The following is a 115,343-nucleotide window of genomic DNA, read 5'->3' on the forward strand; positions in this document are numbered from 1 at the left end:
GGATTGGTCGGAGCTGTTGCCGGGTGACTCCGCCGCCGATGTGCGAGAGAAAGCCGCGGACGTATGGGCGCGGACGATTCCCGCCCTAGTGCACTCCGCTGGTCTCACTGACCCGCAGCGAGAAACAGCCATCGAGTATTGCATGACGGTCGCCCGACTGTGGCAGGCCGAAAGGGAGTTGAGCCGTACCGGCCTAGTGGTCGAGACGGAGCGCGGGAACGTGAAGTCCCCGTGGGTGACTATTGCCCACCAGTACCGGTCTCACTTCCGGTCGCTGGTCGGTGAACTCGGGCTCTCGCCTGCGTCAGCCACGCGGATTGCCCCGCCGGAAAGCGGGGGCGACGATGACGGGATCTTTGATTGACGGGCTGCCGGTCCCGTATGACGCGCTGCTAGAACTCGGGCTCACCGAGGACGAGATAGCCGATGGGGAAAATTCCCGCCCGCTTGTCCTCGCCCACCAGGCGCCGCAGCGTGAGGGCGCATATTTCGATGTACCCGCCGCCCGCCGGGCCATTGCGGCTATCGAGTCGATGAAACACACCAAGGGTCGATGGGGCGGTACACCGCTCAAACTCGCCCCGTGGCAAAAGGTGTGGATCATTGCCCCGATCTTCGGATGGCTCTGGTTCGACCCCGAGTTGGGCCGTGCGGTCCGTGTGGCCCGGACGGTGTGGATTGAGGTTCCCCGTAAGACGGGGAAATCAACACTGTCGTCGGGTATCGGCCTGGTGTTGCTGCTCGCTGACCGTGAAATTGGTGCAGAGGTATACGCGGCAGCCGGCTCACTCCCGCAGGCAGAGCGAGTCTTTGACGACGCTAAGCGTATGGCGCTGACAAGTCGCGCTGTCCGTGGTCGCGTTGAAGTGCTCCGCGGGCTTATCCGCGTGCCACGTACCGGCGGTGTCTTCCGGGCCCTTTCCAAAATCGCCGAAACCGCCCACGGGTTGAACGTGTCCGGGGCGATTATCGATGAGGTTCACGTACACAAGCGGCGTGACCTTATCGACGCTATCGAGACCGGCACGGGCGCCCGGGACCAACCGCTGGTCGTGTTCATCACGACCGCCGACGAGGGCACCGAGGGCAGCATTTACGACGAGAAGCACACGTACACCCGCCGCTGTGCGGACGACGTGGTTTCCGACCCCGGGCACTACGGGGTCATCTGGGCCGCCGAGGAAGGCGACGACCCGTACGCCGAGGAGACATGGCGTAAGGCGAATCCGGGGCTCGGTGTCTCGCCCTCGCTCGCCTACATGCGCCGTGAGGCGGCTAAGGCGGGCAGCACCCCGAGCTACTTCCCGACGTTCTGCCGGCTGTCGCTGAACCGCCGTATGCGTTCGTCCTCGCGGTGGCTGCCGCTGACGGTGTGGGACGCGAACGCGGGGGCCGTGGACAAGCAGCGGTTCCGCCACCGGCGCGCATGGGGTGGGGTAGACCTGTCCGCGGTGTCGGACCTGTCGGCGTGGGTGCTCGCGGTTGAATCCCGCGTGCCTGGTGTCGAGTTGGAACTAGTCTCTCGGTTCTGGTTGCCCGAGGAACGCGCGGATGAGCTGGAACAACAGCTACAGGTCCCGATCCGGCAATGGGCTCGGGACGGGCTGATCAAACTTACCGAGGGCGACGCAATCGACTATGGAGCGATTGAGAAACAGATCATTGCGGACTGTCGCCGGCTGGACGTGCAGCGCATCAGCTATGACCGCATGTTTGCGGGGCAGCTCGTCCAGCGCATTGAACAGGAAACCCGCGGCGTGGACGTGGTGCCAATCGCGCAGACCTATCTAGGAATGTCGCCCGGCTGTAAAGAGCTGGAACGGCTGTTGCGTGAAGGCCGGATACGCCACGGCGGTAATCCGGTGCTTCGCTGGAACGCTTCCGTGGTGGAGGTGTACCGGGACGGCAACGACAACATGCGCCCGGTGAAACCCGACCGGGACAAGTCATCCGCCCGTATCGACGGGATAGCCGCTGCGGTCATGGCGCTTGACGGGTATGTGCGCCGACCGCTGAAACGTCCTCGCGCTGCGAGCGCATAAGCCGCCCCGTTCGGGTTCCTGCCGACCGGGGCTTTTTCATGCCCGGGAGGGGGAGCATGGCGGAAACCCCGCTACAGATGACGGTCCGGCTCCGCGCGAAGATCGAGCGACGCGAGAACTACGCCCGCAAGTGGTCGGACGCGTACGAGGGCAAACGCCCGTTGCTGTTCGCGTCACCCGAGTTCAACGCGCAAGCCGGCGGACTGTTCAAGGACTTTTCCGATAACTGGTGTGCGGCCGTGCCGGATGCCACCGTTGAACGGCTCATGCCGATTGCGTTCCGTCTGGAGGACGGGACCGTTGATAAGGCTGCCGGTAAGGCATGGCGCAAGTCTGAATGTGATGTTGAGATTGGTCTAGCGCTCTTGGAAGCGCTCATTACGGGCCGCTCGTATGCGCTGGTGTGGAAGCCGGACGGCATCAACGCCGAAATTACGTTTGAGCACGCGGCTAACGCCATTGTCGAGTATGTCCCTGGTCGTCGTCGGCTCCGCGCTGCGGGGCTCAAGGCATGGCGGGACGGGCAATGGGAGTTCGCCACGCTGTTTACCCCGGACATGGTGTACCGGTGGCAGCGCAAGGGCCGTAGCCATGAGTGGACCGGGCGCACGGTCGGGCTGTCCCGCGGTGAGCCCTCGCACATCAAGAACCCGCTTGGGGTCGTGCCCCTGGTTGAACTCCCGAACCGCTCACGGCTGCACGGAAAGCCGCGTTCTGAGCTGGTGACCGTGCTTCCGCTACAGGATGCGGTCAACACGCTGCGGGCGCACATGATGACCGCCTCAGACGGTCTCGCGCTTCCGGCTCGGGCAATCCTCGGTATGGACCGGCCCGTTCGGGAAATCGTGGACCCGGAGTCCGGGGAAGTTGTCGGCGAGGAAGACGAGCCGATAGACAAGTTCCGATCGGACCGTCTGCTGTGGCTGGAGAAGGAAGGCGCATCCATTGCCGAGTTCTCCGCCGCAGACCTAGACAACTATCTGCGGGTCATCACAAAGGCAGTGGAGCACATTGCCGCGCAGACCCGCACACCCGCCACGTATCTAACGGGGCAGCTCATCAACGTGAGCGCGGACGCGCTTGCCGCTTCGGAAGCTGGTCTAGTGGCCAAGGTGACCGAGCGGCAACGGCAGTTCGGTGCCGCGCTCCGCGAAGTGATGCGGCTGGAAGCGCTGGCAGCCGGAGAGGATAAGAGGGCAGCTTCCCTCGCTCTTGGAACGGTGGTGTGGCGTGACCCGCAGTTCCGTTCCGACTCGCAATATTCAGATGCACTGGTGAAGCTCAAAGCCATCGGTGTCCCGGATGAAGCCCTTTGGGAGCGGATCCCGGGGGTCACCCCGGACGAAATCACCCGGTGGAAGTCCATGCGGGACGACCAGGCAAGCGCGATCCTCGGCGGGAACGTCGCTGCGCTGTACGGACCGAAACCGCCCGAGGGCGACCAGGGCGAGGACGAGCCCGCGGACGAGCTGCCGGGCGCCGCGTAGTGGCGGACGGGGGCACGCTCGCTCAGGCCCGGTACGCAGAGGTACAGGGCATCACGAGGGGCGTGGTGAAGGCCGTGCACGCGCTGTGGCGGGACGTGTCCCCCGACCGCATCCTGTCCGCGATGCGGGGGGAGACCGGGCGGCAGATCCTCGCCGCGGTGACCGTCGGGCAGCTCTCCGCCGCACGGGGTGCCCAACTATTCGTCGGCGCGTGCATGGCGGGTCAAGGCGCTGCTGCGGCCCCGCTCGGCGTGCTCGACCCGGCAGCCCTGGTCGGTGCGGCGTCGGACGGGCGTCTGCTCGGCACGCTGCTGCAACTGCCCGCTATCACCACGGCTCGGGCGCTGGCAGCCGGCGAAAGCCCCGAACGTGCGGCGGCCCGGGGACTTACTCAAATGGCCATGATGACGGCGACGCAGATAGCGGACACGTCCCGCACGGCGGCGTCGGTCGCCATGGCAGTGCACCCGCGCTGTGTGTCGTACGTCCGTGTGGTGCGGCTGCCCGCGTGCATGCGGTGCATCGTCCTCGCCGGTCGTCAGTACGCGTACTCGACCGGCTTCAAGCGGCATCCGCGCTGTGACTGCGGCATGGAGCCGATGACCGATGGCCAGTGGCGCGCGAGCAAGACACCGGAGGAACTGTTCGCCAGGATGAGCCCCGACGAGCAGCGGAATCGGCTCGGGGCCGCCGGGGTCAAGGCACTGGAGAACGGGGCTGATCTCGGGCAGCTCGTCAACGCCCGGCGCGGCATGGCAACCGCGGTGACCGGCCGGGGCCCGATGAAGGTCACGACCGAGGGCACGACGAAACGCGGTATCGGCGGTAAGGCGCTGAACACCAACTTCCACAAGCCCCCCCGGGGCCCGGTACGAGCGGGCCGGGGAGGCACGTCTCATGCCGGAGACCATTTTCAAACTCGCCGGTGACAACCGGGAGCACCAGATAGCGATGCTCCGGAAGCACGGCTACATCACGTAGGAGGGGCGCACATGCCCGAGAACCTGAACCCGAACCCGCACCCCACCGGCCCGGACGAGCCGACCGGAGAGGGCGACCAGGGCGTGCAGCCGACGAGCGGCGACGAGCGCCAGGACGACCCCGCGAAGACTGGCGAGGGCGACCAGGGCGACGCTGCGGCCGAGCTGTCCGCCGAGCGCGCTGCCCGAGCTGCCGCTGAGAAGCGAGCCGACGATGCCGAGAAGGAAGCGGCCCGGCTCCGTCGCTCGAACGCCCGGGGCACTGACCTTGAGGCACTGCGCGCGGAAATCCGAGCCGAGTTCGCGGGGCAGCTCGTCCGCGCCGAACTCCGCGCTGCCGCTGCTGGCCGGCTCCGTGATCCTGCGGACGCCCTCGCCCTGGTGGACGCATCCGCCCTGGTCGGCGCGGGAGGCGAACCGGACCCGGCCGCCATCGGTGCCGCCGTGGACCAGCTCGTCAAGAACAAGCCGTACCTTGCCGCCGAGCCGGCTCCGGCCGGGCCCGTCCCGTGGGGCGACGTGGGGGCCGGACAGCGCGGAACGAGCGACCCCGCCGACGACGAGCCGATGACCGCGTACGAGCGACTTCGGCGCGTGCACCGCAACTAACCCTGGCGTTCCGCCTCCCTAGCAGACGCGTTCATTCTGCGGGCTTCCCGAATATCGGGCGGCCCATTTTTATGCCCAGAATCAGGAGAATTCTAAATGGCACTTACTCTTTCCGAGGCTGCCAAGCTCAGCACGACAGATCTTCAGCGGGGCGTTATCGAGACGTTCGTTCAGGAGTCCCCGATCCTGGACCGACTCCCCCTCATTGTCCCTGACCTCCCGTCCGCGCTCATCCTCGGACTTGCCGCGGCGGTGCTCGGTACCGGTGAGGCGGTGCAGCGGACCGAGGACAAGAAGACCGCCGGGGCCGGCGAGGGCATCGAGGACGGGCGCCAGGACGACCAGGCCGACGCCATCGACGAGCGCCAGGACGACGACCAGGCCGCCGCGTGACGTACCGACATGTGGCCCTGATGGGCCGCGCCGGCTCCGGTAAGGACACGGTCGGCGCGCGGCTCGTGAGCCGGTTCGCGTTCGTCCGGGTGGCGTTCGCGGAACCGCTGCGGGCCCTCGCGCTGTCCGTAGACCCCATCGTTGCCAGCGAGCCGACCGGATACGGGCCACTCCCGCTCCGGCTGTCGGACGTGGTGCGCCGCGAAGGGTGGGACACCGCGAAGCAGCGCCCGGAAGCGCGCCGGACATTGCAGCGGCTCGGACAGGGAGTCCGCGACCACGACGCGCGCCATTGGCTCCGCGCCGCCCTCGCCAAGCTCGACGTAGCCGACCGGTGGGGGCTGCCCGTCGTCGTAACGGACTGCCGGTACGAGAACGAGGCCGAGGCACTGCGGGCGCGGGGCGCGCTGCTGGTCCGTGTAGAGCGTCCTGGAGATCACGGCCCGAACGGCGCGGAACAGCGCGGGCACCCGTCGGAAACCGAGCTGGACGACTTCCCCGCGGACGCCGTGCTGACGAACGGCGGAACCGTCGCCGAGCTGCACGCACTTGCTGATCAGCTTGCCGTACCGCGCTGATCAGCGCGAGGCGATGACGGGATGACGAAATGACTCCCTCTTTGGTTTTCTCTCTAATTTTTTAGACGCATACCAAAAAAGGGTCTGAACCGTCATCCCGTCATCCCTCGCTGACCAACCAACAACTGAGGGGAACAGATGGCCGGAGCGATTCGGACTATCCGCCGTGGGGGCTCCCGCTTCTACGTAGACCCGCAGACCGCCGACAAGATGCCGGGAGTTACCAGCATCATCGGGATGCTTCCCAAGCCGTTTCTTGTCTGGTGGGCTGCCCGCATGACCGCGGAAGCGGCCGTGTCGAATTTGCCCGCGGTGGCGTCGATCGCCGAGCGGGATGAAGCGGGCGCCGTGGACTATCTGCGGACCGCGCATTCGCGGTACACCAAGAAACGGGCCCGTATCGGCAGCGAGGCGCACGACCTTTTTGAAAGGATGATCCGGGGCGAGGCCATCGGCCGCGTGCACCCGGATCTAGAGCCGTACCGCGCGGGGTTCGCTGAGTTCCTGGACGTGGTGCGCCCCGAACTGATGCGTGCGGAAGACGTGGCATGGTCGGACGAGCATCATTATGCGGGAAGTTTTGACGCCATTATCCGCGTGCGGCTCGGCGAGGACGGAAAGCCCGACCATGAAAACGGTACGTGGCACACGCTCATCGTTGATTGGAAGACTTCCAAGTCTATCTATGCGGATGTGGCACTTCAGATGAGTGCCTACGCTCACGCGGATCGGATCATTTCCCCGGAAGGCGTTTCAGAGCCCATGCCGGAACTCGATGGTGCGGCGGTTCTGCACATCACCCCGGACGGTTGGACCTTTAAGCCGGTCCGCATCGATAACGAGATATTCGGGGTGTTCCTGACGCTGATGCGTGTATTCGACTGGGACCGCGAACTCTCCAAGACCGTGCTTGGCCGTGTGATCGCGCAGAGCGCGGGCCGGCTCGTGACCGGCACACAGCGGCGCGCATAACTAAAAAGCATCACCAGAGAACTCCGGGCGGAGCCGCGTGCGAGCGGTCCGCCCTTTTTCATGCCCAAAATCAGGGGGATTCAACATGGCGCTGCGCATTTTCGAGACCGACCCGGAAGCGATGCCGAAGAACGCGTTCACCGACGACACCGTTGGGCGCTTCCACTCGGGCCGTGCTGTCAATGGAGTGCCGGAAGCACTCGGCGAGTGGAAGGTGACGACGGGGGACCCGGACGTTGCGGCGGCTATTGCTCACCTCATGGGCGGGGCTCCGGTCGAGACCGATTCCCCGTCGGAGAATTTCATCGAGGTTCTGACGGATGCCAAGCGTGTGAAGGTCGTACTTTCCGGCCCGGAAGCGATTACATCTGACATGAAGCTGTGGAACGGCCCTAGCCTGATCCACCACTGCGATGGTGTGGAGTTCCTTTCGCCGGACGAGGACCGGGGTAAGGCGTGTGGCTGCCCCGTGCTGATGGAAGACCGCAAGGCTGCCGCAAAGACCAAGCGCGGACCGTCTCCCAGCATTTCGGTTCTGTTCCGTCTCGCTGACGATTACGACCTGGGGGTTTTTCGTTTTCAGACGGGCTCTTGGAAGCTTGCCGAAGTTCTGCACGAGATCGGCAACGCACTGGACAAGGTCGATGGTGAAGCCCTCGCCGAACTTTCCATTGAACTAGTGGAGTACACCACCAAGAAGGGCCGGGACGTTTCGTATTTCAAGCCGGTCGTAAAGGTTCTCAAGTCCTGGAATGACGCCGTGGCCGAGCCGAAGCTCTAGCCGGCGGACGGGCGGGGCTCCGGTGCTGCATCGCTCCGGAGCCCCTGACCAGGGGGAACGATGCCCATTCTTGAACTCTGCGCGGGTTACGGGGGGCTCGGGCTCGCCGTGGAACGACTCACCGGGGACACCGTGGAATACGTCGCGGAAATAGATCCCGCGGCGTCCGAAATCCTCACCACCCGATACCCGCACGCCCCGAATCTCGGGGACATCACAGAAATCGACTGGCACGCCCTTACGGGGGACGTGACCACCATTACGGCCGGTTTCCCGTGCCAGGACATTTCCATTGCAGGGAGAGGCGGGGGAATCAATGGCACACGCTCGGGAATCTGGCAGAACGTCGCCGACGCAGTTCGCATCATACGACCGGAAATCGTCTTTCTGGAAAACGTCTCTGTCATCCGACGGCGAGGACTCCCGGAAGTTCTCGGGTCTCTGGCCGAGAGCGGGTATGACGCGAAATGGTGCTGCTACCGCGCTTCCGGGATTGGAGCCGCACACCATCGGGACAGATGGTTTTGTGTCGCCGTTCCTCAAGACGCCAACGGCGAATCTTGGGCGAAATGGCGGCGCGCAGCATCCGATGAAACGGCTTGGAAAAACCCCATCCGCGGGGGGGGGGGGGGGGGTAGGAAGCCTCAACCGCACGCCTCCACACTGGCCGACGAAGTTTGTTTTCTACTTCCCTACTCCGACGGCATCCGACGCGACGGGCGGCCCCGGGAACTCTCCGAAACGGACCGGTGGCATGAATCTGCGGACAGTGGTCATTCGCCTTCCGCATGGTGGGGCGAATACCTCCCCGTCATCCGCCGATGGGAAGAAATAACCGGCTATCCGGCCCCGGCGCCAACAGAAATCGGTCCCCGTGGAGGGATCCGAGTAACGGCCCAATTCGCGGAATGGCTCATGGGGCTCACACCCGGATGGGTAACCGGCATTTCCGGACTCACCCGCCGGGACCACTTGCGCGCCATCGGTAATGGCGTGGCACCGGCACAGGCATTCGCCGCGTACCGGCATCTACTGACGTACCAGGGGGGTATATGGGAAAGCGCGGTGTAGTCACGGACTACAGCGGAGATGAAATTTATCGCGGGGATTTGATCGCCTACGCGGCACGGCAGGGGAACCGTGTGCGTATGGCTGACGCCATCATCGAAAAGGTAACGGCGAAGCTGGTCGATGGACGGTTGCGCGCCATGCTCCGTGTCATCCCGACCGGGGCGGAGTCGGGTTTCACCAAGCGCCGATCCCTCCGTAAGGAGTGGATTTCCGCCGAGCACGTCCGGCTGGTCATGCCGGACGTAACCGGAGAGCGCGACGCGTAACAGCACGGCACAGAAAGGGCCGATCGTACCCGTGGGGTGTGGTCGGCCCTTTCGCATGGGGGAACAGTGGAAATCTCTATCTCGGCCAAGTCGGGTCCGCCGCTCGGCGACGTGCGGGCCCTCGGCCCCGGGGACACGGTGCGCCTGCACCCCGACTACCGGAATCACCAGGACTGGATTCGGTATCTCGCTGCTGCCGCTCACGCTATGGCGCGCGGTGCCCGCGTAGTGCAGGGGGCCCACGGTGGCTAACCCCAACAAGGCCAGGGGTACCGCGTGGGAATCCGCGGTGCGGAACTTCCTCAATTTCCGATTGGGGCTGGTGGACAGTGCCGGAGCATTCCGCGACCCGTTCGACGGAATGAACGTCCGGCGGCCCGCGCAAGAGGGCTCAGCGGATGTGGGCGACGTGCACGCCGCGCCGTTCATCCTCGAATGCAAGGACGTGAAGAACCCGGCCGTCCCCACGTGGCTACGGCAAGCACGAGTGGGAGCCGTGCATGCGGGATTCCCGTTCGGGGTCGTGGTGCACAAGGTGCGCAGGCTCGGCGTGCGCGCGGGACGCGTCCACTTCGACGTACGAACGTGGACCCGGACACGTACGGCCCTCGGGCTGTCCTCGCGCACCATGTCCGAGCGCTACGGGTTCACCGCAACCGTGCGGGGGCTCGACTCCGACCGCTGGTATCTGACGACCGACGTTGAGCGGTTCGCCGCGCTGCTGTCCGATCTGCGGGCGGGGGTGGGCAGCCGTGCTGCTCGCTGACCTGCTCGCCCGGTTCGACCAGGTCACGGAAGAGCCGGCGGCGGTTATACCGCCACGTGCCCCGCACACCAGGACTCGCACCCCTCGCTCCGTATATGGAGGGGGAAGGATCTGAAGGCGCGGCTCACCTGCCGCGCCGGCTGCGATACCGCGGACGTGATCAAGGCTGCCGGGCTGTCCTGGTCAGACCTGTTCGACGTGTCCGGCCCCGGCAACACCGTGTCCGCCGAGCGGCCCGAGCTGATCCCCGCGCGGCTGGTGGCCCCGCTCGCCGCGTACATCGACCGTACATCGGCAGCGCTCGGCAACTACGCGTCCGCGTGGGCCGAGCGTGCTCGGGATTACCTTGCCGACCGGTTCGGTCTCGATGTGGAGACTGCCGCGGAACTCGGTATCGGCGTGGACCCCGGCGACCAGGGCGAGGGCTTCCCCTATCTCTCCAGGCAGTACCGCGCGCATCCCCGTCTGACGGTCCCGCTGTACGGGTGGGACGGTGCCGCGCGGGGGCTCCAGGGGCGGGACCTGTCCGGGGACTGTCCGGCACGGTGGCTGTCCCTGGTCAACCCGCGCAAGCACAGGTGGAGCCCGTACGGCGTGTTCCGCGGGGCGGGTGAGTACGGGACGGTCCTGGTCTGCGAGGGACCAGGGGACGCGCTCACCGCCGTTGCGTGCGGCTATGACGCCGTGGCGATTCGCGGGGCTGCCCTCGTCCGCTCGCCCGAGCTGGTTGCCGAACTTGCTGCGGGTCTGCGGGGCGCGCTCGTCATCCTCGCCGGGGACAACGACACCGCGGGCAGCGGGTTCACTTCCCGGCTCGCCGCGGGACTCGACGAGCACGGAGTGACCGCGTACGCGCTCGAACTTCCCCGCGCTGGTTGGGACTTGACCGATTGGCGCGAGGACGATCCTGCGGGGTTCGCGGCCGAGCTGCACCGCGCCGTCAAGGCTGCCCGCCCCGTACAGGGCTCCGGGGACGCGGTGGCGGAAGCGCGGTCCGCCGAGCTAGCCGAGCGCACCGGGGCCGATGCGGTGACGCGCGACCAGGGCGCCGAAGCAGCGGAAATCCTGGCGCGGCTCGTCGGACAGCTCGGCGAGTCCGACGCGATGAATGCTCACGCGTTGGTGGCGTGGTGCGGGGGCCGAATCAGGTACGCGCCCAGTCTCGGGTTCTATTCCTGGGACGGGCGTATGTGGATCCGCTCGGATACTCGCGTGCGCCAGGAAATCCATCGGATGGGAGCCGCGCTCGTCCTCGCGGGACAGACACAGGCGGCACGCGGTTTCACCATGACCAGCCGAATTGACGCGCTGATGAAGGAACTTAAGTCGGTGCCATCTGTGCGGGTGGAAGCTGTCGATTTCGACAACCGCCCGGACTTGCTCAACTTTCGAAACGGTGTGGTGGACCTGCGAACCGGTCGCATCCGCCCGCACAACATGGGCGACATGCTGACATACGGGCTGGATCTTGAGTACCGGCCCGACGCCGAATGCCGCCGATGGGAATCCTTCCTCACCGAGATCTTCCCCGGCATGCCGGAGATGCCCGCATATATTCAGAGGCTCGTTGGATACGGAATTACGGGGCATGCCACGGAGCAATCCTTCGCCGTCTTCTGGGGGAAGGGATCCAACGGGAAAAGCGTGCTGGTGGATACCCTCACGTCTGTATTCCGCCCCATCACCCGCACGACTCCGTTCAGCACGTTCGAGGTAAAGGGAAGCGGGGGGATTCCCAATGATATTGCTGCGCTCAGGGGAGCTAGATTGGTAATGGCGTCCGAGGGGGAGAACGGGGTGCCCATGTCCGAAGCGATCCTGAAGCGGGTCACGGGGAAGGACGTGATTTCCGCACGATACCTTCGCCGGGAGTTTTTCGAATTCAAGCCGACTTTTCTACTGCTCTTGGCAACTAACTATAAGCCGAAATTTAAGGGCCAGGACGACGGGCTTTGGCGGCGCGTCAAGCTACTGCCCTTCGTGCGGAGGTTCGCGCCGGACGAACGGGACCGCGAGCTAGATACGCGGCTGCTTGCCGAAGCAGAGGGAATCGCTGCGTGGGCGGTCCGCGGGGCGGTCGAGTGGCGCCGGGGCGGACTCCAAGACCCGCAGGTCATCACGGCTGCTTCCCGTGAGTACCGCGAGACCTCGGACCAACTGGCCGGGTTCTTCCCCGGAGTGCTGGAGCGGGCCGACGACGATCAAGTAATGCACGGCACCGACGCTTTCAATTCCTATCTGGAGTGGGCGGAATCTGAGAACTTGCCGGCGCGGGAGCGGTGGACCCGCCGTACTTTCTATGACGCCATGGAAGAACGCGGCGTGTACCGCAGGAAGACGGCGCGCGGTATTGCCCTGGTCGGACTCCGTGCTGCCGATGAAAGCCCCGATGCTGTGAACGGGCCGGGAATATTCGGCACGTAACACCGGCCACTAATGCGGGTCGTCCACCAACACCAGGTGGGCAGCCCGCCTTTCTTTTAGGGGGACAAGTGAAGACGTACCGGCATGAGGTAGCCGGCGAGTCCGTCACCGTGCACGTACCCGAGACCGCCGAGGACTTGGAGGATTTCTGGGAATGGCTGTACCGGGCACGGGAGCGGGGGCCGATTGCGCTGGACACCGAGACAACCGGCCTCGATATCTACTCCCGTGGCTACCGCTTGCGGACCGTGCAATTCGGGGACGAGCGGGACGCGTGGGTTCTGCTGTACGAGCAAGGAGGGCGGCACGCGGAGTCCGCCCGCGAGGCAATGCGCTGTTGCCGTCAAGTGCTCATCCACAACGCCATATTTGATTGGCTCGTCTTGGATGAGCATGCAGACACCCCGTTGGAAGAACTCGCGCCGTGGACAACAGACACCCGCGTACTCGCGGCTCTGATCGATCCGCGGCAGTCCTCCGAGGGCGGCATAGGGACCGGGCTCAAGCCGCTTTCGGCGCATTGGGTGGACCCCGCGGCTCCGGATACTCAGGGCGGGCTTACAAAGGTTTTCAACAGTCTCGGGTTCACGAAAGAAACCGGGTGGGCGGGAATTCCACTCACGCACCCCACCTTTTTGCTCTATGCCGGTCTCGACGTGATCTTTACGGCGCGGCTCGCCCCCGTACTCCGCCGGGAGCTGGGCCGGCTCGGCGTGCGCCCCGAGCTGGTGACGTACGAGCACGAGATAGCGAGGCTCTGCGCGGTCATGCAGCGCCGGGGGCTACTGGTGGACCAGGAGTACGCCGCGCTCCTCGCGGGCCGGCTCACCGAGGAAGCTGAGAAGTACAGCGCCATTGCGGCCCGGTACGGGGTCGTGTCGGTCGGTAGCCCCGCACAGGTGGCGGACGCGCTGTTGGGCATGGGCGAACGGCTCACCGATCGGACCAAGGGCGGAGCCCTCGCCACGGACAAGACGGTTCTCCTCCCGCTCGCCGACCTTGACCGGGACTGGGAACGGATCGGGGCACGCGAACCGAACCCCTTGGCCTACGCGGTACTTCGGGCCAAGCGCGCGGGCAAGTGGGGCAAGACCTACGCGGAAGCGTTCTTGTCCAAGGCATCCGCCGCGGGACGCATACACCCCGCCATTTCGCCGCTCGCCGCACGCACGGGACGGATGAGCGTCACGGCGGGGCTGCACCAGCTCCCGTCATCCGATCACGTGATCCGCCGCGCGATCCTCGCCGAGCCCGGTCACGTAGTGGTCAGCACTGACTTTCAGGCTGTGGAAATGAGGGTTCTTGCCGCCCTCGCCAAGGTGCGCCGTATGTCGGAAGGGTTCGTCAACGGGGGTGACGAGTTGGATATTCACGCCTACACGGCAAGGCTCATCAAGGGCGACAAGGCCACCCCGAGAGACCGAAAGGTATTCAAGGGCGCGGGATTCGGAAAGGTCTACGGCGGCGGCATCACGACCATTGCCAAACAGACCGGCGCCACTGAATCCGAGATTGCGCAAGCGGTCGCCGCGTACGACCAGGCTTTCCCGGAGATCAAACGGGCGTCTTCGCGGTGGCAGCGGCAGGCTTTCCAAAACCGCATGGTGTTCATCTCCGCCACCGGTCGCCGACTCCCGCTTGACCGGGACCGGACTTACAGCGTGGTCAATTATGCCTGTCAGAGTGCGGCGCGGGATCTGCTCGGGCAGGCCATGCTCAATGTCGAGTCAGCCGGATTGCTCGAATACTGCCGCCTTCCAATTCATGACGAGTTGCTGGCATCAGTGCCCGAGCGGGAAGCAATGGAAATTGCCCGAGAGTTTGAGCGGTGCATGACCATGGATCTCTACGGCGTGCCCATCACGGCCGGCGCAGAAATCGGCGGACGATCTTGGGGCAGCCTCTACGGAGCGCCGTACTAACCCGATTCCCGGCGTTCCGGGGCCTCTAGAAATCCGGGCGCTAGATAGCCCGTTTCTTGAGTGGTTGCGCGCCGCAATGTCACGGTGAGGTCTCGTTCTCCATGATCCATTCACATTCGAGTGCTCTGCGTAGCGGAATGGCGTAACGAATTCGCCGACAGTGTTCAAAAGTTGCGAGTGGTGACCTAAACCATCAAGTAAGTGCATGTAGATAACTGAATGCCCGTTTGATCCGCATTGCCGCTCTGTTGGTGCGTACCTACGTTCATTGCCACGCAGCGACACGGCAATGCGCAAGCCCCGTCCTGCTCACCCGGGACGGGGCATTTTCATGCCCGTTTGCAAGGCGCATTGCATAGGGCCATAGGCCCTTTCTAGGGCCCGTGCGCTCCGTTCCGGGAATTCCTCGGCCCCCACAAGGGGCCAAAGACCCCGAGGCACGGAGCGACGGCCCATGACGCACCTTACGCACGCCCAGATTGAATCCGCGAAGAGCGGCGATCTTGACGCCGTATCGGCGATTATCCGCGAAACGGAAGCACTCATTTCATCGCGCGCACGCCACTACGCAGGATCGCACGTTGAGAACGGAAATTCTCTGGCCGAAGAACTCGCGCAGGCGGGCCGGATATCCGTCTGGCAGTGCGTAGAAAAATTCGACGGGGACTCCCCGCAGGCATTCATGGCCTACATGGACCGGCACCTTCGTACGGCAATGCTCGATGCCCTCCGCGCCGAAACTCGGCCCGGTGTGAGTCCGCGCACCGCAAAGGATTTTGAAGCCGCACTGTCCCTCGCCGGAGGTGACCCGTTCGAGGCCGAGCGTATTGCGGCGAGCGAAGAAATGGGAGATCGGAAGATGCGCCCCGAGACGGCGTACGCCGCCCGGATTTCATGGCACGGACTCGACTACCTGGAGCGTCCGTTGGTCCCTGAATTCACCGGTGACGGCGCGCCGTTGGCCGGCCCGCGGACTCTCGCCGAGATGATCGAGCGCGAGACGGGGACCCCCGCCGAGCTGGTCACCTCCGCAGACATCGCCTCCCACCGCCGGACCGTCATCCGGGACCAGGTCCACCGCGCCCTTGGTGCGCTCTCCGAACGTCAGCGGCACGTCCTGAAAGCGGGGTACGGCATCTCGCCCGTCCCGCAGTACCGCCGCGGATCCGATGACGACGAGTTGGCCGCGGACATCGGCGCGACCCGGTACCAGGTGCAGCAGGCGCGCACCAAGGGGGCGAAACGTTTCGCCGAGCTGTACCGGGTGGGGGCCGCGGGCACGGTGACGCTCCCGGCGCACGGCGGCGGAAGGGTAACGGTCGCCCGTTGCGGGGCGTGGCTGGACTACCACGTACGGGACGCCGAGGGGCGAACCGTGGCGACGGTCCGAGTTCGTCGCGGGATGGAAGTCCGACTCCCTCATCCTGCCGAGAGAGTGACGCCAACTCAGGTGACGCGTCCGGAAAGTGGTCACTGAGCGTGATGACTCTCGGATGGCGCGCGCGGCCCCGATCGGGCCGAAAGCAGACCGTCCGTGCGGTTGTATCTCACGTACATACCGGTCACTCCGTCCTGGATGACCATGGAAGTCACCCCGCGAAGGGCATCATGCAAACCGGATGGTCTGGAAATATTCCCGGAATGCTGACTTCCATTCAACCGAATACGTGTACTACGGTCCACGGTATGGCTACACACAGCGATGAGTATCGAGTGCGAACAACGGTGTCCGCACTCGGACGGGGGGCAGCGTGGGGAGCGTGCCCGGAAGTTCCGGAAGTGCTCGGCGAGAACATGATCACGAGTTGTACCGATCTTCGGACGGTCCTGGACTGCCAAGGGCAGATCGTCGCGCGATTGCTCCGCGGGGCCGAGTGGTACTGCGGGCTCCGCGTGCTGGTCCGGGACACCCGTACCGGTGTCCTGGTCGGCTCCGCGGAGTGGCGACGCGGCTGTACGGGGATGTGGGAGCAGTGGGATTCGCCCGTGACCATCTGCGAGTACGGGCAGCATCGCCCCGCCCGGCCCGGCCGCCGGCTAGGGCTCGTCGCATGACGTACGGAGAGCGCGCGGCCCCCGGTGCCGGTGCCGCACTCTGAGTCCGCGGGCACACGAAAGCCCCGCCACTCCACAGGGGAAAGGGTGGCGGGGCTCCGGTGGGGGAGGGGCAGCGGGCTTACGCGTCGGTGTTCCGAGCGAACTCGACGAGCCCGGACCACCCAATGGGGGTCAGCGTGAGGCGCGGGCCGGTCGGTACCTTGCTGTCCCGAACTTGCACCATGCTGTCTGCGGTCCGGAACTCGATGCAGGCTCCGCCCCCATCCTGGTTGCTGTAGCTGGACTTAGTCCAGTCGGACGGCCGCTCGGACGGCTTCATAGTTCCTCCATGCACCTACGGATCAGGCTCGCCGACTCCATGCCTGAGAGCGCCGACGCGCTTACCCCATCGTATGCTCGCCGTAGGTGCCGAACCTTCGCCGGATCCTCGATCACGGCGCCCGTAGCGATCCCTTCCGTGTACGCGAGAACAGCCCCATCAGGCAGAGTCAGGGTAGTCAGCGGGCCGTCCATCAGGCCGTGCGGCTCTGAGTGGAGAGGGAGCACCTGCAACCGAGTGGTCGGGCGGCTGGCGTGTGACAGGAGGTACGCGAGTTGACTGCGCATCACCTCCGGTGTCCCAACGCGCCGTCTGATGACTGACTCGCAGAGAACGACGGTGAGATCCGGGCAGCCGCTTCGGGACAGGATCGCCTGCCGCGCAATCCGGTTCTTTACCCACTTGGACAGCTCCGCATCTGTGGCCCGTGGGTTACCTGCCCGCAGGAGCGTGCGTGCGTAGTTCTCGGTTTGGAGTAGGCCAGGAACCACGGTTGGTGTCCAGTCGGCGATCTCAACGGCGCGTTCTTCCAGCTCGATTCGACGCTTGGCGTAGTCGCTGAACGCAGACTTCAAGATGCGCTCGTACAACCTCTTGAACAGCCCGTCAGTCTTGAAAATCTCGTCCAACCTCGCCGGTACATCAGCCGGGATCGCCCCGACCCCCTCTAGCCGACTCACGGATGCTGGGCTGATTTTCAACTTCTTGCCTAGCTCCGCTTGCGTCATGGGCTTGGGCTCGTACAACTCGCGGGCTTCACGGAGCGCATCCCCGAACAGTCGCCGAGGGTCGTTGTCCTCCGCGTCAACATCGCGCTGCGGGGCCGTCGCCATAGTCGCCTCCAGTCTCGTGAACAAAGCCGTACACGCGAACGAACGCGCTGGCCAGAGAGGTTGGCATATGCAGTGGTATTCACGTGCCTGATTGAGTGCCGAACCCTCTACACATTAGCTGGAGTTCGGGTCAGCCTGAGAGTCCCCCAAGGCGAGGAGAACAGCCGATGAAACGGGCTGCCCGTACGCCGTATCAGGCGTGCAAGGAAGCGGCGGAACAGCTTGACCAGGCGCTGAAGAAGGTAGGCATCATCGCCCCGGCGTCCCGTGTCGTGATCGAGACGTATCCGGATGGCGTCCGGGCGACCCGAGTGGCACCGCCCTTGCTCACGCCCTCGCAGGTGGCGCGGTTGGCGCCCGTCGCAGAGACACCGCGGCGATGAGTGGCACGATCCCGGCGCCTGCCCCTGGCGCCCTCTTCATGGACACCGAGCGCGGACGAGTGGGCGCGTTCCATCGAGAGGCTGACGACCGGTGGGAGCTGCGGGCGGTCGCCGGCCGGGATACGTGGACCGTTGCCCCGTCGGACGCTCGGCCCGCCACGGCCACGGAGCGGTTGCAAGCTGCCAACGCCCGCCTGAACGCGCGGAGTCGGGGGGAGTTGCTGTGACCGGCTACTACGGTGAACTGCGCGCTGAATGGACGCCGGCTGAGGCAGCCGCCGAGTCATGGGTGCTGGCCGTGCGCCGTACGGAGTCGTCGCTTCTCGCGGCCCGCTGGGCACAGGATCGGGCGGGCATCCTCGCGGACCAGCTCGACCCGGATTCAGCGATGTGCCATGCAGAGATCGATGCCCTTCGCGCGTGGGCATCCGACCCCACCGCCGACCGGGTGGCCCAACGGCACATCAAGTCCGGGCAACCCCTGATCGTCGCTGTGCATGACGGGCGGACCACCTACACGCTCGCCGTTTGGCCCGTCCGCCGTCCCTCCGACGAGCACCCCATCGGTCCGCCGGAGCCGATGACTCACCGTATCGGCGGACTGTCCGCTCCGCTGTACGTCGTGGCCGAAGACCCGTGGAGAGTGCGATGACGACTGCCGAGACGGCAACCCGCGCCGGAACCGTCGGGGACGACGTTCTTCGCGTCCACGAACTCACCGGCACCGGCGATCTCCGCCCCAAATGCGGCGCCGGGGACGGCGAGCGCGTCACGGAATGGCTCCGTGCCGTCAACTGCCCGGACTGCCGGACGGCTTAACTCAAACTCCTTTCCGGCCGCCAACTACTCCCCCCGGTAGGCGGTACGGAAAGGGGCCGCCGGTTGGTCATGCCGGCGGGAGCGGGGCCGCTCGCTGGGGGCGGGCGGTCCCGCACTAAGTAACTTTCAAGTCCTGGAGAAGTGAAGTGAGAGAGATGAAGCCCCGCACTCACAAACCGCATTCCAACGGAAATCGCGACCAGGGTACGCGGAGGCGGGAAGCTGAAATCCATGTGCAAGACGCCCGGAACCTGGACTTGCTAATACGGATGTGGGGGCGAACCAAAAGCACGCCCCGGGCTCCGCGCCAGGGAGAGTCATGAGTGCGATCACGACGTCGGTATTCGTGATCCCGGGGGCAAAGGTGTACCACCTCTCCGCGAACTGCGTAGCGCTGGGTGGGTGCCTGACGATCCGCATTGATGTCTGCTCTCTCAAAGAGGCGGTACAGGCGGGTAGAACCGCCTGCCGCATGTGCTGTTCCGCTGTATAAGCTCCCGCCCCGCGATCCCTGACGATTCGGTTTCCCGGGGCGGGCTCCAAATAACACCCGAAAAACAGCTAAGGAAAAAACTATGCCCGACATGAGCGATGACGAATTGTTCGACTCCATCAGGGAACTCGGCGCCGCGCGCAACCAGCTGCATGACCCGAGCATCAGCGACAGTGACCGTGAGGCGAACCAAGTGATCGCCGATGTGACTGCCGCCCGTCTTGCCGCCAATCATCGGGAAGAAAATAACTGAGAGATGCTGCCCGGCCGCCGTACTCTTCGGCGGCCGGCCCTCTGGAACTCCCACCCCTTGTAGCTCAGTCAGGAAGAGCCCCGAAAACCCGCAATTTTGGAGACAAGGTTGCGGCGCGCAGGTGACCCCGGTTCGAGTCCGGGCAAGGGGACTCCGCCCGACTGTCTAAAGGACAGCGGCAGTCGGGCGGTCGGTAGCCGAATGCACCACCAACAGAGGAGTGCAGGAAGTGAACGAAATCTTCAATCGCCCCGCCCCGGAACGGGTGGCGGAGCGTGCCCGCGAAATCCACACGGCCCTGATGGGCGACCCCGAGATCGGGCGTCTCGAAAAGGCAGTCTCGCAGTACAGCAGTGACTGGGACGACTTCTACGGGTACCCGATCATCACGGACTACGACGCCGTAGCCGACGCACCGGGGCTCTTCATCGAGGCCGTCCGCGCCATGGCGATCAAGTCCGCAGTCTGGGACCTCACCGACGCCAACGAACGGGAACAGGCGGCGGAACTTCCCCTCCCCGTCCCGGTGGACACCATGACGCACGCCATGATGGCGCAGTTCTCCCTGCTGACGCGCATGATGCAGCGTCACGGAATCCAGTTCGTGCACATGACGGACATGGAGCACGGCAACAAGCCCTGGGATCACGGCGACTACACCCACCAGGTCTACCGGCAGGCGTTTGGCAGCCTGAACTCCCGGTACTGGATCGGGGCCGGCGAGACCGAACGCCGCCGCCGCGTCCTGGACACCGTGTACGCCGGTATCGGCGTCACCGAGCGCGGAAAAAAGGTAGCCATCCCCTTGGGCGCCGCCGCTTAGCCGTCGGGGCAGGGTCCGCCGCTTCCGGTTCGAACGGAGCTGGAGGCGGCGCGATCCGGTCCGGTTCAAGCCCCACCTTGTGAGGGTGAACACAGGCCGGTGTCCCGTCGGACGTGTAGCGGTATCCGTCAGCAGGGTTGAACGGACATTCCCGAGTCGGGCGGTCGTAGATCACGAACCCCTCGCGCGGGAACCGCTTCGCCGGACAGATGCCGCACGCCAGATGGTCCGAATCGGGGGAGATGAAGGGGCGCTCCATACAACGCCACAGTAGCGAGTCCCGCACTGCGGCACACGCCCCTAGGAGACCTCCACCCGCACCCAACGTAAAGCCGCCGCACAGGAATTCGAGGAGGGAAGGGGGTGGCAAAGATGCCCAACGAAAACGTGAACGGCTACGACGTATTCGAGAATGAGACCGTGGTAGCCAGCGAGCCCGAACCCGAAGAAACCACGAGCGACGATGACGAGCAGTGAACCGGCACCGTTCTCTGACGAACCGCCGACCAACCGACAGCGCATCGGCATGATGATCAAGCGTGATCTACCCGACCGGGCAGGGGCGTCCGAATGGTGCGGCAAGCACCCGAAGGATCGAACCCGTCTGATCGCAAGAGCGCGCTGGGTCTGCCTCGACTGCCTACGCGAGACCGCGCAGCAGTAGCACAAGGCCCCGCCCGTCGTCCGCATGACGGTCGGGCGGGGCCCGCCCCCTGAATCAGGGCGGGCACACGGTGAAGCGAACCGAAGAAGACAGGGAGAAGCACATGAGCGCCGTCCCCGATTTCGAATTCCGTACGTCCAGCGCATGTCAGTACAACAACAACGACCCCCGGTGCGTGGAAGTCGCGACCAACGTACCCGGCACCGTGGTCGTTCGTAGCTCCGTGACCGGCCGGGCGGTCGAGTTCACGACGGAGGAGTGGGCCGACTTCCTCAGCGGTGCCAAGCTGGGAGAGTTCGACGTAGCGGCGTAGGGAGTCAGCATGCAGGAGTGCCCCCGGTGCGGTGGCAGCGTGGAGAGCGACCCGGAACACCCCGGGGTACTGCGCTGCATGACGTGCTGGAAGGTCCTGGCACTCCCCGCTGAACGTCCTTGCCCCGGCCACCGGCCGACGCTCAACGCAGCGCTGCGGAAGCTGAACGAAACCCGCGATCTACGACGCTAGAGCCGGAACGGCCCCGCCCATGAACCTCTGACGGGGGTTCGGGCAGGGCCGTACACGCTGTCCGGGCGGCCCCGGCGTTCCGTAGCCCCGACGAGCATCACGCACGTCCCAAACCGGGGCCACCGGGGCCGCCCGTGTGAACCCTAGTCGCCCTGGCCGGTCCGCTCGGCGACGAACGAACCCCGCCCCCACTCGGTGACGACAAGCCCGCGCCCCCGGAGTTCCCGCACTGCTCGCCGCGCGGTCTCCCGCGCCACCTTGAATCGTGCGCACAGCTCAGCTTCAGACGGAATGCGGTCACCGGGGGCGAGCGTGCCCGACTTGATGTCTGCGGAGAGGGCGTCCCGCACCCGCATGTACGGGGCGTGCGGGGTGTTCGCGTCGGGTGCGTGCTCAGGCATAGGGGAGAGCGTAGACACCCGGCCAACCTTGAGCGACTTAGACGGGCATACCAGGTAGACAGGTAGACGGGTTAGACGTGTTGGCTTTAGCGTGAGCGCCGAACACGAAAACGCCCCGGAAGACCGCTTAGGACCGGTCCACCGGGGCTCCGCCGATCAGCTAATGGGAGCTGAACCGACATGCGCGATGTTATCGCCCGCGCCCTCTCCTGGGTGCTCTCCGTCCTCGCCCCCCGCCGGCCCGGACGCCACTCCGCCGAACACCTTGCCAGCCGTGCCGTCCCCGCGCCCGTGCCCGAGTCCGTCAGCGTTTGGTCCCGCCCGTGGCGAGGACCGAGCGCCGACGACGCACGCGCCATCTTCCACGCCGAAGAGACCTGGTACCTCACCCCGGAACAGCGCGAACGCTGGTGGGCCGCTGCGTTCTCCGAAATCGGCGTTGACTACGACTTCCCAACCATCAACATCACGGGCGCCCGCACCGCTCCGCAGGGGGCCGCCGCGTGACCCCCGACGGCATATCCCGCACCACCGGCCCCGCCGTGACCACCGCGCGGTGTATGAAGTGCCGCCGCCTCACCGCTGCCCCCATGCCCGTCCGCTGGATCCAGACCACCAGCGGCCCCGGAGCCACCCTGTGGGCGTGCCCCGACCACGCGCCGGAAGTTGCCCCCGGCCCGATGCCCGGAGAGGTCCCGACCCGCCCGTAGACGGCTCCCCGCCTCCCTTCAGCGAAACCCCGCCCCCTCGATCGGGCGGGGTTTTCGCGTACCCACCCCCGGTGGACGACACGCGCCCTACCGTCCGCCCATGACCGCCACCGACTTTGACGCGCTCACCGCAGACCTGATCCGCCGCACCTACGACGCGGCAGACACCCTCAGCACGCCAGCGGGGCACCTGCCCGACATTGATGCCGGGGTGCGGCACGTAGACAGGCACCTACCCGCCGGATACTCCGGCGCCCTCGCGGACGACGGCACCCGGCATGACGTACTCGCCGAAATCGCGCGCGTGATTCTCCGGGGCTACTCGACATGACCCGGGCAAGGAGCGGTGTACATCTCAGATGTGCCGAAAACGTGCACAACCTGTGTGACCCGCGTGATACGCATTGCCACTCTTACGAACACGGGAGGGCCGCGTGAAGCGGAAAGCATGGGTCATTGCAGGAGTAGCGGTGGTGGCGTTCGGTGGCGTTCTGTCACTGTTCGAGGGCGAGCCCGACAAGGTCACCGCCGCTGATCCGAAACCGAGCGCTACCGCCACGGCGGCACCCTCGGAGACGCCGAGCCCGACGGCGTCAAAGCCCGGAAGCATCCCGTCGCCTGACGCCGCGCAGACGGCCGCCCTCGTACGCGCCCTGCGGGCCGTAGACCCCGGCTTGGTAGCCAAGGAGGAACGGACGGTCGATAGGGCCCGCAACGTCTGTCTGGACGTGCACCAGGGCAAGGACGCGGGCACCGTCCAGGGCAACGCCAAGGCGCGGTTCGAGGGTGGCACCGTGCCGAGCCTTACGGACGACCAGGCCGCGGACATCGTGACCGCCGTGAAGTCGTCGTTCTGCCACTGACGCCAGACAGCAAAATGCCCCGGTCGGCTATGCGCCGGGCGGGGCTCTGTCGTTGATGCTGCGGGTACTCTTAGAACTGGTAGTTAGAGGTGTTGGGGTCGGCGAGAACGTGCCACTGCTCGTCGCCGGTCTGGCCGATGTCGGCCGGGCGCGCCCCGAGCTTCAGGAGACGTTCGAGCTCGGCGTCCTGATCGCGGTCGGTGGCGTTGACGTCGATGTGCAGCCGGGACTTGCCCGGCTCCGGTTTGTCCCTGCGGCTGAGGATGATGGTCGGCTGCGGTCCGCCGAACCCTTCGAGCGGCTCGATCTCGAAGCAGTCGTCCCCTTCGCGATCGAGCACCACGAAGTCCAGGACCTCGCACCAGAACCGCGCCAGCATCTCGGGGTCACGGCAACCGAGTACGAGCTCACTGATACGACACGCCATGGACGAAACCTGCTTTCAACGGGACTGCCGGGGCGGCCGCGCGGACTCACCAGCTCCCCGCAGTGGGAACGTGGTCGAGACCGTACCGGGTGAAGCGCGCAGGTGAGAAGGGGTTTTGGGGTCGTCGCCCCTTGGTCGGACCGTGGGGCCGTAGGCCGCCCCGTGGGCCGGACGGGAACGTGACGACAGGGCTTAGGAGGCCCCCGGCTCCCCGTCCCGCGGCGCGGCCACCCGCGCACCGGCGGTCCGCGCTCCCGGCTGTCCCTCCGGGCAGGCGTCCTCCGGAGGGAAGCCCGACTCCCAGTCGAGGCCGTAGCGCTGGAAGAGTTCGGCGCGCAGGCGGGGCAGGGGGGTGGGGGCGCCGGGGAGGAGGAGGGGGACGACGGCGCCCATCAACAGGGCGCGCAGCAAGGGGTAGTCGGCGTCCGGGTCGGTGGAGCCGTAGGCGACGACGGTTTCGCGGAGGAGATGGGCGAGCCGCTGCTGTTCCGGGCACTGGATGAAACCGTCGGCGGTGAGGATGCCGGCCATGTGGGTGCGCATCAGCAGCGGGTGGTCGCGGGTGAGTCCGAGGATCGCGTCGATGGCGCGGGCCATCAGCTCCCGCCCCGCGTCGGGGCCTTCCGGACGCGGCGCGCGCTCCAGAGCTTCCTGGAGGGTGAGGTGCATCAGACGGTGCACGGCCGACTGGAGGAGCTGCCGCTTGCCGGGGAAGTAGTACGAGACCAGACCGCGTGCGGTGCCGGCCCGGAGGGCGATGTCGCCGAGGGTCGTGGCGTCGTAGCCGCGCTCGCCCACGAGGTCGGTCGTCGCCTGGAGCAGCCGCTCGCGCGAACGCCGCCGCAGTTCTTCATTGACCGATGCGCTGCGAGGGGACATCCTGTAACTCCTGCGTTGGCTGGCTGGCAGCCAGTATACTCAGCGCACGCCGGACACCTGGCTCTTCGAGGGGTGAATCCGGCCGTAAGGGCTGGTTCGGACGACGCGGGGGATCGTCCGAACCGGGCCGTGGCGGCGCCCGTGCGCCGTGTCCGGGCGAGGAATCGCAAGGGCGCGGCGTGCGGGCGCCGTCGCCTTCCGGTCCCTCGGCCGCGGCTGCCGTGCATTTCCCATGTGGTGCGGTACTCCCTCCGGACTTCTCCGCAAATCTCCTCAATGGCCGAAAAGTTGGGGTAACGGGCGAGGCGGGGCGGGTGATGGGTGCGGCGGAACGGGTGGCGGTGATCGCGACCTCCCGAGAATGTGGTGATAAATTGGTACATTTACGTCGATATGCTTCCAGTTTCTCAGCCACAGGGCCGGGCCGGTATCCGACCGAGGCGTGCGTGGCGATCCGGCGGGTGACGGATAGCGCATGCGCAAGAACGGGCACCGGGCACCGGGCTCCGCGGTACCGCGGGCCCTGGGCTTCCCCTGGAACACGCGGAGCCTCGCGGGACAGCTGATGATGGTGCAGCTGGTGCTGGTGGTCGTTCTCGTGAGCGTCGCCGCGCTGGGACTGCTCCTCCAGTCGCGCAGCGCCAGCACCCGCGACGCGCAGCACCGCTCCCGGGCCGTCGCCGAGGCGTTCGCACGGGCCCCCGGCACCGCCCGTGCGCTGGACAGCCGGGACCCCACCGCGGAACTGCAACCGCGCACCGAGGCGATCCGGGACGTCGCCGATGTGGACTTCGTCGTCGTCCTCAGCCCGCGGGGCGTCCGCTACACCGACCCCTCCCCGTCCCTCATCGGCCAGCACGCCGGCGGCATGTACGAGGACGCCCTCACCCAGGGCGCCTTCACCCGGACGATCCCCGGCGTCCACGGCATCACCGTCACCTCCGTCGTACCGGTCCCCCGGGGCAACGGCTCGACCGCCGGGCTGGTCTCGGTCGGCGTCACCGTCAAGCGGGCGCAGAGCAGCACCACCGCGCAACTGCCGGTGCTGCTCGGGAGCGCCGCGGGCGTCCTGGCGCTGTCCGCCGCCGGCACCGTCCTCGTCGGCCGCCGGCTGCGCCGCCAGACCCACGGTCTGGGGCCCGCCGAGATGACGCGGATGTACGAGCACCACGACGCGGTGCTGCACGCCGTCCGCGAAGGAGTGCTGATCGTGGACGCCGACGGGCGGCTGCTGCTCACCAACGACGAGGCGCGGCGGTTGCTGGACCTCGGGCCGGACGCCGAGGAGCGGCAGGTCACCGCGCTCGGCCTGGAGCCGTCCGTCGCCGCGCTGCTCACCGACCACCGCGCGGTGTCGGACGCCGTCCGCCCGGCGGGCGACCGGATGCTGGTCATCAACGTCCGCCTCACCGACGGGCCCGGCGGGACGGCGAGCAGCGTCGCCACGCTCCGCGACACCACCGAACTCCAGGCGGTCACCGGCCGCGCGGAGGCCGCCCGGGAGCGGCTGCGGCTGCTGCACGACGCCGGGGCCCGGGTCGGCACCACCCTGGACGTACGGCGCACCGCCCGCGAGATGACCGACGTCGCCGTACCGCGCTTCGCCGACGTCGCCACCATCGATCTGGCCGACCCCGTGCTGAGCGGTGAGGAACCGGACGGGGCGGACCATCCGCTGCGCCGCACGGCGGTCACCGCGGTGCCGGACGGCGGTGACGTCACCTTCCCCGTCGGCGAGCCGGTCACCGCGGTACGGCCCGCCGCGCACGCCCGTGCCCTCGCCGAGGGGGAGGCGGTCCTCGTCCCCGACGTGGCCGAGGTGCCGGAGCTGGCCGGCGGATCCGGACGGTCCGGGGCCACCGCGGACGCCGCCACCGCGCCGGTCGACGCCGGGCGGGCCGAGCGGATCCACGCCCTCGGACTCACCTCGCTGATCAGCGTGCCGGTACGGGCCCGTGGCCGGGTGCTGGGGCTGGCCGAGTTCTGGCGCACCGCGGCATCCGGGCCGTTCGACGAGGACGATCTGGCGCTCGCCGAGGAGCTGGTCGGACGGACCGCGGTCTGCATCGACAACGCCCGCCGCTACACCCGCGAACACGCCACCGCCGTCACCCTCCAGCGCAGTCTGCTCCCCGGCGGGCTGCCCGACCAGGACGCGGTGGACGTCGCCTACCGCTACCTCCCGGCGCAGGCGGGGGTGGGCGGCGACTGGTTCGACGTCATCCCGCTGCCCGGCGCCCGCGTCGCGCTGGTCGTCGGGGACGTCGTCGGCCACGGACTGCACGCCGCCGCCACCATGGGCCGGCTGCGCACCGCCGTGCACAACTTCTCCGCCCTGGACCTGCCGCCCGACGAACTCCTCGGCTACCTCGACGAACTGGTCGCCCGGATCGACGACAGCGGCGCCGCCGACACCGCCCAGGTCTCCGGCGCGACCTGCCTGTACGCGGTCTACGACCCGGCGTCCGGCCGCTGCACCATGGCCACCAACGGGCACCCGGGCCCGGCGCTCGTCCTGCCCGACGGCACGGTCGGCTTCCCCGACGTGCCGGTCTCACCGCCGCTCGGCCTCGGCGGCGAACCGTTCGAGACGCTGACCCTGGAACTGCCCGAGGGCAGCCGGCTGGTGCTCTTCACCGACGGGCTGATCGCCGACCGCCACCGCGACCTCGACACCGGACTCGCCACCCTCCGCGACGTCCTCGCCGCGCTGCCCGGCGCCGGACCGCGGGAGACCTGCCAGGCGGTCCTCGACGCCATGGTGGGACCGCGGCCCGGCGACGACATCGCCCTGCTCGTCGCCGCCACCCGCCGGATGGACGCCGACCACGTCGCCGAATGGGCCGTGCCCGGCGACCCGGCGGCCGTCGCCGAGGTCCGCGCGGAGGTCGCCGCGCGGCTCGACTCCTGGGGCCTGGGCGACCTCGCCTTCGCCACCGAACTCATCCTCAGCGAACTCGTCACCAACGCCATCCGCTACGCCACCGGCCCGGTCCGCGTACGGCTGCTGCGGGGCCGCAGCCTGATCTGCGAGGTCTCCGACGGCAGCCCCACCGCACCGCATCTGCGGCGCGCCGCCATGACCGACGAGGGCGGCCGAGGGCTGTACCTGGTGTCGCAGTTCGCCGAACGCTGGGGGACGCGCTACCCCGACAGCGGCAAGGTGGTGTGGACGGAACAGGCCCTGGAGCCCGGCACGCCGCCCGTCGCCGCGCTGAGCGACGCGGACCTGCTCGACCAGTGGGACGACGACAGCGGATGAGACGGCCTCGCGCCCGCGCGCGGGCCCGGCCGCGGACGGACGGCGGGCCCCGGACATGCCTGTGGGGCCCGGCGGACCGGGCCCCACAGACGTACGGGCTTTCAGCGCGGTGCGGCGGTCAGTGGCCGTCGCCCGGCTCGGCGGCGTCCGCCTCGGTGAGCGCGAGTTGCAGCACGGTGCGCGGGGCGCGGCGCTGCACCAGCACACCACGGCCCGGGGCGCGCGGCTCGGCACGCTCGGAGCCCAGGATCACGCCCTCCTTCGGCTCACCGGACAGCACCAGGCCGGAGGCGCCCAGCTCCTTGGCCCGGGTCAGCATCGGATCCATCATCGCCGTCCGCGCGAAGCCGGACACCCGGCGCGCCGTGACCAGGTGGAAGCCCAGCTCACGCGCTTGCGGCAGATAGTCCACGAGCGGCGCCAGCGGCGACTGCCGCCCGTTGGCGACGAGGTCGTAGTCGTCGACGACGACGTACAGCTCCGGCCCCTCCCACCAGTCGCGGTCCCGCAGCTGCTGGTGGGTGACATCGGCCGGCGGCATCCGCTCGGCGAGCTTCTCCGCGACCTGCTCGGCGTAGAAGGCGGCGGCGGTGGCGTCGCCCGCGTACGCGCCCAGGTGCTCGTCGGGGACGATGCCGAGCAGCGAACGCCGGTAGTCGATGACGATGAAACGGGCCTCCCACGCGGAGTACCGCTCGGCCATCCCCGTCAGCCAGCTGCGCAGGAACGCCGACTTGCCGGAGGCGGAGTCGCCGAACACCAGGAAGTGCGGGTCGGCGTCGGTCAGTTCGACGTGGACGGGGAGCAGGTCCTGCTCCGCCACGCCGATCGCCACACCCGCCGACGGGCGGTCCGACGCGGCGGGCAGCGCCGCCAGCTCGGCGCGGGTGATCCGCTCCGGCAGCATCCGGATGGGCGGCGCCGCGGCCGCCGGCCACGAGTCGGCGATCTTGGTGAGGGCGTCCTGCTGCGCCTCGGCCAGCCCGTCGAGGGTGTCCATCCCGTCCAGCCGCGGCAGCGCCACCTGGAACTGCACACCGCCGGGGGCCAGACCGCGGCCCGGGGCCGTCGAGGACGCGAACCGGCGCGCCGCACGGCGGTCGATCTCGGACTCGCCGGGGTCGTTGAGCCGCAGCTCCAGCCGGGCGGCGATGCTGTCCCGCAGCGCCAGCCGCAGGTCACCCCAGCGGTTGGAGGTCAGCACCAGGTGGATGCCGACACCGAGACCGCGCGCCGCGATGTCCAGGATGACGGCGTCGATGTCGATCTTGTCGAGGAGTTCGCCGCGCAGCCCGGCCCAGTTGTCGAGGAGCAGGAAGATGTCGGCGCTCCGCACGCCCTCGGGCAGCTGCCCGGCCGCGCGGCGGCGCCGGAACTCCTCCGCGGAGTCGATGCCCAGCTCCCGGAAGAGCGCCTCCCGCTCGGTGAGCAGCTGGCTCGCCTCGGCCAGCGCGCGCTGCACCCGTTCGAGGTCGTGCCGGCCGACCACGCCGCTGACGTGCGGCGCCCGGTCGAACGGCTGCAACGCGCCGCCGCCGAAGTCGACACAGAGGAACTGGACCTCGTCGGGGGAGTGGGTGACCATCGCGGAGAGCATGAGGGTGCGCAGGAACATGCTCTTGCCCGACTGGGGCGCCCCGATGAGGGCGAGGTGCCCGTACTCGTGCGCGAAGTCCGGGACGACGGGGTGCTGCTGCTGCATCACGGGGATGTCCGCGACACCGACCGGCAGCTTCAGCGAACCGTGCTCGGGCCACCACTGGGCGCGCAGCCCCGGGGTGTCCGGCACCTCGGCGAGCGGACCGGTGAGCGCGTCCAGCGGCAGGGCCCGCGGAAGCGGCGGCAGCCACACCTGGTGGACGGCCTGCCCGGAGCGCAGCAGCCGCTCGACCAGCACCTGCATCTCGGTGGGGCCGGTCAGCATCGGCCGGGCGCGCTGCTCGGGCTCGGGCGCCGGTTCCGCGTCCGGGTCCGGCGCGTGGCGCAGCCCGAACAGGACGGGAGCCGCGGACACCGGGCCCTCGACGGCGTTCTTCTCCTCGGCGCTCTCGTGCGGCCCGGAGACGTGCGCGACACGGAACCGCTCGTACACCGAGTCGGCGACCTTGAGGTACGCGGAGCCGGGGATGGGCGGCAGCTGGTAGGCGTCCGGGGTGCCGATGACGGCGCGGGACTCAGCCGCGGAGAACGTCCGCAGGCAGATCCGGTACGAGAGGTTGGACTCCAGCCCGCGCAGCTTGCCCTCCTCCAGCCGCTGCGTGGCGAGCAGCAGATGGATACCGAGGCTTCGGCCGACGCGACCGATCTGCACGAACAGGTCGATGAAGTCGGGCCGGCTGGACAGCAGCTCACCGAACTCGTCGACGATGACGAGGAGGTACGGCAACGGCTCCAGCGGCTTGCCGTCGGGACCGGTCTGCCCGGCGGCCCGGCGCAGCTGGTACTCGCGGACGTTGTCGAGGTTGCCGGCGTCCCGCAGCAGCTTCTGCCGCCGCTGCTGCTCACCCTGGAGGGCGTCGCGGACCCGGTCGACGAGGGCCAGATCGTCCACCAGGTTGGTGATCAGACCGGCGACGTGCGGCAGTTCGGTGACGCCCGCGAAGGTCGCGCCGCCCTTGAAGTCGACGAGGACGAAGCTGAGGATGTCCGGCGAATGGATCGCGGTCAGTCCGCCGACCAGCGTCCGCAGCAGCTCACTCTTGCCGGAGCCGGTGGCGCCGACGACCAGACCGTGCGGACCCATACCGCCCTGGGCGGCTTCCTTCAGGTCCAGGGCGAGCGGCTTGCCCTCGGCGTCGAAACCGACCGGGAAGCGCAGGACGTCCTCGGAGTCCGGCTCGATCCACAGGTCCTCCGGATCGAACGAGTCGAGGTCCGGTACGCCCAGCAGGTTCGGCAGCGACATGGTCTGGGCGAGGATCTCCTCGCCCTCCGCGGACAGCCGCAGCGGCGCCAGCGCGCGGGCGGTCGCCGCGCACAGCACCGGCGCCGGCTCGTCGGCGACGGCGCCCTCGACGTACGGGGTGCCGCCGCCGCGGTGGTCGTTGTGGCGGTTTTCGATGCGCAGTTCGCCCTCGTCGCCGACGTGCACCCGGACATCGGCCCGGGTCGGCTCGTCGGCCTCCCGGCCGACCACGCACACGACGGTGACGCCGGTACCGGGACCGGCGTCCGCCAGCAGCTGTGTGGCGACGGGGGAGCGGGCCCAGGCGCTGCGCGGGTCGTACCCGTCGAGCAGCACGATCAGCCGGCGGCGGTTGGCGGCCGCGTCCCGGCCGGAGGTGAAGGTGCGGCGGGCGGCGGCGGCCTGCTCGTGCGCGGCGGTCAGCCACGCGGCGAGGTGGTCGGCGACCCCGTCGAAGTCCTCCGCGACCAGCGGGACCACACCGGCCTCCCCCGTCGCGTCCTCCTCATGGGTGTGCGGCAGCCACTTCGCCCAGTCCCACTGCGCGTCGTCGGAACCGCCGGTGACGACGGTCAGGCAGACATCGTCCGGGGCGTGCAACACCGCGACCTGGCTCAGCAGCGCACGGGCCACCCCGCGGGCACGCCCCGACGGGCCCACCACGCTGACGACACCGGACTGGTCGAGGTCGATGACCGCGGGCTGGTGCCCGACGCTGGCGGTGTTCTCGATGAGCCGGTCGGCAGCCGCCTTGGCCCGCGCGTCGTACTCGACCGTCGGGTCGTTACGGGTCGCCAGCCGCACCGGCGTCGACAGCGGCGCGCGGCCGGTACCGATGCGGACGTGCAGGAAGTCCGGGTCGGTGGGGCGCCGCTCCCACACCCGGCGCCGGCGCCGGGCGATGGCCCACAGGCGGTGCGGCGACGGATGCTGCCAGGCGGCGACGGTGCGCTGGTCGGAGGCGACCTGACGGGCCGTCTTCCGGATCTCGACGAGGTGTTCCAGATAGCGGTCGCGGGCGCTCAGCCGCTGCTTGCGCTGGGTGCCGCGCATCTGCATACGGACACCGAAGGTGAGGCCGATGGAGAGGAGGACGAAGGAGATGCCGAGGAGGATCAGCATCTTCTTGCCCGCGACGATCATGTAGGCGGCCATGCTGATGCTGGACAGCAGCGGCATCAGCAGCATCAGCCAGTTGGCGCCGGAGTCCTTGGCGATCGGCTGTGGTGGCGCGGCCACCACCACCGGGTCGGTCGGGAGTTGGGGCGGCGCGACCCGGGCGGGGCGGTGGAAGACGATCCGCGACATCAGGGCTCTCTGTGCAGGGAGGTGGGGCGGCAGAGGACTACGGGCATCAGCCCCGCTGACCGGGTCAGCGGGGTGCGGAACCGTCCTGGGACGGGCCGGGGACACTGTCGTCGGCGAACGGGTTCACCAGAGGGGTCTTGGGGCGGCGTGCGGTGCTCTCCCGCAGCCCCGCCGCGAGGCCGGTGAGTCCCTGGGTGAACTCCTCGACCTGTTCGGCGCGGGCTGCCCGGAGCGTCGACTGCGCCGCGTCGATCGCCGCGATGACCAGGTCCTCCAGCGTCTGCGGGTCGTCCGGGTCGATGACCGACGGGTCCATGCGCAGTGAGGTGACCCGGCCTTCGCCGTTGACCTTCGCGGTGACCAGACCGCCGCCCGCGTGGCCGGTCGCCTCGGCCGAGCCGATGGCGTCGTTCATACCGGCGAGGTTCCCCTGAAGACTGCGCATCCGCTCCGTGAGGGCCGCGAGGTCGAACGATGGGCGGTCGGACATGGGCGGTGCTCCTCGTGCGGGCGGGAAAAGGCGCGGAGATGCCGGCGCACGACGGATGACGGCGGCCCTTTCGGGCGCCAACAGACGACGGGGGCCGCTGGGCGTCGCGCACGGGGAACGGCATCGGTCCGCGCCCATCCTCCCGCCCCGCCCCGCACCTGCCCAGATCCCTGTTCGGGGACCTCCGGGACGGGACCGGGCGGAGCGGGCGCGGAGCGGCCCGGTGAACGGGGGGTGGCGGCTGGGTGCGGGACCCGCGCCCGCGTGCGGAGGAGGCCCGGCGGCCCCGCGCGGCACCAGGATGGTGCCCAACGGAACGGGCGGGGCGTCTGCCCCTGCCCGCCGCCGTGGCCAGGCGCCGTATGGGCCCGGACCTGGCGGGCCCCGGGACGGGACAGGGTCCAAGGACACCTCGTGGCCCCCGCCCCACCCGGCAACGGCGGCCCGGCGACGCCCCCGTACGCACGGGGTACGGCACCGGGCCGCGCCGGCTCAGCGCGTCTCGCAGTTGTCGACGACCAACTCCTCCGGTCGCTCCCGCTCCTTCACCTTCGCGCTCAGCACGCCGGTAAGGGCGTGCCACAGACCGCCGCCGTTCTCGACCTGCTTGAAGCCGTACACACCGAGCAGCTCGGGCGTCAGCACCGGCGCGTTGGCCTGGGCCAGAACGAGGTCGGCGCCCGGGTCGATGTCGTCACCGAGTGCGATCTTGATGACCCGCCACAGGAGTGCGCGCACGATCCGGTCCGTCTCGTCGGACGGACCGTCGTCCCAGGTGGCCTCGTGCAGATGCAGCACCCGCGGCGGCTGACCGCCCTGCCCGCCGGTCGCGAACAGCGTGACCGGACTGCCGGGCGGGAGGGAGACGGTGTCCAACCGGCCGAACCGGTAACGGAGCTGACCGAGGGCCCTGCCGTCCTCACCGGTCCCACGCCACTCCGTCACCTGAAGCCGCCCCTGGACCCTGTCCGGGTTGTTCACCAGCGGCACCTCCGGCGCCTGCTGGACGGTGCCCGACACCTCCTTCGAGACCGGCTCCCCCGTGACCTCTTCCGCCGTGACCGGGGGCGCGGTGACCGGGGCGGGCTTCCGCCCCGACGGCTGTGCGGTGACCGGCTCGGCGTCGAGGTTGGCCAGCGGCTTCGCGTCGAGGTTAGCGGTCCGGAACGAGGATGCCGACTGCTTCACGTTCCTCGTACGAGGGGCGGTGAAGGACGGAGTGGACACCCGAGGCCCGGTCTCCGGCAGAGCCTCGGTCCCGACCGCGGCCGTTCGGCCGGGCGCCTCCTGGACCACCGGGCTGTCGTCGGTCTCCATCGCCGTGGGCTCCTGCGGAGCGGTGGCCGACGGCCCCGGCAGAGGCGCTTGTGTCGGGTCCTGCCCCTCAACCGGCTGCGGCGGCGCGGACGCTCCCTGCTCGTCCGGTTGCTCCCGCTGCTCGTACAGCTTGAGGTCACGGGTGGTCCGAGCGGCGTCGTGCGGATCTCCCAGCAGGAAGTCCCACAGCGGGATCCGCTCCTGGACGATGCTGTTCCGCAACGTCTGCACGCTGCTGCGCGTGTCGGCCAACCGGCGGGTGAGAGCGGTGTCCATCTGCCTGCCGATGAGTTCACCCGCGGTACCGAGATCCTGCAGCACGGTACCGAGCAGGTCGTGCAGGGAATTCAGCTGATCGTTGACCCACAGCGCCAGATCGCGGGTCCGCCGCAGGGTGGGCTGCGCGGACGGGTGCGAACTCGTCGGTTCCTCGGCGTCCGTCCCGTGCAGTCCGGCCGCTTGCGAGGTGGTCAGGAGACTCTGCAACCGTGAGTCCAGGTCCGTCCAGACGGACACCGCCTCCTGCCAGGCGGCCAGGGGATCCGCGGGGCCCGTCTCGTTGCGGAGCAGGCGCGACAGCGTCGCGAAGCTCTGCACGAGTTCCCCGTGGGCGGGGTGTGCTTCCTTGGTCCAGGATTTCGGGACGAACAGCTTCCACTCGCCGTAGTGGCCCTCGTCGGTGAGTTCCAGACCGACGGGGGAGCCGTACCAGCCGTCCTGCGGCGGTACCGACGAGACGGCGGTGGTGGCGGCCCACACCTCCATTCCGGTCCGGTCCGCGACCGCCTGGGCCGCGTTGACGCCGGTCATCCGTTCATCGGCACCGGCCTCGCACGCGAGGAGGATGATCTGCGGGCGGCCGAGCTGGTTGAGTCCGTGCAGACTCCCCCGCCGGGAGAGCACCTCGCCGAACGTCGCGCCGTCCGCCGCGAGCGCCTCGTGCGTCGTACCCTCCGACCTCACCAGTTCGAACCAGCCGGGCCTGGCGTGTGTCATCGCCAGATAGATGGGACGCTTCGGGTCCCAACCCACCGTTCCCCACGCGATCGGCGTGACGTTGTCGTTCCCCGGCGGCATGTGCGGGAAGAAACCGCCGTCGAGACCGGTGGCGGTGATGTCCCAGGTCTCGGTGATGTCGTGTCCCCAGGCGTGGAACGACCGGCCGATGACCCGGTCGACGGCCGGGTCCCCGGTCTGCCGGGTCGCGATCCGTGTGTGATGGAGGTCGCGGAACCGCAGGGAGACGTACTGGCCGCTGTGCGACCGCACCGGAGGCAGGTTCTCGTCCTCCCCGAGGAACGCGTCGCTCACGCCGGGCAGGACGATGGACATCTCGACGGTGAGCGCGCCCGTGGTCCGGCCCGGCTGCACCTGGACGATCCGGAGGTGCTCGGCGTGCTCCGGTACCAGCTCCTGCCGCTCCGCCTTCAGGTCCTCGATCAGCTTCGACGTCAGCGCCGCAGCGGTGTACGGCGCGTCGGTCCCCGTCTCCGGCAGGACGACACCCTCGTCCCCGGCGACGGCGATCTCCACGTGCGGCAGCGGCGTGCCCCGCCGCTGCGTCGTCGAGCCGAGGGCGGCCAGACGGAGCACGAGCGAGTTGACCACATCCTCCAGGGTCTCCTGGGTGAGCCTGCCTGCCACCGGCTTGAGGACGTACATCTCCCGCACCGCGGAGTCGTCGGACGCGGGCGCGGTGTGCTGCGACGTCGGTGCGGTGACCGGAGCCGGCGCTGCCGCCGTGACGGGCGGCAGCGGACCGGGCCCCGCCGTCTCGTCGTCGAGGTCCATGTCCATCGCGCCGGTGCCCGACGACGAGCGCACCACCCGCGGGACCGGGCCCGGACGGGCCGGCCGCTCCTCGCCGCCCGAGCTCTGTCCGGGCGTCCCGGAAACCTCCTCGGTGCTCTCCGGCGCCGGACGGTGCGCCGACTGCTCCGGACGCGGAGGCTGCTCGGCGTGGAGGAAGGCCAGGTCCTCCGCCGTGGCGCGGCCCTTGCCCTTGCCCTTGCCCGAGGTGCTCGCCACCGACGCCGGGTCCTCGGAGAGCGGCTGCTGCGCCGGGGGGAGGCCGCCGGGCAGGCCGCCCGAGGGCGTCAGACCGTGCGCGTCGAGCAGTTCGGCGATCCGCCGCTTCAGGGCGTCCGGCTTGTGCTCCAGGGCGGGGCGTTGCCGGGCGATCTCGGTGAGCACCGCTTGTTGGGCGGTGCGCTGCCGGACGTTCTTCGCGGTCACCGCCCACCCGGCGGCGCTCGGCGCGGGCTCGTCGAGAACCGGACGGGTGCGGACCTTGCTCTGCGCCCAGATGAGGTCTTCGGGCGCCGGGGCCGCGGTGCTGTTCTTGGGCCAGGGAGTCTTCGGCAACAGGCCGTTCTCGACCAACGCCTCGTCGACGAGATCCGATGCCCGCTGCTCCGCCGCCTCCGGGCCCAGGGCCGCGCGCTTTTGGGCCACCAGCTCGATCACCTGAGGTATCAGGCTCTGCATGACCGGGACATGGCCGGTGATGCCGATGGCCGACTCCACCTGCTCCTTGGCCCAGAGCCGGTCCTCTCCCGACGGCTCCACCCGGCCCCACCGGGGTTCTTCCTGCTTGTACGTCAGCGTGTCGCTCTCGGCGGTGAGCCACGTCAGCTCGCTCCACTGCCTCAGCTGCGCGGGGTCGGGCTGGATACGTCCGAGGTGGAAGACGTGGGAGTCGTAGTACCTGGTCGGTTCCGGCAGGAGGCCCTGCTTCGTGAGGTACTGGGCCATCTTCGCCAGGAGGAACCAGGGGCCGGTCAGGTCACCGGCGTTCACGTTGAGGTTCCCCGCCATCTGGGAAACCTTCAGAACCTCCGGATCCTTGAGCTCCTCCTTCAGCAGCCAGGTCAGGAAACCTGTCCTGGCGGGGGTCACGAGGAAACTGTTGCCGATCTGCCCTGTCAGGTACTGGTATTGGGCGACCTTACGCAGCGGCCCCTGTGTCTCCGTGGGAGCCGGCCTCTCCTGGCCCTTCAGCCAGCCGTCGGCCCACTTCAGCATCTCCCGGTAGTCCTGCCAGTCCTGGAACCTGGGCGCGGTGAAGGGAAGTGCGTCCGCAGTCATGGACAAGCCCTTGGCCGGCAGGGAGACGGCGCCGGGGGCGATATCGACGTCCGAATAGACGCCGCCCTTGAACCACAGGGCCAGGTAACGCAGGACGTCCGCCGCCATGGCGTACGCCTTCTCGTCATGGGCGTACTCGTAGAGCCTCCACGCCCGCGTCACGAGGTCTTGTTCGCCGGTCTCCGCCTTCGCCTTGCCGAAGTACTCCTTCGCCGGCTCGATCCGGACCTTGCCCGAGGAGCGCAGCTCGGAGAAGAAGGCGCCGTTCGTCTCCCGGGAGTCGTCGTCGGCGAGGAAGACCAGCTCCCAGCCGTCGGCTTCCGCGACCTTCGCCTGCCACGCCGCGATGTTCTCCTTGGCGGACGCGCTCAGCGGCTTCTTGCCGAGCCACACCATGTACAGCGACGTGGCCACCGGCGCCAGCTGCTCCACCGGCGTGTGCCCGCCGGTGTCGCCCAGGTATATGTGCGGCGGGACACGGTGCACCGTCACCTCGGCCCGGCGCAGCTCTTCCTTGCGGCCGGAGCCGGGCAGTTCGGCCGGCCGGTGGGCGATGCGGACGAAATCCGCCCTGAGCGGGAGCAGATTGTCCGGATGCTCCTTGAGATGCTGCTCGATGCTCGCCCGCAGCTTCTCCTCGACCTCCATGGCCCGCTGGGCGGCGGATTCCGAGGACTTGTTGCCCATGCCGACGATCTCGATCTCCGGTGCCGCGAGACCGGCCCGGCGGTTGGCGAGCACCAGCTCCGCCAGCTCCGCGCCGAGCTGCTCGATCTTGGCGAGCTGATCGCCCACCAGCTCCTTCGAGCGCGGCGCGAAGTACACGGTGTGCGTCTCCCGGCTGCCGCCGGTGGCGCCCGAGTCCCGTGTACTAACGGGCAGGGGCACGCTCTTGGCCTGGCCGCCGCCGGGCAGGCCCCGCCGCAGAGTGATGCCGTGCCGGCTCAGCAGCGCGTGGGCCTCGTGCCACGCCGCGTCATCGGTTTCGAACGTGCCACGGCGCCGGGCGATGTTCTCCCGCACCTCACGCACGGCCTTGCGCTGTGCCTCTTCCCGGGGGCCGGTCCCGAGGATCACGGGGTTCACGAGCCCGCGGGCCCACTCCAGGTGCTCCGCGGGGATGCCCGGTTCCCAGGCCCCGTTGTGCGCCACGGAAAGGACCCGGCCGTAGAGGTGCACCGGCCCCTCCGATCCGGGGGCGGCGGGCTCGACATGGGTGATCTGCCAGTCGAAGCCGCGGGCGAGCAGGAGCTCCCGCTCGTCCTCGGCGGTCTGTTCGTGGTCATCGGCCGAGGTGAGCCCGCCGAGGTACAGGGCCGGTGCCCCCTGCGGTACCAGCAGATGCAGGATGTACGGCCGGTCCTCGAAGTCCGCGGCGACCGGCCCGAGGGAGGTCGACATGAACCGTCCCTCGCGGACGACCAGCCCGGCCTTCACCTGACCGGCATCGGGGAAGTAGTACTCGTCGAGCCCCTTGACGACGACCAGGTCCTCGGGAACGGCATGGCTGCTCAGCGCCGTGTCCAGGGCCCGCACCCGCCGCTCGGTGGCGGCCAGTGCCTGCGTCAGGAAGTCCAGCCCCGACATCGGCGTCGGTACGTCCTCGGTCAGGATGTCGTCGTACCGCTCGTCCGGGCTCACCCAGTGTTCCTCGTGCACGACGCGGGTGAAGTGGGTGAGGGTGCCGGCGCCGGAGTCCATGTCCCGGGCCAGTGCCTTGATCGGGATGTCGGTCACGGCGAAGGGCAGACGGCGGACGTCCTCCCGCTGCGGCCCGTTGACGTAGTCCTTCAGCGCGTCCTTCAGCTGGTCCGGCAGGGCCCGGGTGTGGTCGTTCCACTCCGCGGCGCCGTAACCGGCACCTTCCTGCGCCGAGGCGAAGACCTTGGCACCCGGGAAGTGCGCCCGCTCCGTCTCCGCATGCCGGTTGAGCTGTCCGCCCTCGTGCGAGGCGAGCGACTCACCGTCCTCGTCGTCCGACAGGCTGCCGCTCTCCGACGTACCGCTCGGGGAGTCCATGTCGACGTCCTGGGACTCGTCCGAGGGGAACGGCGAGTCGAGGACATCCATGTCCTCGTCCATCTGAACGTCGCCCGGCTGTACGAAGCCGCCGGGCAGCGTGAGGCCGTCGGGCAGGGGCACGTCCGCGTACGCGGCCATGGTGGCGCGCGGGCCGTGGTGAGCCTTCAGCCACGGCCGGAGTGCGGCCGTGAAGTGGTCGGTGAGCTGCCGCCGCTGCCCGCCCGACAGCCGGGTGACCGCCGGACCTTCCCACAACTGCAGGCGGTTCCGCAGGTAGCTGCGGGCCAGGAAGCTCGTCAGTCCGTCCTCGGACTCCGCTTCCTCCGTCAGAACCGGTGCGGCTTCCTCGATCTCCTCCCACAGCGCTTCCAGCTTCTCCTCGTCGATGTCCGCGAAGGGCGAGGGCAGTGCGGGCAGACCGAAGCGCTCCTCCAGTTCCTTCACACGGCTCAGGAGGGTCTCCCGGTAGAGATCGCGGTGCAGGGGGCGGGACGCGCCGGCCTCCGCGGACGACGGCAGGAGCGGGATGTACTGCCAGGCCAGCTCGGACAGCTCGGAGGGAGAGGGGGCCCCGCCCATGCGTGCCTGGAGCGCCCACCGCCGGTACGCGTCCGTCCCGGGGGCCGGCCGGTGCAGCTCCGCCTGCAGCTGGTCGAGCAGGGCGCGCACCCTGCCGGCCCACAGGGGCTCGCTCTCCGGCTGCCCGGCCGTCCGTCGCAGCGCCGAGAGCGTGGCGGAGGACGGGACGGCCGGGGAACCGTCCGGCTCCAGGACGGCCAGCAGCCTCGTCAGCAGCTCCGCGTGAGCGACACCGGAGCGGACGGCCTCTTCGAGGAGGGGCCGCAGCGCCTGGCCCACCGCGAGGTTCTCGGTGTTCCAGGCGACTTGAGGGCTGCCCATGTGGTCCAGGTACTTCTCGACCCTGTCGATGTGCTGTGCCATTTCGTACAGCGCGTCGAAGGCGGCCGGGCTCATGGAGAGGGACTGCTGTGCCGTGCCCGTTGAGACCGTGGGCCCGCCCGAGGTGAAGAGGTCCTCCGTCATCTGCTCGGTGTACGGCGGGACACCGCCGAGCAGATCGTTCTGCGGCAGGTCGGTGTGGGGGGCGCGCTCCGTGTCCCGCGCCCGCGAGCGGGCTCCGTCCGGGGTCCGCGCGGAGAAGGCCCCCGTGCTCCGGGGCGCCCGCGGGGAATGGGCCGGCCCCTCGTAGGACTCCTCGTCGGAGGAGGAGAGGTCGTCGTCGGAGACGGAGAGGCCGTCGTCGAGGCTTTCTCCGCTGTCGGATTCCTGGGGGTCGTAGGACTCGTCGTCGGAGACGGGGAGGTCGTCGTCGAGGGATTCCCCGCTGTCGGATTGCTGGGTCTCGTAGGACTCCTCGTCGGAGGAGGAGAGGTCGTCGTCGAGGCTCTCCCCGCTGTCGGATTCCTGGTGGGCCCCGGAGTGCTCCACGAAGTCTTCCAGCCAGTAGCTTTCGACATGGCCGCCCGTGCCGGTCCTGATCCACAACGTGCTCTTGTGGCCGGTCAGTCGGAGGGAGCGCAGGGGCTCGTTCAGGCCCTGCGCCACGCCCTGCCGCACCGTGCGGTGGACCAGCAGACGCAGCTCGGCCGGGGTGAGGCCGGCGGGCAGGTTCGCCGGGACCTCCAGCCTCACCAGGTGGCGAAGGACCTGCAGGTCCTTCAGGGCCTGCACGCCCTTGTCGATCTTCAGTTGGTTCTCGGGGGTCGAGTTTCCTGGGGACGCCATCGCCTGCCGGGCCTTCTGGGCCTCCTGGATCTGTGCGACGAAGCGCGCACCCTGCTGGGCGAGCAGGTACTCGGCGGTGTTCTCCGGGGTCGCGAAGGGGGCCAGTTTCCTGGCGTCGTACGCGAAGTACTGCGCGGGGAATGTCGGGTCGAGGAACAGACCTCGCGTGTCGCGGGCGCGGTCCACGTCCGTGAGGGCCGTGGTGACCTTTTCGTCGGTCAGCTCCGGTGCGCTCCATGCCCCGGGCAGGTCCGCGGGGGGCATCGGCATGGTCTGCCGAACCGTGGCGAGCAGGTTTCCGACAGCCTCGGAAGTGCCCGGGATGCCCACGAGGCTTCTCGCCATGCGCACCGGTTCCATGGCGTCGAACGTCTGGAGAAGCTGCGCAGCGGGGGTGGCCTGCGCGCTCTTGCGCACCACGAGCCTGAAGCGCACCAGTGGCTGGCCGGCGGTGCGCGGCAGCGTGTTGTACCCGCGGTCGATGATCCGTTGGATCTCGTCGCGGTGGTGATTCAGCCGCGCTTCCTCCTGGTCGGACATCTCCAGGGGCGCCGACAGCACGATGTCCAGCCGGACGCCCAGGTCCTGTCCCTGGCGGACCGCTTCCCGGTAGACCCTTCGGGCCGTGTCGTACAGCTGATCAGGGGGCACCTGGAAGTTGCGTGGATCACGCATGTCGCGCAGACGTGCGACACCGTCACCGATCACGCAGTACGTGGCCCGCATCAGCCGCATCTGCGGCTGTCCCTGAGCCCGCGGGCCGTTGTCGGCCACGTTCACATAGCCCTCTTGCCGGGCCACCAGGGCGTGGGCGTTGTCGTCCTGCCAGTTCTCCCACGTCTTCCTGGGCTGGTGCGACGACGGCCGGACCCAGACGAGGCGTTCGGCCAGCACGTACCCCACCATGCGTACGCCGTGGGACTCGCCGACCCACAGATAGCCGGCCTGGCTCCCCGCGGTTTCCTGGGGCCGGACCGGGAGTTCCGGGCCCCAGATGAACTGTCCCTTGCTCAGAGCGTCCTCGTGGGCCTTGGTGATCGCGTCCCACAGATCCTCGCCACGCCAATGCCCGGGGAAGACCAGGCGGTGTCCGAATACCGCGTCCCTGGCGCTGTACCAGGGCCTTTCCCTGGGCTGCTTCGGGAGAGCCTTGGCGGACCGTTCGGGACCCGCGGACGTTTCGGGCGTGGCCTTTGCCGCCTGCTCCCTGGGCTTCGGGAACGTCGTTTGCCGCAGTGCCACGTTCACCATCCGGGCGCCGTTGTCCAGGACGGCCCCCGGGATCTCCTCGTAGTCGATGCCGTAGGCGTACTGCGTCTCGGCGTCGTGGAGGAAGCTGCCGCTGATGGCCTTGTCCGGGTCGCCGAACAGTACGGACTGGTGGGTGGAAGCGGTGATCAGTGGCGGGCTTCCCGCCGGGCGCTCGTCCAGGAGGCGGCGGTACAGCGGGGCTTGGAGGGGATGCCCGCCGTGCGCCGGGTCGATCTGCTTCTCGTGCAGTTCGAAGTCGGTGATCTCGCCGAAGGCATTCACCACTCCCCGTATGCGCAGGTTCTGGGAGATCCCCTCGAAGGTCACCCGGCCGGCGTTCTCGGGCCAACTACCCCCATTCTCCAACCAGTTGAGGTAGGAACCTTCGACCGCGGCCATTATTTCGTCGGCGGTCATCTCCGTCGGGAACATCAGGACGCGGTCATCACGCCGGGTGCGCGTGAGGTCGTCCGAGGAGTGAGGACGTCCCTTCTGCGCGCGGTCCGTCTCGGCCCGGGAGGGGTAAACGGCCCAGAATGTGCCGTTGGGATTGCGGTTTCCCACCCGCGTGGGCGTCTCACGGTAGGTGGCCCCATTGCGCGGAGCCATCAGCGCGGGGTGGAGCGCGTCACCGAGGAGCACCCGCTCCCGGACGTCGAGTGGCACCCTGACCTGGGTCGGAGCGCCGTCCGGGCGCTGCTTCGGACGGAGCTTTTCCCGCGCCGAGGCGACCGAAGAGGCCACACCTCGCTCGACCGCCCGGCGCATCCGGGCAGTTTCGATCGCCACCCAGATGCTCTTCAGCTCATACGGGAGCCACCGCAGGTTCGGTGTCAGAGCGACCGCCTTCGCCGGGAGGTCGGCGCTCAGGTCGATCTTCCCGCGTGCGTCGAGGTCCAGCCCGGCCATGATCGTGCCGTCCTCGTCCACCGGGCGCGGCGCGCCCTCCCGATACCAGTCCCAGCCGCCGAAGAGGTGGCTGAGCTCGTGGACCAGAACCATCGGTTCGGTCTCGGTGTACCAGGTGAGGGCATCCTCGCGGCCGCTACCGAGCAGCAGGCTCACCTCGTGGTGCGCGCTTTCCGCGTCCGGGGTGAATTCGACCGCGAATTCCACCCGGTCGCCGTCGGGGAAGCGGTGCCCCATGTTGTGGACGGCGCGCAGCATCTCCTGTGCCCGTCGCTGGACCTCCTCCACCTGCTCAGGCGTTGGGAGGGCGGCGTCCTTCTCCGTGGAGTCGGCGTCCTTCTCCACGGGGACGGCGGCCTTCAGATGGATACGGACGGTCAGCCGGGTCAGCCGTGTCCCGTCGCCGAGCAGGAAGCGCTGGGCGTCGAAGCGGTGTATCCAGTGGGGCACGAACGGCCCCATCCGGTCGGTGAAGCTGTCGGACAGCGGTGCCACCTCGACGGGTTCCTCGGTCTCCGTCACCGGGGCGATGTGTACGCGGTAACCAGGGCTTTCCGGCGTGCTCAGCTCCGGTGCGCTCTCGATGGACGTCACGATGCCCCGGGTCCCGGCCGGGAAGATCACCGCCGCGTCCTGGTTCCCGCCGAAGAGGGGACTCGTCGAGGAGTGGGGGAGCGACGAGGTGATGACCTCGACCGTGCCGGTGCTGTGCGGGTTCTTCCCCGTACCGCCGACAGCGAGAGAGAGGTCGAATTCCTGCCCCACGGAGAGGGGAGCGCCCAGCCCCAGCGAGCGGGGTGTTTCCGGGAAGGCGAGGCGAGAGTCCGTGAGCGGCAGCCGCAGCCGCACCGTGCCGGTGTGCTGGGGCAGCTGGGCCAGCTCTGTGGCTGCGAGGTCCGCGTCGGCCTTGGCCTCGGGGGTGCCTCCGGAGAGGTCTGTCCTGGAGGGAGACGGGAACCCTCCGAGGAGCAGCTTCTTCACCATGCTGTCTTCCAGGCGGGTGGCGTCCAGCGAGGCGTCTGTCACTCTCGCCGGCTCCTGCCCGCTGTGGGCGGTGGAGACGCCGGTCAGCGGTGCGCTGTGCTCAACCGACGGTTGCTCCGCCGGCTGCTGCCCTGTCGTCTGCGCGGTGCTCTTCGTCCTCGGCCGGGTGACGTCGGGCGGAGAGGGGAGCTGAGTGGGCAACCATTCCTGGGGGGTGTTTTCTCCGTCCTGGGAAGCGCTTTCCTGGTCGAAGTCGTTGGACGGGTTGTCCTGCGTGAATCCGTTGTGCTGCCCTCCCTGAGAGAGGGTGACTTCGTCGGACGGCAGGGGGAAATCAAATTCCCAGAATGCGGCTGAGGGGCTGACGCGATCGGTGTTCTCGGCCGACGGTTCGAAGTCGGTGGAGGAGCTGTCCTCCTCGAAGTCTCCGTCCTGCCCTGTCCAGGTGGGTGCGGTGAGCTCGGAGGGCAGCGGCGGGAAGTCGAATCCGGCGGGCGGTACGTCGGCGCTTATACCCTCGAAAGCGAGGGGCGATTCGTCACCGTCGACGACCTCGGTGAACTGGCCTTCGTATTCGGGATCAGGGTGCTCGTCAAGTTCTTCGGAGGACATGACGAGGCTTTCGATGCTGTCCCCCAGATCCTCGTTCCAGGTGCGGACCGTTTCCGCGAGCTGGGTTCCCAGGTCGTCAATTTCCTCGCGTACGTCCTGGGGGGAACGTTCCGGAGTTTTGAGGTCTTCCGGGAATCTGTCGAGCAGCGCCTGAAGCTTCAGGATCTGCTGCCGGGCCCATACCGCGAGGGCCCGGTTCCGCCGGAGGGACGGGTCCGCGGCTGGGTAACTCAGAGCCGCCGGATTCGTGGCGTAGGAATTGAGTGCCGCGTAATCCAGGGGTGCCTGAAGGAGGGACTCCTTCAGGAGCTCGTTCCATTCGTCCCAGAGTTCAACGGCGTCCTGCCACTGCTTCACCGGATCGCCCAGAAGGCTTTCGCTCAGTAGTTTCGAGATATTCCCGAAACTTACCTCAAGCTCTTCGTTGTACGGGTGGGAAGACCTGGTCCAGGAATGCGGGATGAAGCGCTTCCACTCACCGAGCGCGGAATCATCCTCGGAGCGGAGCCCGAGGAAGCTGTCGGAGTCGGTGACCGCCACGACCTCGGTGGTGGCGGCCCACACCTCCAGACCGGTCCTGTCGGCCACTTCCTGGGCGGCGTTCACTCCAGGGGTACCGGTTCCCGGTGCTCCCGTGGTGACACCTGCCGAGCACGCCACGAGAATGATCTGTGGCAGCTCGTTCATGCCCCACAGGCTGTCCCGGTCGTTCAGGATGTCAGCGAGCGTCTTCCCTGAGACGTCGTCATAGGTGGCGTTCCGCTCTTCCGTGAAAACCAACTGGACGCAGCCGGGATCGGCGTGTGCCATGGCCACGTAGAGGTGTCGTGCCGGGTCCCACGGAACTTCCCCCCACGTACGGGGTTTCTCTCCCTCACCGACGAAGTGCGGGAAGAGGGGGTGGGTGAGGTCGACACCGGTGTGACTCAAGCTCTTTTCGTTGGATTCGGTTGCGGCTAGGAACACCCGCCCGATGTGCCGGTCACTCGTGCTGATGAACCGCCTGCTCTGGATCTGGGACTTCCGGAACGTGGCTGATGACAGTGTTTCCACATAGGTGTCTTCGTTCAGGAACGCGTCACTCACACCAGGAAGGTGGAAAGTGATCTCGGCGGCGAAGTTGCCCGCGACCTGATGTGGCTCCGTCTGCGTGATCGAAATATTCTCGACCGACAAAGACTCCCCGGATTCCATCGGTTCATCGCGGAGCAATTCACGGGCCTTCTCCCGCAGGCGCTCGGTGAGGAACGCGGTCAGCGACTTGCCGGTGTGCTGCTCCGTGGAGCCGGTCACCGGCCACGGTCCGGAGCCGAAGACGGTCACCTGCGCCTGGGGGAGTGCGGTGCCCTGCCGCTTGGTGCTCACCCCGAGAGAGAGCAGGCGCAGCGCGATGGCCGTGAGCGCGTCGTCCAGCCGTTCGAGCGCTTCTTCCAGGCTTTCGGTCTGCGTCCCCGCTTCCTGGCCCTCGACGTTCTCGGCCTTCTTCTGCTTGAAGTGGATCGTGTACGTCTCGCGGACGTCGTGGGGGCTGGGGGGCGCCGTCTCCGTGGCCGGGGTGGCCTCCGTGACCGAAGTGGTTTCCGTGGCCGGGGCGATCTCCGCTGCCTCGGGCATCGCCGACGTGGCGGGGGCCGCGCTCTCCGGCGCCACCGGCGGCGGGAGCACTGCCTGCGTCGCGGTGCTGTCTGCCGCGCCGAACTGCTCCTCTTCCTCCGCCGCGGCTTCCTCGATGGTCTCCAGGGAGGTGCGGAACGGGGTGGGGCGGTGCGCGCCGCGTTCCCGCTGCGTTTCCTCCTTCTGCCCGGCCTGCTCCTGCGCCGCCGTCTGCTGAGCCGTCGCTTCTTCCTGCTCCTGCGCCGCTCCCTGCTGCTCCTTCGCCTGTTCGGCCTTCTTCCCGGCCCGGTCCGCGTCCTCCTTGGGGGCGGACTTGTCCCAGGGGAACGACACCGTCAGGGGGGTCATGCCCTGCTTCGAGCCCAGCAGTTCGTCGCCCCGGAAGTACCAGAACGTCACGCGCGCGGAACCGCTGCGGATCTCCTGCGCCCGCTTCGTCTTGGTGCCGGTGATGACCCGGCCGCTGTCGTTCTGGCTGTGCAGTTCGCGGGTCGAGCGGCCGCCGCCCAGGTTTCCGGTGATGCGCAGGGAGTCGACGCCGGGTGCGCCGAACGAGACGCCGGCGGTGCCCTGGCCCGACAGCTGCCCGGTGCGGTGGTGGGTGGTACCGAACCGGTGTCCGGCCTCGGTGCCCTGGGCCACCTCGGCCTTCTCGTCGATCCGGTCCAGCAGCAGCGGGTCGGGCAGGTCGATGGTGGCCGTCACCCGGAGGTGCTGGCCGTAGCTCGCGGCCTTCGCGAGCTGCTCCTTGGCCTGCTGCAAGGCGGCCTCGGCCGCCTCGACGGCCGCGTCCGTCTCCTCCTGCGTGGGCCTGTCGTCCTTCAGGACCGTCGCGAGGTGCGTCACGGTCCCGGCGAGGTGCGCGAGCGCCGTCCAGACCTCGGCCGGCACCGGAATACGGGGGCCGTGGCTGCGAGCCGCTTCCGGCACCTTGCCGAGCTGCCGACGGGCGGCCTCCTCGGCCTTCTCCACCCGTTCCTGGGCCGCCTGCGCGGCCTTCTTGGCCTTCTCGATCAGCTCCCGGGCCGCCTGCGCGGCGGCCTCGGCCTTCTCGACGGCCTTGGCGAACTCCTTCGGCGCCTTCACCTTGCCGTCCAGGGCCTTGGTGAGGTTCATCGCGGCCCGCGTGGGGCCCACCAGGGCCTTCCAGACATCGTCCGGCACCCCGAGCTGCTTGTCGTACCGCAGGTCGAGGCCGGGTGCCTTGATGAGCCGCGCCTTGACCTGCTGTGCGTCGGCCTTGGCCGCCGCGACGGCCGTGTCGATCTCCTCCGCGGTCCAGCCCTCGCCGCCCAGGGTCTCCCTGAGGTCCGCCTCGGCCTTCGCGGGGTCCTGGAGCATCTTCCTGATGCCGTCCGGTACCTCCACGGACGACAGCTCCACGAAGCCCGCCATGAGCTGCTCGCGGCTGAAGTACTGCTGCGCCTTCTGCTGCCAGGCCGAGAGGGCCGACTTGCTCCGGTGGATCGCGTCGAAGTGTTCGCCGATGCCGTCCGAGAGCATCTGAGGGATGCCGCCGACGGAGTCGAAGCTGCGGATCACCCAGTCGTCGGCGGGCCGCACCGTCTTCCAGAACTCCTCCTCGACCGGCGCCACGTCCTCCGTCGTGAAGGTGAAGTCGACCGACACCGTGCCGATCGCCTCGCCCTGCCCCGCCACCAGCAGATCGGTCAGCCGCTCCCGCAGCCGCTCCTGACGCTTGGTGTACATGGCGACCAGCTCCTGCGGAGTGGCCGATGCCGTGGCCGAACGCAGTGTCCGCAGCGCCTTGCGCAGCTCGCCGAGCGACAGCCGGCGGGATGCCGGGGCCGTCTGCGGGGCGCGCGTCTCCTGGACCTGACCCGATTCCTGCTGGGCCGCGACGGACGCCTTGGCCTGCGCCAGCTCCCGGCCGGTCCGCTCCTGCTGCTCCTTGACGAGACGGGCCTGGATCCGGTGACGGGCGCGCAGCGCCCGGCGGTACAGCCCGGTGTCCGTCGCGTGCATCCGGAAGAACAGGACCGCCTTGCCCCGGTGGAGGGCGGAGGGCTGCTTGCTCTTGGTGGTCATCACGGACTTGGCGGTGGTGCCACCGGTGGAGTTCACCTCCTCGCCGCTGCTCGTCGTGACGTTCCCGCCGATCACGGCGTTGACGCCGGCGGCGGCCGAGATGCTGCCGGTGACACCGACGTTGTGGCTGGTGGCGGTGCCGCCGGCGGCGGCGACCACACCGTCGGAGAAGCCCACGCCGAGGCCCACGTCGGTGCCGGCGGTGAACTCGGTCTCGCCGGTCTGCACACCGGCCTTCAGGCTCTTTTCGAAGCCCTCGCCGGCCTCTTCCTCCTCGACCTTCTCCACACCGGCGGTGACGAGGACGTAGCCGCCGTCGACCTCGATGCGGAACGGCTCGTCCGCCGACATCCCGCGGAGCTTCTGGGCCATCGCGGTGGTGGTCAGCTCGGTCCCCAGCTGCCGCTTGACCGTCGGCCAGTTCCGGCCGAAGACCCGCTTCCCCTGCCGGTCCAGTCCGTCGAGCAGGGCGGTGGTGTCCGCGATGTGCTCCGGCAGGGTGACCTGGTTGACGATGTCGGTGTTGCCGAGGCGTGCCGTGTCCTTGATGCGCCGGGGCACACCGATCCGCGACCACATGTGGCCGGACACCAGGGCGCCGTTGGCGTCGGTGACCTCACGCGCGGGGAAGGCCATGACCGCCGCGACCTTGGCGTCGACGACGACGTGGGCCGAGGGCTTGGCGAGGCGGTCCTTCAGGTAGGCCACCATCTCCTTCGGCGTCTTCGGCCACTCCCGGGCCTTCTCCGCCGCCTCCGGATGTGCCTGCGTCTGCGGCTTCTCCCCGGTCTGCTGCTCCTCGCCCTGCTCCGGCGGCCGCGGGTTGATCACCTCCACCGCGAAACGGAACGTGACGTCACCGTGGAACGTGTAGTACGGCTCCGTGGTCTTGCCCTTGGCCGTGGACGCGTTGCCCGAGTCCAGGGCGTGGCCGACGCTGGTGTCCTTGGTGTGGGTGTAGGTGTACTGCGGTGTGACGAACGGGGCGCTCGCGACCGCGTCGAAGACCTTCCGGGTACGGCTGCGCTCGTCCTTCATGTAGCCGCTGCCGGCCGTCCGGTCCGTGCCGGTCTCCGTCTCGAACTTCTCGACGTAGGAAGGGTCGTGGAAGTTGCCGACGTCGATCCCGGTGAGTGAGACCACGGCGGTGACGCCGCCCGCCCGCACCACGATGGGCTCCAGCTCGTTCGGACGGTGGCTGAGCTGAGGAACGAGCGGCTGGAGGGTCCGCAGGTTCAGGTGGTCCGACAGCTGGGCCGCGGCCTCCGGCCAGGCCGTGCCGAAGAGCGGCTTCAGCTCCGTGGCCAGTGCGAGCAGCGGCCACCGCCCGGTCCCCAGGCTCAGCACGTGGTCGGCCGGGTCCAGCAGTTGCGACCGGATGACCCGCAGCGGCGGGTGGACCGGCTGCGCCTTCGGGGCGTCCGGCTTCAGCGCCGTGCTGGTCTCCGCCTGCGCCTTCCCGGACGTCTCGGCGGCTGTCTTCTGCTGGGCCTTCTCCCGCTTCCTGGCCTCCGCCCGCGCCTTGTCCTTCCGGAAGACGAACTCACCGTTCGCGGTGGGTGTGCACAGTGCCTTCGGGATGGCCACGATGAACGGCAGGGTGGCGAGCTGATCCTCCAGAGGGATCGTGATCTCCACGCCGTTCTCGTCGGTGACACTGAAGTCCACCGTCGCCTCGCCCGCGAACTCCACCATCGGCTCGCGGTACTTGACGCTCTTGACGCTCTTGGTCTGCTCGTTCGCCCGGTCGCCCTGGCGGCTGCGGAGCCCCTTGCCCCCGCCGAGGGTGGGTCCGAAGGAGTTCCCCTCCGACAGGGGGAAGTGGAAGCCGCCGGCCGCCTGCCAGCCGCGCTCCGTCCACACCAGGTGGCGCTGGGCGCTGCTGGTCCCGGTCTCGCTCAGCAGGTTGAGGTCGGCCTTGTCCACCGTGCGCAGATAGCGCATGGTCTGGATGGTGCCCTGGGAAGCGGAGATGACCCGCTGCTTCTTGCCGTCCGGGCTGCTCAGCAGGAGGCTGTGCAGCTTGCCGCCGCGGGTGAGCCATCCCAGCTCGGCGGCGAAGCGCGTGATGCTGAGGCCGCTGTGTACGACGGCCCGGACGCGTTCGGCCTCCTCCGGGGTGAAGAGCGCGTCGACGATGGCGTCGATCCGCTGACGGATCGACTTCGTCTCCTGCGGCCGTGCCCGCTGCGGCTGCGTCGCCTCCGGCTGTGTCTGCTCCAGCGCCGCCTCGGGGATCAGCTCGACGTTGCCGCCGGGGAACACGTCATGGACCACGGCTCTGTCCGGGAGTCCGTTCTCGCCTGCCGTGGGCTGCCACACCGCGAGCGGCGGCTCGTAAGTCTGCTCGCCCTCGCGGAAGACGGTGCGGCCCAGGGTCCGCTTGGTCGGTTCGGGACGCTGTTTCTTCGCCTTCCCGGCGTCGACCAGTGCCTTCCCCCAGGACGTCCAGGTCCACGCGGACAGCTCGGACGCGGTGATGCCGCCGGGCTGCCCGTACTCCTCGGTCTGCTCGTGCTGCCCGTTCTCCTCGGTCTTCTCGGGCTCGACGATGTCCGCGTGCCTGCGGAGTTCCGCGATCGTGACCTGCTCGGTCTGCGAGGTCTCGGTCAGGAACTGGAAGCCGAGCGTGGTGAAGGCGTCCTTGGACCGGGCCACCCGTCCGGTCGCCCCGGTCGCCCCGGTCTTCTCGACCGTCCCGGTCTCCTGGATCTCCTGAGGCTGCGCCGTCTCCTGGGCGGAGGGCGTGACGGCCGGGACGTCCGCTTCCTGCGTCGTCTCCCCGGCGCGTTTGACGAACTCGACACGGAGGAGCGCCACGCCGCCGAAGAGCGAACCGGGCACCTTCGTCTTGGTGGCGGTGCCGGTGCGGCTGGAGCGCGAGCCCTGCGCCACGAGGTCCTCACCCTGCTGCCACTGGAGCTGGCCGGTGAGCTTGCCGGGCAGCTCGCCCAGCGGCGCGGCCTGGCCCCGGGCCGTCTGCGTCGAGCTGGTGCCCTTCGACTGCACACCGGTGACGGTGCGGGTGACGTCGGTACCGACGTTGAACTCCGTCTCGGCGGTGTCGCCCATGTGCCACATCGACGCGACCTCGGTCTGGAACAGCACCGATCCCAGATCGTCCGTCAGCGGGATCTCCAGCGGTTCGCCGTTCATCGTCGCGGTGAGCTGCTCGTGCAGCACACCGAAATCGACGCGGGTCAGCAGCTGCGTACGGACCTGTGGCCAGTCCTCGCCGAAGACCTCCTCACCCATCTCCTCGACGGAGGCGTAGCCGGCCACCTTCTGCCGGAGCAGCTCCTGCATTCCGCTCAGCCGGTTGCCGTACAGGTCGGCGGCGTACACGTCGACGACGACGTCCGTGGCCCTGACGGCCCGCAGGTCACGTGTGCGCGCCGGAGGCAGCCGGACGAGGCTCTCCTCCGTGCTGCCGTCCTTGACGGAGTCCTTCGCCGAGGCGCCGGTCCAGTCCGGGACGAGCAGCGTCGCGGGCACCGGTACGGTGCGCACCTTTCCGGCCTGCGGCGTCTCGGACCGCTCACCGGCGTCGTCCTGCGCGGGCAGCGTCAGCTCCTGGCCGCGGAGCTCGCCGAGGCCGGTCGCCGTCACCTTGGAGAAGTCGAAGGTGAACTCGGCGACGGTGCTGACCTGGAGCGCGGGCATCGAGGTCTTGGCGCGGGCGAACATCCGGTCGGTCTGGTCGCTGCCCTGACCGATGGGGCTCTGGATCCGCCGGCCGGTCGAGAGGTCGATCCGCACGCTCGGCAGCTGGACGCGGAACCCGGCGCCGTACGTGAGGAACCGGCCGCTCTCCTTGAGGTGGCCGACGCCGGACGCGGACTCCGCGCCGTTCTCGAACTCGACCTTGGGCAGGACGGCGGTGGTCTCCGCGTCGCGGAAGGTCACACCGACCTCGATCTCACCCTTCCAGCCCGGGATCTCGATCGGCACGTACCGCTTACCGCCACGGCTCATGGTGGAGACCCACGGCTTCAGCTTCTCCGTGCCGAGGTAGGGCAGGATCTGCTTCCGCGCCTTCTCGGCCGCCGCGTCGCCGAACGCCGCGCGCAGCTCGGCCATCAGCGCCTCGACCAACTGGTCCTGACTCGTGCCGAGTGTCTCGACCAGGTCGTACGCGCCCAGCTGCCCCATGTCGAACCGCGCGGGCGGCTGCGGGAGCTGCTTCGAGGGGCCAGGCTCCTGGACGGCCGGCTGCTTCTGCGACGTGGTGGCCGCATCCGTCGCCGGGACGCTCTCGACGGCCTCGGTCTCCGGCGCGGTCGCGGTCGGACGCAAGGGCTGCTTCTCCCGCTGCCGCGCGGTGAGGTGCTGCTCCTTCGCGGTCGCGGACGCCGAGGCGGCCTCCGTCGGATTGAGCGTCTCTTCCGGCGGGGTGACCGTCACCTCCGGCGGGGTGAGCGTCTCCTGCGGGGCGGAGGACGTCGGCGGGGCGGGCGTCACCTCCTGCTGGGGATCCGGCCCCGTGGCCAGGTAGTGGTCCTGGCCCTGCTCCAGACGGACGTGGACGAGACGGATCGGCTGGGTGCCCTCGTCGAGGGTGCCGGCACTGAGGACGTTCCAGGTGCCCGCGTCCTCGTGGAGGAGGGAGACGGGGAGGTCCGGGAAGGTCCGGGAGAACAGCAACGGGACGAGGTCACCGGCGACGGAGTTGTAGTGCCCCGGGGTGGCGATCAGCTCCGCGAGCACGTCGCCGGCCCCGGAGCCCTTGAGGGCTTCGCGCCAGGTGGGGATGTTGAGGGATCCACCCGCCACGTTCTCGCGCAGTTCCTTGCGCTGCTCGTCCTCGGTGTCCTCCGGGTGCTGTTCGAGATAGTCCTTGAGAAGGCCCACGAGCTGTTGGTCCGAAGAGGACGGCTCCTCCGAGGTGACGCCCCGGTAGAGATCGGAGAGCGGCGCCGTCAGCTGGTGCCAGAACTCCGCGTCGTCCGCGCCGTCCGCCATGAGCATCTCGTCGAACTTCGCGCTGAGCTCCTCGCGCACCTCCGTGGCGGCGAACCGGTCCAGATCGTCCCGGCGGCCGTGCGCGAGCAGCGTGGCCTCGATCGCGTGGAAGAAGCAGTCACCGTCGGCCGGTACGGAGAGGGGCCGGAGCTTCTCCTGCGCCAGCACCGAAGCCTGCTTGTCGTCCACGCCGAGGTCGCGCCACGGGCTCGCGGGGAGCCGCTTCCCGGACGGGTGCTCCTCCTGCTGGGCCGCGTCCTCGGGGTTGAGGACGGGGTCGGTCTGCACCTTCGCGTCGTGCTGTCCGGGGTGCTGCCCCTCGCCGTGGTGCGCGGACTCCTCCGTCACCACCGGCGGGGCGGCGGCCGTGAGCTGGACGAGGCCGTTGACCGTGGCGCCCCAGCTGACCTGGTGGCCGCGGGTGAGCGGGTCGCGGTCCAGCTCCGGCCGGACGTAGGTGGCGACGAATTCGTCGCGGGTCAGGACGGTGCCGAAGGCGACGACGTGGTCGGAGTTGGCGGCCGTGACGTTCTCGCCGGTGTGCTCGACCGCCTCGACCTGCCAGGTCAGTGTGGATTCCTCGGCGTCCACCTGCTCGGCGTGGAGGAGTTGGAGCAGCAGCTCGTCCTCCGGGCCCGTCGCGTGGCGCGGCGGCACGTACCAGCCGGACGGTGTGCGGATGGCGTGCTTGTTCTGCCCGCCGAGATCGCCGAGGTTGCGCAGCATGCCGACCGGGGTGAGGCCGATCTGCAGCAGGTCCTCGACGAGGAAGGCGGCGTCGTAGGTCTTGCCGCCCCAGATGAAGGCGCCGAGCGCGTTGCGCGTCTCGATCCTGAGGCGCACGCGCGCGGCGGAGCGGCCGAAGTCGTGGAGGTAGGTCTCCATCGCCGTGCCCTCGACCTGGTGCATGTTCCAGCCGCCGCTGCCGGTGGTCACGCTCCGGGACTGGGAGTGGGTCAGGCCGCCGCTGGCGTTGCCGCTCTGCTGGTGGGGCCAGGCGTGTCCCGGTTCGGCGGAGGCGCCGACGGCGGTGCTCAGACTCCGGGCCGTCGAGAAGCCGTTGTGCTGGGAGCCGTAGTCGCTGCGCTCGACGGTCACCGGGCGGGCACCGCGGAAGGTTCCGGCCTCGGCCGGGAGGATCGACAGGGAGATCCGGCCGATCGTGTCCGCGAGGAATTCGTCGACCGTCAGCAGGTCGATCGGGACCTCGAACGGCACACCCGTCATGCCGTGTTCGTTCACGAGATGGGTGAACACGTTGGCGTTGAGGATCTTGCGCAGCACGTCCTGCGCCGGTTTGCCGCGTCCTGCGAGGTTGGCCAACGGGCCGACGTTGACCGCGTTGTCGAGGAACGCGTCGGAGAGCGCGCCCACCGCCTCCGGGTCCATCTGGAGCACCACGCGCTTGAGCGCCAGATCCTCGGCGCTGATGGAGTGGTCGGTCTCGGGACGCAGGGAGGCGGGGAACTGCTGGGTGACGGTCGGGGCGGACTGCGGCGTGCCGCCGTCCTCCTCCGTGGCGGTCGCCAGACCCTCCAGCTCCGAGACCGCGACCACCACTTCCTCGGTCAGCCGGACCTCGCGGACCTCCGGCCGGTACGTCTCGGGCTGGGCGAGCGCGGCGAGCGGCCGGAGGGGAGCGGCGAGCGGGGAGAGGCGGACGGTGTCCAGCACGGAGATCTCCAGCACGTCCTCCACCGTGAAGGCGACCAACGGCCCGCTGAGGGTGAGGGCGTCGTGGCGGCGCGTGGCCACGCTGTGCGTGGCGTTCTGCGCCGTCGACCGGCCGCGGGTGAGGGAGAGCAGGGACTCGGAGAGGTTCAGTCCGAATTTGTGGCTCTTGCCCTGCGACTTCTTGTACGCCACCTCCGAACGGATGTTGGACTGGGTGTACTTGCTCACCGTGCCCGAGAAGGGCGCGCCCTTGCGCGACGCGACGGCGCCACGCTTGAGACGCAGCACGATCGCCGACTGGTGCTCGTGGAGGAAGCCGCGCGAGGACGACGGGTGCAGGACGATGCCCGAGCCGCGCAGGGCGTCGGTCATGCTGATCAGCGAGTGCGGGTCGAGCAGGATGTCCAGGCAGTTGGTGAGGCTGGTGCCCGGGGTGTGGAGGTCCCACAGCGCGTTCCGGCTGCCGGGCGCGTGCTTCTCCAACAGCGCGTTCAGCTCGCTCATGATCTGCGTGTGCAGCGCCTGGGCGTCGCCCTGCGCCGGCCGTAGCGTGTCGGTGACGGTGGTCAGCGGCAGGTCCTGCGAGCGCAGCTTCTCCGGGACGGCGGGTGTGGCCGTGGTGGTGGCCGTGGCCGCGTCGGAGCCCGACGTCTGCGGGTCGGTGGTCGCCGGGTGGTGCTGGCGCAGGAAGCGGATGCCGTCCTCGATCACCAGCGGCTCACCCACGGGCCGCGCCTGCTCCTGTGTGGTGTCCGCGTCCGTGTTCCGCGCGGTGGTGACGCGTTCCTGCTTCCAGGTGCCCGCTTGGTTGTGGTCCTCCCGGACGACCGTGATCTTCCAGGTGACCTTCGCCTTCTGGAGGTGGAGCGGCACGTCTTCGCGGATCACGAAGTGGCCCGGGTTGATGTTCCGGATGTGGGAGTGGCCGCGTCCGCGGCTGTCGGACACCGTGGCGGTGTAGGAGCCGCCGAACGCCAGGGCACCCGAGCCGCCGGTCAGGCTGCCGGTGTGGCTGCGGTTGCGGAAGGGGTTGGCGGTCGTCACCGAGTGCCCGCTGACGAACCCGGTCGAGTTCTCATGGGCGTTCATCGTGTTCAGCAGCACCGGGCCGTCGCCGGCCTCCGTGATGTCGGAGACCTCCGCCTCCAGCGCCAGCCGGAACCGCTTGTCGGTGAACGTCCCGTCGAGGAAGAACCCGCCGGCCGTGGAGTGCGACGCGGTGTTCAGCACGGCGATGAGCTGGTCGGCGGAGACCAGCGACTGGACCTGCAGCTCCGCGAGCGCCCTCGGCACCCCCAACTCCTCGTGCAGCACCTTGGCGACGTGTTCGCGCACCTGGGAGACGCCCAGCACATCGATGACCCGGTCGCGCTGGACGAGCGTACGGGGGTCGTCCCCGTGCTCCAGGACGGGCTCGGTCGGCCTCGGGGCGGACTGCTCCTGGGCGGACCGGAGCGGGACCAGCCAGCGTCCCTCGCCCTTGAGCGGCGGCTCGGTGTGGCTCTGCGGTTCGGTGACGCTCGGGACGTAACTGCCGTCCCACTTCGCCCAGGTGCGGGCCAGGGCCCGCTCGGCCCGGTTGACCACACCCTGCGGCTTCAGGCGGTACACCGTGACGGACGGCGTCAGCTCCGTCTCGAAGGTGAACAGCACGTTCTTGTTCTCGTCGGACGGCGGCAGCATGTGGCCGTCCAGCCGGTAGGTGTAGTACGAGCGTGTCTGGTTCCGGGCGTCCGTGCGCGACGCGGTCGAGCCGGCCGCATAGCCGCCCGTGGCGGTCGAGCCCGCATTCGCGGTGGCGGAGACGTTCAGGCTGATGCCGGCGCCGCTGTTCACGGACGTGCCGCCGTCGAGCATCCAGGCGGGCTGATGGTCGAACCCGGTGTTGTCCGAGGGCATGGCACCCACGGGAACGGCGGTGCCGGTGCCGGGCACGAGGACGCGCCTGCCCCGCACCTGGTAGACCACGACCTCCACCGAGTTGTCGGCGAGCTGCCGGGTCTGGGTGTGGGAGATACCGCTGTCCGAGAACAGATCCGTCTGCTGGGTGTTCAGCGAATCGGAGTGGAAGTAGGTGTCCAGGAAGGTGGACCGCTCCCGCATCTCCTCCGGGTTCCACGCGGGGATACCGGCACGCTTCTCCGCCACCTGGAGTGCGTGCACCAGCGCGCTGCGGATGCCTCGGGCACCGGAGAGGCCGGCGGGCGCGAACACGCCGAGCGGCCCGGTCGGCCGGGTCAGTTCCGCCGGCGGCTCGTACCGCTGCTCCGTCTGCTCCTCGGCCTCGGTGGTGGCCGGTGTGCCGGCGGTGGGGTCCTGGGTGAGCGGGCCGCTCTGCCGCGGGGACGCGGTGGTGGCGGCCGGCTTCTTCGCCGCGGAGATGATCCGGTCGAGCCCCTTACGGAAACCTTCGGCATGCTGCTCGGGGACGCGTACGACGACCCGGATGTCCGCGGAGTGCTCCCGGGACGTCGGGCGGGCGTGGGGCGCCCCGGAGTACACCTCGGAGGCCATGTCGAGCCGGACGACCAGTTCGAACGGCACGGTGTCGCCGTGGAACCGCACCGTCTGCCAGTGGCCGCCGCCGACGTCGTAGAACGTGGAGCCTCCCGCGCTGGTGCTCGCCTCGACGCTGATCGCGCTCTTGCCGCTGAGCGTCGCGCCCTGGGTGTTCGGCGCCAGCGTGACGCCGGCGGTGAGCGAACGGCCGCTGCCGGCGGAGGAGGTGCCGCCGCGCAGCGCGAGTTTGCGGGCGTTGATGGTCGTGGGGATGTCCGTCGCGTCGCCCGTCTGCTCGGCGGAGAGCAGGGACCCGCGCAGCGTCATCGCCAGGGTCTCGCCGTTCGCCATCCGGAACGTCGGCAGCTTGGTGTCCCCGCCCATGATCCGCGTGAAGTCCGCCATGACGGTCATCTCGCTGAGCCGGTTGTGCACGTACTCGTGCAGATCCGTGCCGGACCGGGCCTCCTGGTACGCGCGGAACAGCGCCTCGTGGGCGTCTTCGAGGCCCCCGACCTCCTGCGCGACGGGGAAGGCCCGCAGCAGCTCTTCGTTGAGCTGCGTGTAGACGCTCTCCGGCACGCTCGCCGGCAGCTTCTCGCTCGCCCACGGGGTGCTCGGCGTGTTCGCCTCCTCCGAGGTCAGCTCGGTCGGGAAGGCGACGACGAGATCGCCCGGCTTGGCGAGCACGGTCGTCTTCCCGCCGCGCGGCGTGGTGCGGACCTGCAGCGAGACGTCGGGGAGGGAGAAGTGCGTCAGCGTCCCGTCCAGGCCCACCGACGGGTTGGCGTAGAACAGGTCCTGCGCGGTGCTGCTCTCGCCGGACGTGGACTTCACCTTGGCGCTGAGCTGCGGTGAAATGCCCACCACCGCCGCGAGGGCCTTGCCGGAGTCGCCGAGGCTGACGGCGTTGTCCGAGGAGTGGCCCATGCTGCGGGAGCTGAACGCCTGGCGGTACGACTCCTGATTGCCGATGTTCTTCTGGGTGGGCGGCTGGACCCGCTGGCTGAACGGCTGGTAGTCCTCCTCGACCACGATCGCCTTCTCGCGGTCGACATCACGCAGCGCGACATGGATCTCGTACTCGCGGCCTTGGGCCGTCACCTTCAGCGTCAGCCCGGCGCCCAGCAGCCGCTGTACGAAGCCGCGCGGACGGTGGAGATCCACCAACCGGTGGATCTCCGCACGGACGGCCACCGGCAGGCCGAGGGGCGCGTCCGCCGGCAGCAGACCGGCGATGGCGTCGGCGGGCGTGTCGTACGTGTCCAGGCCTCGCAGCCCGCCTGTGGCGTGCGCGGCCTCCTTCGCCGGGTCGTGCGGCTGCGGCTGTGCGTCGAACCGGAATCCGGCCAGGGAGACCGGGGTGGCGAACAGCCCCATCGGGAACCGCTTGTCCTGCGCGAAGCTCCGGGGGAGCCGGGCGGGCGGCTGCATCTCACCGTCCGCCTGGGACGCCGTGGCGGGAATCTCGTCGACATCGAGGCCGGACTGCGGAACCTGCTCCGTCTCCTCGGCGGAGTCCGGCGGCGCGGTGTCCAGCCCGCTGAGCCTGTCGGTGATCCCGGCCAGCAGGCCGGAGAAGTCGTCCGCCCCCTCGCCCAGGGCGAGCAGATCGGCGGACGGGTGGCGGAGGGTGCCGTCGGCCCCCAGGACGATGGCGGTGGTGAGGGACGGCTCCTCCAGGTGGGGCGGCAGCCGGTCCGCCGGGTACCGGACGTTCTCCCCCTCGGTGGTCCAGAACACCGAGCCGCCGATGTTCTGGAGGAACAGCCGGTACATCGTGGTGCCGCTGTACACCAGCGCCCTCGCGCCGGAGCCCGCTCCTGCCTCCGTCAGCTCGTCGACGATGCCCGTGAACGCCTCCGGCAGGGAGCCGGTGCGAGTGGTGTAGGCGAGCTGGAACCGTTCCGTTTGCACGAAGGGCCGCTTCGCACCCTCCGTGACCCCGTCCTCGCTCTCGGTGCCCGTCCCCGGGTGGAGCGGGGCCGTGGACCGTGCCGGCGGCTCTTCGAGACTGCTGGTGACGGTCGGCTGCTGCTCCGTCTCCTCGGGAAGCGGGTTCTCCTGGAGGTCGTCCTGGGCCGATTGGGTCACCGGCGTCCCCACGTCGACGAGACGCTTGAGCGCGGCGGGCACATCGAGGGGCTGCTGCGAACCGCCACCGGAGGTCCGCGTCGCACCGGACCACTGTGCGGGGTGGAAGGCGCGGAACTCACCGGGCTTGCCCTGGGCATCCGGGTAGAGGAGGAAGCTGAATTCCTTCACCCCCGGAGTCGGCGCGATCACCGAGGTGGGGGCCGCGACCCGCAGACCGGTCTTGTCGGCGATCGTCTGCGCGATCGACTTGCCGTCCTTGTCGGTGGCTCCCGCCTCGCAGGCGGCCAGCACGATCCAGGCGTCAGGCTTGAGATTCTGGACGCTGGGGCGCCTGCGGAGCATGTCGCCGGCCGCTTCCGCCGTGGCCTGAACGTACGTGTTGCCGACCGGGAACTTCAGCCAGTCCTGATTGCCGTGCAGCAGCGCCAGATAGAGCTGATCGTCTGCCTGCCACGGCACGAGGCCGCGGGTGTCCAGCGACACCGTCTTCGGGTTGTTCGGGTCGTACTGCGCGAAGTGCCGGTTCTTCGGGTCGAGGCCGAGGAGCGTCCGGGCGCGTTCGCGCAGGTCCTCGTCGGTGTGGTAGGCCCGGCCGGCGGGAGCGCCCGCCATGAAGACGGGCAGGCTGTTGAGTTCGGAGACCCTGACGCGGGAGCCGTCCACCGTCGTCAGTTGCATGTCGGTGGTGTCCACCTGATGGATCGCCACCTTGTTGGGGGAGTGCTGCGCGAACCACGCCTGCACCTCCGGGTGCAGCCGCGCGGACGGCGGGTTGGCCGTCCGCGGGGCGTGGTGGGCCGCGTACGCTTCGGCGAACCACTCCTCGGGGTGGGAGAACTGGTAGTTGGACACCGCGTGGTCGCGGGCCGAGGCGAGGTAGCTGATCCAGTTGCCGGTGTACTTGTCGATCTGGTGGATGCGCCCGTCGATCGCGTACGAGGCGCCGCCGTCGTCCAGCGTCCACGGGTGGCTGAGCGCCACCGCGACCCGCTCGGCCAGCTCCGTCAGCTTCGCCAGCAGGTCCGCGTCGCCCTTGGCCAGCTCCGACGGGATCGCCGCGACCTGCTGCGGGTCGGGGGCCAGGTCCTCCCCCCGCGGCTTGATGTGCTCCGCCACGCCCACGACCAGCCCGTCGTACGCCGGGTGGTCGGTGCCGACACCCACGGCCTTGAGGTACGTCCCGGCGAGTTCACGGAGCGCCTTGGGGCCCTGGTGGGTCCGCCAGCCGCCGAACATGTCCTTCCCGGAGTCCGTGGACTTCCAGTTGAGCCGTGTCTCCACCGCGTGGCCGATCTCGTGCCGCAGTGTCCACTCGACGAGGTTGCCCTGGGCCAGCACGTCGGAGACGCCGCCCATGACATGGCGGCTCGGGCCACGCAGCCCCAGGACCTCGGAGTAGCTCAGCTCCGGGTAGCCGCCCAGCGCGACGGTGTCCATCACCCACCGCTGGAGGGTGCCCTCCCGGCCCAGCTCCGTGTACAGCCAGGACGGCATCCGGAACGGACGGCTGAGCCGGACGTGCCGCTTGGCGAGGACGTAGGAGCTGGTGGCGTTGCCGCTCACGTCGTGCACCAGCGAGTCCAGCCACGGGTTGCCCTTGAGGTCCTGCTCGGGGAGGCCGTTCAGCACCTTCTCGATACGGTCCAGCATCGAGTGGCTGAAGTGCGGGCCACCCTCCTCCATGGGACCGATCGTGATGCCGAAGGCGTCGGACAACTGCTGCTCACGCTCGACCACGCCGGTGTTGCGCAGCCACGCCCCGATCGTGCGGCCCGTGGCGGGCAGGGACAGCGCGGCACCCTGGGTGTGGTGCTCGGGGACCGTGAGCTCGTGCCCGGACAGGGTCTCGTCCATGTCCGTGAGGTGGCCGGTGGTCGCCGCCTGGCCGCTCCGACGCGCCGGATGGCTGTCCGGCAGCATCAACAGCAGTTGGGACGCCAGACGCGGGGCCGACCTCAGCAGGCCGGACGTCCGGAGCCGGTCGTACGTCTGCGCGGCCCAGGCCTGAGACTCCTGCCAGCTGCGGTCCCGCTGCGCGAGGAGCTCCTGGTACGTCGCCCGGAGCACTTCCCGGTCGTACTGTTCCCGCGTGTAGGCGACGAGCCGATCGGTCTGGCTCTGGTGCAGCCGGTCCGCGTCCCGCATCGTGGGGGGCTGGGGGAGGCCCGGGAGAGGGAAGTAGTAGAGGAACGGGTCCGACTCGACGATCACGGCCTGGTCTGCCGGGAAACGGAAGCTGTCGGTGCCGGCGGTGGTCCACGCCTCGGGCCGTGCCTCGGCGTCCGCGGTGATCAGCTCGCCCAGCTCCTGCGGCGTGCCGGTCACCCGGGTCTGGTGCTCCTCCTTCGTCACGCCGATCTTCTCGAGCCACTCCTGCTCGGGCAGCGGGCCCCCCAGCACCGTGTCCAGCACCGTCAGCACCACCGAGCCGTCCTCCTGGCGGACGGGGACGGCGGCGGCGATGTGATAGCGCCACTTCTCCGTTCCGGGCCGGCCCGGCATCGCGTCCCGGGCGTACTCGGAGGAGACCGAGAGCTGCGGGTTGGCCCGCGCGACGGCGATCTTCCGGACGGGCGCGCCCCACTCCAGGAGCTTCATCGCCGCCATGTGCGCCCGGGGCTCGCACCCGTTGTCCGGGTACCTGCTGGGCACCGGCAACGAGCCCAGCTCGGGGTGCTGGTAGCGCAGCTTCTCCAGGCGTGCGTACCACTGGGCGGCCTCGTCGGGCGTGACCGTCCTCAGGAGCGACTCGGTCGCGAGAAGCGCGTCGATGACCGCCGGGTCCTCCGGTGCCGCGTGCTGCAGGACGTCCTTCAGCCGTTCACCGGTGAAGTGCGCGAAGGCGTCCTCCACCGCCCACACCTTGCGCAGATCGCGGGCGAGGCCGGTGAGCTGGAGCAGCGCCGCCTCGGTCGGTCCGTTCTCCAGCCGGAACCGCAGCTGGAGCGCGAAGGCCTGCACCTGCGGAAGGGCGGCGGACTGCACACCCTCGGCGATGTACCGCAGGTCGATGTCCCACTCCTCGCCCGCCTCCCGCGGGCCGTAGAAGCGCGCCAGGACCTCCATGGCCACGGCAGGCTCCAGCGCGCCGGCGGCCAGGGCCTCGGCCACCGCGGTGGGCAGCGTCTTCCCGAGCAGCTCGAAGAAGACGCGGTCGAAGTCGTCAGTGGCGTAGATGTCGGCCGGCGCGGGGACGGCGTCCAGCAGCTCCCGCAACAGGTGCCCCAGCGCATCCCGGTCGCCGTCGGCGGACCGCTGCCCGCTCAGCACCGACCACATCTCGTACGCGATCTCCTCCGGCGTCCACGCGGTGAGGGTGTCCGTCGTGGCCGCGCTGTCCGGCAGGAGGTCCCCGGACGCCTGCGGCTGGGGCGTGATGACCATCCCCGCCGGTCCGTACAGCGAGGTGAGACCGGTGGACGTCAGCTTCGACCGCCCCTGTACTGCCTCCAGCAGCTGCGTGGCCCGGTTCAGCTCCTCCCGCGCCCGGTCGATCCGCTCGCGGGCCTGCTGGAGGTCCTGCTTCAGGCCGGCAGTGGCGCCGTCCGACGTGGCCTCGGCCTCCCGGGCGGTGGCGCTCAGGGCGTCGTACGCCGCCAGAGCCGAGACGGCCTCCTGCTGGGCGGCCTTCTTCTCCTGCTCGGCACGGAGGAGGTCGGCGGCGCTGTCCTCGACGGACTCCACGGCCGAGGACAGTGCAGAGGCTGACTGGGGGAGCGGCTCGGAGGTGAGCCGCACGGTGTCGGGCTGCTGCGTGAGGGCCCCCTGCGACGTCTGCTGGGAGACCTGCGCCGTGGGCTGCGAGGTCTTGGGCTCCGGCGCCTTGGCGGTGGACGGCTGCCAGGTCTGCGGGTGTGCGCCCAGCCAGGACGCGGAGAGGTCGCGCGGCGCCCACAGCGCGCGGTAGACGCCGAAGAACTCCTGGTGGTGTCCGTTCGCGAGGCGGACGAGGCCGGCCTCGTCGATCTCCCGGCCGTCGGCGAGCTTCCCGTACGCCTGGGACGCGGCCCGGAGCGCTTCCGGGGCCTCCGCCTCGAAGTCGAGGTGGACGGCGAGTTCGTCCTGGAGCTGTGCGGACCGCTGCTGCCAGTCCAGGAGGCCGCCGAGCAGCTGCTCGAACGAGGACGAACGGGGGAAGGAGGCGTGGAACGCCTCCGTGAGGCGGTCGTGGAAGGCGTTTCTGGTCCGGGTGACCGCATCCTGCGGCAGTGTCGTCCCGGGGTTGCGGGCTTGCCACTCCGCGGACTCTTCGTCGAAGAGTCCGCGGGCGCCCGTCGGCAGGGACCATTCGGCGACGGCGAACGCCAGCTGCGCCTGGAGCTTCTCGGGCGTCATCTGCGACGCGTACCGGGTTTCCCACCCGGCGATGCTCGACGCGCTCCAGCCGTGGGCGAAGGCGGCCTCGAACGCGGTGCCCATGGCCCTCTTGACGTCCTGCTTCACCAGTTCCTCCGCGAGCGGCAGCAACTGCTCCCGCTCGGCGGCGGGGACGTGGGCGAGGAACTCCCGCGCCGGGCCCGACGGCTGCCCCAGCGCCTCGGCCTGGGCCGTGACCTCCTCCACCGCCCGCGTGACGACGGCTTCTCGTGCCATCGCCGTGGCGATCCAGCCGGGGACGCGGGCCAGCACGGCGTCGTAGGCATGCTGCCACTCCGCCGTCCCGCCGGGGGCGTCGTCCCGCGCGCCGGTGGTGAGGACGGCTGTCTCGTGACGGGTGAAAGCGGAGGCCAGCGCAGTGTTCATCCGCCTGCGGACCTGCTCCGCCGCGGCCTGGGACAGGGCGTCCTCCGGCACACCGAACTTCGTCAGCAACGCCTTGTGATGACCCGTCAGGTATGTGCCGAGGTCCTTCCGCAGGGCGTCGAACTGCCGGTCGGCGCGCGCGAACTCGGACACCTTGAACGCCCGCAGGTCCAGGGCGGCGGGCAGCTTCCCGACCAGCCCGGCCAGGTGCTCGGCGACCAGCTGCTCCTTCTCGGACGGCGTGGCGCCCTGCGCGCCGTCCTGCGCGGCTGTGAACACCGTGCGGACCTGGGCGCCGAGCTGCTGCTCGAAGCGCGCCCGCTCCTCCTGCGCGACCAGCTCGGCCAGTTCGTCGTCGAGGACCGGCCCGGTGTGCTCGCCGGTGGCCAGAGCGTCGCGCCAGGAGCGCACGGCGCGGTCGAACGCGGCATGGCCCTCCCGCAACGCCTCCGCCAGGGCATCGGCCCACTCCGTCCCGCCCTTCGGCGCCGGCGGGTGCTCCTCCTGCGCCTGGGACCCGACGGTCTCCGGGGCCTGCTCGACGGGCGTTGTGCCCTGGGCCGCCGCATCGAGGAGACCGGCGTACTTCTCCCGCAGCCGCTGCTCGGCGGCGCGCATGACCGGCACCCGCCAGTCGTCGTCACCGGCGTACGAGGGCACCGGCGTGAAGGAGTCGCTCTCCTCCCCGAGCAGACCGGGGTTCTCCCGGAGACGGGCGGCCTCCTGCAACAGGGCGACCTGCTGCGCGTACTGCTTCTTGACCGCCGGCAGCGTATGGAGGTTCCGCTCCAGCGTCTGAAGAGCCGCTGCCTTGAGGTGCGCGACCTCGGTGGAGTACCAGGCGGCGGTCTCGGGGCTCGGGGAAGTCACACGCAGCCGGAAGGCATGGTCGCCGAAGAACTGCTTCAGATCGTGCGTCAGCTCCGTCATGGCCACGGCGTGGTCGGTCAGGTGCAGCGCCCTGGCCCGGTACTGACGGGCCAGCTCGGGCGACGGCTGCTGCGCCTCCTTCTCGGACGTCTGCGTGAGGCGCGTCTCGATGTACTGCTGCTCCAGCCGGTCCAGCTTGCTGTCGTACCAATCCCGGACCCGGTTGTCCCAGTGCGCCTGGTGGCCGCCGAGGTCGTCGCTCCACAGCAGGTGACGGATGACACCGGGCCGGGGCGTGAGCGGGCCCTGCTTCAGCACGGAGCGGAACTCGTCCCGGAGGTTCCGCCGCTGCCGCCAGTCGGCGTACCGCCGCTCCCACTCCTCGCGGGTCGCCTCCGTCGCGGCTTCGGCGGCCTGGACGTCGGTCGCGTTCTCCTGCTCGACGGCGTGGACGAAGTGGTCGGTGAACTCCCGCAGGAGTTGGCGGGCGGCGGAGGTGTCCCGGAAGCCGTGGTCCGTCACACCGGTTTCGAGCTGGGAGTGGAAGCCCTCGGCACGCAGGAAGGCGGGACGCCGGACGGGCGCGTCCTGCTCCGCGGACTGCTGCGCGGAGGTGTCCGGCACGTTCTTGCGCGCACCGGTGCCACCGGGCCCGTCCTGCTGCGTGAGGGACGACGGCGCCGGGTGGGCCTGCTGCGGCGCGTGGATCTGCTCCTGGACCGCGAGCTGCTCCACCTCGACCTGCTGCTGCGGCTTCGGAGCCTGCTCCTCGTACGGGAGCTGCTTCTCCACCTGGGTCTGCGTCTGGAGCTGCTCGGGCTTCCGGGCCTGTCCCGGAGCCATCTGCTCCGAGGAGGTCTGCTGCACGGTGCCCTGCGTGTGCTTCTGCTCGGCGGTGTGGTCCGGAAGCTTCTCCTGCCCAAGGGGGTGCTGCGTGGTCTCCTGGACGGCACCACCGTCCCGCGACGCGCCGGGGCCGCCCGCTTCGCCCGCCTCGCCCGGCCCGGAGGTGACCCCCTCCGCGGTCTTCAGCCGGACGGCCTGGAACTTCTCGGTGCCGTGCAGGAACGCGTCGGAGGTGTTCTTCTCCGTCGTGAGCCACGTGGCGAGGTCGTCGGCCTTGGGGTTGCGGAAGTAGTCGTCCAGGGCTACCCAGTCATTGCGGAAGGCGTCCGCCACATCGGCGGTGCCGTGCCACCCCTCGGCGGGGACCGCGTCGCTGTTCGCCCAGTGGTTGCCGAACTTGGCCTCGTAGACCTCGCCCGCCTCGAAGGCCGCCGCCTGCCGGAAGGCGTCGCGGTCGAGGTAGGTGTAGCGGTCGTCGAAGAGGGTGTCGGCCTCGTGGCGCCACTCGCGGAACGCGGGGTCCAGCTCACCGCCGAGCATCATGTGCTTGCCGGTGCGCATGTCGCCGAGGTGCTTCTCGGCCGCCTGCTCGATCTTCTTCGTCAGCTCGTCCGCGACGCGGTCCAGGGTGGCCTCGTCGTAGTCGCCCAGCAGGTCGTTCTCGATGGCCTTACGGGTCTTCGCGATCTGCTCGTCGACCTCCAGCTGGTACTTGATCCGGTTGGCGAGGGCCTTCTCGTTCACCATCTGGGCGACGGTGTTCCGGCTCCGGCGCTCCGCCTCGTCAAGGGCGGTGTGCCATGCCTCCTTGTCCTTGGGGAGGTTCGCGAACGCGTCGTTCACCCCGGTGCCGAGGTCCTTCTTGAGACTGTCGAGCGCCTTGGTGAAGGGCGCGTCGTGCACGGTGATGTCGTGCCAGGCGGCGGCGTCCTCCAGCTTCGCCTCGATGTCCGCGAGGACCTCCTGCTGCACCCGGAGGTGCTCCCGCAGCCGGCCGGCATCGGCGCGCAGCACCTGATCGACGGCCTGTTGATGCCCGATCCCGTCGGCGGTGAGCTGCCGCATCTCCTTGTAGGTGTCCAGCAGCTGGCTCTGGACGGTCTGATGCCAGCCCTCCCGGCTGGTGCCGCGGAGGACGTCGTCGTTGCCGATGTGCGAACCAGGCCCGGTGACGTTGGCGTCGTGGTACGCCATGACCTCGTCGGTGTACTTCGCCACCTGCTTCGCGAAGTTGATGCGGTCGGCGGGGTCACCCAGTTCATGGAGGTCGGCCGGCGTCAGCTCCGCACCGTCGGCGGCGTCCAGCTTCGCCTGGAAGTCCTGGGTGTACTTGGACTTGACGAGACCGACGAGGTCGTGGGGGAGCGGCTTGTCCTTGTACGCGGGACCGGCCAGGTGGTCGTCGAACGCCTGCGTGCTGTGCGGGTCGCCCTGTCCGCCGTGGACCTTGTCGAAGCGCTCCGCGAGGCCGTCGAGGTGCTTCTTGTGGATGTCCCGCCAGGCATCGTGCAGGGACTGCTGCTTCCCGGCGGTGCCCTCGCCGGGCAGGGGGGCCTCGATGAGCTTCTTGAACTCGGCCTGGAGATCAGCCGTGACCTCGTCCACGACGGTCTTGATCTCCGCCGGGGTCAGCTCGTACTTGGAGGGCAGCCCGAGCAGCTCACGGTGGTTGTTCCGGTACTCCGCCCTCCGGAAGGAGTCCACGTCCATGTACTTCTTGCCGGCCACGAACCGCTGCTGGGACACCTCCCAGAAGGTGGCGGCCTGCTTCACTTCGTCAGCGATCTTCAGCAGATGGATGTTGCGCTCCTCCGCCACCTCCAGGACCTGCTGGTAGTGGTTGACGAGCTGAGCCTTGGCCGTGGTGTGCTGCGCTGCCAGGCCAGGGTGCTTGTAGGGCGCCCCCGGGCCGTGGTGGGTCCAGTTGCCACCGTTCAGCCGGCCGTCCGCGTGGATCGCGTCGAAGCCGGACATCCACTTGTGCTGGAACTCCGCCTTCAGCTGGTCCAGCAGGGCGGGGTCCATGTCGCCCCGCCCCCCGATGAGGTCGCGCCACTCCCGCTCGGCGTCGGAGGCCACCTTCGGCAGCATCTCGGCGGACTGCGCCAGGTCGTGCGCCGAGGCCCGCAGGTCCTGGAAGGACTTGTCCAGCTCGGTCAGCGCGCCGTCGGTGCGTACGGCGGAGTAGCCGTCGGTGCGAAGGCCCTTGCGGACGTAGTCCACCATGTCCTTCGCGCGGTCGTTCAGCCGGGACTTCACCCAGTCGCTCTGGGCGCCGAGGTCCTGCGGGGCCTTCGTGTGTGGTGTAAAGGGGGTGTTCGGTCCCCATTCCCCGACCGGACCGTCGAAGGTGCCCTTCGGCTGCGGCGAGTGCGGTGACGCCATGGGGTCGCGCGGGTTCCACAGGTCGTGGACCTTGGCCTCGAACCGGTAACGCTCGGGAATGCTGTGATCCAGCTTGGACAGGCCGGACGCGGCCTCCGCGGAGATGTCGGACGCTTCAGCGCCCACGGGCTTGCTCTTGAGGTCGGCGAGCAGACGCTCGGCGTCGTTCTTGAGGGAGGCGTGGACGCTGGCGGTGTGCTCCGGCCGGCCGGCGGTCCCGTGGGGCAGGTCTGTGAGGGAGCCGTCGCGGAGCGACTTGCCGAGGGCATCCGGCAGTTCCGAGACGAACTGCCGAACGTCCTCGGTGGCCTTCAGCTCGGCTTCCAGCTGCCCGACGATGGTGTCGTGCTCGCGGCCCCACTTCCTGAGCGCCCGGTCCTCGGCCGCCTTGATCTCCGCGCTGCTGAGCTTGGACGTCAGCAGCTTCTTCGACAGCGTCTCGGCACCGGCCTCGTTGACCATGCCTGAGAAGTGGTTACGGGCCCCCGCGTGGTAGCGGTCCCCGAGCGCCTTCAGCTCGCTGTGGGACCACCCGCTGCCGGTCTCCGCCACCGCGGCGATCTTGCTGTCGATGTCCGCGTGCGTCTTGCCCAGCGCACCCTCGAAAAGAGTCTTCCGAAGCGTCCGGTCGAAGATTCCGTTCTTGACCTCCTCGGCCAGGCCGGTGAAACGGTCCCGTGCGTCGGGGACCATGTAGTGGGGCTCCGTCTTCAGCGGCCCGTGGGCGCTCTGCGCCGCGTGCTCCAGGCTCTGGCGGTACTCCTTGAGGGCGGCTTCGGTGAACTCCTGGTCGAGGTTGCGCCACTCGCGTGCGGCCTTCTCCACAAGGCCGTCGATCTGGTGCGCGAACTCCTTCTCCAGCTTGTACTGCATGGCGCGCCCGCGGAAGGTGTGGCCCATCCGGTTCAGCTCACGCTGCCACTCGCGCTCGGCCTTGGCGATCTGCGTCGCGGTCGCGTCGCCCTTGGCGTGGAGCTTGCCGAAGATTTTCTCGTGTTTGGCCCGCAGCTCCTGCACGACGGTGTCGAAGACGGTCTGCCGCTCGGTGCTGTCCAGGCCACGCAGGGCTTTGGACGTCTGAGTGGTCTTGGTGAACTTGTCCCGGATGTTCGTCAGGTCGCGTTCGAGACCCTTTGACGTCAGATTCTTGAGCTGCTCCGCGGTCTTCGGCCTGTCGACCGCCTTCTTCTCCACCGCCGTGAGCTTGTCGGAGAACTCCTTCTTCACCGCATTGCTGTGCGCCTCCCACTGGGCCTGCCTGTCGGCCTTCTTGAGCGCGGACGGCGCCCCCGCCGGCTCCTTGGCCGCGCCGGTGTGCGAGGTCTGGGAGGTCTCAGGGCTGTGCTGCTGGGTGTGCGGAGTGTGTTCCTCGGCCTTGACGGGCTGCTGGTGCGGGGTGTTCTCGGAGGTGGTGTGGCCCTTGGCGCCGGCCTCGTGGTCGGCGCCGGTGTTCTTCTCGGAGGCGGCGGAGCTGGTGCTGTGCTGGTCCTTCGCGGAGGCGTGCGTCTCCGTCTCGCCCTTGGCCGATGTGGGCTCGCCGGTCTTGTCCGCGGCAGCGTTCTTCGACGAGGTCTTCGTCGTCGACGTGTCGCTCTGGGTCTTCTTGGCGGTGCCGGACGTCTTCTCGGCGTCCTTCGTGACGGCCGGTTCCTTCGACGTGTCCTTCGTGACGGCGGATTCCTTCGCCGTCTGGTGGTGCTCGTTCTTGGCGGCCGTGCCCTGGCTCTGCTTCTCGCCCGGGGCGGTGACCTCGTTCTTCGCGCCGGCGCTCGGGTTCTGCTTCTCGCCCGGGGCGGTGGTCTCGTTCTTCGTGGAGGCGCCGGTGGCCTCGTTCTTCGTCGTGGCCGCGTTCCGGCTCTGCTTCTCGCCCTGTGCGGTGGCTTCGTTCTTGGCGGTGGTGTTGGCGTGATCCGCCTTCGTGCCACCGGTGTTGTTGGCGTCCGCCTTGTTCGTGCCGACGGACTCGTTCTTGGCGGCGTTGACGTTGTCCGTCTTCGTGACGGAGTTCTCGGGCTTGGCGGCGGTGGCGCTCTCGGACTTGGCGGTGCCGGTGTGCTCCGCCTTCGAGGTGTTGCCGACGGTGCCTTCGGTCCGGTTCCCGGTGACGTGATCGGTCTTGGGGCTCCCGTCGGCGTGTTCCGTCTTCGTCGTGGGCGCGTGCGTCTGGGGGGCCTTCTGGGTCTGGCCGCCCGCCGGGACGGAGTCGTTCTCGGCGGCCTTGACCGGAACGTTCTCGCCACCGTGGTGCTTCTGCTGGGTGCCCTGCTGGCCGACGCCCGTGTTGCTCTCCCCGCTCTTGGCGGACTGCTCGGGAGCGTGGCCGGACGTCTCCGACGTCTTGGTGCCCGTGCCCTCGGGGGAGTGGGCGGTCTCGTTCGCCTTGGTCGGGGCGGTCTGCGACGGCGACTTCTGGCCCTGGCCGTTCGGGGTGTGGTCGCCGGTCGTGGAGGTGTTCGGGGCGTGCTCGCCCGAGACGGGTGTCTTGGCCGGGGGCGCCGTGTTCGCGGGATGCTCGCCGGAGACAGGCGCCTTGGACGGCGGTGTCGTGTTCGGGCCCTTTGCGTTCTTGGGTCCGGTGCCGGCAGGCGTCGAGCCGTTGGGGTTCGCCTTGCTCGGGACGGGGTTCCCCGGCTCGACCGGGCTCTTGCCGCCGCCGACGCTTCCGTTGGGGGAGCTGGTCTCGTTCTTCGGCCCGCCCGGGAAGCCGTTGCCGGTCCCCGGCTTGCCCGGCGGCATCGCGCCGCTGGGCGGAGCTGTGACCTCCGTGGCACCGCCGGACAGCCCCTTCGTACCGCCGCCCGGGGCGATACTTCCCTTGGGCCCGTTGAACGTCGTCGGGTGGGCGCCCCCGGAGAAACCGGTGCCCGGCCCACCGCCGGCACCACCGGTGACGGGCGCACCGGACTGGGGAGGGTTGATCTTGGGCCCTTCGACCGGCGCACCGCCGGTCGTCATGTCGCCGATGCCCTTCTTCGCCATCCCGATGCCCTTGATACCCGGGCCGAGGAGGGCTCCGCCGCCCGCGAGGCCCATGTTGACGGCCTCGCCCTTCCACCAGTCGGCGCTCCCGAAGTCGGGCAACGGCGTGTTGGTGACGGCCGAGCCGAGGGCCTGCGCGGCCATGTCGAAGCCGAGCTGGGCGGCGGCCTGGATGGCCACGTCGGTGGCGATGCCCGCGGCGAAGACCGCCGCCGCGGCGGCGCCCTCGATGACCGCGCCCATGGCCTCCAGCACCGAGGTCAGCGCCGCGACTATGGTCTCCAGCGGCAGCAGCACCGCCAGGGCGACCGCGCCGATGGTGGGCAGGATGAACTCGAGCAGTGCCTTGATCGACTCCATCTCCGCGGCGTGCAACTCTTCCGCCTGCAGATTCTTGACGTAGTCACCGAAGGCGTTGATCTTGTTGCCGACGTCCCGGGCCGCGTCCACGGCCACCTGCATGCGCACGTTGTGCAGGGTGTTCCAGGAGTCCTGGACGACGTTGTTGGCGTCGCCGGTCCACTGCATCCCGTGGACGGCCGCGTCCATGGCCGTCATGTCCTCCCACATCTGGTCGCTGAATTCGATCCACGCGTTGCCGAGGGCGTAGATGCTGTCGGTGACAGTCGGATCGGGTTCGTACATGGCGACATCACCTGTGGGACGGAGCGAGCAGAGTGGGGGAGAGGCAGCGGTGCCCCCGGGGAGCCGGGGGCACCGCGGTGGTGCGGAGGGTGGTGCGGGTGCCCGGGTGGTGGCCGGGCGTCGGGAGCGTCAGCGGTAGATCTCGGCGACCGCGGTCTTCGACGGGTCGTTGATGCTCTGCGGCGTGGGCGGGGGCGGCGGGGCCTGCCCCGGCTGCTCCACGGGGATCCGGCCGGTCTCGGTGATCTGCGTCTTGAACTCGGTGAATTCCCGGACGATGTTGTCCTCGGCCTGGAGGTAGTTGTTGCCCGCGGCGCCCAGCGCGAAGGCGATCCGCGGCAGGACGGCGTTCGACGCACTGGCGTCATCGCCCTGCTTGCCGAACAGATCGGTCATGCACGCGTCCCAGCGGTCGTAGAACGCCTGCATCTCGTCCTTGGTCTTGCCGGCCCAGGCGAGCTTCAGATTGCTCATCACGGAGTTGATCGTGGAGATCTGGGAGGCGAGGTTGGCGACCAGCCCGCCGCCGCCGTCGGTGCCGCCGAGCTGGGTGCTGAAGACCCGCAGCATCTGCGCGTCGACGCTGATCTGGGCGTTGTTGGCTCCGTGGAGGCCGTAGACGGGCGCCTTCGTCGGGTCGAGGTCGATGGGATCGGGTTGCTTGGGGCTCACCGGTGCTCCTGGAGAGGGTGGTGGAGTGCGCTCCGGGCCGGGGCGGGCGGCTCGGGTGGCTCCCTCACTGGCGTGGTCCTGACGCCGTGGCCGCGCCGGAAGGCCGGGCGGTCCGTCGCGTGACGGCGTCCGGTGCGGTCAGTGGTTCTTGTGGAAGTTCTTGGTGTTGGTCTCTTCGACCTGCCGGTACTCCTCGTACGCGGCGCTCATCCGGTTCGACATGTCGCGCAACAGGTCGGCGAGGACGGTCATGTTGTCGCTGAATTCCCGCTGGAGATTGCCGAAGGTCGCGCCCGACGGGCTCTGCCAGACACCCTCGGCGAGGTTGAGGACCTGCTTCACGAGCATCACGTCGTTCTCGATGTCCGCGGTGCAGCCCTTCACCGTGGACATGGCGTCGTGAAGGTGCTCCAGCTCGACGCGGAACTCGGACAGGGTCAGGGTATGAGAGGCCACCCTCCGACCCTAGACGCGGCCGCTGACGCGGCGGTACGCCCCAATTCTCCGACAGAGGGGGTGTCTCAGAACGGGGACCTTCCCCCGGGGTGTCCCTGTCAGGTCTCTGAACAGGGACCTGGCAGATGATCGCCGGAATCCGGTGGGATGAGCTGGGATTGACCGGACCCTACCCGAGCGCACCCGGTGGAGGCACCCATGGCAGTGGACCCGAAGAACTCACGGCACGGCCCGCCCAGGGTCTACGACGAGGACAAGCCGCAGGACCCGAACGCCAACCTGTCGGAAGAGGAGAAAAAGAAGAAGAAGGAGGAGTACGACGCGCTGCCGGAGGAGGAGAAGCAGAAACAGAAGCAGGAACAGCAGAACGTTCCCAGCTACCAGCAGCCGCCCGAACTGTCGATGATCTGGGGCGACGCACCGCCCATCACGACCTACATGCCGAAGTCCAACGGCGGCAGCGGCGGCGGTGACAACACCTCCGCGGGCATCCACCCGGCGATCAACGTGGGCGTCGGCAGCATCGCCGACGCCATGCAGACGATGCTGGAGGCGTCCCGGCGCTCGGTCGACGCCTACACCACGCTGAAGGCGCTCGTGTACACGGCGTCGACCGACAACGCCACCTTCGGCCAGCAGGCGACACACAAGGACGACTGGGGCAAGAAGGACGGCAGCGCCACCCACGCCAAGCAATCCCAGTACGGCGTGGGCCCCAACTACGACAAGCACAACGGCGGCAACGAGCCGGACGAAAGGCTCCAGGACGCCGCCAAGTACTTCGCCGCGGGCATGGTCCCGAAGATGAACCAGGTCCTGGCCCTGTGCGCCAACTCTCTGGAGCTCGCCGGAGAGTTCATCGTCCGGCTGGACCGCGCCGGCACCTTCTACGCCAGCGCCGACCACTCGTCCGCCTTCCCCGAGCCGAGGGGCAAGCCGATCGCGGAGTGACCGCGCACTCACCGGGGCGTACGGCGAAGGGCCGGGCCACCGCTCCCCACGGAACGGTGCCCCGGCCCTTCGCCGTACGGCCTGCGGCCTGTCCTTCGCCGTACCGCCGCTACAGCGTCTGCAGCGGCGGGATGTCCTCCGGCAACAGCGTCACCAGGTTCTTCGTCTCCGCTTCGAGGTCCGCCTCGTCGGGGGTGGCGGAGGTGAGCAGGGCGGTGTCGGCGAGGCGCGCGGCGTGGCGCTCCGTCATCCGCTGGAAGAGCTGACGGGCGGTACGGCCGTTGCCGAACCGGTCGTCGCGCTCGACGCCCGCGAAGTACGTGGCGAGCGCTTCCGTCGTGGCCTCGCCCAGTTCGTAGCGGTGGTGCTCGGCCTGCTGCGCCACGATGCCGACCAGTTCGTCGGTGTCGTAGTCGTCGAAGAGCAGGGTCCGGGTGAACCGGGAGGCGAGACCGGGGTTGGCGTCGATGAACCGGCCCATGTCGTCGGGGTAGCCGGCCACGATCACCACCACGTCCTCACGGTGGTCCTCCATCAGCTTCACCAGCGTGGAGATGGCCTCCAGACCGAAGTCGTTGCCCTGGCCGTGCGGCACCAGCGCGTACGCCTCGTCGATGAAGAGGACACCGCCGACCGCCTGCCGGAAGACCGCGGTGGTCTTCGGCGCGGTGTGGCCGACGTACTCGCCGACCAGCGCGCCCCGGTCCGCCTCGACCAGATGGCCGCGGGAGAGCAGGCCCAGCGCGGTCAGCAGGCGGCCGTAGAGGCGGGCGACGGTCGTCTTACCCGTACCGGCGTTGCCCGCGAAGACCAGGTGGCGGCTGAGCGGGGGCGGGGGCAGACCCGCCTCGGTACGGCGCCGGACCAGCTGCATCAGCTTGACCAGCGTCTCCACGTCCTGCTTGACACGCTCCAGGCCGATCAGCGACCGGAGTTCGGCCAGCAGGTCCTCCAGCGACTCGGTGGACGCCTCGGTGACCTCGGCACCGGCGGGCGGGGTGGCACCGGGGGCGCCGCCCGCCGTCAGGGCGCGGGGGCCGGCCGGGGCGGGGGCGGACGCGGAGACCGGCAGGGTGCTGTCCTTCACCCCGTCGACCCGGCAGTCCTCGAAGACCGGGTCCGCGCCGTCCGCCAGCTTGAGGTCCTCGTCGGCGTCGCGGACCACGCAGCGGCGCACCACCGGCTTGGCGTCCTTGCCGACGTAGAGCGCCGGGAAGCCGGTGGCCGAGATGTCGCAGTCGGTCAGCAGCCCCGCCGCGCCGTCGGCGACATACACGCCGTTCTTCGCGGAGCGGGCGATACGGACACCGCTGACCCGCGGCCGGGCGCCGTTCCACAGCACCAGGGCGCTGCCCTTGCTGTCGGTGATCTCGCAGCTGTCGAGCCAGGCGGTGGAGCGCTCGCCGAGGAACACCCCGGCCGAACGGCTGCCGCGCACCCGGGTGTCCGCCACCAGCGCGCCGGTGTCCGCGGTCACCTCCAGACCGGTGCCGCAGTCGGCGATCTCGCAGTTGTCGAGGAGCGGACGGTGCGCGGAGGTCAGGCTGACGCCCGTCCCGGCGTCCGTCACCCGGCAGCGGCGCGCGGTCAGATCGCCGCCGTCCACCGCGATGCCGGACAGTTCGGCGGACTCCACGCGGGTGCCGGTCAGTGTCAGCAGGGCGCGTTCGGTGACCCGCGCGCCGTGCTGCGGAGTGCCGCGCAGCTCTCCGTCGCGGACCGTGGCACGGGCGGAGCCCGCCAGGTGCAGGGCGGTGAAGGCGCTGTCGGTGACCGCGCAGTCCAGGAGCGTCAGCTGCGCCTCGTCGGTGGCGAAGACGCCGTTGGCGCGGGAGCGGACGAGCGCGCCGCCGCGCATCTCGACCTGCGCGGTGCCGCCGGCCGCCAGCCCGCTGTCGGCGGAGTCGCCGACGGTGGTGGCGTCCAGCCGCAACACCGCGCCCTGGGCGGCGAGCACGCCGACGCCCCCGGACTCGTCGATCCGGCAGGACCGCAGCGTCAGCAGCACCGGGCCCGCGGCCTGTACGCCCGCGGTGCCGCTGCGGGCGATCTCGCAGTCGTGCAGCAGGACGCCCGCGGTGTTCCCGGACGCCCCGGCGTCGCCCTCCGGGCCGCTGCCCGCGTCGGCGTCGTCCGGTACGGGGACCGGCGTCGGGCCGGTGGCGGCGGAGGTGACCAGGACGCCCTGGGCGGTGGCGTCGGTCAGCCGGCAGGAACGGAGCACCGGCCGGGCGTCGTCCTCGACGGCGAGCGCCGCCGCGGTGGTCCTGGTGATCTCGCAGTCGGTGAAGGTGGCGGTGGCCGGCCCGCGGACCTGGACGCCGTGCCCGGTCGCGGTGTTGACGGCCAGCCCGGTGACGGTCGCGTCCGCGCCGTGCTCCACCAGCAGCGCGGTGCCGCGGGTGTCGGTGACGGTGACCCGCTCCAGGGTCGCCCGGCTGTCGCCGCCCAGACGGACGGCGGGCCCGCCCGCGCCCTGCACCGTGCAGTCGCGCAGCGTCGGCGCGGCGGTGCCGGAGACCTCCACCCGGCCGCCGGTGATCTCGCAGCCGTCGAGGACGGCGGTGCCGCCGCTCACGGCGACGGCGGGCTGCTCGGGGTCGATGCCCTGGACGGTGAGTCCGCGGACCTCCCCGGTGCCGCCGAGGACGGTCAGCGCCGGGCCGCGGGGGGACACCAGGCGGACCGTTCCGGCGCCCTGTTCGGCGACGAGGGTGATGTCCCGTTCCAGGGTGATGTTCTCGGTGTACGTGCCGGGTTGGACCGACACCACGGTGCCCGGTCCAGCGGCGCGCAACGCCGCGCCGATGGTGCGGTGCCCGCCCCAGCCCCGGGCTCCGACGCGAAGTGCGGCCGCGCCGCCGGACCGCCCGATCATGCCGCTGTGCAGCTGAGCTGGACCGGCCCGGCAGCGTCGTGCGCGTCCTTGGTGGACGACGTGTAGTCGATGCCGGTGTTGAACATCTTGACGGTCACGAAGCCGCCGTTGACCTTGAACGGGCCACGGGCCAGCCACTTGCCGCGGTTGTTGACCTGATCGACGTCGAAGCTGCCGGCGGCGTCACCGCCGCTGTGGTCCGACGCGTAGACCGCGTACTTGGCGGGCTTGCCGCCGACGTGACGGATGTCCGAGTTGCCCGGCACGAAGACCGCGAGCCGGCAGGAGGCCGCGCCCTTGATCTTGGCGCGGTAGTCGAACTTCCACAGCACGTACTGCGTCGCGTCGTACTTCGTCGACGAGCCGGACATGGGGATGGACAGGTACTGGCCGTTGCAGCCGGAACCGGTGTAACCGCCGCTGGAGGACTTCAGCCAGCCCGCGTCCTTGCTGAAGTTGGGGTCCTTCGTCCAGATCTTGGCTTCCGGGCCGGACGGGCAGCCGTAGCCGGCGAGCGCGGTGAAGGTCTGGGCGGAGGTACGGGAGACGGTTTTGCCGCTCTCGTCCTTGGTGGTGGCGGTGGGCGACGGCGGGGTGTGCGTCGAGCCCGACGTGGGGTTGTCCTCGGCGGGGATGATCCGCTGGCCGTCCGGCAGGGTCTGCTGCTGCCCGCCGGTGCCGCCCGTGGTGGAGCCGGGGCCGCCGGGGGACGCCTTGCCGTCCTGGCGGTGGTCCGCCTTGGCGGTGGCACCGGCCGGGGCCACCTTGTCGGCCTGGTTCTTCTTGTCGCCCGAGCTGCTGAGCGCGCCGATGGCGAGGGCACCGAGACTCAGTGCGGCGACGACCGCGATACCGATCGCCACCAGCCGCTTGCCGGGCTTGCCCTGCTCGCCCTCGGGGCGGACGCCGCCCACGAACGCGGAGACGAAACCGTGCCGGTCCTCCTCCGGCAGGCGGCCGGGTGCCTCGGCAGCGGGCTGCGCGGGCTTCTCCTGGTCAGCCACGTACGTACTCTCCAATTGTCTTGCCGTAAGGGACAGGCGGCACAGAATACCGCCGGGAGGTAAACGGGAAATGTCGGCGGGGAAAATTCAATTCAGCTTGAGTGATTTGTCTCGCGGTGTCACACGGATTTATTACCCGGCCGTGGTGAAACATTATGCAATCGTGACCTGCTGGCGGGAACTAAAGTGGCAAGAGATCCGTCCCCGGTGCGTCTGTGGGGAGTCTGCTGTCGGGTGGCCGTCCTGACCTGCGGTGCTTCGGTTCCGTTACGGATCGCGCAACAGTCCGTGCACTGTTGATTTTGTCCGGTACATTGAAACGGCATCGACTCGCTGCCCGGATAGTGTGCTGTGCAGGGGGATCTGAGTGTGACGCAAAGACCTGAGGACGGGAATACGCATGTCCAATAGTGCGCGAATTGCCATTATCGAGCATCAGAACCTGGTCCGGCACGGGCTGGAGAGGGTGCTCTCCCAGAGCCCGCGGCTCGAAGTGGTGGCCGCGGTGGAACGCGTGCAGGATTTCCCCTTCGGCGCCCCGGCCCCCGACGCCATCCTGTACGGCCCGCCCGTGCACGACTGCGCCACCGAGGCCGAACTCCCCGGCCAGACCCTGGCCCGGCTCGTCGCCTGCGCCCCGGTGCTCCTGGTCTCGGACTTCAACCGCCCCTACCGCGTCCTGGAGGCCGTCCGCGCCGGAGTCCTGGGCTGCGTCACCGGACGGGTGGACGACGAGGAGCTGCTGCGCGCCGTCGACACCGTCGTCCTCGGCGGCTTCCACCTCTCCTCGACGCTCGTGCCGCGGCTGCAGTCCGAACTCCAGCAGCCCGGCGGCGCCGAACCGCGCTCGCTCGCCCGCCGCGAACTGGAGGCGCTCCGGCTGCTCGCCGAGGGCCTGACCCACAGCCAGATAGGCCGCCGGATGGGTCTGACCGAAGCCACGGTCAGCACCTACGTCAAGCGCATCCGCACCAAGCTCAACGTCGGCAACAAGGCCGACCTCACCCGCACCGCCATCGAACTCGGCCTGCTGCGCGACCCCGCGGCGGCCGGCGGTGAAGGTGCGCCGCTGCCCGCGGCGGGCCGGGCGCCGCGCGGCCCGATGGCCAGCCGCTCCCGCTCCCTGCTGCTCGGCAAGAACTGACGGCACCACCGCGGCACCCGCCGTACCGGACGCCGAGGACCCGGCACCGGACGGCACTCCCGGCGCACCGCTGTGACGCCGGACGGCGGCGGTCACCACCGACGCCTGGCCGGCGGACCGCGCACCCACCACCGCGCAGTCCGCCGCCGGCCCCGGCCGGTAACCCTCCGTCGCCCGCACGTCGTCCCTCACAGATTCCGGCCGACGCCCATGAGCTGGTCGAAGACGCCGAAGGCGGCGACGGTGAGGGGAATGGCGAAGGCACCCAGCACCGCACCGAGTCCGCCGAACCAGACGGGGCGCCGCATCGAGGGCAGCTCCGGGCGCATCAGACGCCGGAAGCCGTACAGGACCAGCACCGCGCCGACGGCCAGCGCGGCGGCCGGACCGCTCCAGCCCGGCAGATCCAGCTGCGCCGGCCCGGCCAGCAGCAGCGTGAACAGCCCGATCGCACCGGCGACACCGACCGGCGCCACCTCGACCACGACCTTCGCGGCACCGGCCCGCAGCAGCAGACCCAGCCCGATGCAGGCGGTGATCGCCGCGGTGAACGGCGACGTCTCGTCGGTGGCGAGCAGCACCAGCGCGACGGCGCACGCCAGCGACAGCACCCCGCCCCACAGCGCCAGCAGCAGCATCGCGGTCTTCACCGCGGTCTGGAGCTCCGCGCCCTCCGGAGTCGAACCGCCCTGGCGCCGGTAGCCGAACGCGGCCACCCGCCCGGCCGTCGCCGGGGCGATCAGCAGCAGCCCGAACGCGACGACGGCGACCACCGCGGCGCACTGCGCGGTGTCGGCCTTCAATAGCGCCAGCAGACCGGTCACCACCGTGCCGATCAGTGCCCCGAGGAGCACCGCCGTGGTGGTCACGCCCATCGAGGCGACGGCGGCCAGCACGGCGCCCACGAGCACCCCGCCCGCCACGCACAGCGCGGTCGTCCCGTTCGCCGTGAGCGCGGCGGACGGCGCGGTCTCCAGAGCCACCAGCGTCCACGACGCGACCGCCAGACACGGGATCGCGCTCAGCGCCAGCGCCAGCCGGACCGAGCCCGGAACGGACCAGCGCCGCTCCGTCGCCAGCCAGGACAGCCCCGGCAGCAGCAGCCCCAGCGCGGCGGCGGCGGTGCCGGTGACCGCGGCCTCGACCGGCTCGGCCACCGCGACCAGCACCAGTGCGGCCAGCCACCAGACCAGACCGCAGGCCAGCACCGTCACGGTCCGCGACCGGGCGTCCCAGCGCCGCTCCAGGGCCTGCTCGGAGACCTCGGAGACCTGCTCGGCGACGTCCAGCACGACGGGTTCGTCGAACTCGTCGGCGACCACGTCGCGCAGGTACAGGAGCTGACCGTCCGCCATGCCGAGGTCGGCGAGGCTGTGTTCGGGCGCGATGGCCCCGCCGGTGCCCGTCGCCAGCGACCACGCGGCGGGCATCAGCTCGTTCTCCTCCAGCTCGCACAGGCGGGCCAGGTCATCGATGTACTCGGCGATGGGAGCACGGGCCGGGACCGCGAGGTCCACCTGCCTGTGCTCGCCCACGACCGTGATCCGGCAGCGCTCATCGGCCATCGGGTGCTGTCAGTCCCTCTCGTGCGTGCTCGGTGCGTGGTGCGGCGCCGCTCCGGGAGCGGCGGTGAACGGGAGGCTCAGCCGCCCGCGCTGTTCCGCCAGGTGCGGATGTTGGCCCACTCGGCCTCGGAGTAGTTCGCCCAGTTGACGTTCATCGCCAGGGCGATCTGGCCGAGCACACCCTTCGGTCCGAATAGACCCTCGGCGGCGAAGTTCCACTCCGCCTGCAGTCCCTGGTAGTACGCCTCTGCCTGACCGGACCAGGTCTCCGCGATCGGCTCCAGCTGGACGATCAGCTGGCGCAGCTCCTCCGAGATCTGCTCCGACAGGTCGTTGATGTGCTTGCCTGCCATCTCCAGTTCCTGGCGGACCAGGATGGACGATCCCTCGATGTTTCCCACGACGCTCCTCGGATGTAAGTCGGCGGTTCGGCGGTCAGATCCGGGCCGGGGGCAGCTGGCCCTGGAGGTCCCTGATCCGGTTCAGGTTGTCCTGCTCGGACTCCCGGTAGTTGACCTCGTTGCCGCGCAGACCCGAGGCGATGTCGGTCAGGGCGTTGTGCAGCATCTGTGCGTACGTGTCGTACTCGGCCATGTAGATCTGGAAGGTGTCGTGGGCGATGCCCTGCCAGGATTCTTCCAGCTGGATGACGTACGACTTGAGGTTCTGGAGCTTGATCTCGACATCGGCCGCCGTGTTGTCACACGAGGTCGCGGCCTGGGCGACCATCTCCGGAGTGACCTTGAAGCCTGACGTCTGACCGCCCTGTTGCATCTGCCCGCCCTCTCACGTGCCGGTTTCTGCCGGCAGTTGCCTGTTCCGTGGCCACTTTCGCAGTGGGCGGACGAGTCGGACCAGTCCCCTGTTCAGATGTCCCGCCCGCGCCCCGGAACCATCCCGACCTCTTGACCGTGCGCGGACAACAGGTAAAGTCCAGACCAATTGGTGGGCGGGTCGAAAGCGCGCCTCCGGTGTCGGCACCGGACGCGGGCCGCCGCCCGGCCACCGGTGCACCACCTTCGCGTCATTCACCCCCACTCCCGAGGCTGCCCGGGGGCGTGCGTGCCAGGCGGCGCCGCGTCCCGATCACTTCCGCGGTGGCCTCCTCCGCGAAAGGTATGCCATGAACCGGAAACGCAGGCTGGCCATGGGCATCGGCGCGGCCATCGCCCCGCTGCTCGTCGTCACCATCCCCGCGGGCCCCGCCAGTGCCCACGGCTACATCTCCAACCCGCCCAGCCGCCAGGCCCAGTGCGCGGCCGGCACCGTCAAGTGCGGACCCATCAAGTGGGAGCCGCAGAGCGTCGAGGGCCCGAAGGGGCTGACCAGCTGCAGCGGCGGCGACGAGCGGTGGGCCGACCTCGACGACGACTCCAAGGGCTGGAAGGTCACCCCCGTCTCCAGCACCGCCAGCTTCAGCTGGAAGCTGGAGGCCCGTCACGCCACCAGCACCTGGCAGTACTTCGTCGGCAGCAACAAGGTCGCCGAGTTCGACGACCACGGCGCCCAGCCCGGCGCGACCGTCACCCACCAGGTGAACTTCGGTGGCATCTCCGGCAAGCAGAAGGTCCTCGCGGTCTGGAACATCGCCGACACCGCGAACGCCTTCTACGCCTGCATCGACGTCAACATCGGCGGCTGACCGGCACCGCGTCCACCCCGGGCGGCCGGTTCCGCTTCCGGTCCGGTCGTCCGGGCGCCGCCCGCACCACGCGGTGAACACCGCCCCGGCACACCCGATACGATCGGCCTTTCGTGGCCGTCGTACGTGGCCGTCGCCGGGAGGACGAGATGGGCCTGTTCCGCCGAGGACCGAAGCGGGATTCCCGTGACGCGCCACGCGACGGGGAGTTCTCCTTCTTCTCGGACAGAGAGGGCGGCGTCTTCCGCTCCCAGGTCCGCCAGGCCTTCGCCGAGCGGGGCCTGGAGGTCACGGTCTACGCGGGCGTCGTCACCGACTCCGGCGGCCGCCGCTTCGGCCTCGGCAACCTCGCCGCCGTCTGCCACCGCGACCGCCGCGGCGAACGCAGCTGGCCCGGCCTCGTCCGCGACCACGTCGGCAAGGTGCTGCGCACCATGGACGGCCCGCAGCCGCTGGAGATCCTCTCCGCCGACGAGATCCGCGCCTGCCTCTACCCCCGCGTCGTCGCGGAGGAGACCCTGCCCGCCTCCGACGCGTTCCGCTACGGCCGCGAGCCCGCCGAGGGGCTGCGGGAGGTGCTGGCGCTCGACCTGCCCGACGCGGTCCAGATGCTCAGCGAGGACTCCCTGCTGGACGTCGGCGACATCGCCGAACTGCGCATCCGCGCCATGAACAATCTGCGCGCCCTGCCGGTCGAGGGACACGAGACGGTGCGCCGCCCGGACGGCGCCTCCTTCGAGGTGCTCTTCGGCGACTCGTTCTTCACCGCCAGCCGGGTCCTGGTCCTCGGCGAACTGGTCGAACGGATCACGGGCACCCCGCTCACCGCCGACGGCGCGCTCGTCGCGATGCCCTTCCGTCACCAACTCGGCTTCCACCGCATCCGCGACGCGCAGGTCATCCCGGCGCTCCAGGCGATGGCCGAGTTCGCCGCCGCCGGACACGAGGACGCGGCGGGCGCGATCAGCCCCAACGTCTTCTGGTGGCGCCGCGGTGTGATGACCCCGCTCAGCGAGCCGGACGGCGCCGGGCTGCGGGTGGTCGTGGACGGCGACTTCCAGCACATGCTGGAGCGCCTCGTCGAGGGCGAGGCGTGAGCGCCGGAAAATTTCTCCCGGCTTTTTCCCGCGGAAAGGGAACCCGGACGCCCTCCGCCCCGTTATCCCCAGTGAGGCCCCGCGTCATCCCCCGTGCGCGGGGCCTCACCATGTCCGCCCCCGGCCGCCCACCGCGGCCCGCCCGGCGCCTTCGCCCCCGGCCGCCGCACGGATCGGGGACCGCCCCCCGGCCGGAAGCCGTCACCGCGCGGGACCGGCGTGCCACCGCCGGACCGGCCCCCGCCCGGCCGCTCTAGACTGACCCCCGGTACGAGGCATACGCCCAGGGGGACGGAGACGGCAGTGGCAAGGGCCATCGAGGGTGGCGGGGCGGATCCGTCCGCCGAGGTGCTGGCGGAGGCGGCCGGGATGTTCGGACTGCTGGCCTCGCCGCCGCGGCTGCATCTTGTCTGGGCGCTGACCCAGGGCGAGAGCGACGTCAGCGGACTCGCCGAACGCGTCGGCGGCGCGCTGCCCGCCGTCAGCCAGCACCTGTCGAAACTGAAGCTCGCCGGTCTGGTCCGCTCGCGCCGCGAGGGCCGCCGGGTGGTCTATCTCGTCGACGACCCCGATGTGGTGGCCGTCGTCCGGCTCCTCGTCGGACGGCTCGCCGACCGCGGCGGGCAGCACGCGTCCGGCGCCCGCCGCTTCGGTGGCTGAGACCGAAGCGGCACCGGGCACCGGCCACCCGCCCGGCCCCCGGCAGGCGCCCGGCGGCACCGCCCCGGACGCCGCCCTCACCCCGCTCCAGCTGATGCGCCGCCTGGCCAGCGGACCGCGCGGCCTCACCGAGCGCGAGGCCGACGAGCGGCTCGTACGCGATGGGGAGAACACCGTCCCCGCCTGGTACACCCCGTCCTGGGCGCGGCGGTTCCTGCGTAGTCTGCGCGATCCGTTCACCGCCGTCCTGCTCTGCCTCGGCCTGGTCTCGGCGGCGGTGTCGTCCTGGGGCACCGCCTGTGTGATCACGGCGTTGGTCGTCGTCAGCTGTGTGCTGCGCTCGGCCGGCGAGGCGCACGCCGGGCGGGCGATGGCGGCGCTGCGGGAGATGGTCGCGACCACGGCGGCGGTGCAGCGCCGCCCCGACGGTGACGCCCCGCCCCGGGTGCGGGAGATCCCCGTCGAGGAGCTGGTCGTCGGCGATGTGGTGCGGCTGGGGCCGGGCGATCTGGTCCCCGCCGACCTGCGGCTGCTGCGGGCGAACGGGCTGAGCGTCCACCAGGCGGCGCTGACCGGCGAGTCCGCCCCGGTGGCCAAGCACGCCGTGGACGATCCGCGGGGCGACGGTGACGCCGACCCGCCGCACCTGTGCTTCCAGGGCAGCAGCGTCGCCACCGGCAGCGGCACCGGGCTGGTCGTCGCCACCGGCGCGGACACCCGCTTCGCCGCCGCGTACCGCGCCTTCGGGCGGCGCCGCGGTGAGACGGCGTTCGACCGCTCCGTCCACGGCATCGCCTGGACGCTGATCCGCTTCATGCTGCTGACCCCGCCCCTGGTGCTGATGGCGAACGCGGCGGTGCGCGGGCGGGGGCTGGAGACGCTGCCGTTCGCGGTGGCCGTCGCCGTGGGACTGACCCCGGAGATGCTGCCGGTGGTGGTCACCGCGACGCTGGCGCGCGGCGCCGCGCGGCTCGCCCGCACCGGCGGTGTGATCGTCAAACGGCTGCCCGCCCTCCACGACCTCGGCGCGATGCAGGTGCTCTGCCTCGACAAGACCGGCACCCTCACCCAGGACCGGCCGCTGGTCGAACACGCCGTGGACGCCCGGGGCCGCCCCGATCCGGGCGTGCTGCGCTGGGCCGCCGTCGCCGGTTTCTGGACCCTCGAACTGGCCGAGCTGCCCGCCCCGGACACCCTCGACGAGGCCGTCCTCGCCGCCGCGGACGAGGCGGGTGCCGATCCGCTCGCCCACGACGGTGTCGCGGCGCTCCCCTTCGACCCGGTGCGGCGCCTGGCCGCCGCCGTCGTCCGCCGCCCCGGCGCGCTCGGCACCCACACCCTCGTCGTCAAGGGCGCGGCCGAGGACGTCCTCGCCCGCTGCGCCCGGGTGCGCGACGACGGGAGCGACACCGCGCTGGACGACGCCGGACGGGCGCGGCTGCTGGAGAGGGTGGCGCGGGAGACGGACGCCGGGCTGCGGCTGCTCGCGGTCGCCGTCGCGGACCGGCCCGCGCGCACCGGTGAGTGGCGGGCGGACGATCTGCGGGGGCTGACCTTCCTCGGTTTCGTCGCGCTGCGGGACGCGCTCGCCCCGTCGGCGGCCGACGCGCTGGACGTCCTGGCGCGGCGCGGCGTCCGCGTCAAGATCCTCACCGGCGACCACCCGGGCACCGCCGCCCGCGCCTGCCGGGACCTGGGCCTCGACCCCGGGGAGGTGCTGACCGCCGGGGCGCTGGCGGAGCTGGACGGACCGGCGCTCGCCGCGGCCGTCGGCGACGCCACCGTCGTGGCCCGCTGCACCCCCGCCGACAAGGCCCGGATCGTCGCCGCGCTGCGCGGGGCCGGGCAGGTCACCGGGTTCCTCGGCGACGGGGTCAACGACGTGCCCGCGCTGCACGCCGCCGATGTCGGCATCACCCCGCGCGGCGCGGTGACGGTGGCGCGGGAGGGCGCCGATGTGGTGCTGGCGGAGAAGGACCTCACCGCCATCGGCCGGGCGGTCGCCGCCGGGCGGTACAGCAGCGGCTCGCTCGCCGCGTATCTGCGCATCACGCTCTCGTCCAACCTCGGCAACGTCCTCGCGATGCTCGGCGCCGGGCTGCTGCTGTCGTTCCTGCCGATGCTGCCCGTGCAGGTCCTGGTGCAGAACCTCTGCTTCGACGCCGCTCAGCTGGCCTTCGCGCTGGACCGGCCGGGCGAGGCGGTGCTGCGCGCTCCCGCGGCGCTGCGGCCGCGTGCGTTCCTGCGGTTCATCACGGTGTTCGGGCTGATCAACGCCGCGGCGGACGTGGCGACGTTCGCGGCCCTCGCGGTGGCCCTGCACACCGCGGGCGCCGGCGGGGAGGAGGTGTTCCACGCCGCGTGGTTCACCGAGAACCTCTTCACCCAGGCGCTGGTGATGCTGGTGCTGCGCGCCGGTCACCTCATGGTGCGGGGCCGCCCGGGGCCTCTCCCGTGTGCCGCGGCGGCCCTCGCCGTCATCGGTCTGCTGCTGCCGCTCTCCCCGCTGGGCCCGCCGCTGGGCCTGGCCGCACCGCCGCCGCTGTACTACGCGCTGCTCGCCGCCGTCCTCGCCCTGTACGGGACGGCGCTCGTCGCGGCGCGGCGGCGGTACCTGCCCGGCACCCGCTGACCGGCCGGACCCGGTCCGGCCGGTGTGCCCGGTCAGCCGTACGACAGCTTGGCGCAGGCGTCGTCGTCGGCGGTGCGGGCGTCGTCGGCGACCTCCGGGGGCACCTCGCCGTCCGCGGGCGGCGCGGTGGTGGTGCCGGGGGAGGGCCGCCCGGAGTACGAGCTGCCGACGGTCACCGTGATGCCGGGGGCCTGTTCCCGGTGGAGTTCCGCGCCGGGGAAGAGCCGGGCGGTGGTGCGGGCCCGGTCCTCCTCGCCGGGGCCGTAGGAGACCCGTGTGGCGGTGTGGTCCTGGGACGGCGCGGTGCTGGTGGCGACGACGGTGAAGCCCGCGTCCCGCAGGGTGTCGCCGACCCGGGCGCCCAGTCCGGTGGTGTGGGTGCCGTTGAGGACGGTGACGCGGATGCCGGTGCCGGAGACGGGGGGCTCGGAGGCGGGCGCGGTGGGCTTCTTCTCCGGGCCGCCGCTGCCGGCGGCGTCCTTGCCGTCGAGGGTGCGGTCGGCGCGCAGGGACGCCCAGAGGGCGTCGGCGGCGGGGTGCACGATCGCGACCCGCGCGCCCTGGTAGCGCCAGGGGACGGTGACGAACGCGGTGTTGTGCAGATCGATGTCCTTGAGGGACATCGCGAACGACAGGAGTTTCCGGGGGCTGCCCAACTCCGGGTCGACGGTGAGGGATTCGGTGGCCGCGGTGGCGAGCGGCAGGAGCGTGGTGGGGTTGAAGCCCTGCTCCTTGATCTTGCGTATCAGCCCGGAGACGAACGCCTGCTGGCGTTTGATGCGGCCGATGTCGGAGCCGTCACCGATGCCGTGCCGCAGCCGTACGTAGTCGAGTGCCTGGCGCCCCTCGACGGTCTGCGGGCCCTTGGCGAAGATCCGTTCACCGCGGGAGCCGCGCTTGGGGTTGAGGTCGCCCTGGTAGACGTCCTGCGGGAGGCAGACGGGGACGCCGCCGACGGCTTCGGTCATCTTCGCGAAGCCGTTGAAGTCGACGACGACGGTGTGGTCGACGCGGACGCCGGTCAGCTTCTCGACGGTGTTCTGGGTGCAGGCGGGGTTGCCCTGGGGCGTCTCGCCGACGGTGAACGCGGAGTTGAACATCGTGTGGGTGCGCTCCTGGGTCCAGGAACCGTCCGGGAGTCTGCAGGGCGGGATGTCGACGAGGGCGTCGCGGGGGATGGACACGGCGAGGGCGTGCTTGTGGTCGCCGTAGATGTGCAGCAGGAACGCGGTGTCGGAGCGGCCCACGTCGCCCTCGCCGCCGCCCAGTTCGCTGTTCTTGCCCGAGCGGGAGTCGGAGCCGATGACGAGGACGTTGCTGCCGCCGGTGGCGGGGGCGGGGCGGTCGCGGCTGACGCCGTCGGCGCCGAACGTGGTGATGTTGCCGTCGAGCCGGTGGTAGATCCAGCCGGCTCCGGCGGCCAGCAGGACACGAAGGAGGCGGTGGTCACCCCGGCTATCCGGGCCTTGCTGCGCCTGCGCCTGCGCCGCCCCCGGGCGGCGTTGTCCCCGTTGCGGCGTCCGTCGCGTGCCGAATGGCTGCCTGTCACGTGTGCACCCTCAATTGCCCGGATTTCTCCTGCGGGAAAGGCGGTTCACCCCCCGCCCAGAGTTGTATAGTTGCGCAATGTAGCAAGTAAATGCCGGTGTACCACCGGCGACCGGCAATCCGAGAGGCGGCGGCGATGCTGCGCAACGGACTGGAGCCCTGGCACCTGCTGATCGTGGGACTCGTGGTGATCCTGCTCTTCGGCTCCCGCAAACTCCCCGACACCGCACGGGCGTTGGGTAAATCCCTGCGGATCCTCAAGAGTGAGACCAAGGCGATGAAGCGCGACGACACCGGCGCCGGACCCCCGCCCGCGGAGCCCGCCCCCTACGCCACCTTCCACACCCCGGACGCCACGGCCGGTCCGGCGCCCGCCGCCCAGGCACCCGCTTCCGGGGCCGGCGCCCCGGCGCCCGCCGCCCCGGCCCCCGGAACCGGCGGCCCCGCCGCGTCCGCCGCGCAGCCGTTGCCCGCGCCGGGTGCCGCCCGCGCGGCGGGGGCCGGCGGCTCCGCCCCGGCGGCCGTGCCCGTCACCGGCCGGGGGACCGGCGATGGCTGACGAGCGTGCCCGCACCGCCCTTCCGACCACGTCGACCACGGGGGTTCACATGCCGAAGAACGCGTTCCGGCCACCCGACGAGGCGGACTTCCCGCAGCTCGTGGAGCGCGCCCTGGCCACCCGGGAGATCGCGGAGGCGCTGCGCCGCGCGGACGGCGACCCCGGCGTGGGGCAGCTGCGGACCGAGGCGCTGCGCTCGGTGACCGTCATCGCCGCCGCCGCGGAGGAGGAGTACCGCGCCTACCACCGGTTCGCCGTCGCCCGCGCCGCGGCCCGGCCGCCGGTCCGGCCGCTGACCCGCGCCACCGGCGGGGTGCTGCCCGCCCTCGGGGTGCTCGTACCGGGACTCGCGGCGGTCGCCGCCGCCATCTTCCTGCTGCTCGGCTTCGGGCTGCGCGCGGTGGGACTCCAGAGCCCGCTGGCCGACGAACTGATCGTGGCGGGCGAGATCGCCGCCGGGGTCGCGGCGGTGGCGGCGCTCTGCGGTCTGCTGTGGGTCCTGGTGGCCGCGGCCCGCAACCGGCCCTCGGCGAGCGGCCGTACGACGGCGCAGACCGAGGCGGACAGTGCCCTGACCGTCTACCGGGAGGCGCTGGTCACCCGCGGTCTGCTGCCCTTCCTGCGGGCCCGGCTGGGAGACGCGGCGCGGGAGCCCGAGGTGGTCGTGCCGCCGGCCCGCAAACGCCCGGGACCCGGCTTCAGCGCCCCCGATTTCGCCAGTCCCGACTTCGCGAGCCCGGACTTCGCGAGCCCGGACTTCGGCGGGCCGGGTGCCGCCGCGGAGCGCTGAACCCGCCGGGGCGGCGCCGGACGTCCGGCCCCGCCCCGGCGAGGGGACGGCTCAGCCCTTCAGCGGCCCGCCGCTGATCGCCACCCGGCGCCCGTGGCGGGTGAGCGGGTAGTAGTCGTACGAGACGTGGTGCTGCACACAGCGGTTGTCCCAGAACACCAGGGTGTTCGGCTCCCAGCGCACCCGGCACTGGAGCAGCGGCCGCCCCGACACCTGCTGGTGGAGCATCTCCAGCAGGGCCCGGCTCTCCGGCTCCGACAGCTGCGGGATCCGCTGGACGTAGATCGGGTTGACGTAGAGGAGCTTGCGGTCGGTCTCCGGGTGGCGCACCACCACCGGGTGCTCGTTCCGGTAGGTGACGTGGCCCTCGGGTATCGGCCGGTCCCCGAACGCGAGCCGCCCGTCGTGGATCGCGGTCAGCCCGTCGAGGAGGCCGCGCATCGTCGGGGAGAGCATCTCGTACGCCAGGTGCATGTTGGCGAAGAGGGTGTCGCCGCCGCTGCCGCCCTCCGGGGTTTCGAGGATGTGCAGCATCGAGCCGAGCGACGGCTCGGCGTCGGCGGTGCCGTCCGCGTGCCAGGCGTTGCCCGCCACGTCCTGGGCACCGGCGGTGGTGGTGATCTCCAGGATGCGCGGATCGCCCTCCGGCGGCGGGTTGACCGTCCGCAGCTCACCGAAGTGGGAGGCGAGCCGCAGATGGTCCTCGGGGCTCATCCGCTGATCCCGTACGACCAGGACGTGGTGGTCGAGGAAGGCGGCCTTCAACTCGGCGAGCTGCTCGTCCGGCAGTTCCTCCGTCAGGTCCAGGCCCGACACCTCGGCGCCGATCACCTTGGTGAGCGGCGCGACCTCGATGGTCCGGTAGTCCCTGGCGGGCCGGCTGGTCAGGCGCTCGATGGCGTCGAGTTCGTACTGCTCCATGTCTGCTTTCCTTCGGTGGGGGCAAGGGGCGTAAGGGTGGTCAGGGCCGGGCGTCCAGCGCCGCGTGGAGTGCGGCGGCGACGGTCAGGGTGTGCGGCGGCAGGACGATCCCGTAGTGGTCGGTCGGGAGCGTCCGCCACTCACCGGGCAGCGCCAGATGGCCGCGCCACCGCTCCCGGTGCGTGGCCTCGGGCAGCGGGGCGGGCAGCCCCGCCGCCGGCCGATCGGCCAGCCACACCCGGGCGGGCGTGCGGGCCAGCCGGGGCAGCCGGTGGTCGATCATGGAAGCGAGGTTACCCCGGCAGCACCGCGCGAGCCGTCGGGCGTACGCCTGGCCCTCACCGGTGAACGCGCCGTCCACGGAGCCCAGTTCGTGCGCGAAGAGCGCTTCGAGCCGCTGCTCGTCGTAGCCCTGGAATCCCGGGCCGGAGTCCGGGGGCGGCGGGTCGAGCAGATGCACCCCGCGCACCGGGCGGCCCGCCGCCTCGGCGAGCGCGGCGACGCCCACCGCCGTCCAGGCGCCGAACGACCAGCCGACCAGGTGCATCCGGTCCGTGGCGCCGCCGAACCGTTCGCCCAGCGCCGCGTGGTAGCGGCGGACCCGTTCGTCGAGCGGCAGGGTGGGCGCGTCCGGATCACGCAGCGCCGGGTCCGCGATCAGACAGACCGTCGCCCGGCCGTCGAGCGCCGACACCAGCGGCCGGTACGCCTGGATGTCGCCGCCCACCGGGTGCAGCAGACACACCACCTCGGGCCCGGTGCCCTCCTGCCACACGTCGAGCGTGACCGTGCCCGCCGCGGCGGCGGACGCGGTGTCCCGGGCGAGGTGGGCCAGCAGGTCGTTGAGGGTGACGTGGGGCCCGAACCACGACAGGTCGAGTTCCACGCCGTAGTGCGCTTTGACCACGCCGATCAGATCGAGCAGGGTCAACGAGTCGGCGCCCAGGTCGTACAGGGGCGCGTCCGGGTCGAGCGGGTCGGCGTCGAGCCAGTCGCGGAGCCAGTCGGTGAGCAGCTCCGCCGGGGCGGGCGCGGCCGTTTCCGGGGCGCCCGGCGGGGCTTGGCCGTCCGCCGTCTCCTGCCGTACCGGGGCGTCCGCGGTCTCCGGTGCCGGACCGGCGTAGAAGACGCGGGACGCCTCGATGTCCGTGGTGGAGACCAGCAGGTGCGGCAGGCGCAGCGCGACGGCGCGGCCGAGGACCCGCTTGCCCTCCTCGGTGGTCAGACCGACGGAGAGATGCGCGCGGTGGCGGGCGTCGCCCGCCGGGACGCGCAGCGCCATGCCGGTCTCACGCCACACGTCCCAGTCGACGGCGATCCGCGCGGTGGCGCCGGGCCGGTGGTGGGCGAAGGCGTCCAGCAGACCCGCCGCGGCGGCGTAGTCGTACTGGCCGACGCCGCCGAGCCGCGCCGACATCGACGAGCAGTACACGGCGAGCGCGGGGGAGCAGCTTTCGATCAGCCGCTCGGCCAGGAGCGCGCCGTGGAGCTTGGCCCGCTGCCCGTCCGTACCGCCCGCGCGGCGGACGAGGAGCCCGCCGGTGGCGGCGCCGGCGGCGTGCACCACGGTGGCGACGGCCGTGGCGCGGTCCGCGATCCGGGCGACGAGCGCGTCGTGGCCGCCGGGGTCGGCGAGGTCCGCCCCGATCAGCTCGATCCGCGCCGCCCAGGGCGCCAGCGCCTCGGGCAGCCGGGGGCGCCGGGACACCAGCAGGACCCGGCCCGCGGTGTGTTCCAGCAGCCAGGCGGCGATGCTCGCGCCGATCCCGCCGGTGCCGCCGAGGAGGACGTGATCGCCGTCCTCGGGCAGTGCGGGCGCCGGATCGGGGGCGGCGGTGACGGGCACGGCCACCGGGTGCCACCAGTGGCCGTCGCGCAGCGCCAGCCGTTCCGGCAGCGCGTCGCGGGGGCCGGTGGTGAGCAGCGCGGTCAGCGGTCCGGCCCAGTCGGCCGGGTCCGGTCCCGGCAGGTCCAGCCACCGGCCGTCGGCCGCGCCCTCCTGTCCCGCGACGGTGGCGACGCCGGTCAGCAGCCCCGCCTCCGGCCGCTCGACGGCACCGTGGACCGGCTGCGCCCGGTACGACAGCCACCACAGCCGCGGCCGGTCCGCGGGAGGGGTGTCGGCCAGCGCCTGGAGGAGGGCGGCCGGTGCGTCCAGACAGGCCCGTTCGGCCTGCGTGAGGGAGGCGGCGCCGACCGGCCCGGTGAGACCCAGCGGCAGGGCGTGCAGCCAGTCCGTGGCGCCGCCCGCGTCCGGCCCCAGGGCGTCGAGAAGACGGTCCCAGGCGGTGCGGTCGGCCGGGTCGACGGTGAAGGCGCCGTCACCGTGGCGGACGAAGGCGTCACCGGTGCCGACCCGGACCACCCGGGCGTACGCCGCCGTGAACTCCGGCGGTACCGCGTCCGCCACCGGTCCGTCCGTGACCAGCACCAGCCGCCGGGAGGCCGGGCCCCGGCCGGCGGTGGCGGCCCGGCGCCACCGCACCCAGTGCGGCTGGCTCAGCCAGTCGGTCTCGGGCAGGCGCGGAGGGACGGCGGGGCCGTCGCCCGTGGCGCCGGTGCGGCCGGGCACGGGGGCGGCCGGGCTCCCGGCCCCAGGCCGCGCGGCGGCGTCGGCGGTGGCTCCGCCCGGGTGGCCCGCGGCGTCACCGGCCGGGAGCCGCTCCCCGTCGTCCGCCCGCGCCCGCGGGAAGTCGTACTCCGCCAGGTCGAAGGCGGGCGGCGGGAAGTCCCACGGGGCCGGGGCCGGTCCGGGGCGCGCGGGCAGCGTCGCCCCGGCGAGCCACGCGGCCACCGCGGCGTGCGGGTCGCGGGTGTCCGCGGTCCGCGCCTCCTCACCGGAGGGCGCCGCGACCGGCTCCGCGCCGCGCAGCCAGCGCACCGCGGCCGCCGCGTCCGGGTGGACGGCCGCCGCCCGCCAGCGCCGCTGCGGGCGTCCGGACCGCAGATGCCGCAGCACCGTGCCGTACGTTTCCGGGCGGGCCGTCAGATGTGCGGCGATCCGCTCCGCGTCGGCGCGCAGCGCGGCGGGGCTCGACGCGGAGAGGAACAGCGCGCCGTCCACCTCCCCGGCGCCCTCCGCGGGCTCCCCGGGCGGCGCCTCCAGCACCACATGGGCGTTGGTGCCGCCGATGCCGAAGCTGCTGACCGCCGCCACCCGCGGCCGGCCGGACGGCCAGGGCCGCGCGGTCGTCGGGAAGTGGAACGGCGTCGGGTCCGGATCGATGTGCGGGCTCAGGGCCCGGAAGTCGGCGTGCGGCGGAATCACCCCGTGGTGCACCCCGAGCACCGCCCGGATCAGCCCCACCACGCCCGCCGCCGCGCCCAGATGCCCGAGCTGGCTCTTGACCGAGGTCAGCGCGGTACGGCCGGACTCCGGTACGGCGAACGCCTGCCGCAGCGCGCCGATCTCGACCGGATCGCCGAGCCGGGTGCCCGTACCGTGCGCCTCGACGTACGCGAGGTCGGCGCCGCTGCGGCCGCTGCGCCGCAGGGCCGCCCGGATCACCTCCCGCTGCCCGGCCAGCGACGGCGCGCTGTAGCCCATCTTGTCGGCGCCGTCGTTGTTCACCGCCGAACCGGTCAGCACCGCGTAGACGGTGTCGCCGTCGCGCCGGGCGCGGGCGAGCGGTTTGAGGACGACGACGCCGACACCGCTGGCACCGACGGTGCCGCTCGCGTCGTCGCTGAACGGACGGCAGTGGCCGTCGGCGGAGAAGATGTGCTGCGGCTGGTAGCGGTAGCCCTCGCCGAGCGTCGCGTCGGCGAGCACCCCGCCGGCCAGCATCACGTCAGCGTCGCCCGCCCGCAGCAGCCCCGCCGCCAGATGCACCGCGACCAGCGAACTGGCGCACGCCGCCTGCGCGGTGAACGCCGGACCGGTCAGCCCCAGGTGGTAGGCGGGCTTGGTGGCGAGGAAGTCCTTCTCGTGGTGGAGCGCGAGACGGAACGCGTCCGGCAGCGCCGCCCGATCGCCCTCCTGGAGCATCGTGCGGTAGTACGTGCTCTCGCCCGCGCCCGCGATCAGCCCGGTACGCGGACCGGCCGCCGGATCGGCGATCCCGGCGTGCGCCAGCGCCTGCGCCGCGCACATCAGCAGATGCCGCTGCTGCGGGTCCATCAGCCGGGCCTCGGCGCGGCTGATGCCGAAGTGCTCCGGGTCGAAGGCGAGCAATCCGTCCATCCGGCTGCGCGCCCCGACCATGCCCTCGGCGGCCTCGAAGTGCTCGATCCCGCGGCCTCCGGTCCGTATCAGCTCCCAGAACGCGGCGAGATCCACCGCGCCGGGCAGCCGGACCGCCATCCCGACGACGGCGATCGGCTCGGACCGCGGCTCCGGCTCCGGTTCTGTGACGGACGACGCGGCGGACGACGTGGCGGACGGCGCCGGTACGGGCCCCGCGTCCGGCGCGGGCGCCGCCGCGTCCTGCGGCTCCGGTGCCCCGCCCGCCGCCGCGTCCAGGAAGCGGGCCAGCGCCCGTACCGTGACGTGCTCGAAGAGGTCGGCGACGGTGAAGCGCAGCCCCGGCTCCGTGGTGCAGCGCAGGTGGTAGCGCATCAGGGTCAGGCTGGAGGCGCCGGCGTCGAAGAACGTCCGGTCGGGCGCGATGGGGTGCCCGGTGACCTCCTCGAACAGCGCGGCCAGTGTGGCCTCGCGCGGGGTGAGCGGTCCGGTGTCCGCCGCCGGGCCGCCCACCTCGTCACCGGGGGCCCGCAGCGCCGCCGCCCGGTCCAGCTTCCCGCTGGGTGTCCGCGGCAGCGCGGCCAGCCGCCGGAAACGGGTGATACGGACGTACGCGGGCAGCAGCGCCGCCAGATGGGCCGTCAGCTCGGCGGCGTCCGGAACGGCGCCGCGGCACTCGAAGCACGCGGTCAGCGCGGCACCCTCCACCGCCACCACGGCGTTGGTGATCTCCGGGTGCCGCAGCAGCGCCGCCTCGACCTGCCCCAGCTCCAGCCGGTGCCCGCTCAGCTTGATCTGCTGGTCGTCGCGGCCCAGATGGTGCAGGAGCCCGTCGCGGTCGAACCGGGCCCGGTCCCCGCTGCGGTAGAACAGCCCCTCGCCCGGCAGTTCGGTGAACCGCTCGGCGTTGAGATCCCCCTCCGGACCGTCGAGGTAGCAGCGCGACACCATGGTGCCGCCGATGAGCAGTTCGCCCGGGGTGCCGGGCGGCACCGGCCGCCCGTCGCCGCCGACGACCCGCAGCAGCGCACCGGCCACCGGCCGCCCGATGGCGGGCCGCTCCGGCCACCAGACCGGATCCCCCTCCAGACACAGGGCGCTCACCACATGCGTCTCGGTCGGCCCGTAGTGGTTGAACAGCCGGGCGCCGGGCAGCCCCGCCAGCCAGCGGCGGATCGCGTCCGTGCACACCAGCTGCTCGCCCGCGGTGACGATCTCGCGCAGCCGCGACGGATACCGGCCCAGCCGCACCGCGTGCTCCGCCAGGAGCTGGAGCGCCACGTACGGCAGGAAGATCCGCTCCGCGCCGGACGCCTCCAGCTGCGCCAGCAGCGCGGGCGCGTCCTGCCGCACACCGGGACCGATCAGCCGCAGCGCACCGCCGCCGCACAGCGCCCCGAAGATCTCCTGGAACGACACGTCGAAGGAGAGCATCGAGAACTGCTGGGTGACCGCGGGCGCCCCCAGCCCGCCCTCCGCCGCCTGCCAGGTGAGGAGGTTGCACAGCGTCCGGTCGGACACGTCGACGCCCTTGGGGACGCCGGTGGAGCCCGACGTGAACAGCGTGTACAGCGGCCGCGCCCCGTCGTGCGGGGCGACCGGCGCGGCAGGTCCGTCCGACCGCAGCGTCACCGGGTGCCGCACCACACGGCCCTCCGGGTCGACGGCGTCCAGCCCCGCCGCGCCCCCGGGCGGCACCAGGACGCACAGCGGCGCGGCCCGGTCGAGGATCTGCCGCACCACGGCGGGCGGGTACGACGGGTCGAGCGGCACGGCCGTCAGGTTCAGCCGGGCCAGCGCCAGCAGCGCCACCACATGCGTCAGCGACGGCTCCAGGTACAGCGCGACCCGCGCCGGGGCGCCGTCCGCGACGGGGAACGCCTCCCGCACCTGATCCGCCAGCGCCGCCGCGTACCCGTCGAGCGTGGCGTAGTCGACCGTCCGCGTCCCGTCGTCGACCGCCGGGGCGTGCGGGGTGCGCGCCACCTGCCGGGCGAAGCCCTCGGCCACCGTCGTGAACGCCGGGCGGACGTGCGGCCCCCGGCCGTGGTCGGGCAGGCTCGCGCGGTACGGTGCGGCCAACTCGGCGGGGGTGTGGCCACCGCCTGCGGCGAGCAGGTCCAGCCCCTGCCGCAACAGGCCGTCCAGTGCCGTGATCTCGTCGGCGTCGAAGTGGTCGGTGGCGTACTCCCAGACGCACTCCAGACCGTCCTCGTACGCGACGACGAAGAGCGTCAGCGGGCACTTCGCCTCGGCCGGCGGCCACCACAGGGGACGGGTCGCGCAACCCGGCAGCCGCAACGCCTGGAAGTCGGTGTTCTCCTGGACGAAGAGCACGTCGAACGGGGCGCCGTCCGCCTCACCCGCCGCCTCGGCCAGCCCCTCCAGCACGTCCGAGAACGCCACGTCCTGCCGGTCGAGGACCGCGCCCGCCGCCGCGCCCCAGCGCAGCAGCTGCGCCCGCAGCTCCTCGTCCGGGGCGACGGTCAGCGGCAGCAGCACGGTGTTGGCGAACATCCCGACACCGTCCGCGAATTCGGGCACCGGACGGCCCGCCACCGGCGCCGCGATCCGCGGCCGGGTCCGCCCGGTCACCGCGTACAGACTCCACGCGAAGACCCCGAGCAGCACCTGGAAACGGGTCAGGCCCAGCTCGGCGCAGAGCCGGTCGACATGGGTGCGGCGCACCGTGTCGAGGCGGGTGTGCAGCAGCCGCGCCTCGGCGAACGGCACCTCCCGCACGGGCAGCAGCCGCTCACCGGCGCCCGCCCGCGCGTGGTGCGCGATGAGCGCGGCGCGGTGCTCGGCGTAGGCGGGGCGGGCGAACCACTCCGCCTGCCAGTGGGCGTGGTCGAGCGGTGTGTACCCGTCCTCCGGTGCGGTCGCCGCGCCGTCCGGGTACGCCGCGTACGCCTCCGACAGGTCCTGGAAGAGGACGTTGAGCGACCAGCCGTCGACGGCGATGTGGTGCAGCCGCAGCAGCAGCACCCCGCCGTCACCGTCCGGCAGCAGGCAGGCGCTCAGCATCCGCGGCTCGGCCAGGTCGAACGGTTCGGCGAAGAACCGCGCGGCGAAGGCGCGCCGCCCCTCGTCGTCCACCGGCGGCACCCCGGGATCGGTCCAGGGGTCGTACGGGTCGCCGACCCGCTGCCGCAGCCCCTCGGGCGCCGCCTCGAAACCGGTCCGCAGCGCCGGATGGCGCACCACCAGCCGCCGCAGGGCGTGGCGCAGCGCCGCCGCGTCGACGGGCCCGTCCAGCCGGAACGCCTGGCCGACGTGGTAGGCGCGGGACGCCGGATGGCGCCGCTGGTGCAGCCAGAGCCGCTGCTGTTCGGCGGTGGCCGGGGCCGAGCGGGCGCCCGAGGGCGGTGCCACCGGCGGATAGGGCGACGCACCGGCCCCGCGGGCGGCCGCCACCGCCTCGGCGACAGCGGCGAGATCCCCGCCGAGCACCAGCGAACGGTCCAGCTCACAGCCCCAGCGGCGGCGCGCCGCGAAGCAGAACCGCAGCGCCTTCAGCGAATCGCCGCCCGCCGCGGTCCACCTGTCGTCCGGCCGGGGATCGGCCACCCCCAGCACCTCACCGGCCAGCTCCAGCACCTCCCGCTGCCACGGCGTCACCGCCACCGCGGTGTGCGGCGTGCCCCGCCACGGCCGGTCCGCGGCGGCCAGCAGCGCCGCCTCGTCGACCTTGCCGTTGGCGGTGCGCGGCACCTCGTCCACCAGGAAGAGATGGTGCGGCCGCATGTACGTGGGCAGCCCCTCGGCGAGGTGGCGCTCGCACTCCTCGTACGACAGCTCGCCGTCCGTCACCAGGAACGCCAGCAGCTCGTGCGGGCCGTCCCCTCCGGAGCGGCGGGTGCAGACATGGGCGCGGCGCACCGCCGGGTGTGCCTCGATCCGCCGCTCCAGCTCACCCGGTTCGATCCGGAAACCCCGGACCTTGACCTGCCGGTCGGCGCGCCCCACATACGTCAGCAGCCCGTCGTCACCGGCGCGCACCAGGTCACCGGTGCGGTAGTGGACCTCGCGCCCGCCGTCGTACCAGGGCAGCCGGACGAAGCGGCGCGCCGTCTCCTCGGGGAGGTTGCGGTACCCGGCGGCCAGCCCGGAGCCCGACAGGTACAGCTCCGCGACCTCACCGGGCGCGGCGGTCCGCTCCGCGTCCGCCACGACCAGCGCCGCCCCGGTCCCCGGCAGCGGCCGGCCGATGGGTACGACCTCACCGCCGAAGTCGCGCGGGATGGCGTACGACACCGCGAAGGTGGTGGTCTCCGTCGGCCCGTAGCCGTTGAAGAGCCGGGTGGCGGCGTCCGGGTTGTGGCGGTACCAGCGGCGGACGGTGCGGGCGTTGAGCTGCTCACCGCCGACGAGGACCTGCCGGGCGCCGGCGAAGCAGCCGGGCGCGGTGTCCACCACGGCGTTGAACAGCGCCGCGGTGACGAACAGCGTCTCGATCCCCTCGCGCAGCAGCGTCGCGGCCAGCCGCTCCGGGTCGCGGACGGCCGCGTCGTCGACGACCACGCAGACCCCGCCGGTCAGCAGCGGTACCCACACCTCGAAGGTCAGCGCGTCGAACGCCGGATTGGACAGGCAGCCGAACCGCATGCCCGGCGCCGTCCCGATGAACTCCGGCCGCGCCAGCCGCAGCACCCCCGCGTCCCCGATCTCGACGCCCTTGGGCAGCCCGGTCGTGCCGGAGGTGTAGAAGAGGAAGGCGTGCGGCCCGCCGGCGGCCGGCCGCTCCTGCGGCGCGGGGAAGCCGCCGCGCCCGGCGAGCAGCCCGTCCGCGTCCAGCGGCCGGACACCCGCCGGGACCTCGGGCGCCGGTGCGCCGTGGACGAGGGCGACGGCACCGGCGTCGGTGAGGATGTGGCGGCGGCGCTCCGGCGGGCTCTGCGCGTCCAGCGGGACGACGCGGGCGCCCAGCCGCAGGATGCCCAGCATCACGCAGATCAGCCGCCAGGAGCGCGGCAGCTGCACCGCCACCGCCTGCCCGGGACGCACCCCGGCGCGGCGCAGACCGTCCGCGACGGCGGCGCCGGCCGCGTCCAGCTCCGCGTAGTCCAGCCGCACCGCGCCGTCGCGCACCGCGGGCGCGGCGGGGGTACGCAGCGCCTGCGCGTGCACCGCCCGCGCCAGCCCGCCGGATGCGCCTTCGGCGGCGGGCCCGTGGCCGGTGTGGTGAGGGGTCGTCATGCCGCACCTCCGACGAGGGCACCGGCCGGGGCCTGCGGCATCCGGGCCAGTTCCGCGGTGATCAGCTCCGCCACCCGCGGCAGCTGATCGCCCTCCAGGATGTCCCAGTGGCCGCAGGGCACCGGCTCGGTCACCAGCCCGCCGCCGGCCCGCCACGCCCAGAACGCCCGGGTCCGCGGCGCGACGGCCGGATCGCCGTCCTCCTCGGTGGCCTGGACGAACACCAGCCGGGCGGCGGACGGCCGCACCTCGTGGTCGCGGGCGGTCATCCGGTTGTGGTTGTAGATCCGCAGGTACCGGTCGATCTGCGCGTCCTCGATGCCCGGGTACATCCCGTTGAACCGCACCAGCTTCGCGCGGAACTCCTCGGCGTCCACCGGCGTGACGGCCGCCCGCGCCGCCGGATCGTCGGCGGCACGGGTGTCGAGCAGCACCACACTGACCCGGCGGTGCCCCGCCTCGGCCAGCAGCCGCCCCATCTCCTGCGCGACGAGCCCGCCGTACGACAGCCCGCACAGCACCAGCGACTCGTCCTCGCGTACCTCGATCAGCCGCAGATACTCCTCGGCCATCGCCGCCACCGAGGGCAGCGGCTCCTCCCCGGCGTTGAGTCCGGGCGACTGGATGCCGACGACACCGGTCTCGGGCGGCAGCGCCGTGGCCAGCGGCAGATAGCAGAACGCGGTACCGCCCGCCGGATGGACGCAGATCACCCGCTGCCGTCCGTCGCCCGGCCGGAACGTGATCAGACTGCCCGGCTGCGCGGGTGCGCCGGAGCGCAGCCGGGCGGCCAGCGCCTCGATCGTCGGGTGCGCCAGGATGTCGCGGATGGGCAGCGCCTCGCCGAACTCCTCGCGGACGGCGGAGGCGACCTTGATGGCGGAGACGGAGGTCCCGCCGATGTCGAAGAAGTTGTCGGTGACGGAGATCGACGGCCGCAGCAGCACGCTCTGCCAGATGCGGTGCAGCGCCAGTTCGGTGTGGTCGCGCGGCGCCGCGGTGTTCACCCGCGACGGCACCGAACGCGCCGCCGTCCGCAGCGCGTCGCGGTCCACCTTGCCGCTGCGGTTGAGCGGCAGCGCCGCGAACTCCACGAAGAGCGCGGGGATCATGTGGTCGGGCAGGTACCGGGCGAGGTCGGAGCGCCACTCGTCGGCCCGGCGCGGCGCGGCGTCGCCCCGGCCCAGGGCGGCGATGAGCCGCAGTTCACCGGCGGCGTCCCGGTCGGTGACGACCGCCGCCTCCCGCACCCCGTCCAGCGCCAGCAGCGCCGTCTCCACCTCCCGCGGTTCGATCCGGAAGCCGCGCAGCTTGATCTGGTCGTCGCGGCGGCCCAGGAACTGCGCGGTCCCGTCGGGCAGCCGCCGCGCCAGGTCGCCGGTGCGGTAGATCCGCCCGCCCGGGACGAACGGATCGGGCAGGAACCGCTCCTCGGTCAGGTCCGGGCGGCCGTGGTATCCGGCGGCGAGCGAGGCGCCGCCGAGCCAGATCTCGCCCGGGACGCCCGGTGGGACCGGCCGCATCCGCGCGTCGAGGAGGTACATCCGGGTGTTGCCGATCGGCCGGCCGATCGGGCAGGGCCGCTCCACCGGCCGCGGGTCGGTGTGGGCGGTGCTGTAGGTGGTGGCCTCGGTCGGTCCGTAGCCGTAGCAGATGCGCAGCCCCGGCAGCGCCTCGGTCATCCGGTACAGGGCCGCCTCCGGCAGCGGCTCCACACCGGTCAGCAACTGCCGCAGCGCCAGCCCCGCCAGCCGCTCCCGCGGCGCCTCGTCGATCCACCGGACGTACGCGGGCGGCAAGAACGCCTGCACGACGCGGTGTTCGCGCATCCAGTCGAGCAACGCCTCCGGGTCGCCCCGCAGTTCGTCGGGGACGAGATGGAGGACGGCGCCGGTGGCCGGCGGCAGCAGCAGCTCGTGGACCATCGCGTCGAAGCCGATGCCCGACCACGCGGATGTCGCCTCGCCGGGCGTGGCCCCGAACCGGTCCAGCCAGGTGTCGAGGAGGTTCAGCACACTGCGGTGGGTGACCGCCACGCCCTTGGGCCGCCCGGTCGACCCGGAGGTGTACAGGACGTACGCCAGGTCCTCGGGCGCCACCGCCACCACGGGCGCCCGCTCCGGATCGCCCTCCGCCTCGACGCTCCGCAGGTCGAGATGGCCGTCGGGCGCGTCGGCGCGGTCGGTCAGCACCAGCGCCGGAGCGGCGTCCGCGAGCATCGCGGCGCGGCGCGCGTCCGGCTGCCCGGGATCCAGCGGCAGGAACGCGGCGCCCGCCTTGAGGATGCCGAGCAGCCCGACCACCAGCTCCGGGGTCCGCCCGGCGTGCAGTGCGACGACCTGACCGGGGCGCACCCCGCGGGCGGCCAGCGCGGCGGCGAGCCGGTCCGCCCGCCGGGCCAGCGTGCCGTAGCTGAGGGTCCGGCCCTCGCACACCACCGCCGGGGCGTCGGGCCGGGCCGCGGCCTGTGCGTCGAAGCGGGCGGTCAGCGCGGCGGGTTCGGCGACCGGCACGGCGGCGTCGCCCCGCGTCGCGTCCCAGTCGGCCAGCAGCTGACGGCTCTCCGCCTCGTCCAGCAGCTCCAGTTCACCGACGGTCCGCCCGGGATCGCCGGCCATCTGCGTCAGCACCCGCTCCAGGTACCGGGCGTACCGCTCGACCGTCGCCCGGTCGAACAGCGCGGTGGCGAAGTCGATGTGGCCGGTCAGCCGGCCGTCCTCCTCGGTCACCATCAGCATCAGGTCGAACTTGGCGGCGATGAAGGGGAGTTCCAGTTTCTCCGCGGCCAGTGCGGGCAGCTCCAGCAGCGTCGCCAGCTCCGGGGTCCACGACAGCGTCGTCTGGAACAGCGGGGTGTGGGCGCTGCTGCGTGGCGGGTTGACCAGCTCCACCACCCGCTCCAGCGGCAGTTCCTGATGGGTCAGCGCACCACGGATCCCGGCGCGGCTCGCACGCATCACCTCGGCGACGGTCGGGTCGCCGGACAGATCGCTGCGCAGCGCGAGGGTGTTGGCGAAGAAGCCGATGACGTCGTCCGCGTCCCGGCCGCGGCGGTTGCCGCTGGGGATGCCGACAACGATGTCGTCCTGGCCGGAGAGGCGTGACAGCAGGATGGACCAGCCGGTCAGCACCGAGGCGAAGAGCGAGGCGCCGTGCTCCGCCCCGGCGTCGCGCAGCGCGGCGGTCGTCGCCGCGTCCAGCCCCACCGCGACCTGGTCGCCGCGGAAGTCCTGCCGGGGCGGACGGGGCCGGTCCGCGGGCAGCTCCAGCACCGGCGGCGCGCCGTCCAGCCGCTCGCGCCAGTACGCCTCCTGCGCGACGACCTCCGGCTCGGCCGCCCGCGCGACCTGATCGGCGGCGTGGTCGGCGAACTGCCGGGCCGGCGGCGGCAGCGGATCGCCCGCACCCGCCAGGAACGCCGCGTAGAGCGCGTTCAACTCCCGTACCAGGATGATCTGTGACGCCCCGTCGATCACCAGATGGTGCGCCGTCACCATCAGCACATGGTCCTCGGGCGCCAGCCGTACGAGAGTGCCGCGGGCGAGCGGACCGGTGCTCAGGTCGAACGGGACGGCGGCGTCCTCCCGGAGCACCGCGGCGAGCCGTTCCGCCGGCACCGGCCCGTCCGACAGATCGATGGTGACCAGCGGGAACCCGCTGTCGGCGGGCGCCGCGATCTGGTACGCCTCCCCGTCGACGGCCACCATGCGGCACCGCAGGATCTCGTGCCGCGCCGCGATCGTGTCGAGCGCCCGGCCCAGTGCCGCCGTGTCGAGCGGACCGCGCAGCCGGTAGGCGAGCGGCTCGTTGTACGCGTCCTCCGCCCCCGCCATCTGGCTCAGCACCCACAGCCGGCGCTGCGAGGGGGACAGTGGCCGCGGTGCCCCCTCGCTCCGCACCGCCGTGCTGCCGCCGGGCGTCCCCGCGGCGCCGGACGTGCCGCTGCCGGGGGGCGTGAAGGTCTCGGTCACCGGGGGAACCATCTCTTTCCTCTGGGGAAAACGGACAGGAAGGAGCACCGGACAACGGCCCGCCGTCGCGGGGCGTCCCGGGTGCGGAAGGGTGGCCGCTGTGCGGTGGCGCGGGCGGGAGACGCACGGACGCCCTCGCGCACGGCGAGGGGGCGGCGGACGGTCCGGGGGGCCGTCCATGAGCGCGGGGCACGCCGCCGGGCGGCGGATCCGGGCCCCGGCCTCCACCCGCCGGACCGGCGGGCAGCGGGCCGTTGTTCGCCCTTGCACCCACTACATGTTCACTTCCGCGCCGCAACACCGCGTCCGCCGGACCGGCACCGCAACAGAGCGCCGTTGCGGGCGGAATGAGTCGAAAACCCGTTCCTGCGACATCAGTGATGATTGATCAGCGCGGGAGGAAGTGTCAATGGGCGGAGGTTCCCGTCGCGTTGAGTGATGCGCTCCCGACCGTTCGTGACCAGGCATGTCGGGTGCCGTGCGCCCCGTTTCGGGGACCTGGCGGCCTCATTCCGCCGCCCCCCGCGCTCGCTCCCGGAACGCCACCGGCGTCTCCCGCGTCCGCAGCTGGAAGAAGCGGGTGAAGACCGCGGCGCCGGGGAAACCGAGCCGTTCGCCGACCGCCGCCGCGGACAGGTCGGTGTGCACCAGCAACCGCTTCGCCTCCAGCAGGATCCGGTCGTCGAGCAAGCGCTTGGCGCCACAGCCCGCCGCCGCGCCCGTCGCCCGGGTCAGTGTCCGCACGCTGTACCCCAGCGCCCGCGCGTAGTCCTCGACGCGGTGGCTGCGGGTGAAGTCCCGCTCCACCGCCTGCTGGAAGCGGTGGAACACCTCACCGCCCGCCATCTCCCGGCGCGATCCGCCCGGCAGATGCGCCAGCCGCAGCACCAGCACCGCCAGCAGATGCCGGACGACCTCGACGTGCACCTCCAGGGGCAGATCCGTCAGCCGCCGGTACTCGCGCTCCAGCATCTCCAGCGTGGCGCGCACCTGTCCGGCGGCCGGTTCCGCCGGGGTCAGCGGCAGCCGCCAGGCTCGCCGCTGAAGCCGTGCGGCGGACGCGGTCGCCGCACCGAGGAACCCGGGCTCGAAGAGGACGGCCGTTCCTTCGGCCGCCGCCAGGTCACGGGCGAGGGTGAGGACCTGCCCCGGCCGCACCCACAGCCACGCGCCCTCGCCCACCGCGCACGCGGTGAGGTCCACGGAGCAGAGCAGCACCCCGGACCGGACGGTGATCAGCAGGTGGAACGCGGGACGCAGCGGTGCGTAGGCGCCGCCCCACCGCTCGGCGAGCGCGGCGAAGCCGGCGAGGGAGGTGACCTCCACGCCCGGCGGCCCGCCCGGCGTCACCGGGAACGCGGCCTCGGTGATCCGGGCACCCGCCCCGGCCGCCGCCCGCCGCGGAAGCTGTCCGTTTCTGCACATGACGCGTCCCGAGAGTACAGGGGAGGGCGCCGCAAGCATGCCTAGCGTGAAGACACAGCAACGGTCACCGCGGGGCGCGGCAGCCGTGCGCCCGGTCCGGTGCGCGCGCTCCCCGCCGCCCTGCCCTGACCGAAATTGTTCCGCGCAGGGCGCGCGGGATCACGTACCGGAGGGCAGCACCATGCGGTTGATCGTCGGCATCACGGGCGCGACGGGGGCGGTCCTCGGCGTCCGGCTCCTTCAGGCGCTGCGGGCGACGCCCGGCGTCGAGACGCATCTGATCCTCTCCCGCTGGGCCCGCGCCACCGTCGAGCTGGAGACCGGGTACACCGCCCGGGAGGTCGCCGCCCTGGCCGACGTCACCCACGGCCCGGAGGACCAGGGCGCAGCCATCTCCTCCGGCTCGTTCCGTACCGACGGCATGGTCGTCGTGCCGTGCTCGATGAAGACCCTCGCCGGTATCCGCACCGGCTACGCCGAGGGGCTCATCGCCCGCGCCGCCGACGTCGTCCTCAAGGAACGCCGCCGCCTCGTCCTCGTCCCGCGCGAGACCCCGCTGAGCGAACTCCACCTGGAGAACATGCTCGCCCTCGCCCGGATGGGCGCCCGGATCGTCCCGCCGATGCCGGCCTTCTACCACCGCCCGGAGACCGTCGACGACCTCGTCGACCACTTCACCGCCCGCCTCCTGGACCAGCTCGGCCTGGCGTCCCCCGACGCCCGCCGCTGGAGGGGATTCCGCAACGCACGTACCACACACCGTTCCTGACGCCCACTCACCCGGAGAAGACCATGACCCAGCACGGCCCCGCCCTCAACTTCCGTGACTTCCTCGACGAACTGCTCGCCACCGGCGACGCGGTCACCGTCGAACGGCCCGTGGACCCGCACCTCGAAGCCGGTGCCGTCACCCGCCGCGCCTACGAGACGTACGCCCCCGCCCCGCTCTTCACCGCCCTCACCAGCGGCACCCCGGGAATGCGCATCCTCGGCGCGCCCGCCGGGATGAGCACCCCGGACAAGGGCGCCCACGGCCGCCTCGCCGCCCACGTCGGGCTCGGCCGGCACGCCACCCCGCGCGCCGTCGTGGAAAAACTGATCACCGCGATGCACGCCGAACCGCTGGAGCCCGTCACCGTCACCGGCGGCCCCTGCAAGGAGAACGTGCTGCGCGGCGCCGACGTCGATCTGACGGCGCTGCCCGTCCCGCTGCTGCACCAGGAGGACGGCGGGCGCTACCTCGGCACCTACGGCTTCCACATCGTCCGCACCCCCGACGGCTCCTGGACCAGCTGGTCCGTCGCCCGCACCATGCTCGCCGGACCCACCACCCTCACCGGCCCGGCCATGCCCCGGCAGCACATCGGCATGATCCACGCGCTGTGGCGGGAGAAGGGCCTGCGCACCCCGTGGGCGATGGTGCTGGGCGCCCCGCCCGCCGCCCTCGCCGCCGCCGGGATGCCGCTGCCCGCGAACGTGAGCGAGGACGGCTACGTCGGCGCGCTCACCGGCAGCCCCGTCGAGGTCGTCAAGGCGGAGAGCAACGACCTGTACGTCCCCGCCAACGCCGAGATCGTGCTGGAGGGCTACCTCGACGCCGAGGAGACCGCGCCCGAGGGGCCGATGGGGGAGTACCACGGCTACTCGTTCGGGGTGAGCCGCCCGCAGCCCGTCTTCCACGTCGAGACGGTCACCCACCGCGACCGCCCGGTGCTGCCGGTCTGCGTCGCGGGCCTGCCCCCGGAGGAGAACCACACCATCTGGGGCACGATGATCTCCGCCACCGCCCTCGACGTACTGCGCACCGCCGGCCTCCCGGCCGACTTCGCCTGGTGCTCCTACGAGGCCGCCACCTGCTGGCTGGTCGTCTCCCTCGACCGCGAGGGTCTGCGCCGGATGCGCACCACCGAACGTGAACTGGCCGACACCGTCGCCCGCGTCCTGTTCGGCTCGCACCCGGGCTGGCTCGTCCCCAAGGTGCTGCTGGTCACCGACGACATCGACATCACCGACATCCGCCAGGTCGTCTGGGCGCTCGCCACCCGCACCCACCCCGGCACCGGCACGTACGTCTACCCGGACGCCCCCGGCATCCCGCTGGTGCCCTACCTCACGCCCGACGAGGCCGCCGCGGGCCGCGGCGGCAAGTCCGTGACCTGCGCGCTGCTGCCCGGCCAGCTCGACGGCACCTCCCGCGCCGTCACCGCGTCGTTCGCCACCTCCTACCCCGAGGAGCTGCGCCGCCGCGTCGTCGCGGACTGGGCCGCATACGGCTACCGCTGAGCCGCCGCCGGGCCGCCCCGCGCGAGGCGGCCCGGCCGGGGCGGCCTCAGCCCTTCCCGCCGAACGCGCCGCCGGGGCCGAACGCCAGCGCCGCGAACCGCTCGCCGATCCGGCGGTGGGTGGCGGCGTCCGGGTGGAGCTGATCGGGCAGCGGCAGCTCGGCGAAGTCCTCCTCGCCGTACAGGTCCCGCCCGTCGAGGAGGAACAGCTGCGGGTCCCCGGCGGCGCGCTGGCGCACGATGCGGGCCAGCTCCTCGCGGATGACGTTCATCGTCAGCTTGCCCGCGGCCCGCTCCTCGGGCTTGCCCGCGGCCTTGAACCGCAGCCGCCCCTCGGCGAGATGCTCCGGATCGGGAACGCTGGGCCCCGGGGTGTCCTCGTGGATCGGGCAGAGCAGCGGCGAGATCACCAGCAGCGGGGCGGTGGGGTGGCCCTCCCGGATCGTGTCCAGGAAACCGTGCATCGCCGGGGCGAAGGCCCGCAGCCGCATCAGATCGGCGTTGACGATGCTCATCCCGATCTTGACGCTGAGCAGGTCCGCGGGGGCGTCCCGCATGGCGCGGGCGGTGAACGGATCGAGCAGCGCACCGCCGCCCAGCCCCAGGTTGACCAGCTCCGCACCGCCCAGGGAGGCGGCCAGCGCCGGCCAGGTCGCGCTGGAGCCGGCGGCGTTCGAACCATGGCTGACCGAACTGCCGTGGTGCAGCCACACCGGCGCTCCGCGCGACGGCACCGGCTCGACGGGCGCGTCCGCCCGCAACGCCACCAGCTGCGTGATCTCGTTGTACGGCAGCCAGATCTCGATGTCCTTGGCGCCCTCGGCGAGCCCCGCGAAGCGCACCGTACCGGGCGGCCCCGGCTTCGTCTCGGCCTTCCCCGCGGCCATGTCCATCAACAGGACGTTGCCCCCGCTGGTCGCCCCCCGCGCCGTCAGCTCCCCGTCGACGAGCAGGTCGTACACACCGTCCGGCCGCTCCGGCGCGCCCACGTTCGCCATCTTCGTCCGCAGGGTGTCCAGTTCGACGGTGGTGGCGTGGGTACGGAACGCCAGCCGTACGCCGGAGGGTTGCGACTCCGCGAGGGCGAGCTGCGCGTCGGTGCACTGCGCGCGGGCCCGCGCGGGCAGCCGGTGCGGCAGCAGCCCCTGGGCGGTGCGCTCCACGTCGAGGGCGCCGCGCAGCAGCTTCTCGGTGAGCGGGATGCGGAGCAGCTCCGCCGGTGCGGCGGCCGGGTCCGCGGTGTCGTCGTGCTGAGAGGTCATGGCCCCAGCCTGTCAACTGCTTTCCGAATGCGCACACGAATACCCGCGCGCGGCGCGGAGCGGGCCGGACCGCCGGGGGACGGACCACGGTTGCACAGCGGAAACCCAGTCAATAGCGTCGCGGTATGTCCTCCACCGTCCCGCGCAAGCGCACCCGGAAGTCCCCCGCCGCCCGGCGGGCCGAGATCGTCGCGGCCGCCGCCGCCGTGGCCCTCGCCGACGGACTGGAGTGCATCACCCTGCGCCGGATCGCCGACGACCTCGGCGTTAGGCCCGGACTGATCGGCCACTACTTCCCGTCGGTCGAGGAACTCGTCGCGGAGGCGTTCGGCAGCGCCGCCCGCACCGAACTGGACGCCCTGCTGCCCGCCGACCGCACCGGCACCACCCCCACCGAGAGCCTGGCCCGGTTCTTCGCCCGCGCCACCGGCCCCGCGTACGACGGCGTCAGCCGCCTGTGGATCAACGCCCGCCACCTCAGCCGCTACCACCCGGTCCTGCGCGAACGGGTCGGCGAGCAGGAGGCCGCCTGGCGCGAGCGGCTGGAGACGGTGATCCGCGAGGGCGTCGACCGGGGGGAGTTCCGCACCGCCGACCCGTACGTGACGATGATCCAGATCCTGGTGGTCATCGACGGCCTCGGCGCCCACGCCAACACCGACACCACCGACCGCCCCGCCGCGGTGACCGGCATGGCCCGGACCACCGCCGAACGCGAACTCGGCCTTGCCGCCGGCACCCTCGGCCCCCGCCCCGAGGACACCCGTCCCCCGGCAGGCGACCGGACCGCCGCCGGCTGACCGCCGCCGCACGCGCACGATTCCCCCGGCCGCCGCGCCCCTCCCGCTACCGTGCGGGGGCAAGGGCCCGGAAGGCACGGCCCCGGGCCGGCGGCGGAGCCCGCCACCCCGCGGGAGCCACCGGCCACACACCGCTCACCACAGGGGGACACCGATGGAATTCGCCCAGATCCGGCTGCTCGTCACGGACTTCACCGGCTGCTACCGCTTCTACCGGGACGTCCTCGGACTCACCCCGCAGTTCGAGGCGCCCGACGGGCCGTACGCGAAGTTCACCGCCGCCGGCGGCACCACGGGCATCGCGCTCCAGGACCGCGCGCAGATGGCCGAGGTCCTGGACACCCTCGCCGGTGCGCCGGCCGGTCACCGCTCCCTCGTCGTCCTGCGCGTCGACGACCTCGACCGCCACTGCGCGGAACTGGCCTCGCGCGGCGCGGCCCCGGTCCACGGCCCCGCGCCGATGACGGACCGGATGCGGGTCGCCCACTTCACGGACCCCGAGGGCAATATCGTCGAATTCCAGGAGTGGCTGACGCCGCGCGTCTGAGGCCGGACATGGTGGTGCGGGCGGGAACCCCCTCGGGTTCCCGCCCGCACTGTCTGCCGTGCCGGGGCACGGCGTGGTCTCCGGCGGAAGCCGGTCGCCGGTGACCAGGTCTCAGAAGTCGTAGGGCTTTTCGGTGTTCCAGTTGAGGACGTCGGCTTCGTTGTAGGTGAATTGGGGTTTGTCGCCCTTGATGTCGACGGAGTAGGCGGGCTTTTCGTTGCCGTTGTTGTCGCGGAGGGCGAGGGAGAGGCCGGTGCCGGTGTGGTTGTCCTTGCCGTAGTCGAAGAGGTTGACGGCGCTGTAGACCTTGCCGCCGGGGCGCAGCATGATCGGCTGGTCGCCGCCGTTGGCCTTCTTCGAGAGCGGCAGGGCGGCACCCTCACCGTTGATCTTGACGGTGGGATAGGAGGTGATCAGGCAGGGCTTGTCGCCTTTGTTGACGGCGGTGAGCAGGAGGTGGTCGCCCTGCTGGCCGGCGAGTTCGTGCTCGGCGGTCACCAGCAGCTCGTCACCGACACACAGATCGACACCGGCCTCCTGGCCGGCGCTGTCACCCGACGCCGACGTCGACTCCGCCTGTCCCTTGGTGTCCGTGCCGCTGTTGGCCTGCGCGGAGCCGCCCTTGGCGTCCTGCCCGGCCGACGCCGACCGGCTCTGACCGGACGCGTCGTTGGCCTTCGCCGCGTCGTCGGCGCCGCCGCAAGCGGTCAGACTCAACGCCAGCGTGGCGGTCGCGGCGGCCAGAACGGAGGCACGGACGCGGGACGACCGGGAAAGACGGGACATACGCATGGTTCCCCCTACGAATCGAGCGGGACATCCAGATCCATCCCGCGGTGTGCACACCACCCTTCCCGCGCCCGGAAACGTTCCGCAAACGCCTCACTCACGTCCCGCTGTCAGCCCGTGCGCACCCGGACGGCAGTCCCGATCGTCGTGCGTCCTCGCTGGTCAGGAGCGTGAACGCAGACGAGCCAGCGCCTTGTCGTACCGTTCCTGGAGCTGCGGGTCCGCGGCCGTGGGGACCTTCAGCAACACACCGAGCGCCCGCACCGCGCCGTCGTCGAAACCGCACGCCTCCGCCGTGTCGGCCGCCTCCCGGAGCCGGGCCGTGCCCCCGGCCTCGTCGCCCATACCGAGCAGCGCCTCCCCGGCGGCGGCAATCAGCAGGATCCGGCCCGCCGCGGAGGCGTCCACCACCTCGTCCAGCTTCTGGGCCGCCGCCACCGTCACCAGCGCCGCCTTCCAGGCCCCGCACTCCAGGTGATGGCGGGTCAGGTGGTAGAGCGCGAGACGTTCGGTGTACGGGTCCCCGGCGCTGCGCGCCAGCCGCGCCGCGTCGGCGCACTCCTGCGCGGCCTCCTGCGGATTGCCCAGTGCCGCCTGCGCCAGCGACAGGTTGACCAGCGCCGTCGCCTGCGCGCGGACGTCCCCGGCCCGCGCCGCCAGCACCGGGGCGGCCTCCAGATGGGCCAGCGCCTCCGGCAGCCGGCCCTCCTCCGTCAGCACCCACCCCAGCAGCGCCAGGATCCGGGACTGCGCCCGCAGGTCACCGTCGGCCCGCGCCGCCGCCAGCGCCGTGCCCAGCAGCGGCGACCAGCCCTCCCGCACCCGCCACACGATCTGCGGCCACAGGCCCAGGACGAGTCGCCAGGTCCGGCTGTGCAGCCCCGCCGCGTCCGCCGCGGCCGCCGCCAGCGTCAGCCCCTCCCGCTCGCTCTCGTACCACGCCATCGCCTCGTCCCGGCCGGCGAACCGGCGGATCTCCCGGGGCGCGTGGTGGTCGTCGGGCAGCGGGAAGCACGACTCGTCGCCCGGCTCGGCCGCGTCGGCGGCGGCCAGCGCGGTCGCCACGGAGTGATCGAGTGCCCGCACCAGGGTGTCCGGGTCCGCGTCCAGACCCCGCGCGTACAGCCGGACGAGGTCGTGCAGCGTCCAGCGGTCCGGCGCGGTCCGGGTCACCAGATGGGCCGCGGCGAGCCGCTCCAGGGCGGCCTCGGCGGTGGCCGGGTCGGTGCCCGCCAGGGCCGCCGCCGCGTACCGGTCGAGATGGGTGCCGGGGTGGCGGCCCAGGTGCGCGAAGTGGTGCGCGGCGTCCGCCGGCAGCCGGCGCACCGTCAGCCGCAGCGCCGCCCGCACACCGGTGTCCTCGACGTCCAGCAGCCCCAGCCGCCGTGACTCGTCGGAGAGTTCCCCGCTGAGCGTGGACAGCGACCACTCCGGCTGATCGGTCAGCCGGGCCGCGGTCACCCGCAGCGCCAGCGGCAGCCCGCCGCACAGCTCGGCCAGCCGCCGGGCCGCCCCCGGCTCCGCGCGCACCCGCTCCGGGCCGAGCACCGCGGCGAGCAGCGCGGTGCCGTCGTCGGGCCCGAGGACGTCCACGGGAACCGGCCGCGCCGCGTCGGACGCGATCAGACCGGGCAGCCGGTGGCGGCTGGTGACCACCGTGACGCACCGCGCGCCGCCCGGCAGCAGCTCCTGCACCTGCGCCGAGCCGGGCGCGTTGTCCAGGACGACCAGCAGCTCACGGCCGGCCGCCAGGGACCGGAACAGCGCCGACGCCCCGCGCGCCGACTCCGGTATCCGGCGCGGCCCCACACCCAACGCGAGCAGGAACTCCCGGACCACCTCGGCCGGCTCCGCCTCGGGGGTGTCGCTGAAGCCCCGCAGGTCGGCGTAGAGCAGCCCCCCGGGGAAACGGTCGCGGTTGAGGTGGGCCCAGTGCACCACCAGCGCGGTCTTGCCCACCCCGGCGGGCCCGGTGACCAGACAGACGGGTGCCTCCCCGGTGGCGGCGCGATCGAGCGCCGCCAGCTCCTCCGCGCGGCCGTGGAAACCGCGCGGCAGCCGGGGGAGGAGATCGACGGTCTCCGGGGGCGCGGTCTTCACGGGCGGCGCGGGCCGCGGCTCCGGGGGCGCCGACGGAGCCACCGGGACCGCCTGGGGCGCGGTGCTCTCGTCGCCGCGCAGCACCACCGCGTACGCGTCCGCCAGCTCCCGCCCCGGATCGACGCCCAGCTCCTCGGCGAGCAGCCGCCGTGTGCGATGGAACCAGTCCAGCGCCTCCGAACGGCGCCCCGCCCGCTGGAGCACCCGGATCAGCGCCGCCGACAGCGACTCCCGCAGCGGCTGGGCCGCCGCCTCCGCCCGCAGCAGCGCCGCCGCCCGCGCGTACTCACCGAGCTGCCCGTACGCCTCGGCCAGCAGCTCCACGGTGGTCAACCGCAGCTCCTCCAGGGCGTGCGCGGCGGATTGGAGCGGGGCGCTGCGGTACGCGCCGGTCAGCGCGGGCCCCTGCCACAGCGCCAGCGCCTCCTGGTACATCGCCACCGCGTCGCCCGCCGCCCGCTGCCCGCGCGCCAGCGCCACCAGCTCCTCGAAGCGGTGCGCGTCCAGCAGGCTCTCCGGCATCCGCAGCACGTACGCCGCGCCCTGGGTGACCAGCTCCACGCCGTACATCCCGGCCCCGGCGTCGTTCAGCAGCGAGCGCAGCCGCGAGACGTGGCCCTGGATGACGCTGCGGGCCCGGGGCGGCGGCTCCTGGTCCCACAGCGCGTCCGTGAGCGCCTCCACCGGGACCGGGTGGTTGGAGCGCAGCAGCAGAGCGGCGAGCAGACTACGCCGCTTCGCGGGGCCGAGCGGCAGATCGCCGACCTCGGTGACGACGGAAACCGCTCCGAGCAGCCGGAACTCCACTGACCTATCTCCTCCTGGGGGAAACCGACACATTACCGGAGGTCGGGTGAATGTTCCCCGGCCCGGTTCCGCACTTCTGGGGAAGCCCGGTGGACGTGGGCGGTCGGCCACCACCGGAGTCCCCGGGGCGGCACACGGGCCGCCGCCCCGGGAGCTTCCTGCCTCCGCGCGGACGCGGGCCCGCGTCCGCCGGACCCGCACCCGCCGGGCCCGCCTCAGAACACCCGGAGCGCCACCAGCGCGCCGGAATTCAGGACGAACAGCCGGTTCCCGTCGCCCGCCGCGGTCCGGCCGGTGCCCTCCTTGAGGGGGTAGACCTGCCCCTGGGCGAGACCGTCGCTGTTGCGCGGCCAGCCGCTCACCCCGGTGTCGCGGCTCTCCACCACCCACACGCTGCCCGCCTGCACGACCGGCGGCTGCCACGGCGGTGTCACCCCGGCCAGCATCGTGGTGACGTTCGCGTCGGAGCCGTCGGCGCGCAGCGACCGCAGCGCGTCGCCGTCGACGGCGTACACCACCCCGGCGGCCACCGCCGGCGGCCCGAAGCCGTACACCCCGCGCCGGATCGGCTGCATGGCGGGCTTGTTCCACCGCACCGCGCCGTCGCGCGCGCCGACCGCCGCCAGGGTGTGCCCGCCCAGGTACACCGTGCCGTTGTCGATCACCGGCCGCAGCGCGCCCGCGGCCTGCCCCTTACGGACCCATGCCCGCCCGCCGTCGGCGGCGCGTACCGCGCACACATCGCCGGCGGACGTGCAGAGCACCAGCACCCCGGCGCCGAGCGCCGCCGCCGGGCGGCCGCCGGTCAGCGGCAGCGGCGGCCGCCGCGTCCACCGCACCGACGCGTCAGCCGTCCGCACGCACCGCAGCTCGCCCTCGGACGTCAGGACGTACACATGGGCGGCGTCGGCGGCCAGCAGGGTGTTCACCGCGGCGTCGGCGGTCCACCGGGGCTCGCCCGTCGCGGCGACGTAGGTGCGCAGCACGCCGTCGCCGTCGGCGGTGGCCACCAGCCGGTCGGCGACCGAGAGATAGCCCGCGTCGGCCCGCGCCTCCCCGGCCCGCCACCGCTCCTTGCCGTCCGCGACCCGCCGCGCCGCGATCCCGCCGCCCGCCGCCGCGAAGACCACCACGTCCCGTACCGGCAGCGGCGCCGGTGAGCCCGCGTCGGCCACGCCCTCCTCCGGACCCCACAGCGCCTGCGGCGCTCCGGAGCCGCCGCTGCCCAGCTCCGCGGGGCGCACCGAGGCGGCCGACGGGATGTCGAACGGGTCGGCGACGGCCGCGGGCCCGCCGTCCGAGAGCCACCACACCGCACCGCCCGCACCCGCCGCCACCAGGGCGCCGCCGCCCGCCAGCAGCCCCAGCAGCCGCCGCCGCGACGGCTGCGCGGCGGGCACCACCGTCACCGCCGAACCGTCCGCCGCGCCGGTGGCGTCCGGCACCACCGTCGGCGGGGCCTGCCCGGCCATCTTCCGCGCC

General features: G+C 71.1%; 59 protein-coding genes, 1 tRNA gene and 1 pseudogene (2 of these 61 running past the window's edge). 37 read left to right on the plus strand and 24 right to left on the minus strand.

What is annotated here, in order from left to right; translation table 11 throughout:
- The 15 genes from ACZ4M8_RS11370 to ACZ4M8_RS11440 all read left to right on the plus strand — a co-directional run.
- A protein-coding gene (locus tag ACZ4M8_RS11370; RefSeq protein ID WP_467605728.1) for a P27 family phage terminase small subunit crosses the window boundary here: on the plus strand, positions 1-364 show its 3' portion. It extends 116 nt beyond the left edge of the window; only the last 364 of its 480 coding nucleotides appear in the window; its start codon lies beyond the left edge, outside the window; its stop codon occupies positions 362-364.
- Positions 345-2,042, plus strand: coding sequence for a terminase large subunit (locus ACZ4M8_RS11375; RefSeq protein ID WP_467605731.1), 1,698 nt, complete (start codon positions 345-347; stop codon positions 2,040-2,042). Before ACZ4M8_RS11370 ends, ACZ4M8_RS11375 begins: the two co-directional genes overlap by 20 nt.
- 56 nt (positions 2,043-2,098) lie before the next feature.
- Positions 2,099-3,529 (plus strand): phage portal protein, encoded by a 1,431-nt coding sequence (locus ACZ4M8_RS11380; protein ID WP_467605732.1) that lies wholly within the window; start codon positions 2,099-2,101, stop codon positions 3,527-3,529.
- Between the two features lie 62 nt (positions 3,530-3,591).
- A complete protein-coding gene (locus ACZ4M8_RS11385) occupies positions 3,592-4,458 on the plus strand; it encodes a VG15 protein (RefSeq protein WP_467605734.1) in 867 nt (288 codons plus the stop codon).
- Between the two features lie 63 nt (positions 4,459-4,521).
- Entirely contained in the window at positions 4,522-5,118 is a 597-nt protein-coding gene (locus tag ACZ4M8_RS11390; RefSeq protein WP_467605736.1) for a hypothetical protein, read from the plus strand.
- Positions 5,119-5,214: 96 nt separating this feature from the next.
- The gene (locus ACZ4M8_RS11395; protein ID WP_467605738.1) at positions 5,215-5,511 is read left to right on the plus strand and encodes a hypothetical protein; all 297 of its coding nucleotides are present in this window, start codon (positions 5,215-5,217) and stop codon (positions 5,509-5,511) included.
- Complete coding sequence (locus ACZ4M8_RS11400; RefSeq protein WP_467605741.1) at positions 5,508-6,089, plus strand: deoxynucleotide monophosphate kinase family protein; 582 nt, start codon at positions 5,508-5,510, stop codon at positions 6,087-6,089. The genes ACZ4M8_RS11395 and ACZ4M8_RS11400 overlap by 4 nt, the downstream gene beginning before the upstream one ends.
- Positions 6,090-6,227: 138 nt before the next feature.
- Positions 6,228-7,061, plus strand: a complete 834-nt coding sequence (locus ACZ4M8_RS11405) for a hypothetical protein (protein WP_467605743.1) — start codon at positions 6,228-6,230, stop codon at positions 7,059-7,061.
- Positions 7,062-7,146: 85 nt separating this feature from the next.
- Positions 7,147-7,842, plus strand: a complete 696-nt coding sequence (locus ACZ4M8_RS11410) for a recombination directionality factor (protein ID WP_467605745.1) — start codon at positions 7,147-7,149, stop codon at positions 7,840-7,842.
- 60 nt (positions 7,843-7,902) lie between these two features.
- A complete protein-coding gene (locus tag ACZ4M8_RS11415; RefSeq protein ID WP_467605748.1) occupies positions 7,903-8,913 on the plus strand; it encodes a DNA cytosine methyltransferase in 1,011 nt (336 codons plus the stop codon).
- Between the two features lie 77 nt (positions 8,914-8,990).
- Positions 8,991-9,179: a hypothetical protein gene (locus ACZ4M8_RS11420; protein ID WP_467605750.1), complete on the plus strand. Its 189-nt coding sequence runs from the start codon at positions 8,991-8,993 to the stop codon at positions 9,177-9,179.
- A gap of 244 nt (positions 9,180-9,423) precedes the next feature.
- Complete coding sequence (locus ACZ4M8_RS11425; RefSeq protein WP_467605752.1) at positions 9,424-9,945, plus strand: hypothetical protein; 522 nt, start codon at positions 9,424-9,426, stop codon at positions 9,943-9,945.
- Positions 9,946-10,101: 156 nt separating this feature from the next.
- A complete protein-coding gene (locus tag ACZ4M8_RS11430) occupies positions 10,102-12,369 on the plus strand; it encodes a phage/plasmid primase, P4 family (protein WP_467605754.1) in 2,268 nt (755 codons plus the stop codon).
- Positions 12,370-12,437: 68 nt separating this feature from the next.
- Positions 12,438-14,291 (plus strand): DNA polymerase, encoded by a 1,854-nt coding sequence (locus ACZ4M8_RS11435; protein WP_467605757.1) that lies wholly within the window; start codon positions 12,438-12,440, stop codon positions 14,289-14,291.
- A 454-nt stretch (positions 14,292-14,745) separates the two neighbouring features.
- Positions 14,746-15,768: a sigma-70 family RNA polymerase sigma factor gene (locus ACZ4M8_RS11440; protein ID WP_467605760.1), complete on the plus strand. Its 1,023-nt coding sequence runs from the start codon at positions 14,746-14,748 to the stop codon at positions 15,766-15,768.
- Between the two features lie 699 nt (positions 15,769-16,467).
- Here ACZ4M8_RS11440 and ACZ4M8_RS11445 read toward each other — a convergent pair.
- Both ACZ4M8_RS11445 and ACZ4M8_RS11450 read right to left on the minus strand, forming a co-directional pair.
- Entirely contained in the window at positions 16,468-16,668 is a 201-nt protein-coding gene (locus tag ACZ4M8_RS11445; RefSeq protein WP_467605762.1) for a DUF397 domain-containing protein, read from the minus strand.
- Positions 16,665-17,501, minus strand: coding sequence for a helix-turn-helix domain-containing protein (locus tag ACZ4M8_RS11450; RefSeq protein ID WP_467605763.1), 837 nt, complete (start codon positions 17,499-17,501; stop codon positions 16,665-16,667). Before ACZ4M8_RS11450 ends, ACZ4M8_RS11445 begins: the two co-directional genes overlap by 4 nt.
- A 606-nt stretch (positions 17,502-18,107) precedes the next feature.
- Between ACZ4M8_RS11450 and ACZ4M8_RS11455 the strand changes: the two genes are divergently transcribed.
- The 6 genes from ACZ4M8_RS11455 (at position 18,108) to ACZ4M8_RS11480 (ending at position 21,249) form a co-directional block, all read left to right on the plus strand.
- Positions 18,108-18,536 carry a hypothetical protein gene (locus ACZ4M8_RS11455; protein ID WP_467605766.1) on the plus strand — a complete coding sequence of 143 codons (429 nt, stop codon included), beginning with the start codon at positions 18,108-18,110 and terminating at the stop codon, positions 18,534-18,536.
- Positions 18,533-18,703 carry a hypothetical protein gene (locus ACZ4M8_RS11460; protein WP_467605767.1) on the plus strand — a complete coding sequence of 57 codons (171 nt, stop codon included), beginning with the start codon at positions 18,533-18,535 and terminating at the stop codon, positions 18,701-18,703. Before ACZ4M8_RS11455 ends, ACZ4M8_RS11460 begins: the two co-directional genes overlap by 4 nt.
- 584 nt (positions 18,704-19,287) lie before the next feature.
- Positions 19,288-19,449 (plus strand): hypothetical protein, encoded by a 162-nt coding sequence (locus tag ACZ4M8_RS11465; RefSeq protein ID WP_450959183.1) that lies wholly within the window; start codon positions 19,288-19,290, stop codon positions 19,447-19,449.
- A gap of 53 nt (positions 19,450-19,502) precedes the next feature.
- Positions 19,503-19,600, plus strand: a tRNA-OTHER gene (locus ACZ4M8_RS11470).
- 78 nt (positions 19,601-19,678) lie between these two features.
- On the plus strand, positions 19,679-20,272 hold the full coding sequence (locus ACZ4M8_RS11475) for a hypothetical protein (protein ID WP_467605770.1): 594 nt from the start codon (positions 19,679-19,681) through the stop codon (positions 20,270-20,272).
- A gap of 734 nt (positions 20,273-21,006) precedes the next feature.
- Positions 21,007-21,249 (plus strand): DUF397 domain-containing protein, encoded by a 243-nt coding sequence (locus ACZ4M8_RS11480; protein WP_467605771.1) that lies wholly within the window; start codon positions 21,007-21,009, stop codon positions 21,247-21,249.
- A 335-nt stretch (positions 21,250-21,584) separates the two neighbouring features.
- Here the strand turns inward: ACZ4M8_RS11480 and ACZ4M8_RS11485 are convergent, their stop codons facing one another.
- Positions 21,585-21,842, minus strand: coding sequence for a GntR family transcriptional regulator (locus ACZ4M8_RS11485; protein WP_467605773.1), 258 nt, complete (start codon positions 21,840-21,842; stop codon positions 21,585-21,587).
- A gap of 180 nt (positions 21,843-22,022) precedes the next feature.
- Here ACZ4M8_RS11485 and ACZ4M8_RS11490 point away from each other — a divergent pair, with 180 nt between their 5' ends.
- The 3 genes from ACZ4M8_RS11490 (at position 22,023) to ACZ4M8_RS11500 (ending at position 23,415) form a co-directional block, all read left to right on the plus strand.
- Entirely contained in the window at positions 22,023-22,349 is a 327-nt protein-coding gene (locus ACZ4M8_RS11490) for a hypothetical protein (RefSeq protein WP_467605775.1), read from the plus strand.
- A 303-nt stretch (positions 22,350-22,652) separates the two neighbouring features.
- Positions 22,653-22,883: a hypothetical protein gene (locus ACZ4M8_RS11495; protein WP_467605777.1), complete on the plus strand. Its 231-nt coding sequence runs from the start codon at positions 22,653-22,655 to the stop codon at positions 22,881-22,883.
- Positions 22,884-23,226: 343 nt separating this feature from the next.
- Positions 23,227-23,415: a hypothetical protein gene (locus ACZ4M8_RS11500; RefSeq protein WP_467605778.1), complete on the plus strand. Its 189-nt coding sequence runs from the start codon at positions 23,227-23,229 to the stop codon at positions 23,413-23,415.
- A gap of 70 nt (positions 23,416-23,485) precedes the next feature.
- Here the strand turns inward: ACZ4M8_RS11500 and ACZ4M8_RS11505 are convergent, their stop codons facing one another.
- Together ACZ4M8_RS11505 and ACZ4M8_RS11510 are read right to left on the minus strand one after the other, a co-directional pair.
- On the minus strand, positions 23,486-23,842 hold the full coding sequence (locus ACZ4M8_RS11505) for a VOC family protein (RefSeq protein ID WP_467605780.1): 357 nt from the start codon (positions 23,840-23,842) through the stop codon (positions 23,486-23,488).
- 192 nt (positions 23,843-24,034) lie between these two features.
- Positions 24,035-24,721: a TetR/AcrR family transcriptional regulator gene (locus ACZ4M8_RS11510; RefSeq protein WP_467605781.1), complete on the minus strand. Its 687-nt coding sequence runs from the start codon at positions 24,719-24,721 to the stop codon at positions 24,035-24,037.
- Positions 24,722-25,196: 475 nt separating this feature from the next.
- Here ACZ4M8_RS11510 and ACZ4M8_RS11515 point away from each other — a divergent pair, with 475 nt between their 5' ends.
- Positions 25,197-27,983, plus strand: coding sequence for a SpoIIE family protein phosphatase (locus ACZ4M8_RS11515; RefSeq protein ID WP_467605782.1), 2,787 nt, complete (start codon positions 25,197-25,199; stop codon positions 27,981-27,983).
- A gap of 118 nt (positions 27,984-28,101) precedes the next feature.
- Here the strand turns inward: ACZ4M8_RS11515 and eccCa are convergent, their stop codons facing one another.
- The 5 genes from eccCa to ACZ4M8_RS11540 all read right to left on the minus strand — a co-directional run bounded on the left by eccCa (position 28,102) and on the right by ACZ4M8_RS11540 (position 73,105).
- Positions 28,102-32,196, minus strand: a complete 4,095-nt coding sequence (eccCa, locus tag ACZ4M8_RS11520; protein WP_467605785.1) for a type VII secretion protein EccCa — start codon at positions 32,194-32,196, stop codon at positions 28,102-28,104.
- Positions 32,197-32,260: 64 nt separating this feature from the next.
- Complete coding sequence (locus ACZ4M8_RS11525) at positions 32,261-32,686, minus strand: YbaB/EbfC family nucleoid-associated protein (RefSeq protein ID WP_467605786.1); 426 nt, start codon at positions 32,684-32,686, stop codon at positions 32,261-32,263.
- Between the two features lie 492 nt (positions 32,687-33,178).
- A complete protein-coding gene (locus ACZ4M8_RS11530) occupies positions 33,179-71,977 on the minus strand; it encodes a protein-glutamine glutaminase family protein (RefSeq protein ID WP_467605788.1) in 38,799 nt (12,932 codons plus the stop codon).
- Between the two features lie 129 nt (positions 71,978-72,106).
- Positions 72,107-72,649, minus strand: coding sequence for a WXG100 family type VII secretion target (locus tag ACZ4M8_RS11535; RefSeq protein ID WP_467605789.1), 543 nt, complete (start codon positions 72,647-72,649; stop codon positions 72,107-72,109).
- Positions 72,650-72,787: 138 nt separating this feature from the next.
- The gene (locus ACZ4M8_RS11540; RefSeq protein ID WP_467605791.1) at positions 72,788-73,105 is read right to left on the minus strand and encodes a WXG100 family type VII secretion target; all 318 of its coding nucleotides are present in this window, start codon (positions 73,103-73,105) and stop codon (positions 72,788-72,790) included.
- Between the two features lie 198 nt (positions 73,106-73,303).
- On the opposite strand from ACZ4M8_RS11540, the gene ACZ4M8_RS11545 reads away from it, so the two are divergent.
- Positions 73,304-74,056: a hypothetical protein gene (locus ACZ4M8_RS11545; RefSeq protein ID WP_467605792.1), complete on the plus strand. Its 753-nt coding sequence runs from the start codon at positions 73,304-73,306 to the stop codon at positions 74,054-74,056.
- A 109-nt stretch (positions 74,057-74,165) separates the two neighbouring features.
- Here ACZ4M8_RS11545 and ACZ4M8_RS11550 read toward each other — a convergent pair whose 3' ends face one another.
- Complete coding sequence (locus tag ACZ4M8_RS11550) at positions 74,166-76,829, minus strand: right-handed parallel beta-helix repeat-containing protein (RefSeq protein ID WP_467605794.1); 2,664 nt, start codon at positions 76,827-76,829, stop codon at positions 74,166-74,168.
- 101 nt (positions 76,830-76,930) lie between these two features.
- Entirely contained in the window at positions 76,931-77,938 is a 1,008-nt protein-coding gene (locus ACZ4M8_RS11555) for a hypothetical protein (RefSeq protein ID WP_467605795.1), read from the minus strand.
- 400 nt (positions 77,939-78,338) lie between these two features.
- Here ACZ4M8_RS11555 and ACZ4M8_RS11560 point away from each other — a divergent pair, with 400 nt between their 5' ends.
- On the plus strand, positions 78,339-79,082 hold the full coding sequence (locus tag ACZ4M8_RS11560) for a response regulator transcription factor (protein WP_467605797.1): 744 nt from the start codon (positions 78,339-78,341) through the stop codon (positions 79,080-79,082).
- Positions 79,083-79,270: 188 nt separating this feature from the next.
- Here ACZ4M8_RS11560 and ACZ4M8_RS11565 read toward each other — a convergent pair whose 3' ends face one another.
- The 3 genes from ACZ4M8_RS11565 to ACZ4M8_RS11575 all read right to left on the minus strand — a co-directional run bounded on the left by ACZ4M8_RS11565 (position 79,271) and on the right by ACZ4M8_RS11575 (position 81,421).
- The gene (locus tag ACZ4M8_RS11565; protein WP_467605798.1) at positions 79,271-80,647 is read right to left on the minus strand and encodes an EsaB/YukD family protein; all 1,377 of its coding nucleotides are present in this window, start codon (positions 80,645-80,647) and stop codon (positions 79,271-79,273) included.
- Positions 80,648-80,724: 77 nt separating this feature from the next.
- Entirely contained in the window at positions 80,725-81,048 is a 324-nt protein-coding gene (locus ACZ4M8_RS11570) for a WXG100 family type VII secretion target (RefSeq protein ID WP_467605801.1), read from the minus strand.
- A gap of 34 nt (positions 81,049-81,082) precedes the next feature.
- A complete protein-coding gene (locus tag ACZ4M8_RS11575) occupies positions 81,083-81,421 on the minus strand; it encodes a WXG100 family type VII secretion target (RefSeq protein ID WP_467605803.1) in 339 nt (112 codons plus the stop codon).
- 349 nt (positions 81,422-81,770) lie between these two features.
- On the opposite strand from ACZ4M8_RS11575, the gene ACZ4M8_RS11580 reads away from it, so the two are divergent.
- The 4 genes from ACZ4M8_RS11580 (at position 81,771) to mgtA (ending at position 86,678) form a co-directional block, all read left to right on the plus strand.
- Positions 81,771-82,289, plus strand: a complete 519-nt coding sequence (locus ACZ4M8_RS11580; protein WP_467605806.1) for a lytic polysaccharide monooxygenase auxiliary activity family 9 protein — start codon at positions 81,771-81,773, stop codon at positions 82,287-82,289.
- 149 nt (positions 82,290-82,438) lie between these two features.
- A complete protein-coding gene (locus ACZ4M8_RS11585; protein WP_467606526.1) occupies positions 82,439-83,386 on the plus strand; it encodes a hypothetical protein in 948 nt (315 codons plus the stop codon).
- 369 nt (positions 83,387-83,755) lie between these two features.
- Positions 83,756-84,046, plus strand: a complete 291-nt coding sequence (locus tag ACZ4M8_RS11590; protein ID WP_391642655.1) for an ArsR/SmtB family transcription factor — start codon at positions 83,756-83,758, stop codon at positions 84,044-84,046.
- Positions 84,039-86,678, plus strand: a complete 2,640-nt coding sequence (gene mgtA, locus ACZ4M8_RS11595; protein ID WP_467605808.1) for a magnesium-translocating P-type ATPase — start codon at positions 84,039-84,041, stop codon at positions 86,676-86,678. Before ACZ4M8_RS11590 ends, mgtA begins: the two co-directional genes overlap by 8 nt.
- Before the next feature lie 32 nt (positions 86,679-86,710).
- Here mgtA and ACZ4M8_RS11600 read toward each other — a convergent pair.
- Positions 86,711-88,227, minus strand: a pseudogene (locus ACZ4M8_RS11600) (LCP family protein).
- A gap of 135 nt (positions 88,228-88,362) precedes the next feature.
- Here ACZ4M8_RS11600 and tatA point away from each other — a divergent pair.
- Positions 88,363-88,785, plus strand: coding sequence for a Sec-independent protein translocase subunit TatA (tatA, locus tag ACZ4M8_RS11605; protein WP_467605810.1), 423 nt, complete (start codon positions 88,363-88,365; stop codon positions 88,783-88,785).
- Complete coding sequence (locus tag ACZ4M8_RS11610) at positions 88,778-89,575, plus strand: hypothetical protein (RefSeq protein ID WP_467605813.1); 798 nt, start codon at positions 88,778-88,780, stop codon at positions 89,573-89,575. The genes tatA and ACZ4M8_RS11610 overlap by 8 nt, the downstream gene beginning before the upstream one ends.
- A 51-nt stretch (positions 89,576-89,626) precedes the next feature.
- On the opposite strand, the gene ACZ4M8_RS11615 is transcribed toward ACZ4M8_RS11610, so the two are convergent.
- The 4 genes from ACZ4M8_RS11615 to ACZ4M8_RS11630 all read right to left on the minus strand — a co-directional run bounded on the left by ACZ4M8_RS11615 (position 89,627) and on the right by ACZ4M8_RS11630 (position 105,274).
- A complete protein-coding gene (locus tag ACZ4M8_RS11615; protein WP_467605816.1) occupies positions 89,627-90,496 on the minus strand; it encodes a TauD/TfdA dioxygenase family protein in 870 nt (289 codons plus the stop codon).
- Between the two features lie 40 nt (positions 90,497-90,536).
- The gene (locus ACZ4M8_RS11620) at positions 90,537-99,878 is read right to left on the minus strand and encodes an amino acid adenylation domain-containing protein (RefSeq protein ID WP_467605817.1); all 9,342 of its coding nucleotides are present in this window, start codon (positions 99,876-99,878) and stop codon (positions 90,537-90,539) included.
- A complete protein-coding gene (locus ACZ4M8_RS11625; protein WP_467605820.1) occupies positions 99,875-103,861 on the minus strand; it encodes a non-ribosomal peptide synthetase in 3,987 nt (1,328 codons plus the stop codon). Before ACZ4M8_RS11625 ends, ACZ4M8_RS11620 begins: the two co-directional genes overlap by 4 nt.
- Before the next feature lie 495 nt (positions 103,862-104,356).
- Complete coding sequence (locus tag ACZ4M8_RS11630) at positions 104,357-105,274, minus strand: helix-turn-helix transcriptional regulator (protein WP_467605822.1); 918 nt, start codon at positions 105,272-105,274, stop codon at positions 104,357-104,359.
- Between the two features lie 181 nt (positions 105,275-105,455).
- On the opposite strand from ACZ4M8_RS11630, the gene ACZ4M8_RS11635 reads away from it, so the two are divergent.
- On the plus strand, positions 105,456-106,043 hold the full coding sequence (locus ACZ4M8_RS11635; protein ID WP_467605824.1) for a non-oxidative hydroxyarylic acid decarboxylases subunit B: 588 nt from the start codon (positions 105,456-105,458) through the stop codon (positions 106,041-106,043).
- A gap of 23 nt (positions 106,044-106,066) precedes the next feature.
- The gene (locus ACZ4M8_RS11640; RefSeq protein WP_467605827.1) at positions 106,067-107,557 is read left to right on the plus strand and encodes a UbiD family decarboxylase; all 1,491 of its coding nucleotides are present in this window, start codon (positions 106,067-106,069) and stop codon (positions 107,555-107,557) included.
- A 46-nt stretch (positions 107,558-107,603) separates the two neighbouring features.
- Here the strand turns inward: ACZ4M8_RS11640 and ACZ4M8_RS11645 are convergent, their stop codons facing one another.
- Positions 107,604-108,818 carry an SGNH/GDSL hydrolase family protein gene (locus ACZ4M8_RS11645; RefSeq protein WP_467605829.1) on the minus strand — a complete coding sequence of 405 codons (1,215 nt, stop codon included), beginning with the start codon at positions 108,816-108,818 and terminating at the stop codon, positions 107,604-107,606.
- 125 nt (positions 108,819-108,943) lie between these two features.
- Here ACZ4M8_RS11645 and ACZ4M8_RS11650 point away from each other — a divergent pair, with 125 nt between their 5' ends.
- Both ACZ4M8_RS11650 and ACZ4M8_RS11655 read left to right on the plus strand, forming a co-directional pair.
- Positions 108,944-109,618 (plus strand): TetR/AcrR family transcriptional regulator, encoded by a 675-nt coding sequence (locus ACZ4M8_RS11650; RefSeq protein WP_467605831.1) that lies wholly within the window; start codon positions 108,944-108,946, stop codon positions 109,616-109,618.
- Positions 109,619-109,772: 154 nt separating this feature from the next.
- Positions 109,773-110,165, plus strand: coding sequence for a VOC family protein (locus ACZ4M8_RS11655; protein ID WP_467605832.1), 393 nt, complete (start codon positions 109,773-109,775; stop codon positions 110,163-110,165).
- A 111-nt stretch (positions 110,166-110,276) separates the two neighbouring features.
- On the opposite strand, the gene ACZ4M8_RS11660 is transcribed toward ACZ4M8_RS11655, so the two are convergent.
- The 3 genes from ACZ4M8_RS11660 to ACZ4M8_RS11670 all read right to left on the minus strand — a co-directional run.
- Positions 110,277-110,951: a DUF4232 domain-containing protein gene (locus tag ACZ4M8_RS11660; RefSeq protein WP_467605833.1), complete on the minus strand. Its 675-nt coding sequence runs from the start codon at positions 110,949-110,951 to the stop codon at positions 110,277-110,279.
- A 165-nt stretch (positions 110,952-111,116) separates the two neighbouring features.
- Positions 111,117-113,861, minus strand: coding sequence for an AfsR/SARP family transcriptional regulator (locus tag ACZ4M8_RS11665; RefSeq protein WP_467605836.1), 2,745 nt, complete (start codon positions 113,859-113,861; stop codon positions 111,117-111,119).
- A 215-nt stretch (positions 113,862-114,076) separates the two neighbouring features.
- A protein-coding gene (locus ACZ4M8_RS11670) for a serine/threonine-protein kinase (RefSeq protein WP_467605838.1) crosses the window boundary here: on the minus strand, positions 114,077-115,343 show its 3' portion. 863 nt of this gene lie beyond the right edge of the window; only the last 1,267 of its 2,130 coding nucleotides appear in the window; the start codon falls outside the window, past its right edge; it ends in the stop codon at positions 114,077-114,079.

The sequence above is a fragment of the Streptomyces sp. NPDC027185 genome, assembly GCF_055567035.1.

What these genes read in the sequence shown, in the direction of transcription:
- ACZ4M8_RS11485 (WP_467605773.1), bottom strand. Translation starts at nt 21,842, where the DNA reads ATGCCTGAGCACGCACCCGACGCGAACACCCCGCACGCCCCGTACATG.
- ACZ4M8_RS11415 (WP_467605748.1), top strand. Translation starts at nt 7,903, where the DNA reads ATGCCCATTCTTGAACTCTGCGCGGGTTACGGGGGGCTCGGGCTCGCC.
- ACZ4M8_RS11580 (WP_467605806.1), top strand. Translation starts at nt 81,771, where the DNA reads ATGAACCGGAAACGCAGGCTGGCCATGGGCATCGGCGCGGCCATCGCC.
- ACZ4M8_RS11530 (WP_467605788.1), bottom strand. Translation starts at nt 71,977, where the DNA reads ATGTACGAACCCGATCCGACTGTCACCGACAGCATCTACGCCCTCGGC.
- ACZ4M8_RS11650 (WP_467605831.1), top strand. Translation starts at nt 108,944, where the DNA reads ATGTCCTCCACCGTCCCGCGCAAGCGCACCCGGAAGTCCCCCGCCGCC.
- ACZ4M8_RS11505 (WP_467605780.1), bottom strand. Translation starts at nt 23,842, where the DNA reads ATGGCGTGTCGTATCAGTGAGCTCGTACTCGGTTGCCGTGACCCCGAG.
- ACZ4M8_RS11640 (WP_467605827.1), top strand. Translation starts at nt 106,067, where the DNA reads ATGACCCAGCACGGCCCCGCCCTCAACTTCCGTGACTTCCTCGACGAA.
- ACZ4M8_RS11645 (WP_467605829.1), bottom strand. Translation starts at nt 108,818, where the DNA reads ATGACCTCTCAGCACGACGACACCGCGGACCCGGCCGCCGCACCGGCG.
- ACZ4M8_RS11525 (WP_467605786.1), bottom strand. Translation starts at nt 32,686, where the DNA reads ATGTCCGACCGCCCATCGTTCGACCTCGCGGCCCTCACGGAGCGGATG.
- ACZ4M8_RS11460 (WP_467605767.1), top strand. Translation starts at nt 18,533, where the DNA reads ATGACGACTGCCGAGACGGCAACCCGCGCCGGAACCGTCGGGGACGAC.
- ACZ4M8_RS11560 (WP_467605797.1), top strand. Translation starts at nt 78,339, where the DNA reads ATGTCCAATAGTGCGCGAATTGCCATTATCGAGCATCAGAACCTGGTC.
- ACZ4M8_RS11390 (WP_467605736.1), top strand. Translation starts at nt 4,522, where the DNA reads ATGCCCGAGAACCTGAACCCGAACCCGCACCCCACCGGCCCGGACGAG.
- ACZ4M8_RS11490 (WP_467605775.1), top strand. Translation starts at nt 22,023, where the DNA reads ATGCGCGATGTTATCGCCCGCGCCCTCTCCTGGGTGCTCTCCGTCCTC.
- tatA (WP_467605810.1), top strand. Translation starts at nt 88,363, where the DNA reads ATGCTGCGCAACGGACTGGAGCCCTGGCACCTGCTGATCGTGGGACTC.
- ACZ4M8_RS11620 (WP_467605817.1), bottom strand. Translation starts at nt 99,878, where the DNA reads ATGACGACCCCTCACCACACCGGCCACGGGCCCGCCGCCGAAGGCGCA.
- ACZ4M8_RS11440 (WP_467605760.1), top strand. Translation starts at nt 14,746, where the DNA reads ATGACGCACCTTACGCACGCCCAGATTGAATCCGCGAAGAGCGGCGAT.
- ACZ4M8_RS11465 (WP_450959183.1), top strand. Translation starts at nt 19,288, where the DNA reads ATGAGCGATGACGAATTGTTCGACTCCATCAGGGAACTCGGCGCCGCG.
- ACZ4M8_RS11545 (WP_467605792.1), top strand. Translation starts at nt 73,304, where the DNA reads ATGGCAGTGGACCCGAAGAACTCACGGCACGGCCCGCCCAGGGTCTAC.
- ACZ4M8_RS11635 (WP_467605824.1), top strand. Translation starts at nt 105,456, where the DNA reads ATGCGGTTGATCGTCGGCATCACGGGCGCGACGGGGGCGGTCCTCGGC.
- ACZ4M8_RS11630 (WP_467605822.1), bottom strand. Translation starts at nt 105,274, where the DNA reads ATGTGCAGAAACGGACAGCTTCCGCGGCGGGCGGCGGCCGGGGCGGGT.
- ACZ4M8_RS11625 (WP_467605820.1), bottom strand. Translation starts at nt 103,861, where the DNA reads ATGGTTCCCCCGGTGACCGAGACCTTCACGCCCCCCGGCAGCGGCACG.
- ACZ4M8_RS11585 (WP_467606526.1), top strand. Translation starts at nt 82,439, where the DNA reads ATGGGCCTGTTCCGCCGAGGACCGAAGCGGGATTCCCGTGACGCGCCA.
- ACZ4M8_RS11575 (WP_467605803.1), bottom strand. Translation starts at nt 81,421, where the DNA reads ATGCAACAGGGCGGTCAGACGTCAGGCTTCAAGGTCACTCCGGAGATG.
- ACZ4M8_RS11450 (WP_467605763.1), bottom strand. Translation starts at nt 17,501, where the DNA reads ATGGCGACGGCCCCGCAGCGCGATGTTGACGCGGAGGACAACGACCCT.
- ACZ4M8_RS11510 (WP_467605781.1), bottom strand. Translation starts at nt 24,721, where the DNA reads ATGTCCCCTCGCAGCGCATCGGTCAATGAAGAACTGCGGCGGCGTTCG.
- ACZ4M8_RS11410 (WP_467605745.1), top strand. Translation starts at nt 7,147, where the DNA reads ATGGCGCTGCGCATTTTCGAGACCGACCCGGAAGCGATGCCGAAGAAC.
- ACZ4M8_RS11565 (WP_467605798.1), bottom strand. Translation starts at nt 80,647, where the DNA reads ATGGCCGATGAGCGCTGCCGGATCACGGTCGTGGGCGAGCACAGGCAG.
- ACZ4M8_RS11495 (WP_467605777.1), top strand. Translation starts at nt 22,653, where the DNA reads ATGACCGCCACCGACTTTGACGCGCTCACCGCAGACCTGATCCGCCGC.
- ACZ4M8_RS11610 (WP_467605813.1), top strand. Translation starts at nt 88,778, where the DNA reads ATGGCTGACGAGCGTGCCCGCACCGCCCTTCCGACCACGTCGACCACG.
- ACZ4M8_RS11655 (WP_467605832.1), top strand. Translation starts at nt 109,773, where the DNA reads ATGGAATTCGCCCAGATCCGGCTGCTCGTCACGGACTTCACCGGCTGC.
- ACZ4M8_RS11395 (WP_467605738.1), top strand. Translation starts at nt 5,215, where the DNA reads ATGGCACTTACTCTTTCCGAGGCTGCCAAGCTCAGCACGACAGATCTT.
- ACZ4M8_RS11590 (WP_391642655.1), top strand. Translation starts at nt 83,756, where the DNA reads ATGTTCGGACTGCTGGCCTCGCCGCCGCGGCTGCATCTTGTCTGGGCG.
- ACZ4M8_RS11420 (WP_467605750.1), top strand. Translation starts at nt 8,991, where the DNA reads ATGGCTGACGCCATCATCGAAAAGGTAACGGCGAAGCTGGTCGATGGA.
- ACZ4M8_RS11405 (WP_467605743.1), top strand. Translation starts at nt 6,228, where the DNA reads ATGGCCGGAGCGATTCGGACTATCCGCCGTGGGGGCTCCCGCTTCTAC.
- eccCa (WP_467605785.1), bottom strand. Translation starts at nt 32,196, where the DNA reads ATGTCGCGGATCGTCTTCCACCGCCCCGCCCGGGTCGCGCCGCCCCAA.
- ACZ4M8_RS11445 (WP_467605762.1), bottom strand. Translation starts at nt 16,668, where the DNA reads ATGAAGCCGTCCGAGCGGCCGTCCGACTGGACTAAGTCCAGCTACAGC.
- ACZ4M8_RS11380 (WP_467605732.1), top strand. Translation starts at nt 2,099, where the DNA reads ATGGCGGAAACCCCGCTACAGATGACGGTCCGGCTCCGCGCGAAGATC.
- ACZ4M8_RS11615 (WP_467605816.1), bottom strand. Translation starts at nt 90,496, where the DNA reads ATGGAGCAGTACGAACTCGACGCCATCGAGCGCCTGACCAGCCGGCCC.
- ACZ4M8_RS11375 (WP_467605731.1), top strand. Translation starts at nt 345, where the DNA reads ATGACGGGATCTTTGATTGACGGGCTGCCGGTCCCGTATGACGCGCTG.
- ACZ4M8_RS11660 (WP_467605833.1), bottom strand. Translation starts at nt 110,951, where the DNA reads ATGTCCCGTCTTTCCCGGTCGTCCCGCGTCCGTGCCTCCGTTCTGGCC.
- ACZ4M8_RS11515 (WP_467605782.1), top strand. Translation starts at nt 25,197, where the DNA reads ATGCGCAAGAACGGGCACCGGGCACCGGGCTCCGCGGTACCGCGGGCC.